Below are 114,370 nucleotides of genomic sequence, written 5' to 3'. Positions count from 1 at the left end.
GGGATCGACCTCAAGGCCGACCCGAAAAGCGGCTTTCGCGATATCGAGCACTGGGGCTGGGACTACCGCCCCCCCGGCGGCGAGACCCCGGCCGAGGTCTGGGAACGTATCGCGCCCTGGCTGCAACGCCTCACCCGGGACACGGTCGCGGTCTGCCATATCGGGATCATGCGGATGATCCTGGCGCGCGCTTATGGCTGGGACTTCGACGGTCCGGCGCCCTTCCGGATCAAGCGCAACCGCCTCTTCGTGGTGGAAATCGACGGCGACGCCCTGCGCCCGCAGCCCGATCCCATCCGCCTGATCCCGAAAGAGCCGCAATGAAGGTCCTGATCGCAGTCACCCATCTACTGGGCACCGGCCATCTGTCACGGGCGCTGACGCTGGGCCGGGCCTTTGCCGCAGCGGGCCATCAGGTCCGCGTGGCCTCGGGTGGATTTCCGGCACCGCAGCTGAGCCTTGCGGGGCTGGATCTGGTGCAACTGCCTCCGCTGCGCTCGGACGGAGTGGATTTCACCCGACTGCTGACTGCCGATGGGGCCGTGGCGGATGATGCCTATCACGAGACCCGGCAAACTGCCCTTTGCGAGGCCCTGCGCGAGATGCAGCCCGATGTGCTGATCACCGAGCTTTTCCCCTTTGGCCGCCGCAGCCTGAAGGGAGAGTTTCTGTCACTGCTGAAGGCCGCCCACGCCCTGCCGAACCGGCCCGTAGTGCTGGCCTCGATCCGCGATATTCTGGCGCCGCCCTCCAAGCCCAAAAAGGCGGTAGAGGCAGACGCGGTGATCGCGGAGTTCTACGATGCAGTGCTGGTGCATTCCGACCCCGCCGCCACCCGGCTGAATATCAGCTGGCCGGTCTCGGAGATGCTGGCGGGCAAGCTGCGCTATACCGGTTACGTGGCGCCTCCAGCCGCCCTACCGCACCCCGAACAGGCAGGCGCGGGTGAGGTGCTGGTCAGCGCCGGCGGCGGCAGTGTTGGCGATGCCTTATATGACACCGCGCTGGAGGCCGCGCAGCAGTCGCCCGATATCACGTGGCGGCTTTTGGTCGGCGGCAGCGACGCGGCAGAACGGATCGCGCGGTTCACGGCCAAAGGCTCCCGCGCCATCATCGAAGCCGCCCGCCCCGATTTCCGACAGATGCTGTGCCACGCCGCCGCCTCGGTCAGCATGTGCGGCTACAACACCGCGCTGGACCTGCTGCAGGCGGGTAGCCCCGCCGTTCTTGTGCCCTTTGATGCGGGCAAGGAAGTGGAACAATCCCTGCGCGCCGAGAGCCTTGCGCCGCTAAGCGGTATCGCGGTGCTGAAGACCGCCGATCTGACGCCCAGCGCGCTGGTACAGGCGGTGAAACGCGTGATGGCCGAGGCGCCGCGCGCCACCGACCGCTTCCGGTTTGACGGCGCCGCCAGAACGGTAGAGATTGCTGCCGAACTGGCAGGAGACCGTCGATGACCCCGGCAATCACCCCGGATTGGAGCGCGCTGGATCAGGAGCTTGAGGCCTGGCAGCAGGCCGGATTGCAGCTCCCCCTGTGGTGGCGCGATGATGACGCCACCGAGGTCACGCCGCAACTGCAGCAGCTGACAGAAACCGCGCAGCGGCTGGGTCTGCCGGTGCATCTGGCGATCATCCCACGGGACGCCCAGCCGGAACTGGCCGCGCATCTGCAGAACACGGCTGATCTGATCCCCGTGGTGCATGGCTGGGCTCATAAAAGCCACGCCCCGGAGGGCGAGAAAAAGGCCGAGTTCGGTGCCCACCGTCCGGTGCAGGACATGCTTGGAGAGGCCGAAGCCGGGTTGGAGCGGCTGAAGAGCTCCTTCGGATCCAGCCTGCGCCCGATGTTCGTGCCGCCCTGGAACCGTATCGCGCCCGAGATCCTGCCCTGGATGGCGGGCCTTGGCTATTGCGCCCTGTCGACCTTTACCCCGCGCTCCCGGACCAAGGCCGCGCCGGGACTTGTACAGATCAACACGCATCTGGACCCGATCGACTGGAAGGGCAGCCGGTCATTGCTGCCCGAGGCGCAGCTGATCGCCCAGGTCGCATCGCAGCTGAAAGACCGCCGCCAGGGCCGCGCCGACACCCGCGAGCCCTATGGCATCCTGACCCACCATCTGGTGCATGACGACCGGATCTGGGGGTTTACCGAAACTTTGATTGCACGTCTTCTGGCCGGGCCCGCCATGGCCTGGACCTATGACGAAAGGATTTCCTGAATGAGCCGACTGGATTCGATGCTGCGCCGCCTGACCGCGCAACGGGACGGGCTGAACTGGGCCGCTGAGCAGATCACGGATGTTCCCGGCGACGCGCTGGACATGGGGTTGGGCAACGGACGCACCTATGACCACCTGCGCGAGATCCTGCCGGACCGCCGCATCTGGGTGATCGACCGGGTGCTGCAATGCCACCCTTCCTGCGTGCCGCCCGAAAAGGATTTCCTGCAAGGCGAAGCCGAACCCATGCTGCAGCGCCTTGCGGCTGAGGGCCACAAGATCGTGCTGGCGCACTATGATTTCGGCTTTGGCGTCAAGGAAAAGGACGTCGCCGAGGCTGCTGCCATGTCGCCGGTCATTGCCTCCGTCATGGCGCCGGGCGGTATCATCGTCTCGGGCCAGCCTCTGGTGGGTTTTGAGGAGCTGGACGGCCCAGAAGGCATCCCCGAAGGCCGCTACATGTTCTACCGCGCCTGACGCGCCGCCCAACGGCGTTCACCGAAACAAAAGGCCCCGATGCGCTTTGCGCCGTGGCCTTAATACATGAAGCTGAGTTGTTTTTCAGGCCACCCGCTGACCACGGGAATAGACGCCCTGCAGGGCAGGCACACCAGCACGCATGGCAAAGCGGATCAGATCCGCGCGTTTGCCGACCTCCAGCGCCCCGCGATCCTTCAGACCCACCGCCTTGGCCGGGGCGCTGGTGACGGTGGCGAGCCCCCGCGCCATGTCGCCCCAGATCTCTCCCAGACGCGCCGCCGCCAGCAAGAGCGCCGCAGGCACATAATCGGAGGAGACGATATCCAAAAGGTCCAGCTCGGCCAGCTCCTGCGCCGCCACATTGCCCGAATGCGAGCCGCCGCGGATCAGATTCGGCGCCCCCATCATCACCTGGATGTCATGAGCATGGCAGGCACGGGCGGCTTCGACCGTGGTGGGGAATTCGGCCAGACGGATACCGTGACCGGCCGAGACGGCGACCTGATCCTCGGTGGTGTCGTCATGGCTGGCCAGCACCGCACCAAACCGCTGCGCGGCCTTCACCGCCTCGACCTCATGCAGATCGCCATAGGTGTCGCGCATGGTCTTGAGGTTCGCGATATGCTGCAGGAAGGCATCATCATCAAACCCGTGCTTGCCCTTCACATAGGCCTCGAGTTTCGAAATATCGCGGAACTGGCGCTGCCCCGGCGTGTGGTCCATCAGCGAGACCAGACCGACGCGGTCCTCATCCGTGAACTCGTTCAGCTCGTCCACTAGTGTCTCCGAACAGACCTCGGCCCGCAGGTGCAGGAAATGGCTGATCTTGAGCGCATCCTTGCCGCGCAGTTCCAGTAGTTCAGAGGCCAGACTACGGGCGTATTGACCATATCGCGCCTCCTTGCTCTTGATCGAACCGACCCGCATCGCATCGAAGACCGTGGTGATCCCGGTGCCCGCCAGCTCCGCATCATGAGCGATGATCGCGGCGGCATGGGGCCAGTCCACCTTGGGGCGGGGCTGGATGTGGCGCTCCAGATTGTCGGTGTGCAGCTCGATCAGGCCGGGACTGACGAAATCGCCGCCGCAATCCACCGCGCCGGTGGGCACGCCCGCCCCCTCGGCTATATCCGCGATCTCTCCGTCCTTGATCCTGAGGCTGCCGATGCGGGTTTCGCCGGGCAGAACAAGGGTGGCATTGGCAAGGATCATCTCTTGTGTCATCTGGATTTCACATCTTTCGAGGTATTGGAAAGGCCACGTTTAGGAGGCCAATGTGACATTCACGCGATACGCGATCTATTTTGCGCCGCCCCAAGGGGCGGAATGGAGCCGGTTCGGAGCCAGCTGGCTGGGCTGGGATATGGAGACCGGGGAGGCGCTGCCGCACCCCGAAGTCAACGGGCTGGACGTCGCAGCGATCACCGCAACGCCGCGCAAATATGGCCTGCATGCGACGATGAAACCGCCGATGCGACTGGCAAAGGGGTGTTCCCTGGCCGATCTGGAGGCTGCCTGCGCCACGCTGGCCGCTACACAGGCGCCGGTCACATTGGACGGGTTGCAACTGGCGCGGCTGGGCCGGTTTCTGGCGCTGCGCCCCTTGGGCGATGAAAGCGCGCTCAATGCGCTGGCTGCCGCCTGCGTGCGCGATCTCGACGCCTTTCGCGCCCCCGCCCCTGAGGCGGAGCTGGCCCGCCGCCGCGCGAACGGACTCAGCCCCGAGCAGGACCAGAACCTTGTAACCTGGGGCTACCCATACGTTTTGGATCAATTCCGCTTTCACATCACCCTGAGTGGCAAGCTGCCCAAGCCGGAGCTGCCCAGCGTCGAGGCTGCCTTGCAGGCGCATCTGATCCCGCTCTTGCCCACGCCCTTCGTGATCAAGGATCTGGCGCTGATGGGCGAAGATACCGAGGGACGTTTTCACCTGATCCACCGCTACGCCCTGACCGGCTGAATTGCGGCGCGGGCGGCCATGACCGCCGCGCCAAGATCGCCGCTGTTGTCGATCTCATGGACCTGGGCCAGCCCCGCAGGCAGGGGTTTGCTCGCGCGGGCAAGTCGACGCTGCACCTCGGCGGCATCCTCGCGCCCGCGCGCCGCCAGCCGGGCGGCCAGCACCTCGGGGCGGGCGGTGACGGAGAGCACCCGGAAATCGTCAAACGTCGCCTGCGCCTCAAGCAGCACCCCGCGAGACAGGTTGACCAGAACACCGCTGGCGCCGTGGCGCAGCGTTTCGATCTCTTTCAGGATGCCATATTGCAGCCCATGCGCCGCCCAATGCAGGGCAAAGACGCCGTCCTGCACAAGCGCTTCGAACTCCGCCTCGGTGACAGCGGTGTAATCCTCGCCGCCCGCCTCGGGCGCGCGGGTGATCACCCGGCGCATCAGCAGCACACCGGGATCGGCCTGCTGCAGCGCCGTCATCAGGCTGTCCTTGCCAACGCCCGAGGGGCCGACGACGGCGATCACCGGCCCTTTTCGTGCGGGCACCTTCATGCGGCGGCCTTGGGTGCAAAGCCCGAGACATCAATGAAGTGATCGCAGACCTGATCCCGCGCGGCCTCATCATGGAAAATGCCGATGATGGCGGCGCCGCGCGCCTTGGCGCCTTCGATCAGGCCCAGCACCGTTGCGCGGTTCTGCGCATCCAGACTGGCCGTCGGCTCATCCAGCAAAAGCGCCGGGTAGTCATAGGCAAAGCCGCGCGCGATGTTCACGCGCTGCTGCTCACCACCAGAAAATGTGGTGGGGCTAAGGCTCCAGAGCCGGTCCGGGATATTTAGGCCCGTCAAGAGCTGCGCCGCCTTTTCGCGTGCCTCTTCAATGGGGGTGCCCACCGCCAACAGCGGATCCGCCACCACATCAAGGGCAGGCACACGCGGCACCACCCGCAGGAACTGGCTGACATAGCCCAGCGTCTTGCGGCGCAGCGCGAGGATCTCGCGCGGCTCGGCCTGTGCCACATCGGTGCCGCCCACCATGATACTGCCGCTGGCAGCCAGGTAGTTACCGTAAATGAGCCGCATCAGGGTCGATTTCCCAGCCCCCGAGGCCCCCACCAGTCCGACGCATTCGCCGGGTTTGACGGAAAGCGTGGCGCCCTCCATCACCGGGATCACTGCGCTGCCCTGGTTGTGCAGGGTGAAGCTTTTGCTGACGTTTTGAAGTTCGATCATCACTTTACCCTCACACCTGCAACACGCTGGAGACCAGCAGCTGCGTATAGCCATGTTGCGGATCGTCCAGCACCTGATCGGTCAGACCCGTTTCCACCACATGGCCGTCCTTCATCACCATCAACCGGTCCGCCAGAAGACGCACCACCGCCAGATCGTGGGTGACAATGATGGCGCTGAGACCCATCTCGCGCACGAGGCCCCGCAACAGATCCAGAAGCCGCGCCTGCACGGACACATCCAGGCCCCCGGTGGGTTCATCCATGAACACCAGCCTTGGACCGGTCACCAGGTTGCGGGCGATCTGGAGCCGCTGCTGCATGCCGCCGGAAAAGGCCGAGGGGCGGTCATCAATGCGGGCATCGGAAATCTCCACCCGGCCCAGCCAGTCGGCAGCGCGGGCGCGGATATCACCATAGTGACGATCGCCAACCGCCATCAGCCGCTCACCGATGTTGCCGCCCGCTGAGACCGACATGCGCAGCCCGTCGCGGGCGTGCTGGTGGACAAAGGCCCAGTCGGTACGCCCCAGCATCCGGCGCGCGGGTTCCGACATGGTGACCGTATCCACCGGCCCATCGGCGCGGGTGTCAAACACCACCTCACCCCGGTCCGGCGCCAGATGCCCGGCAAGGCAGTTCAGAAGGGTGGACTTGCCCGAGCCGCTTTCGCCGACGATGCCCATCACCTCACCGGGGTACAGGTCAAAGCTCACATCCGTGCAGCCGATCCGCGCGCCATACATCTTGGCAACGTCTTTTACTTGCAGCAAAGGGGTCATGCCGCGGCCTCCTCTCCCAGGCGGCCCACATGGCCTGCCTCGCGCCGCGAACGGCAGTAATCGGTGTCCGAGCAGACAAACATCCGGTTGCCCGCATCATCGAGGATCACCTCATCCAGATAGCTGTCCTCTGCCGCGCAAAGGTCACACGGATGATCGGCCTTGCTGGCCTCGAAGGGGTAATCCTCGAAATCAAGGCTCACGACCGATGTATAGGGCGGCACCGCATAGATGCGCTGCTCGCGGCCCGCGCCGAACAGCTGGATCGCCGCCATCTCCATCTTGGGGTTGTCGAATTTCGGGATCGGCGAAGGGTCCATCACATAGCGATCCGACACCTTCACCGGATAGGCATAGGAGGTCGCGATGGCGCCGTGCTGGCTGATGTCCTCATAGAGCTTCACATGCATCAGGCCATATTCCTGAAGCGCGTGCATCTTGCGCGTCTCGGTCTCGCGCGGCTCAAGAAAGCGCAGCGGTTCCGGGATCGGCACCTGGTAGACGAGGATCTGATCTTCGGAGAGCTGTGCCTCGGGGATACGGTGGCGGGTCTGGATAACGCTGGCCTGTTCCGTCTCCTCGGTGGTGGCAACACCGGCGGTGCGCTCAAAGAACTTGCGGATCGAGACTGCGTTTGTGGTGTCATCGGCGCCCTGGTCGATCACCTTGAAGGTATCATCCGGGGTCAGCGTCGCGGCAGAGACCTGCACGCCGCCGGTGCCCCAGCCATAGGGCATGGGCATTTCACGGCTGGCAAAAGGCACCTGATAGCCCGGCACCGCCAGACCTTTGAGGATCGCCCGGCGGATCATCCGCTTGGTCTGCTCGTCAAGGTATGCAAAGTTGTAGTCAGACATTCTGGGCACCCTTCTTCCGTTTGGCCCGGCATCGCCGGGCCGCGCCCGACCTCCCCCCCGGGAGGGCGCTTCGCCCCCACCCGAGGTCGGGCACTGCCCTGTGTTGCACAAAACTCATTCCGCAGCCTCCCGTGCCGCCATCTGCTCCACCGCCTCGGCGGCTTCTCGGCGCAGCTTGCGCACCAGTTCCAGTTCGGACTGAAAATCGACGTAATGCGGCAGCTTGATATGTTCGAGGAACCCCGTCGCCTGGATATTGTCCGAATGGCTGAGCACGAATTCCTCGTCCTGCGCGGCAGCGCCCAGATTGTCCTCGCCCAGCTCTTTCCAGCGCAGCGCGCGGTCCACCAACGCCATGGCGATGCTCTTGCGCTCTGACTGGCCGAACACCAGACCATAGCCACGAGTGAACTGCGGCGGCACGGTCTTGGAGCCCTTGAACTGGTTCACCGTCTCGCATTCTGTCAGCTCCACCTCGCCGATCTCGATGGCAAATCCCAGCTCCGGGATCTCCATCTCCACCGCCACGCTGCCGATGCGCAGTTCACCGACAAAGGCGTGGTTGCGCGCATAGCCACGCTGGGTGGAATAGGCCATGCCAAGGATGAACCCCTCATCCCCGCGCGTCAGCGATTGCAGCCTGACCGACCGGTCAGCGGGAAAGGCCATCGGCTCGCGCGTCAGGTCCCCGGGCTGGGCATCCGAGCTCGGTTCACGCTCGATGATGTCCTCGCCTTGCAGGAACTCGGTGATATGGGGCGTCGGTTCGGTCCGGGGCGTTGCAGCGGGGGCTTCCGGCACCTCGCCCTCGGCGGCCAGTTTGAAGTCGAGCAAGCGATGCGTGTAGTCGAAGGTCGGCCCCAGCACCTGCCCGCCCGGCGCATCCTTGAAGGTCGCCGAAATGCGCCGGTCGCAGGCCATAGCGCCGGTGTCCACCGGCAGCGTATAGCCAAAGCGCGGCAGGGTGGTGCGATAGGCGCGGATCAGAAATATCGCCTCGATCAGATCGCCGCGCGACTGCTTGATCGCCAGCGCCGCCAGATCGGGATCGAACAGCGATCCTTCGGCCATCACCCGGTTCACCGCCAGCGACAGCTGTTCGCGGATCTGCGCCAGTGACAACTCGGCTACCGAAGCATCGCCGCGACGCTCCTCCGCCAGCCAGGCATGGGCATTGTCGATGGCGCGCTCGCCGCCCTTTACAGCTACATACATGCCTCAGGCCTCCGCACGGATCTGGGTCGAGCGCGGCAGCGCCGCCACCTGAGAGCCAGAGGTGAAAAAGAAATCGACGCCCAAGGGATAAAGCATCGCATTGCCCGCACAGGCCACCGGATCCGGTAGGGCCATCTGCGCTGTGTCCTTGATGCCGGGACCGCTGAGCGTGGCATTGGTCGCATCAAATCCCGCAACCTCGACAATCAGCGTGGTGGAGCGATCCGGGTACTCCGCCGTTCCGATGGGGAAGCGATCGAGCGGCATCAGGGCGCCCCAGCCTCCAAGGGCAAAATCCGCCTGCTCCGCACTGACAATGGGCGCGCCCGTGTGAAAGGTCAGCCAGCCACGCAGGGCCTCGCTGTCCACATCGGGCGCCAGAAAGACGCTGGTTTCGGGATCGCAAAGCGTCAAGAGCAAGCTGCCCGCCGCATGGGAAATCCCCTCGGGCGGGATAGCGCCCGTGATCCCTTGCACCGCGCCGGGGCGCGCCATGGCATTCATCGCCGCGCGAAACCCATGGGCCGAGGCCACCGACGGATTGGCAAAACCACCCGCGTAGACCGTATTGTCCGTCATCTGGTTCATCAGTCCTCTCCCCGCACCATGGTGAAGAAATCGACCTTGGTCGCAGCTGCCTTTGCGGCACGGACCTCTTTGGCCGACGTGCGTTCCTGTTCCAGTGGCGCCAGAATTGCCGTTTGCAGCGCCTCGGCCACATCGGTCTGCATCAGCGCGTCGATCTTGGCGGCCGTCTCGGCCTTGGCCTTGGACCGGCCCTGCACGTAGCCGTGGCCAACCGTGCCGTCGGCCAGCGACAGGGCGCAGCGGGTGACGGTCATCTCGCCGAGGTTGAAGGGCGCGCCGCTGCCGCCCATACGGCCCCGGACCATCACGCCGCCCGCCTCGGGCGTGCGCAGCCAGTCAAAGGCAGGCTCATGATCAAAGGCGCGCCAAAGCCCGGCTAGCCGGGCATCGTCAGCCGAGGCCAGAAGACCCATCCAGGCCTTGCGATCTCTTGTGCGATCCTCTGCGGAAATTGTGGTGTTCATCGTGTCAAAGCCTCTTGGCCGGGTTGTCTACATAAACTATACAACTAGACAAATCATAGGTGACTCGCCTGCAAGGGCGCAAGCCAATCCTTGTGAAAGTTTGATGACATGGCCCGAACCCCGGTCTGGAAATCCATCGCAGGCACATTGACCGACGATATCGCCCAGGGGCGCTATGACACCGGCGACAAGCTGCCAGCCGAGGCGCAGTTGGCGGCGCGCTTCGGTGTCAACCGCCACACGGTGCGCCGCGCTCTGGCGGAAATGGCCGCAGGAGGTCTGGTGCATGCACGGCGCGGCGCCGGGGTGTTTGTTGCCGCCAGACCGACGGATTACCCGATTGGCAAACGGGTGCGTTTTCACCAGAACATCTCCAAAGGCGGGCAGACACCGGCGAAACAGATCCTGACCACCGAAACCCGCGCAGCCTCCGCTGGCGAAGCCGCCGCGCTGGCGCTGCCCCCCGGCGATCCGGTGCATGTCTACGACGGGTTGTCGCTGGCAGATGGGCAGCCGATTGCCCTGTTCCAAAGCATCTTTCCAGCCGAAAGGTTCCCCGAGATGCTCACGGCGCTGGAAGAGACACAATCCGTCACTGCCGCGCTGCAACGCTGCGGCATCGAAGACTATACCCGCCTTGAGACCCGCATCACCGCCCGCCAGGCGACAGCAACACAGGCACTGCACCTGCGCGTCCCCGAAGGCGCCCCGATCCTGCGCACCACCGGCATCAACGTAGACGCAAAGGGTATCCCCATCGAATACGGCCGCACCTGGTTTGCGGGCGACCGGGTGACCCTGACCGTCGGCGGCGACAGTTGACAGAACCTGCTCCCGGATCCGCTGCTCCCGCCCTGCGCAGCGCACGACACATCCAGCCTCCGCCGCTCCGCCAAATCCGGGTCAAGGGCCACGTATGTGGCCGTGCGCATGCACGGTTTACCCTTGAGGCGGCTTTGGCGGAGAGAACACTCGATCTGGCGCCTGAGGGGCAGTCCTGCCCCTCAGGCGCCTCTCAGCAAAGGAAAAGCGCCGCGCGACAGCGCGGCGCCTGGCCCAACCGGGACAACGCATTTTCAAATGCGGCGGCACGGGCGGGAGATCCCCGCGCCGTGGCTCGCACAAGACTTATTGCTTGGCGTTGAACACGAACAGGGTCTCACCGTTGATCTTGTAATCGTTGATCAACGCCTTGGCCTTGTCCGACACCAGCCAGCCTTCCAGCCTCATCGCCAGATCGTTCTTGGCATGCGTGTGTTTCTCCGGGTTCACCGGCAGATAGGCGTATTGGTTGAACAGCACCGGGTCACCCGAGAACAATAGCGCCAGATCCCCCTTGTTGCCAAAGTTCAGCCAGCTGGCACGGTCGGCCATGATATAAGCATTCATCCCCGCTGCCGTGTTGAGCGCCGACCCCATGCCAGCCCCCACTGCGCGGTACCAGTCGCCAAAGCTCCCGGCGTCCAGACCGGCAGCCGCCCAGAGGCTCAGCTCTTTCTTGTGGGTGCCACTGTCATCGCCGCGACTGACAAACAGCGCCTCTGCACCTGCAACCTTCTGCAGGGCATCAACTGCGGTTTCCGCATCCGCAATCCCGGCGCCATCGGTCTTGGGTCCGATAAAGACGAAATCATTGTACATGATCTCGCGGCGATGGGTGCCGTTACCCCCAGCGAGAAAACGCTCTTCGGCCTTTTTCGAATGCACCAGGATCGCATCCACATCGCCCGCTTCGCCCAGGCGGATCGCCTGACCGGTGCCAACGACCAGAAGCTGCACGTCCAGATCCAGATCCTTCTTGATCTCCGGCAGCAGGATCTCCGCCAGCCCGGAATTGTGGAACGAGGTGGTCACCGCCATCTTCATCTCTTCGGCAAAGGATGCGGTGGCCATGACGGCCGAGGCGACAACGCCCAACACCAGATGTTTCATTCTACTATATCTCCTCTCAAGAATGCTTGCCCCTGCGGGGTTTGAGGCCCGGCAAAAAACGCTTCGGCCGGAGCGAACTCGTGAATGCGTCCGCCAATGATGAGGATCACCTCATCCGCCAGCCGCTGCGCCTGACCCATGTTGTGGGTCGACATGATCAGGCGAGTCCCGCTTTGGGCCGCCTCCGTCAGGATCTCTTCGATTTCCCGCGTCGCCCGTCCATCAAGCGAAGCACAGGGTTCGTCCAGAAACAGCACTTCCGGCTCCCGGATCAGCGCCCGGGCCAGCGCCAGCTTCTGCCGCTCACCGCCCGAGAGCAGCACCGCAGGCCGCTCCAGCGCATCGCCCAGATCGATCCGCCGCGCCCAATCCGCGGCCCGCGCCCGGGCCTCTTTCCGCGACACACCGATCAGGCGCAGCGGGTAGGCGATGTTTTCCACCACGGACCGGCGCATCATCACCGGGGTCTGAAACACAAAGGCCTGGCGTTTTTCTGCTTCCGCCCTGGGACAGGCCCAGGTCAGGCTGCCGCCATTGAGCCGCACGACGCCGTGCAGCATCTTCAGAAACGAGGTCTTACCGGCCCCGTTCGGCCCCACCACGATGGTCGCTCCCACGCCTTCCAGCGTCAGGTCCACCGGGCCAACCAGCACCTTGCCGCGCCTGCGCACCACGCCCTGATCCACGGTCAGCGGGAACATCTGCATCACCAGCGTCCCCCGCGTTCGGTATGGCCAATCCAGTGGATCGACAGGTTGACGGCAATCGCCATGCCAATCAGCACAAAGCCAAGGCCCAGAGCCATTGCAAATTCCCCCTTGCCGGTTTCCAACGCGATCGCAGTGGTCAGCACCCGGGTGGCATGGTCGATATTACCGCCCACCACCATGATGGCGCCGACTTCTCCGATGGCGCGGCCAAACCCAGCCAGCGCCGCTGTCAGCAGCGCCCGCCGCCCATCCCACAACAACGCCCGGATCCGCTGACCCTGGGTGGTATTCAGTGAAATCAGCAGATCGTGGTAATCGCTCCACAGCTCGCGCAGGGACTGATGCGCGATCGAGGCCACCAGTGGCACGATGATGATCACCTGAGCGATCACCATCGCCGAGGGCGTGAACAACAGCCCCAGCACCCCCAGCGGCCCGGACCGCGACAGGAAGACATAGACGATCAGCCCGACCACCACCGGCGGCAGCCCCATCAGCGCATTGAGCACCGCAATCGTCGGACGGCGCAGGCGAAACCGGCGGACAGCCAGCAAGGCCGCCAGTGGCAAGGCGATGGCAGAGGCGATGGCAAGGGCGGTCAAAGTGACCCTGAGAGAGCGCAAAGTGATCTCGACCAGATCAGGATCCAGCATCACCACCAGCCAGAACGCCTGGCTCAGACCGTCCCACAGATCAGACATGACGCTTGATTTTCCCCCCGATGGCTTAGGGTTACAGGCCTGTTTCCCTCAGCTTTCCCCAGTGTCAAAACACAGGAAAGCACCCCGAAACAGAAAAAAATGCAGCCGCCCCTGAAAAAGGACAATTTGTCCACTATATCGATGAGTGACTGCGCATCGCCGGACAGAAAGATGCCCAACGCCCGCGCTTGATCCGGGGAACAGATCTTCTATCGCCGGGTTTACAAACCCGCGGAGCAAGAGATTCTTGGCCTTCCGGCCACCCCAACAGCAGCCCCGGCGCAGCAGCGACCAGCCTGCGGCCTTTTCGCACCATTACTTGCGCGCGGCATGTGAACGTGAAAGAAGACCGACCCAAAGTGCCCACCACAGTTCCGCAAGGGCGCGTTTTCGAGGAAATGCCATGTTCGATCTGCAAACCATGCGCGATCAACTCGCCAGCACCTATGATCTGGCGCCCAACCCCGATCTGGCCGAACAGATGTCAGATCTGTACCAGACCATGGACCGCGTGGTGAACCCGGTCGACTGGGCGCGCTATGCGCCCTATGTCGCGGCGATCAACACGCTGAAGAAAGAACGCGGCGCGGTCATTTTGGCCCACAACTACATGACGCCAGAGATCTATCACGGCGTTGCGGATTTCGTCGGCGACAGCCTGCAATTGGCGATCGAGGCTGCGCGGGTCGAGGCGGATGTGATCGTGCAATGCGGCGTGCATTTCATGGCCGAGACCTCCAAGATCCTTTCTCCTGAGAAAACCGTGCTGATGCCCGATATGGCGGCAGGCTGTTCGCTGGCCGAAAGCATCACCGCCGCGGGCGTGGAAGAGATGCGCCGCAAGTATCCCGGCGCGCCGGTTGTCACTTACGTGAACACCACCGCCGAGGTGAAAGCCGCCTCCGACATCTGCTGCACCTCCTCCAATGCAGCACAGATCGTCGCCGCGATGGACAGCGACACCGTCATCATGACGCCGGACAAATACCTGGCGCAGAACGTGGCCAACCAGGTGCCGCAGAAAAATATCGTCTGGTGGGACGGCTCCTGCATCGTTCACGAGCAATACACCGCCAAGGACCTGCGCGAATTCCGCGAGTGGAACCCCGGCACCCGGCTGATCGCCCACCCCGAATGCCCCCCCGATGTGGTGGCCGAGGCGGATTTCTCCGGCTCCACCAGCGGCATCATCAAATATGTGACGGACGAAAAACCGGAAAAGGCGATGCTGATCACCGAATGTTCGATGGCCTCGAACATCGCGGATGAGCTGCCCGAGGTGGATTTCGTCGGCCCCTGCAACATGTGCCCCTACATGAAGATGATCACGCTGGAGAAAATCCTGTGGTCGCTGCACACCATGTCCGAACCGGTCGAGGTTGACCCTCAGGTCGCGGACAAGGCGCGGCTTGCAGTGCAGCGGATGATCGATCTCAGCCAGAAACTGGGCATCTGACCGGTGACAGAGGCCAGCACCGGGCGCATTGACACCGGCCGCATCGTCATCGTCGGCGCCGGTCTGGGCGCGCTTTACGCGGCGCTGGAACTGGCGCCGCGGCCAGTGCTGATGATCTCTCCTGAAACGCTTGGTCAGGGCGCGAGTTCTGCCTGGGCGCAGGGCGGTGTCGCCGCCGCCATGGATCAAAGCGACAGCCCCGAAGCCCATGCCGCCGATACCCGGACCGCTGGCGCAGGCACTGTCGATCCAAAGGTGGCCGCCATGGTCACCCGCGTTGCGTGCGAACATATTCTGGACCTCACCGATCTTGGCACGCCCTTTGACCGCGACGCGGCGGGCAACTACGTGATGAGCCGCGAAGCTGCCCATTCCGCCGCCCGCGTGGTGCGCGTGAAGGGTGACCGGGCCGGGGCGCAGATCATGGAAACCCTGATCGCCGCCGTGCGCGCCGCCCCTTCGGTGCAAGTGCTGGAAAACACCCAGGCCGTCCGACTAGAGGTAGACGGCGATACCGTCACCGGCGTCTGGATCTCGCAGGCCGATGCGCCGTCGGATCCCGTGCTGATCACCTGCCCCGGCGTTCTTCTGGCCGGTGGCGGCTCGGGCGGGCTTTATGCCCATACCACCAACCCGCCCCGCATCCGCGGTCAGGTCATCGGCCTTGCCGCCCGCGCGGGCGTGCGTATCGCCGACCCTGAATTCGTGCAATTCCACCCCACCGCCTTTGATATCGGTGAAGACCCGGCACCCTTGGCGACCGAGGCCCTGCGCGGCGATGGCGCGGTGCTGATGAACAACAAGGGCGAACGCTTCATGCTGGCGGTCCACCCGGACGCCGAGCTGGCCCCGCGCGACATCGTGGCCCGCGCGATCTTTGCCGAAACCCAAGCCGGACGCCGCCCGGTGCTGGACACCCGGCAGGCCCTTGGCGCCGAGGTTGCAACCCGCTTTCCCACCGTCGCCGAAACCTGCGCCCGCGCCGGGATCGACCCTGTGACCCAGCCGATCCCCGTGGCCGTCGCCGCCCACTACCACATGGGCGGGGTGGACACCGACATGCAGGGGCGTGCCAGCCTTGGCCATTTGTGGGTCTGCGGCGAAGCTTCCTCGACCGGGCTGCACGGTGCCAACCGGCTGGCCTCCAATGGATTGCTGGAGGCACTGGTCTATGCCCGCACCGCCGCGGCCGATATGAAGGATCTGCCGCAAAAGGGCGATCTGTCGGAGGTCGCGATCAGCTTTGCCCCGGATGGTCACGAAACCGATCCCAGCGCCGTTCAGACCCTGCGCGAGACCATGACCGCCAATGTCGGCGTACGCCGCACCGAAGACGGCCTCAAGACGGCGCTTGTCACCATTGCCCGGCTGGAGGCAGAGAACGCGAAGGATGAACCCTTCGTCAACATGTGCGCCACCGCGACCCTGATCGCCGCCGCCGCCCTGATGCGCCGCGAAAGCCGGGGCGGGCATTACCGCGATGACTTCCCCGAGGCCGATCCCGCACAGGCCCATCGCACCCATATCACCCTGACCGAGGCCCTTGCCCTGCGCGACCGGATCGCGGGCGAGAGCGCAAAGGAGCCCACATGAGCACTGCCTTCGCCACCCTGCCCGACCTGATCCTGGAACCGATGGTGCGCGCCGCCCTGCACGAGGATCTGGGCCAGAACGGCGATATCACCACCCGCGCGGTGATCCCGGCGGATGTGACCTATTCCGCCCGACTGAACGCCCGGCAAGACGGCATCGTCTCCGGCATGCAGATCGCCCGCATCGCCTTTCATCTGGTGGATGCCGGTCTGAAGGTGGAAACCCTGCTGCCCGATGGCAGTGCCTGCAAGCCGGGCGACACGCTGATGACCATCGAAGGCTCAGCTGCCTCGATCCTGTCGGGGGAACGGGTGGCGCTGAATTTCGCGGGACGGCTAACTGGGATCGCAACACTGACCCATTGTTTCGTGCGCGAAACAACTGGAGCGGACACCCGCATAACCTGTACCCGCAAGACCACGCCGGGCCTGCGCATCGCGGAAAAGCAGGCGGTTTTGCACGGCGGTGGCTACAACCACCGCTTTGGCCTGTCGGATGCGATCCTGATCAAGGACAACCACATCGCTGCCGCCGGAGGCATTACTGCCGTGCTGGAGGCCGCAAAGGCCAGCGTCAGCCACATGATGAAGGTGGAGATCGAGGTCGACACGCTGTCCCAGCTCGAAGAGGTGCTGAAGACCGGCGGCGCGGATGTGGTCCTGCTCGACAACATGGACACGCCGACGCTGGCAGAGGCCGTCAGAATGGCGCGCGGCCATCTGGTGACCGAGGCATCCGGCAACATGAAGCTCGAGCGCATCGCCGAGGTCGCCGCCACCGGAGTTGATTACATCTCCTCCGGCGCGCTGACCCATTCGGCGCCGACGCTGGATCTGGGCCTCGACTTCTGAGGCTGCCGTTACAGGCAGCCGCGCGGTACGGTCTCGGACCATTCCTTGACCAGAACCGGCTCTGATGCACCGCCCTCATAGGCGTGGATGCGCCGCCAGAGGTAGAAATTCTGCGCATCGCAGGTCATCCTGTTTTCCGTGTCGATCGCCACCTGCCAGTCGCCGCGCGCAAAGGTAAAGCGCCAGTCGGATTTGAAGGTGGCCGTGGCCGGATCATCGGGGTGGATCGCGTAGTGCATCGTGACATGGCTGCCGACCTGCATTTCGTTATGGGGGTTCACCGCCTCGCCGTAGTCGTCAAAGGTATCCAGCACCAGCGTACCATCCGGAAGCACCTTGGTCTCTGACGTGCCCGAAGGCGCGCGCATCTGCCTGCCGCCCAGGGTCGGATAGGGCTGCGCGGGGCCGGGGGCCTCAGGCGGGATTTCCTCGCTCACCTTTCGCTCTGGCAGGATCAGGGCGCAGTCTTTCAGGTCCAGCATGATCTCTGCCGCCTCGGGCGCGGGCCAGACGATGGGCCAGTAAGAGGTCGAGAGCGCCAGCCGCAGCACATGACCGGGACGCAGCGCATGGGCGCATTCATTTAGAGGGAACTCTACCTCGTAGCGTTGCCCCGGCACCAAAGGCTCGGGCGCGTCATGGCCATTCAGATGCGTCAGGTTGAAAGGGCGGAAACTGATCCGCTGCGAGGATCCATCCGGCGCCACATCGCACAGGCGTCCAACGATCTGCGCCACCGGGCGATCGACGGTAAAGGCGATGCGGACACGAGGGCGGCCAAGGATCTGCATCTCATCTTCCAGCGGCGCGGTGTCGAAACAGGCCGACAGCGCATCATCCTCCGCCTGATCGCCGGGGAGTTCATTGTCGAACCGCATGCCCGGACAGAAATAGCCCCCCGCCTGACCGACGGTTGCAGGGTTTGAAACCCTGCACTCCCCACTGCCTGCAGTATCTATCAGGCTGCCTGTCGAAAGATAAACCACCCGTTCGCTGACATTGGGCGAGGGCCAGTTCTGCTCGGCCACCCAGCGGCCCTTGCGGGGCTTGTTTTCCTTGGTGGGGCCGAAATGCTCTTGCATGTAGACACGGTAGTCGGGCAGCGCCTCGGCGCCCGTTTCCTCGCCCTTCAGCCACTGATCGAACCAGCGCAAAACTTCGCCGTGGAAATCCGCCGGATCGAGTTTCGAGATATGCGCATAGCGATGCTCCCACGGCCCCATCAGCGCCTTCGTCGGTGCAGTCAGGTTGGCGGCCAGCATCGCAGGCGTGTTGATATAGGCATCCGCCCAGCCGGTGATCGCCAGCACCGGCGCGGTGATCGCCGACCAGTCCTCGCAGACCGAGCCGTGTTTCCAGAAGTCATCGCGGGACGGGTGGCGCAGCCAGTCGGCGGACATGAAGGGCAGCTTCTCGATCCGCTCCAGCCAGGCATCGCGCCAGTCGGGGCGCAGCTCGGGATCCAGGGGCCGCGTCATATAGGCGAACATCTGGCTGCCCCAATTGGCATTATCACTGAGCAGACATCCCCCCATGTAGTGGATGTCATCGGCATAGCGGTCTGCGGTGGACGCGACCGAGACAACCGCCTGCAATTCGGGCGGGCGGCGATAGGCCAGTTGCAAGCCGTTGAACCCACCCCAGGAGATGCCGATCATCCCGACCTTGCCGCTGCTCCAGGGTTGCGCCGCGATCCAGGCGAGGACCGCCTCACCGTCGCTCAGTTCCTGTTCGGAGTATTCGTCATCAAACAGCCCCTCGCTGTCACCGCTGCCCGCAATATCGACGCGGATGCAGGCGTAGCCTTCGCCAGCGAAAACCGTGTGGGTGGTTTCGTCCCGCGGCGCGGTGCCATCGCGTTTGCGATAGGGCAGGTATTCCAGGATCGCCGGAACCGGCCCCTCCCCTTCGGGCAGCCAGATCCGCGCCGCCAGACGACGCCCGTCAGCCATCGGAATCCAGGTGTTTTCAATCAGGGTAAAGGGCACGGGCATAGGGGGCATCCAATCTTAAAAAAGTTTGGCGCCACCCTGCCTTCGCGCGTCCTTATTTGGCAAGCTTTGGCGCGGATTTTTCCAGCGCCAATTCGGCATCCGAGAATTTCCATGGCCCCCGCACGCCCGGCACCCCTTCAGGCGCGATCTGCATACCACGATGCTGGATCTGCGGATCGTCAAAGGCCTGGCCGATGGTGTTGATCGGCCCGGCGGGAACCGTCGCCGCCTCCAGCGCCGCCAGAAGATCAGATTGGCTCCATTGCATCAGGGCCGCTTCCAGCAGCGCGGTCAGCTCCTGACGGTTCGCCACCCGCAGCTGATTGGTCAGGAACCGCGGATCGACCTTCAGATCCGGCAGCTTCAGCGCATCACACAGCCGCTGGAACTGGCCGTCGTTGCCCACCGCCAAAATGATATGGCCATCCTTCACCGCCATCACCTGATAGGGCGCGATATTGGGGTGATCATTGCCCAGCCGCGTCGGACTGGTGCCGGTGGCGAGATAGTTCATCGCCTGATTGGCCAGCATCGCCGTGGCACAATCCAGCAGTGACATATCCAGATGCTGCCCCCGCCCAGTGGTGTGGCGCTGCTCGACCGCCGCAAGGATGCCGATGGTGCCGTAAAGCCCGGTCACGATATCGGTGATGGCAACGCCGACCTTTTGCGGCTGCCCCTCGGGATCGCCAGTAATCGACATCAGCCCCGACATACCCTGCAAGAGGAAGTCATAGCCCGCGCGGGAGGCATAGGGGCCGTCTTGTCCGAAACCGGTGACCGAGCAATAGATCAGCCGCGGGTTCACCTGTTTCAGGCTGTCGTAATCCAGCCCGTATTTCTTCAGACCGCCAACCTTGAAGTTCTCGATCAGGATGTCGGCGTCCTTGATCAGATCGATGACTGTCTGGCGACCTTCCTCGGTGCGGAAATCCGCGGTGACACAATCCTTGCCGCGGTTGGCCGCATAGTAATAGGCCGCCGTCTTGTCCTCATCTCGCTCGATGAACGGAGGGCCCCAGTGGCGGGTATCATCGCCTGCCTCGCTTTCGACCTTGATCACCTCGGCGCCCAGATCCGCCAAAGACTGGCCAATCCAGGGGCCAGCCAGAATACGGGCGAGTTCAACCACTTTGAGGCCTGAAAGCGGGGTCATGGCGGCTCCTGTTCTTGTCGCTGTTGCGCCTGTGTAGCCCAGCCCTCCGGACGCAGCAATCGGCGCCGGGGTGTTTTGATCAAATCCCCCCGCGCCCCTTTGTCACTTGCCCTTGATCCGCACGGTAAAACTGGTGCGCGCACCGGCAGGCGGCGGAGGAAAGGGCGCCGCCCGGCGTACTTGTGCCAGCGCGATATCATCAAGCCGCGCGGAGCCAGAACTGCGGGCAATCGCGACCTGCGCCAACCCGCCACTGGGCGCGATCCGGAAGGCGACGACCGCCTCGCCCCGCACATTGGCGCGGCGCTTGGCCCGCTCGATCCGACGCAGGATCAGACCGGGATAGTTGCTCGCCGCCGCATTGCCCTGCTGTCGGGCCTTGCTGCCCGTCTGGCGCGATTGCCCGCCCGGCTGTTTCGCAGCACCCTCTGCGACACCGCGGGTCGCGTTGGCGTTGCTGTTGCCGCGCGGTTGCGCGCTTGGCGTTGTCGGCTCAGGAGGGGTGCGCACTGCCTCTGCCTTTGCCATCTGCGGAGGGCGCAGCGGGCGGGACCTTGGCTTCAGCGACTGTTCGACCGGAGGCGCCTGCTCCATAGGAGACTGTGGTGCCTCAGCCTGTTCAACCGGTTCCTGTTCAACAGCTTCCATAGGTTTTGCCGCCTGCTGCACCGCTGGCTGGGTGGGTGGCAGCGCAGTCGTCGGCGGTGTCGGTGTTACAGCCTTGAGCGGTATGGGATCGCTATGGACCTGCGGCGGCGTGACCTCGATGCCCGGTGTCTGCGCGGCGGTGACAACAGGGACAAAAACAGGCTCTAACATGGGGGGTTGCGCCTGTGGCTGCACCTGTGGCGTCTCCACCGGCTGGGCCGCCTCGGGCGTCTGTTGCGCGGCGCGGGGCTGCTCCGGCATCACGGCGGCGGGCTGCGGTGCCTCCACCCCCACGGCGAGATTGGCAAAGGCGCTGCCTTCGGCAGCCAGCGCGGTTTCACCGCCCGCCTGCTCCACCGGTGCGGTATCGGTGAACACCACCGCACCAGCATGGGCCACAGCGGCCATGGTCAGCGCCAGAAGCGCGGCGAGGCGGGACTGGGGCACCCGGCTCATTGCAGCGCCCGTTCCGACATCAGGATGACGCGCTTGGCGCCTGCCGCCCGCAGATCATTGCCGATGGACACCAGTTTCTTCGCCGGTAGGTCCCGGTCCGGCACCACCCGCAGCGCAGCGCGTTGTTCCTCGGGCAGCTCAGCAACAAAGGATGCCGCATCTGCTACCGGAGCGCCCCGATAGCTAAGCCGCCCGTCGGCGTGGATCACCAATGTATCCGGCGGCGCGCTGCCCTCCAGATCGGCGGTCTTGATCAGCGTCACATCGCGGTCCAGCGGCGGCGCCAGGGTGCCTGCGATCATGAAGAAGACCAGCATCAGAAAGACGATATTGATCAGCGCGATGGTCGGTTCGCGCTCGCTCTGGATTTGCCGCGTGATCCTCATCAACCCAGCACCACCGTCTGCAGTCCCTCGACCTGCCGCAGGGCGGTCAGAAGATCCACCAGCCGCTGCGCGCTGGCCGTATCATCGGGGCTGATCAGCACCAGATGGCCGCCGCCGTCCTGTGGCTGCAGCCGCACCAGATCGGCAATGCGGGCCAGATCCGCCTGTTGCCCGTTCAGCATCAGACGCTCGGCGCCAAGGGTCACAAACAGCTTCTGCCGGTCCTGGGTCTTGGCACCCTGCCCGGCCGCCATCAGCTCCACCTCGCCGTATTTGGAGAAGGTCGAAGTCAGCATGAAGAACAGCAGCAGCAGAAAGATCACATCGATGAGCGAGGTCATCGACAGCCGTCTGCGCCGTTGTCCCTGCAGCTTAACCGCCATGAGAGGCCTCAGCCTGTTCGGCGGGGCAGAACAGCACCCGCAGGGCACGGTTGGCAAAGACCCTTTCACGCTGCATCCGCGCCGTCAGCCAGCTCAGCACCAGCGAGGTCGGCATCGCCACGGCAAGCCCCGCCGCCGTGGTCAGAAGCGCCACCCAGATGCCACCGGCCAGCAGCGCCGGATCCACCGAAGAGCCTGCGTTCTGCAATTTCTGGAAGGCTTCGATCATGCCGATCACGGTGCCGAAGAGCCCCATCAGCGGCGCCAATTGCGACACCATATCAAGCGCCCCAAGCCCCCGTTCGAGCCGGGCAAAGCAATCCTCCGCCTCGGCATCGGCGCGGTCGGACAGGGCCGCATCCGCCGCAGTGCCCCGACCAGCCGCCAGCGCAAGGCGGAATACCGGCGCGAGATAGGATCGGCTGCTTTCCAGCTGCCGCAGGGCGCCGTCGCGATCGCCATGGTCCCAGGCGGTGACAGCGGCGGACAGATGGGCGTGGCGGCCCACCCGCGCAGTGCGGTATTGCCAGATTTTGTAGAGCACCAGCGCCGCTGTCAGCACCGACACGCAGAGCAGCAGCAAAACCACCGGCCCGCCCAGATCCAGAACCCCAAGCAGCGCATCGTGAAGCCACATCATCCCAGCAACTCCTGATCGGTGCGGCTGCTGAGCGTGATGCCCCTACTGCAGGCGGCCTCTGGCAGATCAGCCCCGCCGGTGCAGGTGGTGGCGCCGTTGATCAGCACCCGACTGATGCCGTCGCAGGCATAGGGAAACTGGAACTGGCGCACCCGCATCCGCCCCGCAGGCAGGTCCTGGAAATCCAGCAATGTCAGCCGCGCCACCTGTCCTTTTGCGTCGAACAGAACGGTTTCATAAACCGCCTGACCGATATCCTGCGCATGATCGTTCTGCGCCACAAAGGACAGCAGGCAAGCCTCGCCGATCTGCTCTGCCGCGCTCAGCTCGATCGACACGGCCGGGTCTGCGGCCCGTGCCGCGCCACCCAACCCCGCCAGCAAAACCGCTGCCGGGGCCACCCATTTCCTGTTTACGCATACCATTTGGAACCTCTTCAATGTCCGTTGGGTCAGAAGGTTTTCGCCAGGGTCAGCTTGATGTTGCGCCCCGGTGCGGTGCGCGTCGCCAGCGCGGGCGTGTAGACTCTGTCAAAGGCGTTTTCGATGCCAAGCCGCACCTCGGCGCCGCTCAGCGCGCCGTTCTGCACCCGGTAGGTGGCACGCAGGTTGCTGACGCCATAGCCCTTGATCAGGTCGCCGTTGTAATCGGTGAAGGATTTGCTGCCGACCAGTTCCCAGCTCAGATCCCAGGCCTCGCCGATCCGCTTGCCCAGGGTCAGGCGGGCGCTGTCGGCCGGAGTGTTGCGCCAGACGCCGCTGGCCCCGCCCGCCGAAACCGCGGTGTATTCGCCAACCGCCGCGTTGAAATCGGCGTAAAAACCGTTGTCCATACTATAGGTGGCTTCGATCTCGATGCCTTCGCTGTTCACTTCGCGGATCGGGTTGAAATTGCTGTCCACGTAGGACGTGATGTCCCAAAGCTTGCCTTTGAAAAGGTTTACCTTGGCCTGCAGGGCATCGCCCGCCGTGAACACGCCGCTTGAGGTATAGGAGGCGCCCAATTCAAAGGTATGGGACCGCTCCGGCTGTGTCATGTAGCGCGGCGAGCCAAGATCATCGATGATCGGCAGGTTCTCGGTATAGGCACCGCTGCCAAAGAGCGCCCAGCCAGAAGCGAATTCATAGCGCGCCGAAAGCCCGCCCATCAGCGCGGAGTTATCATAGGACGAGGATCCGTCGTGGGCCTCGATATCCTGGGTTTCAAACCGCATGGCCGGGGTAATGGTCCAGTGATCGCCGATACCGATGTCATCCACCGCGAACAAGGCCAGACGCCGGTCGGTGCCGCCGGGGGCCGAAGGTGCGTTCAGGCGCTCGCGCTGCATCACCTCAACCCCAAGCCGCAGATCGTGTGTCGCCATGCCGGTCACGAAATACATGCTGTTCTTCGCGGTCAGCTTGGTGATCTCGTAATCCTGATCCGCATCGGCCAGGGCAATGACGCTTGGCCCCGAAGAGGTGCCCTCCAGCGGGCTGGAACCGGGCACATAGGCGGTATCGATATGCTGTGTCGAGCGAGTCAGGTTAACGTCCAGATCGATCAGGTCATTGCCAACCGGGTTCCAGCGATAGCGCAGCCCGGCGACCTCGTTGCTGACCTTGCGGTCGACGTTGCCAAAGGAGCCGCCGGTGGTGCCAAAAGTATCGTAGGGGACGTCTTTTTCATCCGTTTCGGAATAGTTGTAGGAGGCGGTGATCGAGTGATCGCCATTGTCACCAAAGCTGTATTTCACCTTGCCCAGATAGGAGGGCATGCGACTTTCGGTATTGGGCACGACCTGCCCGTTTCCGTCCTTATAGGCATCGACATCGCGCAGGGTGTAATTGAACAGCACTTCCAGCCGTTCGGTAGGTTGCCAGGCCAGAATGGAGGACGTCACGAAGCCCTTTGCATTGCTCGAGGCGCCGATGGTCTGGCGAAACCGTAGACCGATCTCACCGCCGGTGAAATCCGCCGCATCCTTTGTATCAAGCTGTACCACGCCGCCGATAATGCCCGAGCCGTATTCGAAACTGCCGATGGTGCCCCGGATCACCGACACGCGTTTGTAGAGCTCGGGATCGGTGAACAGCTGCGTGCCGATCCGGTAAAGCTCCTCTGACCCGGTAGAGGCGCCGTCGATCATGATCTGCACCTTCTGGTCGGTGCCATAGCTGCTGGTGGCGCCAAAGCCGCGGATATTCAGGCCCGATCCCTGCGGACGGCTGCCATTCACCAGCGTCACACCAGGCACCGAATCGATCAGCTCAGCCACGGATCCGGCCTGCCGGTCATCCAGCTCTTCCTGTGTGATTACCGTCTGCGGCGTCGCGGTTGCGGTCTGCACCTCGCGCTTGCCCTGCCCCAGTTCAACAGTGCCGAGAAACCCCTCGCCCTGCAGGTCTAGCGGCAGATCCTGCGCCTGCGCGCCCGCGTTCATTGTCAGCCCCAGCACTGACACCGTCCCCAACAGCCGCATAGACATACGCTGTTTGCCCATCACATTTTCCTTCGCATCTATTCGTATTCGAACCGAAGGCTTGCGTGGGGGCTGGCACGGTATTTCAGGATTGATCTTTGGCGAAATTCAAAATTCCGCTTGAGCCTGTTAGTAAAGATGATAAAAACAGTCAACATAAATTCCGACCCGCTGATCCCTCAGCCGCCAGCGTGATCTGCCCCGACCGGCAGCCACAGCCAGCCCTTTCCAAACGATATGCAGACCGCCTCCGAAAGGGCCCGACATGACCACTCCGACTCCCCTCACCGCGGAGCAGATCCGCGCCGAACGTGCCGACCACGCGCAGCTGCGTGACCGCGATTTTGCCGACAAGTTCAACATCACCGAGGCGCAGCTGATCGCCGCCTTCAGCGGCGCGGGCGTGACCCGTATCGCGGCCAACCCCGATGATGTCTTTCCCCGGCTGGAAGAGCTGGGCGAGGTCATGGCGCTGACCCGCAACGATTCCTGCGTGATCGAAAAGGTCGGGCGTTACAGCCACTATCAGGGTGGCGTTCACGCCTCCCTGGTGCTGACCGAGGAAATCGACCTGCGCCTGTTCCCGCGCCATTTCGTCACTGCCTTTGCGGTGGAACGTGAAGGCAAAAACGGCACCGCCCGCTCGCTGCAGTTCTTTGATGCCGCCGGTGACGCGGTGCACAAGATCCACTTGCGCGAAGCCTCCGACCTGGCGGCCTGGGACCGGATCGTCGCCGATCTGGCGCTGCCGGAACAATCCGACACGCTGGAAGTCGCGCCCCGTACCCCGCCCGAGGGTGCCAAATCCGACCCGGACAAGGTCGATGTCCTGCGCGCCGAATGGGCCAAGATGACCGACACCCACCAGTTCCTGCGCCTGTGCTCGAAACTGAAGATGAACCGTCTGGGTGCCTATCGCATCGCCGGGGAGCCTCTGGCCCGTAAGCTGCCGACAGACACCGTCACCCCGATGCTGGAGGCCGTGCGCGAGCAGGAGATTGAAGTGATGATCTTTGTCGGCAACCGCGGCTGCATCGAAATCCACGGCGGCCCGGTCCGGAATCTGCGCGAAATGGGGCCCTGGCAGAACATCCTCGACCCCGGTTTCGACCTGCACCTGCGCCTTGATCACGTGGCCGAGGTCTGGGCCGTCAACAAGCCGACCAAACGGGGCGATGCGGTGTCTTATGAGGCCTTTGACGCCGATGGCACCATCCTGTTCCAGGTCTTTGGCCGCCGCACCGACGACAACGACAGCCGCCCGGCCTGGGACGCAATTGTTGCCGCGCTTCCCTCGCTGGAGGCTGAAACCCGGGCCGAGCCGGAGACCGTGTGATGTCTCTGCTCTCCCGTCTTTCCAAAGGCGCTGGCCTGTTCCTGCTCGGCACTCTTGCCGGGCAGATGGCCCTTGCCGCCCCGGCAGAGCGCGTTGTCAGCGTCGGCGGATCGGTCACCGAAATCGTCTATGCCCTGGGTGAAGGCCATCGTCTGGTGGCCCGCGACAGCACCTCCATCTACCCGGCAGAGGCCGAGGCGCTACCCAATATCGGTTATGCCCGTGCCCTGTCGCCGGAAGGTGTCCTGTCGGTATCGCCCGATCTGATCATCGCCAGCGCCGGGGCCGGTCCGGTGGAAACGCTGGATGTGCTGAAACAGGCCGATATCGCCTATGCCGAGGTGCCCGAGGTCTACTCTCCTGCTGGCGTGATCGCGAAGATCGAAACCGTGGCCGCCGCCCTTGGCGCCGAGGACAAGGCCAAGGCCCTGCTGGGTGACATTGCCCCCGATCTGGAGGCGGCCCATGCAGAGGCGCAGGCGCGCGCAGGCGATGCGCCGGTGCGGGTGCTGTTCATACTGTCCACGCAAGGCGGGCGGATCATGGCCGGAGGTCGCAACACCGCCGCCGATGGCATCATCCGCCTGTCGGGCGGCATCAACGCCATCGACGCTTTCGAGGGCTACAAACCGATGACGGATGAAGCGGTTTCCGCCACCGCCCCGGATGTGATTCTGGCAATGGACCGGGGCGGCGACCACGGCGTCGCGATGGAGCAGCTGGCCAGCCTGCCTGCGCTGATCCCCACACCAGCGGCACAGAACGGACGGCTGGTGCGCATGGACGGGCAGTCCTTGCTGGGATTTGGCCCGCGCACCGCTGACACAATCCGGACCCTGTCAGAAGCCTTTTACGAAGGTCACGCGGAATGAGCCTGGCAGCAGAGGCGACAACCCAGAACCGAGGTCAGGCTCAGGGTCGGTCCACCGGGGCGCCGGTGGACCGTCGCCATCAGGCCCGGCGGCTGACGCTGGCGCTCGCGGCTCTGCTGCTGATCACTTCGGTGAGCTCTCTGACCTTTGGCGCAGCGGGCACTTCCGTCTGGTCGGCCCTTGGCGATCTGATGGCAGGACGTGAATTGTCACAACTGGACCGGATCATCCTGTTCGACATCCGCCTGCCGCGCCTTTGCCTTGGCATCCTCGTGGGGGCTGCGCTGGCGGTCTCCGGCGCGGTGATGCAGGGGCTGTTCCGCAACCCTTTGGCCGACCCCGGTATCGTCGGCGTCAGCGCCGGAGCGGGTCTGGCCGCGATCACCGCCATCGTGCTGGGCAGCCTGCTGCCAGCCGCCTTGCGCGACACATTGGGCAACGGCCTCGTTCCGGTCGCGGCCTTCTTTGGCGGCTGGGGATCGACACTGATCCTGTATCGCACCGCAACGCGCGGCGGGCAGACCTCGGTTGCAACCATGCTGCTGGCCGGTATCGCCCTTGGCGCGCTGGCCGGGGCGCTGTCGGGCATTCTTGTCTACATGGCCGATGACAACCAACTGCGTGATCTGACCTTCTGGGGCATGGGGTCGCTCGCGGGCGCCACCTGGACCAAGGTTCTCGCCGCCCTGCCAGTGATCGCACTGGCCCTGTGTGCCGCGCCCTTCCTTGCGCGCGGTCTCAACGGGCTGGCGCTGGGAGAGGCCGCCGCTGGTCACATCGGCATCCCTGTGCAGCGGGTGAAGAATATCGCGATCATGGCTGTCGCCGGCGCCACCGGCGCTGCTGTGGCGGTCTCGGGTGGTATCGGCTTCATCGGCATCGTGGTGCCGCATCTGTTGCGCCTTGCCACCGGGCCGGATCACCATCCGCTTTTGCCCAATGCCGCCCTTCTGGGGGCCACGCTTCTATTGGCCGCCGACATGATCGCGCGGGTGATCATCGCCCCCGCAGAGCTGCCCATCGGGATCGTCACCGCCGTCCTTGGCGCGCCGGTCTTCCTGTGGATCCTTTTGAAACGTCGCGCGGGTTTGGGACTTTGATTGGACAGAGACATGCAAGCCTTTGACATCACCGTAAAGCTGGGAAGCCGCACCATCCTGCACGGGGTGGATTTTGCCGCTGAACCGGGACGCGTCACCGCCATCGTCGGCCCCAATGGCTCAGGTAAGACCACGCTCTTGCGCGCCATGACCGGCGAGATCGCGCATACGGGCCGGGTGCTGCTGAACGGTCAGGACACCGCAACGCTGAAACCCTGGGAACTGGCCGCGATCCGCGCGGTGCAGCCGCAAAGCACCAGCATCGCCTTTCCCTTTACCGTGCTGGAGATCGTGCGGCTGGGGCTCAGCGCCGGTCTGTCGGCGGGCGAAACCGACCTGCCGATGCAGGCGCTGGAGGCGGTGGATCTCGGCGGTTTTGCCGGGCGGTTCTATCAGGACCTGTCGGGGGGCGAGCAGCAGCGCGTGCAACTGGCCCGGGTTCTGACGCAGGTCTGGCAGCCAGTGGTCGATGGCACCCCGCGCTGGCTGATCCTGGATGAACCGGTGGCGAGCCTTGATATCGGCCATCAGTTCACGGTGATGGATCTGGCGCGGCGCTATGCGGCGGCGGGCGGCGGCGTGGTTGCGGTGATGCATGATCTGAACCTCACCGCCATGTTCGCCGATCACGTGGTGCTGATGCAGGCGGGCCGCATCGCTGCAACAGGCACCCCGGCAGAAGTTCTGACGGATCAGACCCTCGCCGAGGTGTACGGTTGCCCGGTGCCGGTCAATACCACCCCACCCGGCGGCATGCCCTTCCTGCTGCCACAGGCACGAAAGGCGCCGGTTTTTGCCTGAAAGCAAGGCCCTGCCAAAATCAGGTCAGACCGAAACCCCCTCCAGCAGGGCGTCACGCTCGACCGCGCCCTTGCGGCCCTCCAGCACCACCTCGCCCCGGCGCAGGACCACGAAGCGGTCGGCCAGATCATAGGCGAAATCGAAGAACTGCTCGACCAGGATGATCGCCATGTCACCCTGCCCGCGCAGCAGTTTGATGACCTCGCCGATCTGCTTGATGATATTGGGCTGGATACCCTCGGTCGGCTCGTCCAGCACCAGAAGCTTGGGCTTGGTGATCAAGGCGCGGGCAATGGCCAGCTGCTGTTGCTGCCCGCCGGACAGGTCGCCGCCGCGACGGGCGAGGAAATCCTTCAGGATCGGGAACAGCTCGTAAATGTGGTCCGGGATGAAATGCTCTTCCTTCGGCAGGCAGGCAAATCCCGTCTCCAAATTCTCCTTCACCGTCAGAAGCGGGAAGATATCGCGCCCCTGCGGTACATAGGCGATGCCCGCACGCGCCAGCTGATGCGCGGGCACCACGCCGATCTCCTGCCCGTCAAACGTCATGCTGCCACCCGATCGCGGGTGGGTGCCGGTCACCGCCTTCATCAGGCTGGTCTTGCCAACGCCATTGCAGCCCATCACGCAGGTGACCTCGCCCAGATCGGCCTGCATGGAAATGCCGTTCAGGATCCGGCTGCGGCCATAGTGGAGGGTGATATCTTTCAGATCCAGCATCGCTCAGCGCCCCAGATAAACATCGATAACTTCGGGATCGGAGGTCACGTGATCCAATCCCCCTTCTGCCAGCACCGCGCCCTCGTGGAGCACCGTGACCTTGCAATTGAGGCGCCGCACGAACTCCATATCGTGTTCGACGACAACCACGGCGCGAGTCTTGGCCGCCTCCACCAGCAGATCAGTGGTATGTTCGCGTTCCTCCGGCGTCATGCCCGCCGCCGGTTCATCCACCAAGAGAAGCCGCGGCTCCTGCGCCAGAAGCATGCCGATCTCAAGCCACTGTTTCTGCCCATGGGACAGCTCTCCGGCGATCCGGTCCAGCTGGTCCGCAAGGCCAACCTCTGCCGCGAGTTCCTCGACCCGCGCAGTGTCGGCGTCTGAGGCGCGAAACAGCAGCACCGCGATCACCCAGCGGTCCTTTTTCAGGGCCATCATCAGGTTGTCGCGCACCGACTGGTCCTCAAACACCGTGGGTTTCTGGAACTTGCGCCCAATCCCCTGCCGCGCGATCTGCGCCTCATCCATGTCCAGAAGGGACAGGGATTTTTCACCCCAGATTACCCGGCCTTCGTCCGGGCGTGTCTTGCCGGTGACGATATCCATGAATGTGGTCTTGCCCGCGCCATTGGGACCGATCACCGCGCGCAGCTCGGCCTCGGCGATCTGGAACGACAGGTTGTTGATCGCCTTGAACCCGTCAAAGCTGACGGAGACGCCGGAGACTTCGAGAAGCGTGCTCATGTCCGGTCCTTTCGCTGCAAGAGGTCAAAGAGGCCGCCGATGCCCTTGGGCGCGAACAGCGTCACCAAGACAAAGGAGAGGCCGAGGATCACCTGCCACCAGTCGACCCATTTGATGGTGTAGAACCCCAGCGGGATGTCAGGCGCCTGCCCGCCGGTGAACCATGTGGAGACCAGCGAAACAAAGGCCGCACCGATCACCGCGCCATAAAGCCGCCCGCGCCCGCCGATGGCGACCCAGACCGCCAGATAGATCGAGGCAACGGGGGCCATTTCCGCCGGGTTGATGATGCCCGCCTGCGGATAATATAGCGCGCCCGCGATGGCGGCGATGCAGGCAGTAAGGGTGAACACCGCCAGTTTGAAGGTCTCAACCGGGTAGCCGAGGAAACGCACGCGGGCCTCGTTGTCACGGATGCCGCGAATGACCGATCCGAACTTGCCGGACACCACCCAGGCCGCCAGCATATAGCCAAGACCCAAGGTAAGCGCCGAGGCCCAGAAGAACCACATCGAGACCTCTGCCTGCGGTGCCTCGACACCCGGCAAGTTTTGGAGGCCCGACAGACCGTTGTTGCCGCGCAGGCCGGAATCGTTCTGAAAGAGGTAAAGCGCCAAGGCCAGCGTCATGGCCTGCGTCAGGATCGAGAGATACACACCCGTGACCCGGCTGCGGAAGGCGAGCCAGCCAAAGATGGCCGCCAGAATGCCCGGCACCAGCACCACCAGCATCAGTTGCAGCACCAGACTGTCGGCAAACATCCAGACCACGGGGAATTCGCTGCTGCCCACCACGCCGAAGATCTGGCTGCCGATGCCATCGACCACCTCGGCCTCGGTCGGGGGGATGTCGCCCTGCGCCAATGCCTCGGTGACGATCAGGCGGGTACGCTCATACATCAGCCACATGCCGATCATGTAGCCGCCCAGCCCGAAAAAGGCGAAATGGCCCAGCGACAGGATGCCCGTGTAACCCCAGATCAAGTCCATCGCGATGGCAATCAGGCAGAGGCACAGCGTCTTGCCCAGCGTTTTCACAAAACTTGTGGGGATCAGCCCGGCCCCCGGCCCCTCGGCAAACACGGTCACCAAGAGGGTGAACAGCGCGAGGATAGACAGGAAGACCAGAACGGATGGGTTCTTTGCAATGAATGACTGTCGCATGGGTCAATCCCCCGCCGCGCGGCCCTTGAGGGCGATGATCCCTCGTGGGCGGAACTGAATGAAGATGATGATGAAGATGATCATGTAGGTCTGCGCCGCCAGCGTGTTCGACGGGTTCAGCCACTCGATCCCCTTTTGCAGGGAGCCGATCATCGCCGCCCCGGCCAGGGTGCCGAAGATATTGCCGACACCGCCCACGACCACGGTCATGAAGCTTTGCACGATGTAATCCTGACCAAGTTCCGAGGTGACCTTGGCAAAGAGACCGATGGCAACGCCCGCGATCCCGGCAATGCCCGATCCCAGACCAAAGGTCAGCATGTTCACCCGTCCCGGATTGATCCCCATCGAGGACGCCATGCGCGGGTTCTGCGTCACCGCGCGGGTCTCAAGCCCCAGCCGCGTGCGCCGCATGATGAAGAGGAACAGCGCAAGGAAAATCAGCGCCAGCACGAAGATCGCGATACGGATATAACTGATCGAAACCACGTCGTTGATCATCCATGCCCCATCCAGCCAGCCCGGCGCCGTCAAGGGGCGGGCCTGCGTGCCAAAAATGTTCTTGGCAAGCTGTTGCAAGGCGATGGAGATCCCGAAGGTCGCCAGCAGGGTTTCAAGCGGGCGGTTGTAGAGATGCCGGATCACCAGCCGCTCCATCGCGACACCGGCGGCAAATGTCACCGCAAAAGCCAGCGGGATGGCGACAAGGATCGAAACCGTATGATTGGGAATGATCTGCTGCACCACATAGCCGGTGTAGGCGCCCATCATGATGAACTCGCCATGGGCCATGTTGATGACCCCCATCAGGCCAAATGTGATGGCAAGGCCGATCGCCGCAAGGAAATAGATCGAGGCGAGCGAGATCGCATCAAGCCCCAGATCCACCGCCTGATTGAGCGCAACCTTGGTGCCGATCGTCTCCAGCGCCTGTTCGGCGGCATCGGTCACGGCGGCAGAGGGCTCGGCGTAGGTTTCAAAGAACACATAATGGCTGAGGGCGATGGTAATCGCCTCTTCGCCCACGAAAGGGTCCACCTTCCCGTCCGAGGCGAGGCTGTCGTATACCTTTTGCCGGATCATCTCGTTTGAAAGCTGCGCCAGCGGCACGCCCGCGACGCGTCCACCCTCGATATGCTCGGCGAGGGTCTGGCGCAGGGCATCGGCAGTGGTGCGCGCGGGCACGTGGCCAGCGGCAACCAGCATGTCATAGGCGTCGTTGCGAGATATGCCATCTTCGCCGGGCGTCAGGGTGCGGGCGATATTGCGGTCCTCGGGCAGCCCCTCGGCAACCTCCACAGTAACCGCCACCAGCGGATTGAGGGCGGCGCGCACATCGACACTGAGATCGTTCGAGACACCTTTGATCGCGTCGATCCGCTCTGCCTCATCGGCACCATAGGCGATGGTCAAAAGCCGCTCCAGCCGGGTCTTGCGGGCCTTCAGCGCCGGATCCTCCTCCCCCGGGATCGAGGCGCGCAGCGGCGCCAGCAGATCGGCGCCGGGGGCGCGTTCGATGGCCAGCAGCCCCTCGGCGCGGGTGGCAGGGTCAGGGTCGCTCAGCTGGAACTGCACCAGCGCGGTGGCGATCAGCGCCCGCACGCCACTGTTGGGTTTCAGCTGTTTCAATTCTTTCTTGGGATATTCTCCGGCAAGAGTGCCGTCATCCGGGCTGCTGAGGGCATAGGTCCGTTTGGCGACTTCCTCGCCCACGAAGAACAAACCGTCCTCTTTGCGTTGCCAGATGTCCTTGTTCTGCCAGGCCTCCAGGAACCCGCGGGCCTGCGGCAGGCCACTGTCGGCGATCGCGGCGATCACCGGTCCGATGGAGGTGCGGGAACTTTTCTCGATCAGCGCCCGGTTTTCCTGCAGCAGCTGCTGCAGCGGCCCGTCCCCCGCCGGGGTCTGGGCAAGGGCGATCTGACACGCGCAGAACAGCGCGAGGCACGCAAGGAATAGTCGTTTCATATCGTTGAGATCCGCTCTGAAAGATCCGCCTTGCGTGACCCACATGGGCAGGCCGCGCGGCGCGTCTGCCGCGGCGGGAACCCAACAAGGGCCCCCGCCGCGACTCTGTCTTCAAGGGTAAGAAGATCAGTAGTTCGAAAGCGTCTGAACGCAGGTCTCGGTTTCGGTGTTGTACATACCGCAGCCCAGATCCTTCCAGTCGGACTTCAGAACCGCCGATTCCGGCAGGAAGTCGGTCCATGCATCGCCCGGCACCGGATCGGTGGCGGAGATGATGTCGAACTGGCCGTCCTCCTGGATTTCACCGATCAGCACCGGCTTGGCCAGGTGGTGGTTCGGCAGCATCACGGCGGTGCCGCCGGTCAGGTTCGGGAATTCCTGCCCGTACATGGCGGCGCGCACGGCATCGACATCAGCGCTGCCTGCTTCGGTCACGGCGTTCGCCCACATGTTAAAGCCGATATAATGCGCTTCCATCGGGTCATTGGTGACGCGCTCTTCGCCCATCAGCTCTTTCCACTTGGCGACGAAGGCTTCGTTGGCTTCGGTGTCCGCCGACTGGAAGTAGTTCCAGGCCGCAAGGTGGCCGACCAGGTTCGAGGTATCCAGACCCGAGAGTTCTTCCTCACCCACCGAGAAGGCCACGACCGGGATGTCATCGGCGGAAATGCCTGCCGCTGCCAGTTCCTTGTAGAAGCCGATGTTGGCGTCGCCGTTGATGGTGGAGATCACACCGACCTTCTTGCCGTCGGCACCCAGCGCCACCACGTCGGCGACGATCTTGGACCAGTCGGAATGACCAAAGGGCGTGTAGTTCACGAAGATATCGCTGTCGGCGATGCCTTTGCCCTTGAGATAGCTTTCAAGGATGTTGTTGGTCGTGCGCGGGTAGACATAGTCGGTGCCCAGCAGCGCGAATTTCTCGACGCCCAGTTCCTCAAGGAAATAATCCGTGGCCGGGATCGCCTGCTGGTTCGGCGCAGCGCCGGTGTAAAAGACGTTCTTGGAGCTTTCCTCGCCCTCGTACTGGACGGGGTAGAACAGCAGGCCGTTCAGCTCTTCGATGACGGGCAGGACGGATTTACGGCTGACGGAGGTCCAGTTGCCGAAGATCACGTCCACATCATGCACGGTCAGCAGCTCGCGCGCCTTTTCGGCAAACAGCGGCCAGTCGGAAGCGGGGTCAACAACGACCGCTTCCAGCTCGCAGCCCAGAAGTCCGCCTTTTTCGTTTTGATCGGCCACCAGCATCAGCATGGTGTCCTTCAGCGTGGTTTCGGAAATCGCCATGGTGCCGGACAGCGAGTGCAGAACGCCCACCTTGATGGTGCAATCCTCGGCAAGACCGGCGCTTGCGCTCAGGCCCAGTGCCAGCACGCTGGCCGCAGTTTTATTCAAGAAACTCATACTTCCCTCCAGACAGGGTCACGCCCGTGCCATCTCTTCCCTTGCGAAAGAAGGGCGGCAGCACTAGGTCAGCCCCGCAACTGTTGTTGCAAATCGTGTGGCGGTCTAACCGAGGTCCAATTCGTATGGCCGCCACACTCCCACAGCCGATGCAGGTCTTGCGCCTCGGCCTCACTCAGGTTTCTGCACCGCGGCAAACTTGGCAAACGCTAGCCGCGGCGCATCCCTGCGGAATCCCCAAATGCACAAAAAGCAGGCGACCTTTTGCGGTATCGCCCATTTTTTGATCCTGAATGCTGGCGCTCCGCCCTTTTAGCGCCTGCAAAATGGTCATTGCGCCCGGCAAAGCGCACTCTTTGGGGCAGACGACAGCGTTCCGCCATGCGTCAGGGAGTGTCAAAGATCACCGAGGCCGCCATCATATCGCGCCAGACCGCCACCCCGGTTCCGACCGCACAGCCGCGCGCCGTGGGCCGCGCGCGGGTCTCGGTCCACCACAAGGACGGTGCGGTGCGCCTGAAGGATCTGCATCAGGCGGGCGCGATGAAGCTGCTGTTTCCACAGGGCCGCCCGCACCCCGAGGCGGTGATGGTCAATACGGCAGGCGGAATCACCGGCGGTGATCGGTTTTCGGTTGCGGCCGCCGCGCTGGACAACAGCCGCCTGACGGTCACCACCCAGGCCGCCGAACGCGCCTATCGCGCCCAGCCGGACGAGACCGGACGCATGGAGACCCGGCTTGAGGTCGCCGCAGGCGCCCGCCTCAACTGGCTGCCGCAGGAAACCATTTTGTTCAACGGCAGCCGCTTTGCCCGCCGCCTGCGCGTGGATCTGGCCGCTGATGCGCGCTTTTTGATGGTCGAACCCGTGGTGTTTGGCCGTCTCGCCATGGGTGAGGCGCTGACCTCGGCCCGGTTCAGCGACCGGGTAGAGATCCGCCGCGACGGTCAGATGATCTATTATGACAGGGTAGAGCTGCGCGATGACATCGCCGCCACCCTGGACCGCCCTGCCGTGGCCGGGGGCGCCCGCGCCATGGCAGCGCTGGTCCTTGCCCATCCCCGCGCCGAAAGCTGGCTGGAGCCGCTGCGCGCGATGCTGCCGGGCACCGGCGGCGTGTCGCTGCTGGCCAAGGATCTGCTGGTCCTGCGGCTGCTGGCAGCGGATGGCTTCGACCTGCGCCAAACCCTTGTTCCCATTCTGGACCGCTTGCTGCCCGATGGCCTGCCGCGTGCCTGGAGACTGTGACAGAGAGACTGTGAGCCATGAACCTGACCCCCCGTGAAAAAGACAAGCTGCTGGTGGCCATGGCCGCCGAAGTTGCCCGCAAGCGCCTGGCGCGCGGCGTCAAGCTGAACCACCCCGAAGCCATCGCCCTGATCACCGATGCGGTGGTCGAAGGCGCCCGCGACGGGCGCCCGGTTGCCGAGATGATGGAGGCCGGCGCCGCCGTCGTGTCGCGCGATCAATGCATGGAGGGCGTGCCCGAGATGATTCACGAGGTTCAGGTCGAAGCAACCTTTCCCGATGGCACCAAGCTGGTGACCGTCCACAACCCGATCCGATAACACCCGACAGGAGAAACAGCATGAAACACCTGCCCGCTCTCGCATCCGCCATCGCGCTCACCGCTGGTCCGGCTCTGGCCCATGGCGGAGCACACCTGCATCCGCACGGCTCGGAAAGCTGGCTGCCCGTGATCCTGGCCGCACTCACCGTTGGCGGTGCTGCGGCGCTGGCCTACGTGCGGTCGCGCAAATGATCCCCGGAGAGCTGTTTCCTGCGGCGGGGGAGCTGACCCTGAACGATGGCACCGAAGCGGTGACGCTGATGGTTGCCAATACCGGGGACCGCCCGGTGCAGGTCGGCAGCCACTACCATTTCGCCGAAACCAATCCTGCGCTGGATTTCGACCGCGCCGCGGCCCGGGGCATGCGTCTGGATATCGCTGCCGGCACCGCCGTGCGGTTCGAACCGGGCCAGCGCCGCGATGTGGCACTGATCCCGATCAGCGGTGCGCGCCGGATCTATGGCTTCAACCAAGAGATCATGGGGGATCTGTGATGCAGGAGGAAGGGCCTCGGCTGACCCTGGGTGGGCGCTGCTTCACCCGCCTATTCCCGCTCCCGCGCGTCACATCGCAGGTCTCGCGCTGTCCGAAACGTCGCAAACGCGGCCTCCCGTGGGGAGGGTCGGGCGCGGCCCGGCCTTGCGACCGGGCAGCCCCGTCAGCTCCTGAGATACGAGATTAACCGGGTCACCGCAGCGCGTGACCACCCGACCGGATAGGAACATCCATCATGCCCGCAAAACTTTCCCGCGCCGATTATGCCGCCATGTATGGCCCCACCACCGGGGACCGGTTGCGGCTGGCAGATACCGACCTGATCATCGAGGTGGAGCGTGACCTGATCACCGAAAACGCGGGCGAGAATGCGCCGCGCTATGGGGAGGAGGTGAAATTCGGCGGCGGCAAGGTGATCCGCGACGGCATGGGACAATCCCAGGCCACCCGCGCGGCAGGCGCCGTGGACACGGTGATCACCAATGCGCTGATCGTCGATCACACCGGCATCTACAAGGCCGACGTCGGCCTTCGGGACGGGCGTATTCACAAGATCGGCAAGGCCGGCAATCCGGACACCCAGCCCGGCGTCGATATCATCGTCGGCCCCAGCACCGAGGTGATCGCAGGCGAAGGGCGGATCCTGACGGCGGGCGGTTTTGACAGCCACATCCATTACATCTGCCCGCAGCAGATCGAGGACGCGCTGCATTCCGGCCTCACCACCATGCTCGGCGGCGGCACCGGGCCGGCCCACGGGACATTGGCCACCACCTGCACCCCCGGTGCCTGGCACCTGGGCCGCATGATGCAGGCCGCGGATGCCTTTCCGATGAACCTGGCCTTTGCGGGCAAGGGCAACGCCTCGCAGCCCACGGCGCTGGAAGAACAGGTGCTGGCCGGGGCCTGCGCCCTGAAACTGCACGAAGACTGGGGCACCACGCCGGCCGCCATCGATTGCTGCCTTGGCGTGGCAGATGCCATGGATGTGCAGGTGATGATCCACACCGATACGCTGAATGAGTCCGGTTTCGTCGAACATACCGTCGCCGCCATGAAGGGCCGTACGATCCACGCCTTCCACACTGAAGGCGCCGGCGGTGGCCATGCGCCGGATATCATCAAGATCTGCGGCGAAGAGCATGTGCTGCCCTCTTCGACCAATCCGACGCGACCCTTCACCGTCAATACCATCGAAGAGCACCTCGACATGCTGATGGTCTGTCACCACCTCGACAAATCCATCCCCGAAGACGTCGCCTTTGCCGAAAGCCGCATCCGCCGCGAGACTATCGCCGCCGAGGATATCCTGCATGACATGGGCGCTTTTTCGATCATCGCCTCCGACAGTCAGGCGATGGGCCGGGTGGGCGAGGTGCTGATCCGCACCTGGCAGACCGCCGACAAGATGAAGAAGCAGCGCGGCCGCCTGGCGGAGGAAACCGGCGACAACGACAATTTCCGCGTCCGCCGCTATATCGCCAAATACACCATCAACCCGGCCATCGCCCATGGGATCAGCCACGAAATCGGCAGCATCGAGGAAGGCAAGCGCGCCGATCTGGTGCTGTGGAACCCAGCGTTCTTTGGGGTGAAGCCTGAGATGGTGCTGATGGCGGGCACCATCGTCTGCGCCCAGATGGGCGATCCCAATGCCTCGATCCCGACCCCGCAGCCGGTCTATTCGCGGCCCATGTGGGGCGCCTATGGGCGGTCAGTGGAAAACTCCGCCGTGACCTTTGTGTCCGAAGCCGCACAGGCCAGCGGTCTGCGCGAGAAACTCGGACTGGCAAAGCAGACCGTCGCCGTCACCGGCACCCGCGATATCGGCAAATCCGATCTGCGGCTCAACGCGGCCACGCCAAAGATCGAGGTGAACCCGGAGACCTACGAAGTGCGCGCCGACGGCGAATTGCTGACCTGCGCCCCCGCAACCGAGCTGCCGATGGCACAACGCTACTTTTTGTACTGAGGAGCGCAAAAAATGAGCATTTTCAGAACGTTGCACAGAGCGCATGGCAGCCATTCCAACTGGGGCCTAGCTAGGTCAGCATTCATGCCCTACCTTGGGTGTCACTGGGAGGAGATCACAACTCAAAAAGGAGTGACCTCCAATGGCATATGCCGCACAACACACCACCGCCTCCGCCAGCGAGAAATCCGTTCTGGCGATTCTGGCAGCACCCTTCGTCGCCTTTGGTCGCGTGATGATCGCGCTGGGCGAAGCCAACACCCGCAGCCAGAAAGTTCAGCGCCTGATGGCCATGAGCGATGCAGAGCTGGCAGAGCGTGGCCTGACCCGCGACAAGATCGTTCATCACGTCTTCTCGGACGTCTACTACATCTGATTCCCGGCACCGCCGGTCTCCAATCGCCGCGCCGGGGGCTGTCATGACCGCCCCCGCGCAGCTGCCCAGCCTGATCGCCCGCCAGTATCACGGCCACAGCCATCAGCCAGAGCCCCGGGACCGGGTGGTTCTGGATTACGAAGCGCGGTTCCTGCGCCGCAAGGTTCTGAGCACCGAAACCGGTGCCCGGCTGCTGGTGGACCTGCCGCAGACGACCTCGCTGGATCACGGCGGGGTTCTGATTCTCGAAGACGGCGGAGAGATCGCCGTCACCGCCGCCCCCGAGGCGCTGCTGGAAGTGACAGCAGGCAACACGAGCGGCGCGGAATTGGTCCGGCTTGCCTGGCATATCGGCAACCGCCACACCCCCTGTCAGATCCAGCCCGAGCGCCTGCTGATTCAGCGCGATCACGTCATCCGCGCCATGCTGGAACGCCTTGGCGCCAATGTGCGCGAGGTTGAAGAGTCCTTCACGCCCGAAGGCGGCGCCTATGGGCACGGGCGCACCCATTCTCACGATCACGGTCATACGCATGATCATGGACATTCCCACGATCACAGCCACGGGCATGAGCATGATCACGGGCACAGCCATTCCCATAGCCACGAGCACGCAGGCGGGCAGGCCCATGAGCATTGAACCCGGCGCCGTCCTTCTGATGCAGTGGCTCTCCCCGGCCTACCCGGTGGGCGCTTTTGCCTATTCGCACGGGCTGGAGGCTGCCTGCACCACCGGACAGGTTACCGATGGGACCGGACTGGCGGACTGGCTGGGCGATCTGCTGCTCTACGGCAGCGGGCGCAGCGATCCGATCATCCTGTCCGCTGCTTACCGCGCAGCGGATGATGTGGCCCTGTCCGAAGTGGACATGCAGGCGCGGGCCTTTGCCCCGTCGCGCGAACGGCTGGCCGAGAGCCTCAATCAGGGGCGCGCCTTTTGCCAGACCACATCCGGTGTCTGGGGCGATACCCTGCCTGACCTCACCTATCCCAGCGCCATTGGCCGCGCGGCGCGCCTGCACGGGCTGTCGCTGGAGCTGACGGCGCATATGTACGTGCATGCCTTTGTCTCGAACCTTGTAGCGGCCGGGCAACGGCTGTTGCCAGTGGGCCAGCTGCAAGGTCAGCAGATCCTGACCGATCTCGGCCCGCTGATCCGGGAGGCGGCACAGAACGCCTGCGAGACAGATCTGGAGGCGCTGGCCGGGGCCAGCTTCGCATCGGACATCGCCTCGATGACCCATGAAACCCAATACTCAAGGATCTTCCGCTCATGAGCAGTTTCAACGGACCTTTGCGCGTTGGTATCGGCGGCCCGGTCGGCGCAGGCAAAACCACGCTGACGGCGCAGCTGGCGCGCGCCCTGTCGCCGCATCACTCGATCGGGGTGATCACCAACGACATCTACACGCAGGAGGACGCCGAGGCGCTGATGCGCATGCAGGTGCTGCCGCAGGACCGGGTGATCGGCGTCGAAACCGGCGGGTGCCCGCATACGGCGATCCGCGAGGATGCCTCGATCAACTTGGCCGCCGTGGCCGAAATGCAAGAGCGCCACACGGATCTGGAAATCGTGCTGATCGAAAGCGGCGGCGACAACCTGTCGGCGACCTTCAGCCCCGAGTTGGCCGATGTGACGCTCTACGTGATCGATGTGGCCGCAGGCGAGGAAATCCCGCGCAAGGGCGGCCCCGCCATCACCCGCTCGGACCTCTTGGTGATCAACAAGACCGACCTTGCGCCGTATGTGGGGGCCTCGCTTGAGGTGATGGAGCGGGACGCCGCGCGGATGCGGGGGGCATTGCCCTTCGTCTTTGCCAGCCTGCGCCATGACAAGGGCGTGGCGGATATCGTCGCGCATCTGTGCAGCATCGGCGGCGTCCAGTCACCGCTGCTGTTGCAAGAAACCGTATGATCCGGGCGGGCAGGACAGAAGCTCCCGCGCCTGACCTCGCCTTTGAAAAAGGCGCGTTCCGTCTTGGGCCGGGCGCTGCGCTTTTGCGCGGCGCCTGGCCCAACTGCGAGGAGGTATTCAGGAATACCCCGCAGCAGGCGGGAGCATCCGCCGCGCCACCTGCAACACAAAGAGACCGATCCAATCTGCCGAATTGACGCAGCCACGGTGGCCTGAGATAACCCGTCCGAACCTATTGCGTGTGGACATATTTACGACTATCAACGTTAGCGCTAACGATTTGTGCAGCTCGCATATGCTAGAACCGCGCCGGGAACAAGATCAGACTCTAATCAGACCACTTGCAAGGAACCTGTTGGAATGAGTGATATCTGGGCACAACTGGCCCGACACAGAGCCGAAACCGCCAATACGCCGTTGCTGTCGCTGTTCGATGACGCGGACCGGTTCGATGCTTTCTCTGCCGACAGTGATGGCCTTCTCCTCGACTATTCCAAGACCTCTCTGGACCAAACGGCCCTGTCCCTGCTGATCGATCTCGCAAAGGAAACCGGTCTGCCGGATCATATCGACGCCATGTTCCGCGGCGAGCGGATCAACGCGACCGAGGGCCGGGCCGTTCTGCACACCGCCCTGCGCGCACCCGCGGATCAGAAGATCCTGGTGGATGGCACAGACGTGATGCCTCAGGTGCAGGAGACCCTGCGCCGGATGGAGGCCTTTGCCGGAGCGCTGCGCAGCGGCGAGACGAAAACCGCGATGGGCGCGGCCTTTACCGATGTGGTCAATATCGGCATTGGGGGCTCCGACCTTGGCCCGGTAATGGCGACGCTGGCCCTTGCGCCTTATCACGATGGACCGCGCTGCCATTTCGTCTCCAACGTCGATGGCGCCCATATTGCCGATACGCTGAAGGATCTCGATCCTGAAACGACGCTGATCGTCATCGCCTCCAAGACCTTCACCACCACCGAAACCATGGCCAATGCCGAAACCGCACTGACTTGGCTGCGCGCGGCCCTGGGGGATGGCGCCACCGCGCATCTGGCGGCGGTCTCCTCGGCGCTGGACAAGACTGCCGCCTTTGGCATCCCGCCCGAGCGTGTGTTTGGCTTTGCCGATTGGGTTGGCGGGCGCTATTCCATGTGGGGGCCGGTCGGCCTGCCGATCCTGATCGCCGTGGGCCCAGACAATTTCCGCACCCTTCTAAGCGGCGCCGCAGCCATGGATGCGCATTTTCAGACTGCCCCGCTAGAGCAGAACCTGCCGGTCCTGCTGGGGCTGATCGGGATCTGGCACAACAACATCTGCGGCTATGACAGCCGCGCGGTGCTGCCCTATGACCAGCGCCTGTCGCGCCTGCCCGCCTATCTTCAGCAGCTCGACATGGAAAGCAACGGCAAGGGTGTGACCCTTGATGGCGAGCTGCTGACCCGCCACTCTGGCCCCGTGGTCTGGGGCGAGCCCGGGACCAATGGACAACACGCCTTCTATCAACTGCTGCATCAGGGCACCCGCGTGGTGCCTGCAGAATTCCTGATCGCAGCCGAAGGGCACGAGCCCGAGCTTGCCCATCAGCACCGGATGCTGGTGGCCAATTGCCTGGCCCAGTCCGAGGCGCTGATGCGCGGCCGCAGCCCGGAGGAAGCGCGCCAACTGGCCGCCGAACGTGGCTTCGAAGGCGGCGAGCTCAAACGGATGACCGCGCATCTGACTTTTCCCGGCAACCGCCCGTCGGTCACTATCGCTTACCCCCGGCTGACGCCTTTTGTGCTGGGGCAGATCATCGCCCTCTTTGAACACCGGGTCTTCACCGAAGGCGCGATCTGGGGGATCAACTCCTTTGATCAATGGGGCGTGGAACTGGGCAAGGAACTGGCGCTCAGCCTGATGCCGATTCTCGACGGCGCCGACCCCACCGGCAAGGACGGCTCGACCCGGGGCCTGCTGGCAAAACTGACCTGAAGACCGGTCCGACATCAACCTGACCCGCTGCAAGGATCTGACAGACACATGGTTTCCCGCGTTATCCCCGTTCAGCCGTTCGATCTGGTCCTGTTTGGTGCCACCGGAGATCTGGCGCGCCGCAAGATCCTGCCGAGCCTGTTTCACCGCTTCCAGATCGGCCAGTTCAGCGACGATACCCGCATCATCGGCTCTTCGCGCGCCGATCTGGACCGGCCCGAGTTTCAGGAGCTGACCGCCGCCGCGATCCGCGAATTCGGCCAGCCCGGCGAAACCAACGAGGCGGATATCGCCGCCTTTATCAAGCTTCTGGATTATGTCGCGGTGGATGCGCGCGGCGATGGCGGCTGGGCCGAGCTGGGCCAGCACCTGCGCGCTGATGTCACCCGCGCCTTCTACCTGTCGGTCGCCCCCAGCCTATTCACCGATATCGCAGACCGGCTCAGCGCTAGCGGCATGGTCACAGCCGAGAGCCGCATCGTGCTGGAAAAACCCTTTGGTCACGATCTGGCCTCAGCGCGGGAGCTGAACCAGGCGCTGCGGGCGCATTTTCAGGAAGATCAGATCTACCGGATCGACCATTATCTGGGCAAGGAAACCGTGCAGAACCTAATGGCGCTGCGCTTTGCCAACTCCCTGTTCGAACCGCTATGGAATTCCTCCCATATCGACCACGTGCAGATCACCGTCGCCGAAAGCATCGGGGTCGAGGGGCGCGGCGAATATTACGACAGGTCCGGAGCCATGCGGGACATGGTGCAGAACCACCTGATGCAGCTGCTGTGCCTCACCGCGATGGAGCCGCCAGCGCGGTTCACGCCGAACGCGGTGCGCGACGAGAAGGTCAAGGTGATCGAGGCGCTGGACCCGGTGGCCCCGGATGATATCGCCCGCGGCCAGTATCGCGGCCGCAACGGCGACAGCTACCGCGAGCATGCGGGCAATCCCGACAGCACCACCGAAAGCTTTATCGCGATGAAGGTGCAGGTGGCGAACTGGCGTTGGGCCGGAACGCCCTTTTACCTGCGCACCGGCAAATGCCTGCGCGAACGGGTCTCCGAAATCGCTGTCTATTTCCGCGACCCGCCGCATAATATCTTCGAAGGCGCCGCAGGGGTGCACGGCAACGTGCTGGTGATCCGCCTGCAACCGGATGAAGGCATCACCCTGCGCACCACCATCAAGGATCCCGGCCCCGGCGGCATGCGCCTGACCGGCGCCAACCTCGACATGACCTTTGCCGACAGCCTGCCCGATGCGGGCCGTCCGCAGGACGCTTATGAGCGACTGATCATGGATGTGATACGGGGTAACCAGACCCTGTTCATGCGCGGGGACGAGGTCGAAGCTGCCTGGGCCTGGGCCGATCCGATCATCGCCAGCTGGGCTGAAAGCGAAACCACGCCGCAGCGCTATGATCAGGGTGGCTCCGGCCCCGAGGATTCGCTGCTGCTGATGCACCGGGACGGGCGCCGATGGCGTAGCATCGGAGATTGACGTCCCCGACGCCACCGCCCCACAGCCCGCCCCGCGCAAGCCATTCGAAAGGCATCTGACATGAGCTTGAACCAGACACTCAAAGAGGTCACCGAACGGATCATCGCCCGCAGTGCGGAGACCCGCAGCGCCTATCTGGCGCGGATGCGCGCTGCGCAAGGCAAGGGTCCGGCGCGGGCACATCTATCCTGTTCCGGTCAGGCCCACGCCTATGCCGCAACCGGCGCCGATCAGGACCCGCTGGCTAGCGGCAGCGCCGGACATCTCGGGATCGTCACCGCCTATAACGATATGCTCTCGGCGCATCAGCCGTTTGAAACCTACCCCACGCTGATCCGCGATGCGGTCCGCGCCAGCGGGGGCACCGCGCAGGTCGCGGGCGGCGTGCCTGCCATGTGCGATGGCGTCACCCAGGGCGAGGCAGGCATGGAGCTGAGCCTGTTTTCCCGCGACACCATTGCGCTCGCGACCGGCGTCGCGCTGAGCCACAATGTGTTTGATGCGGCGGTCTATCTTGGCGTCTGCGACAAGATCGTGCCGGGTCTGGTGATCGGCGCGCAAACCTTCGGGCATCTGCCTGCGGTGTTCCTGCCCGCCGGGCCAATGACCAGCGGGCTGGCGAATGACGACAAGGCCAAGATCCGCCAGAAGTACGCCGCCGGAGAGATTGGCCGTGATGAGCTGCTGAAGGCCGAGATGGCCGCCTACCATGGCCCCGGCACCTGCACCTTCTACGGCACCGCCAACACCAACCAGATGCTGATGGAGTTCATGGGGCTACACCTGCCCGGCTCCTCCTTCGTCAATCCCGGCACCCCCCTGCGCGAGGCGCTGACGGTGGAGGGCGCAAAACGGGCGCTGTCGCTCAGCGCGCTTGGCAACAATTATACGCCGGTCTGCGATGTGCTGGACGAAAAGGCTTATGCCAACGGCATCGTCGGGCTGATGGCCACCGGTGGGTCGACCAACCTGCTGATCCATCTGATCGCCATGGCCCGCGCCGGAGGAGTGATCCTTGACTGGCAGGACTTTGCGGATCTGTCGGATGTGGTGCCGCTCCTGGCGCGGGTCTATCCCAACGGTCTGGCCGACGTGAACCATTTCCACGCGGCGGGCGGGCTTGGCTATATGATCGGGGAACTGCTGAACGCGGGCTTCCTGCACCCTGACACCAAGACCATCGCAGGTGCCGGGCTGGAACAGTACACGCAGGAACCCTTCCTGACCGAGGATGGCCTGACCTTCCGCCCCGGCACCACAACATCGCTGAATGACGCGATCCTGCGCCCGGCACAGGCTCCGTTCCAGCAGACCGGCGGGCTGAAGCGTCTGACCGGCAGCCTGGGCACAGCGGTGATCAAGGTCTCCGCCGTGGCCGAGGAACACCACGTGATCGAGGCCCCCGCTCGCGTCTTTCACGATCAGGAGGAGGCCAAGGCCGCCTTCAAGGCAGGCGAGTTCACCGGCGATGTGATCGTCGTTGTGCGCTTCCAGGGCCCCAAGGCAAACGGCATGCCGGAACTACACAGCCTGACGCCCATGCTGGGCATTCTGCAGGGCAAGGGGCACAAGGTGGCGCTAGTCACCGACGGGCGCATGTCCGGAGCTTCGGGCAAGGTGCCTGCCGCCATCCACGTGGTGCCTGAGGCGCTGGACGGCGGCCCCATCGCCAAGATCAGGGACGGCGATATGCTGCGGCTCGATGCCACCACAGGCACGCTCGACGTGCTCACCCCCGGCGCGCTGGACCGCGAGGCCGCTACGGCGGATCTCTCCGCCTATCAGCACGGCACCGGGCGCGAGCTGTTTTCCCTGTTCCGCCAGGCCGTCACATCCGCCGATACCGGCGCCAGCGTTTTCGGAGACTGATCCCATGTCAATTTCACCGAAGGCGGCCAGCGCCCGCACCCGCGAGATCTGCCAAATGGCACCTATCGTTCCGGTTCTGGTGGTGCATGACGCCGCCCACGCCCGCCCGCTGGCCGAGGCGCTGGTGGCAGGCGGGCTGCCCGCACTGGAGGTCACCCTGCGCACTCCGGCGGCCCTTGATGTCATCCGCGAGATGGCAAAGGTGCCCGGTGGCGTGGTCGGCGCAGGCACATTGGTCACCCCCGATGACGTTGCAGCGGCGGTCGAGGCTGGCGCGCAATTTGGCGTCTCGCCCGGCGCCACCGATCAGCTTCTGGACGCCTGTGAGGCCGCAGGCCTGCCGATGCTGCCCGGCGCCGCCACCGCCTCCGAAGCGATGCGCCTGCTGGAGCGTGGCTATGACATGCTGAAATTCTTCCCCGCCGAAGCCTCGGGCGGGGCGCCCGCGCTGAAAGCCATCGGCGCGCCGCTGCCGCAGATCTCCTTCTGCCCCACCGGCGGCGTCAGCCCCGGCAATGCCCGCACCTACCTGTCGCTGCCCAATGTGGTCTGCGCCGGGGGCAGCTGGGTCGCCCCGGCAGACCTGATCGAGGCGGGCGACTGGGCCGGGATCACCGAACTGGCCCGCGCCGCGCGGCAACTGGCAGGCTGAGCTCCAGAACACCCACCGACAAAACAAGGGACCGAGAGCACCAGCCTTGACAGTCGGGGCCTGTTCCGCGATGTATCGCAACCAATTTGCAATTGGTTGCACTCCTTATCCTGCCATATGGTGACGGGCGCGCGGCCGGACTTCCGACAGCACCCGCCCTGTAGCGCTCACCACCCGAAAGACGATCTCTCATGTTTGAACTCGAAACCCTCCTTCCTCTGGTCGCCGTTGCAGCCGGCTCTGGCATCATCGGCGGTATTCTGGCCGGCCTTCTTGGCGTTGGCGGCGGCATCGTCATCGTGCCCGCGCTTTACTTCGCCCTGTCGCTCACCGGGATGGAACCCGCGCTGACCATGCAGGTGGCGGTGGGCACCTCGCTGTCGACCATCGTCTTTACCTCGCTGTCCTCGGGCTATGGCCACTACAAGAAAGGCGCCATCGACATGGCGTTGCTGCGACTCTGGGCACCGTCGATCCTTGTGGGCGTGGTCATCGGCGGCGTGCTGGGCGGTATCGTTTCGGGGCAGGTGCTGATCGCGGTCTTTGCCACGGTGGCGGTGATCGTCGCGCTCGACATGATCCTGCGCAAGGCGCAAGACAGCGACACTCCGCGCAGCTTTTCCAAACCGGTCTGGGCCGGGCTTGGCGTCGTGGCCGGCTCGATTTCGGCGATGATGGGTATCGGCGGCGGTACCGTTTGCGTACCGATGCTGAACTTCCTTGGCTATGACATCCGCAAGGCCGTGGGCACCTCTGCCGCAATCGGCTTTATCATCGGGGTGCCGGGCGCGCTAATCTACATGGCGACCGGTTTCGGCTCCGAAGGTCTGCCGCCCTTCTCGCTCGGCTATGTGAACCTTCTGCTTGCGGCGGTGATCATCCCGCTCAGCACGACCTTTGCCCGGGTTGGTGTCAAACTGGCCCATAGCATCCCGCGCCGGGCGCTGCGCCTGTCCTTTGGGCTGTTCCTGCTGATTACCTCCGCCCGGATGTTCAAAGACCTGTTTCTGGGTTGATCCGAGGCTGAACAGAGGCTGATCCTGCCATGACACCGCCCCCTGCCCCGCCTTCGGATACCGAGATCGCTGCGCGTCTGCGCCGGGATATCGCCGAAGGCGCGCCGCTGAAGAATGGCCGCCTGCCGCCCGAACGGGAGCTGGCCCAGCGCCACGGTATCAGCAGGGCGCGGCTACGGCGGGTGCTCGATCTGCTGGCCGCCGATGGCACCATCTTCCGGCGCCGGGGACAGGGCACATTTGTGCTGCCGCCCCCGGCCACCGATGCCGCACGCCTGAAACCGCTGGCGCGGCGGGTGACCCCGGCCGAGGTGATCGAGGTGCGCCTGTCACTGGAACCCCGCCTTGCGGCGCTGGCCGCGACCCGCGCCACCCCGCAGGAGCGCGCGCAATTCGCCCAGATCGCCGCGGCCACCCAATCGGCAGAAGATCAGCGGAGCTATGATGCGGCAGATGATATCTTTCACTACAAGATCGCGGAAATGGCCCATAACGCGCTGTTCCTGACCATGTACGAGGCGATCCGCAGCGTGCGTCAGGAGGCCAGCTGGATCCGCCCGCGCGCCGAAACCTATTCTGGCGCGGTATTCGAGATGCTGGCGCAGCAACACCAGGCGCTGGCCACCGCGATCATCGAAGGCGATGCACCGCGCGCGGCAGAGACAATGAAGACCCACCTGCACAGCGTATCAGAAACCCTGTCGCGGGCCGATCCGGCACCCTGATCCGGGGCGTTTATCCAGCCTTTGCCAGCGCCGGACCAGCACCACGCCAGCCCGGCAGCGTCTGATCCAGATATGCGGTCACTTCGGTCAACCCTGCAGCATCCAGCGCCACCTGCATCTGGCGCAAGACGCGGGGCAGGAAGTGCAGGTAGCCGGGTTTACCGTCGCGCTGATGTAGGCGCAGGAACACACCTGCAATACGGGTATGGCGCTGCGCTCCCAGCAGGTGATAGCGCCGGGTGATCGCATCAGCGCCACCGGCGGCATCCGGCGCGGCGGCGATGTAGCGTTCAAGCATTGCCTGCTCCAGCCCCGGTTCCAGATCGCGGCGCGCATCCTGCAACAGCGACACAAGATCATATTCCGCAGGACCGGTCACGCCGTCCTGAAAATCCAGCAGTCCGCAGCGGCGCACTCCGTCGCGTTCGCTGAGCTCCATCAGGTTGTCGACGTGAAAATCGCGCAGCACCAATGTGCGCGGACCAGACAGCGACAGGGTCAGCGGCTCCCGCCACAGATCGCGGAACTCCGCGTCGAACGCTTCCGGGTCGATGTCCGGGCGCAGCGTCGGCGCGAACCAGTGGGAGAAGATCGACAATTCCTCCAGCAGGGTCGCCAGATCATACGCTGGCACCTGCACCGATGCGGCCTGCGGATGATGGTGCAGGTGCAACAGAGCATCCACCGCGAGGGCATAGAGCATGCTCTCGTCCCGCCCGGCAGCCAACTGCACGCTATAGGTCTGGGTCCCGAAATCTTCGATCAGGGCCAGGCCGGTGTCCGGATCGGCGCCAAAGACCTGCGGCGCGCTCAGGCCCAGTTCTGTCAGATGCTGCGCGAGAGACACGAAACCGGCAAACCCCGCCGGATCACTCGGATCCTGCATCAGCATCCTGCCGCGCCCCTCAAGCCGCATATACCGCCGCGCCGAAGCATCGCCAGGCAAGGGCAGCAGGGTTGCATCCGCCTCTCCCTGCTTGGCCAGAAAGTCGGCGATGGTGGGATCCTGCTGAACGGAGGCAGAGGGCGGGGAAGACATCATAGGCAAGGCACCTTGCAGCAACAAAGGACGTGGGCCACAGGTCTGGAGGATTTTCGCCGCCCCGTCCAGCCATGCCGCCCGGTATGTGTGGTCAACCCCTAGCCCTGTTTCACAAGCCCGTTCACAAAACGCCGCACCAGCGGCGCCACCACAAGCACCACGCAGAAGGCCACTGGCCAGCTATAGAGCCAGGAGGTCAGCCAAGTATCAAAGGCCTGCGCGCTGAAACCGCGCGTCCTGAGCGTTGCCACCATAATCACGATGCCCGACATGATCCCGGACAACAGGAAGCCAAACAGAACAGGCGCGAAACGGGCGGGCAGCATGGAAGACTCCTTGTTCACATTCCGGCAGGAATATGTGGCAGGGAGCAACCAATTGCCAGACCGGGGCGCGGGATCGTAATCCCGCGTGAACGTACCTGGAGAATTCTGGTCAAAAAACGCTCAGAGCATCCAGCCGAGACTGTCTTCGGTGCGCAGCGTCGAAGGGGTGTATTCCGCGCTGACCCAGCCCTTGTAGCCGCTGTCGTCGATGGCGGCGAAAAGCTCTTCAAAGTCGACGGGACCGGTGCCCGGCTCACAGCGCCCAGGTGCGGCGCCGATCTGCACGTGCACCACATGCTCCTTGAAGGTCTCCCAGACCTTCAGCGCATCGCCGTGGATCATCTGGGCGTGATAGGCATCGTATTGCAGCCCCACGTTCGGGCGGTTCACCGCCTGCAGAACCTCAGCCGCCAGATTGTAGTCGTTCAGGAAGTAATTCGGCTGGTCCCCGACATTCAGCGGTTCGATGGTGAACTGCTGCGTCGGCGCGCGATCAGCGGCCCACTGCAGGTTCTGGATGAAGGTCTGTTTCGCCAGATCGCCCGTCGCATAACCGGCCATGATGTGAATGGCGCCGGGGCGCAAGATCTCGGCGTAGCGCAGCACCCGGCGGATATCGCGTTGATACCGTTCCCCGCCGCCCGGCAGCGCCGCATAGCCGGGCATACCGCCAGTGTAATTCGGCGGCGGCGCGTTCATCAGCAACAGTTCCAGCCCGTTCGACACCAGCGCCCGCTGGGTTTCCTTTGCCGCCAGTTCATAGGGAAACAGGATCTCAACCGCGTCGAACCCGGCCCGAGCCGCCGCTGCGAACCGTTCAAGATAGGGCAACTCAGCAAAGAGCATTGAGATATTCGCGGCAAACCTTGGCATCGGAGCTCCTGTCGTTTGCCGCAGATTTAAGGCCTCGCAGACTCGGCGCCAAGGGCGGGAAAACGGTGCATTAAACGCAACCGCCACAATATTGCCACAAAATCGACTCTATTTTACCCAAAATGCCAGAACCTGCTAACGATAGCTTAATTCGCTCCCTGGAGACGCGCCGGAAAGGTGGGAGTTCTGGGGCGGTTTCAGCCTTGATCCAGCTCTCCCGATGGGATGACCGGGAAGAATTCCCCAGATGACCACAGGCCGAACCACCCGTCATGATGGCTACCCAGTTCGACCAGCCGGTAAAAGCTCTTGCGATCGATCAGCGCCTCAAGCCCGGCCCGGATCATCACGTAAGGCGACGGCTCGCCAGTCTCGGGATCCCGCACCACCCGGATCGGATGATCCGGCCCCGCCACGGCGCTGTCGCCGACATGGGTGGTGAAGGTCAGCACCTGATCCTCTCCCGCGCCAGAGGCTTCGAAATCGACTGCCACGAAAGGCGCATCATCGACGGTGATTCCGACTTTTTCGACCGGCGTCACCAGGAAATACTTGTCGCCTTCGCGTTTCAGGATTGATGAAAAAAGCCGCACCAGCTCAAACCTGCCAATGGGAGTGCCAAGGTAGAACCACGTCCCGTCCCGGGCGATGCGCATGTCCAGATCGCCGCAAAACGGCGGGTTCCACAGGTGGACCGGCGGCAAACCCTTGCCTTTCTTGGCCGCAGTGGCTGCGGCTGCTATGCCGTCGGCTGTCGGTGTCACGATGTTTTGTCCGCTCATTGTTTTTGCCATTTCCGTTGGGCGAGATACACTAAGACCATATATGCGCCGTGAAAGGAAAGTCATGTCCGAACCCGATGATCTGCTGGCCGACATCGAAGCGCTCGAAGCCAAGCTGCAACAGGCGCGGGAGTCGATCACCCGCCGTTTTATCGGCCAGGAGCGGGTCGTGGACCTGACCCTTGCCACTCTTTTGTGCGGCGGTCACGGGCTGCTGGTCGGACTGCCCGGCCTCGGCAAGACCCGGCTGGTAGAAACCCTGTCGACGGTGATGGGGCTGGATGGCAACCGGATTCAGTTCACCCCTGACCTGATGCCGGCGGATATCCTTGGCTCGGAGGTGCTGGACACCGCCGCCGATGGCAGCCGCGCCTTCCGTTTCGTGCCGGGGCCGGTGTTCTGTCAGCTCTTGATGGCGGATGAGATCAACCGTGCCAGCCCCCGGACCCAATCGGCGCTGCTGCAGGCGATGCAGGAACGCACGGTGACCGTCGCGGGTGAAGACCGGCCGCTTGGTACGCCCTTTCACGTGCTGGCCACCCAGAACCCGATCGAGCAGGAAGGCACCTACCCCCTGCCCGAAGCGCAGCTGGACCGCTTTCTGTTCCAGATCGACGTGCAATACCCGGACCGCAAGACCGAGCGGGACATCCTGCTGGCCACCACCGGTGCAAGCGAGGCCGAGGCGCATCAGGTCTTTACCGCCGATGAGCTGATTGCGGCCCAAAACCTGCTGCGGCGCATGCCGGTGGGCGACTCGGTTGTCGAGATGATCCTGGACCTGGTCCGCGCCTTCCGCCCCGAAGAACCGGGCGCCTCGCAGCGCGTCGTCGATACGGTCGCCTGGGGTCCGGGGCCCCGCGCAGCCCAGGCCCTGATGCTGGCGGTGCGCGCCCGCGCCCTGCTGCAGGCCCGGCTGGCGCCCAATGCCGAGGATGTGATCGATATGGCCCGGCCGGTTCTGACCCACCGGATGCAGCTCAACTTCTCGGCCCGCGCGCGGGGTGACAGCCTGGCCGATCTGATCGACAGCACCGCTGCCGAGCTGACCCGCACCGGAGCCGCCGCGTGACCCAACCCGCCGCCTCTGACGCGTCTTCTCCCGTCGCCCCGGCCGCAGATCTGCGCCACCGGGCCGAAGGGGAGGCCAGCGCCCTGCCGCCGCTTCTGGTCGATGCGCAGATGTTGGCAGGTGCTGTCCTATTGGGGGAGCACGGGCGGCGGCGCGCCGGAACCGGCGATGATTTCTGGCAATACCGTCCCCTGCAACAGGGCGACAGCCGCCGCATGATCGACCATCGGCGTTCGGCCCGGGGTGATGTGCAATTCGTGCGCGAACGGGAATGGCAGATCGCCCAGACGGTGCATGTCTGGACCGATCTTGGCGCCTCGATGCGGTTTTCCTCCAGCCCCGAATTGCCGCAAAAGATCGACCGCGCGCGCCTGCTGGCGCTGGCGGTGTCGGTCCTGATGCTACGCGGCGGCGAACGCGTGGGCCTCACCGGCGGTAGATTGCCCCCGCGCAGCGGCAAGGCCCAGATCCTGCGTCTGGCCGAGATGCTGAGCCGCGAGGACGACGCCGATTACGCACCACCCGAGCACCGCGCCATGGTGCCCCATGCCCGCGCCCTGTTCATCTCGGATTTCCTTGGCCCCTTTGACGAATTGCAGCTGGCGCTGAGCAAGGCCGCCGACCGCGGCGTGCGCGGGGTGCTGTTGCAGGTTCTGGACCCAAGCGAGGAAAGCTTTCCCTTTGCCGGGCGTACCCGGTTTCACAGCATGACCGGCGGGCTGGTGCATGAAACGCTGAAGGCCTCGGCATTGCGTGACCGCTATCTGGACCGCATGGCCGAACGGCGCGACGCACTGGAAGCGCTGTGCCGCACCGCAGGCTGGCGGCTGGGTCTGCATCACACGGGTGACAGTGCCCAGGCTGCGCTGATGTGGCTCTATCACGCGCTGGAAAGGTCCTCCGCATGACCCTGATTGCCGGTATCGGATTTGCCTATCCCTGGCTGCTGCTGGGCCTGCTGGCTCTGCCGATCCTGTGGCTGTTGCTGCGCGCTGTGCCGCCTGCACCGCGGCGGCAGGCCTTTCCCGCCGTGACCTTGCTCTTGGGCCTTGGCGATGACGAAAGCCTGTCCGACCGTACCCCTTGGTGGCTGCTGCTGCTGCGGATGCTGGCGCTGGCGGCAGCGATCATCGGTCTGGCCGGTCCGGTGCTGAACCCGGAAGAACGCGACAGCGGCAGCGGACCGCTGCTGGTGGTGCTGGATGCCACCTGGGCCGGGGCTGATGGCTGGGAGGAGACCCGCGATCAGATCACCGCGCGGCTGGAGGAAGCCGGGCGCAGCGACCGCACCGTCGCCGTCCTGCGGCTGAGCGATCCGCAACCGCTACAATTCCTTGCGGCCAGCGACTGGGCCCGGCAGGTCGCCGGCCTCACCCCCAATCCCTGGCAACCGTCTGCCGATCAGGTGGATCAGGCACTCACGCATATCAGTGAAGCTACAGAAGGCTTTGACACGCTCTGGTTCAGCGACGGGCTGGACTATCCCGGGCGGGAGCGGCTGACCGAGGCGCTGGCGGCCCGCGGCGTCCTGCAGGTGCTGGAGCAGCCCGGCGCCGCCTTTGCGCTGGCACCGCCCAGCTATGCCGATGGCGCGCTGGAACTGACGGTGGAGCGTAGCCTGCCCGGCCCGGCACTGGATCTGATGGTGCAGGCCCGGGGCCGCGATCCCGGCGGCACCCTCCGCAGCCTCGCTCAGGCCACCGCCCGTTTCGATGCAGGCGCCACAAACGCCAGCGTCCGCCTATCCTTGCCGTCCGAGCTGCGCGCCCGGATTACCCGGTTTGAACTGGCAGGCCAGCGCAGCGCCGGGGCCGTGGCCCTAGCCGATGACGGGTTGCGCCGCCGCGAGGTCGCGCTGATCGCCTCGGAAAGCGAAGACGAGGGCCTCGCGCTGCTGTCGCCGCTGCACTACCTCCGTCAGGCACTGGCGCCCACGGCGGACCTGCTGGAAGGCGCGCTCAGCGATCTGCTGCCCGCCAACCCCGATGTGATCATCCTCGCCGATGTCGCCCGCCTGCCCCCGGCGCAGGAACAAGCGGTGATCGACTGGGTCGAAGAGGGCGGGCTGCTGGTGCGCTTCGCCGGCCCCCGTCTGGCCGCCAGCGATACCGCCCGCAGCGAGGAAGAACCGTTGATGCCAGTGCGTCTGCGCCTTGGTGGGCGCAGCATCGGCGGCGCCATGAGCTGGGGTGAGCCAAAGACGCTGGCGCCTTTCGAGGATGACTCTCCCTTTGCCGGGCTGCGCACGCCAGAAGAAGTCACCGTCTCGGCGCAGGTGGTGGCCCAGCCGGACCCATCCCTTGCCGACCGCGTGATCGCCGCCCTTGGCGATGGCACTCCGCTGGTCACCCGCAAGCCGCTGGGGCAGGGGCAGGTGGTGCTGTTCCATGTCACCGCCAATGCCGAATGGAGCAGCCTGCCGCTCTCAGGCCTGTTCGTGCAGATGCTGGAACGGCTAGCGGTTTCTTCGGCTGTCGGCACGCCCGAGGCAACCAGCCTGGAAGGTACCGTCTGGCGGCCTGTTTCGGTGCTGGATGGATTTGGCCGCAGCCGCGAGGCAGGCACCCTGCCCGGTGTGCAAGGGCCTGATCTGGTCGCCGCCCCGGCAGGCCCGGCGCTGCAGCCCGGCCTTTATGATGGCGGCAATCAGACCCTCGCACGCAACGTGCTGCGCGCGGGCGATAGCCTGACGGCGGCGTCCTGGCCTGCCTCGGTTCCGGTTTCCGGCTACAGCGCGGCGCAGGAGCGCCCGCTTGGCGGCGCATTGCTTGGGCTTGCCCTTGTGCTACTGGCGCTTGATGTACTGGCGACCCTGCTGGTCTCTGGCCAACTGGCGCAACTGCGGCGCAGCACCGCCCTTGTCCCCTTGCTCGCAGCAGCAGCTCTGGCACTTGGCGCCCTGTCGCCACGCCCGGCCCTGGCGCAGGAAAGTGGCGCCGCCGATCCGGTCGCGCTGGCCGCCGAGCTGACGCTGGCCCATGTACTGACCGGCAATGCAGAGGTAGACCGGATCGCCCGGGCCGGTCTGCAGGGCCTGTCGGACACGCTGTTCTTCCGCACCTCGGTCGAGCCATCAACGCCCGCCAGCGTCGATCTGGAACGGGACGAGTTGGCGTTCTTCCCGCTGCTTTACTGGCCGGTGACGGCGGATCAGAAAATGCCCTCGGCTGCGGCCTATACAAGGCTCAACGCCTACCTGCGCAGCGGTGGCATGATCCTGTTTGACACCCGCGACGCCGATCTGACCGCTGTCGGCGCCACCAGCCCCGAAGCGCGACGCCTGCAACAGCTTGCGCTGGGGCTGGATATTCCGCCGCTGGAGCCGCTGCCGCCGGACCACGTGCTGACCCGCACTTTCTACCTGCTACAGGACTTCCCCGGCCGCCATCCGCGCGGCCCGCTTTGGGTCGAAGCCGCGCCGCCCGATGCAGAGCAAGACGAAGGCATCCCCTTCCGCACGCTTAACGACGGGGTGACGCCGGTGGTGATCGGCGGCAACGATTGGGCCTCGGCCTGGGCGGTGGACAGCAATGGCCGCCCGCTGCGCCCGGTCGGGCGCGGCTATGCCGGTGAGCGTCAGCGCGAGCTGTCGCTGCGCTTTGGCGTCAATCTGGTGATGCATGTGCTGACCGGCAATTACAAATCCGATCAGGTCCATGTTCCGGCGCTGCTGGAACGGCTGGGGCAATAGGAGCCACGACGATGACGCAGACGATCCTGTTCGACCCGCTGCTGCCCTGGCCCGTGATCTGGGCGCTCGCCGCTGTGACGGTACTGGGCCTAGCGCTGGCCATCTGGGCGCGGATGCGCGGCTGGCTGCTGCGCGCGGGCGCCGCCCTTGGCCTGCTGGCAATGCTCGCTGGGCCAGTGGTGCAGAACGAAAACACCGCCCCCTTAAGCGATATCGTGGTGGTGGTCGCCGATAAAACCGCCAGCCAGAGCCTGCCTGCCCGGCCCGAGCAGATGGCCGAGGCCGAAGAAGAGCTGAGACAGGCGCTAGAGGCCCGCCCCAATACCGAAACGCGCTGGGTCACCCTGCCGGATGCCGCCGATGACAGCGGCACCGCCCTGATGCAGGCGGTTTCCGATGCGCTGGCCGATGCGCCGCGTGGCCGGATCGCCGGGATCATCGCCCTGTCGGACGGTCAGATCCACGATGCCGATCAGGCCCCCGACCTGCCTGCGCCGCTGCACCTGTTGCTGACCGGCAAAGACAGCGACTGGGACCGCCGCCTTGTGGTGCGCAACGCGCCCGCCTTTGGCATCATCGGAGAACCCGTCACCCTGACGCTGCGGATCGAGGATCAGGGCGCCGCGCCCGACGCCGCCGCAACCGCGCCGCTGGAAATTGCGATCGATGGCGCCGAGCCGAAACGGTTCACCCTGCCGGTCGGTGTCGATTTCGAACTGCCCATCGCCCTGCCGCATGGCGGGCGCAACGTGATCGAATTCTCGGTACCCGAAGCTGCCGGAGAGCTGACTGCCCGCAACAACACGGCGCTGATCCAGATCAACGGCGTGCGGGACCGCCTGCGCGTGTTGCTGGTGTCCGGAGAACCGCACCCCGGCGGGCGCACATGGCGCAACCTGCTGAAATCGGATAGCTCGGTGGACCTGGTGCATTTCACCATTCTGCGCCCGCCGGAAAAACAGGACGGGGTGCCGGTGGATGAGCTGAGCCTCATCGCCTTTCCCACGCGCGAATTGTTTCTGGAGAAGATCGACGATTTCGACCTGATCATATTTGACCGCTACAAACGGCGTGGGATTCTGCCTGCGATCTATCTCGACAACGTCGCCGATTACGTGGCCAAGGGCGGCGCCGTGCTGATCGCGGCGGGGCCGGATTTCGCCAGCGCCGCCAGCATCTACCGCAGCCCCCTGTCGGCGGTCCTGCCCGCCAGCCCCACGGCGCGGGTCTTTGAACAGCCCTATCTGCCCCAGGTCACCGATCTTGGCGCCCGCCACCCTGTCACCTCGGGACTGAAACGGGAAAGCACAGACGGGACGTGGGGCCGCTGGCTGCGCCAGATCGATCTGCAGGAACCGCAGGGACATGTTCTGATGGAGGGTGTCGAGGACCGGCCGCTGCTGGTGTTGAACCGCGAAGGCGAGGGACGCGTGGCGCTGTTGGCATCGGATCATGCCTGGCTATGGAGCCGCGGCTATGAAGGCGGCGGGCCGCAGCTGGAACTGCTGCGCCGCCTGGCCCACTGGATGATGAAAGAGCCAGAGCTGGAGGAAGAGGTTCTGACCGCCGAGGCCACCGGCCAGAAGATGCAGATCACCCGGCGCACGCTGCAGGACAGCATCGGCGCCGTCACCATCACCGCGCCGGATGGGTCCGAGACGGTGCTGGACCTGCAGGAACGGGCGCCGGGCGTCTGGCAGGGCAGCTATACCGGCGCCGAGATCGGCCTGTACCACCTCAGCGAAGGCGAGGCCTCAGCCGTCATCGGACTGGGTCCGGCGGCGCCCCGGGAGTTCGGCGAAACCGTCGCCACCGGCGGGGTGCTGCGCCCGGTGGTCGCCACAGCGCGGGGCGGTATCCTGCGGCTGGAGGACGGTCTGCCGCGTCTGCGCGATGTGCGCGAGGGGCGCCCGGCCGCCGGACGTGGCTGGATCGGTCTGACCCCGCGCGAGGCCTATGAAACCCTGTCGGTGTCACAGCATCCGCTGCTGCCTGCCTGGCTGGTGCTGCTGGTTATTGCCGCGCTGATCACCGCAGGCTGGCTGCGCGAAGGACGCGGCTGACCCGGGCCGCAGATCTGCTATCAGTCGATTTCGATCGCGGCCCGGGCCGAGCGGCCCGCCGCATCAAGCACCACCAGATCGGAAAAACCAAGGCCGGGACTGGGGATTTCGAACTCCCGCGCCTGCTGCCCCTGCAGCACCGGTTTTCCATCCGCCAGTACCACGAAAGGCGCAGTGCCGCCGCGCAATTTGACCGGCAGCCCGCCGCCCTCCAGCGCCAGCCGGGCGCCATTCGGGGGGAACAGCATCTGCGGCGCATTCTCTGCCGGTTCGAATACCGCGTCCCGTGCCCGGAAGCGGCGCAGCGGCGCGGGCAATTCCGCCGCCGACAGGATCAGGGTCGCGGCGGGCGGCGGTGGCAGCGCGTCAAAATCGGGCTTCAGCAGACCAAAGGCCTCGAACAGCACCGGCGCGGCCAGATCACCGCCAAAGGCCCCCGGCACCGGGGTGCCATCCGCCCGGCCCATCCAGACGCCGATCACATGGCGCCCATCCCAGCCCAGCGCCCAGGCATCGCGGTGGCCATAGGACGTGCCGGTCTTATAGGCCAGAACACCGGCCCGTGCCCCGGGTGGCGGCGCCAGCCCGCGCAGCACATCGCCCAGCTGCCAGGCCGCAACGTCCGATATCATCCGGGGGCGATCCTGCTGCGACGCCCCCCGCAGCACCCGCAGCGCCGGTCCCTGCCCGCCCGCAGCCAGCCCGGTATAGATCTGCACCAGATCCTGCAGCGAGGTGCCAAGCCCGCCAAGGCTGATCGCCAACCCCGGTTTGCCGCCCGGCAGCCGGGGATCGGCGCCGCCCCGGCGCAGGGCCGCCATCACATGCGCCGCGCCCAGCTCGCGCGTGAGCTTCACCACCGGGATATTCAGGGACAGCTGCAACGCCTCGCGCACCCGCAAGTCGCCACGAAAGACACCGTCGAAATTCTGCGGCGCGTAGCCGTCGAAATCCACCGGACCGTCATGGATCAGCGTCTCGGGGTGCACCAGTCCACGATCAAAGGCCAGCCCGTAGACCAGCGGTTTCAGCGTCGAGCCCGGAGAGCGCAGCGCCTGTGTCATATCGACAAATCCCTGCCGCCCCTGATCGGCGTACCCGGGTGATCCGACCGAGGCGAGCACCTCTCCGCTCTGGTGATCCACTACCATCAGCGCCGCCGAGAGCCGCGCGCCGCTGCGCCGCGCCGCCGCCTGTACCAGCTGCTCCATCCGCTGTTGCAGATCGGCCTGCACCGTCAGGGACAGGCGCCGGGCGCCGGGATTTACGGACAGGGCGCGGTCAGCCAGATGCGGTGCCAGCCGGGGCATCGCAGCCATCTGCCGGGGCAGGCGCGCCTTGGTTGCGATCTCGGCGCTTTCGCTGTCCAGAACACCATCAGCAACCATCCGCGACAGCACCTGCGCGCGTGCTTGTCGCGCGGCCTCGGGCGCCCGATCCGGGCGGCGGCTTTCCGGGGATTGCGGCAGCGCCACCAGCAACGCCGCCTCTGCTGCGGTCAACCTTCGCGGTTCCTTGCCCAGCCAGACGTAACTGGCGGCCCGCAGCCCTTCGATATTGCCACCATAGGGCGCATGGGTGAGATAGAGCCTCAGGATCTCAGCCTTGCTGAGCCGCCGCTCCAGCGCCAGGGCCACACGGATCTGCCGCAGCTTGCCGGACCAGCGCCCGGTCGAGCCATCCTCCAGCAGTCGTGCCAGCTGCATCGTCAGCGTCGAGCCGCCCGATACCACCCGACCATGCCACAGCGCCTGCCCACCCGCACGCAGGAGCGCCAGAACATCCACCCCCGGATGCGACCAGAACCGGCGATCCTCATAGGCGATCAGCATCTCGGTGAACCGGGGATCCACCTGATCGAGCTGCAGCGCCATGCGCCAGATGCCATCCCCAACCGGGTAGACCCGCAGCAGGCGGTCCTCGCGGTCCATTACCTCGAGCGAGGTTTCGGCAAGGGTCAGCGGCAACTCGGTATCGGCAACCCAATCGTCGAACAGACGCCAGCCGATACCGAGCAGCAGTGCAAGCGCGGTAACGGCCCACAGACCCCGCCGCCAGAAGGTCGGACCACGGGCACATTCACCACGCGCTGACCGAGTGGTAAGCGCGCGCAAGTATGCCCGCCAACTGCCGGTCACCGGACCTGCACGCGGCCTGCGGCGGTGCGGGCGCGGTAGGCTGGACGGTACATATCCTCGACCGAGGCTGCCGGGTGATGGAAGCTGCCCGGCGTCACAGCCCGCGTGACATAGGCCAGCGTCACGGTTTCGGTGCCGCCGATATCTACCGCTGCCAAGAAGCGGTCAGAGCGGAACTCTGCATGGGTTGCCTGATCCAGCTTCAGCCAATCGAGATCGCGCAGATCGCCCGAGCGCAAGAGGTTCGGATTGTCGATCTCAAACCCCGCCGGAAGCGGATCATCCACCATCAGCCGGGCACCGGTGCCTTCATGCGGCACCACGCTCAGCACGGTCACGAAACGCGCCCCGGTTTCAAAGCTCAGCTCCGCGATCGGTTCGCCCTCCAGCGTGTAATAGCTGCGGTTCAGCGTGTAGCCATAGCCGCCCGCCTCGGGCGCGACCATGGGCACGCCAAGAGTGGTCAGGGTAATCTCGGTGCTGCGTCCCGAAGCTGCTGAAATGGATTTCCCCGTGGCTGCGGCGCTGCCATCCAGCACCTCGACAAAAGGCCCGGCAACGCTTTGACCATTGACCAGCAGACCGCTGCTCTCGGGGCTCGTGACCAGTGCCTGCGCCGCCAGCAGAGTCCATGCGGCCTCCTGCGTGGACATCCGGCTGCCATCCTCGGTCACCCGGGCCATCAGGTATTCCTGACTGACCGCTGCACTTCCGGCCTCACTTGCCAGCGCCAGGACCGCAGCGGCATCGCGGCGATGGGTGCCGTAGTCGACCCGCCAGACCGGGGTTTCCGCGCCGCTGCGGCCCAGCATCTGCGCCGCCCGCCCGAACATGCGGTCGGCGCGGGGTTGATCGCCATAGGCCGCCAGCGCAGCGCCCAGCTGCGCCGCCGCCAGCGGGGTGGCGAAATCGCCTGCCTTCACATCCGCATAGTAGCGCAGATCGCCCATAGCAGCGGCCCCTTCGCGGGCCAGCACCATCAGCGCATAGGCAATGTCCTCGCCTCCATCGTCGAAATCGGGGGCGTAGTTGATCCGGTTGCGCAGGTTGTCCATCGCCTGGGCAAAGGCCTGATCGGGCACCGCATAGCCCTGCGCCCGGGCGCGGGACAGGAAATCGCTGGCATAGGCATCAAGCCAGAAATCACCGCTTTCGGCGCGCCACAGGCCAAATGCACCGTTGCTGGCCTGCCGCGTCAGCACCTTGCGGATCGCCGCATCAATGCGCGCCTTCACAGCCGGTCCATTGCCCAGACCCGCCGCCTCGGCCACCGAAGAGAGATAGAGCAGCGGCATCGCCGTCGAGGTCACCTGCTCGGTGCAACCATAGGGGTAGCGATCCAGCTGCGCCAGAAGACCGGGCACGTCGAACTTGGCCAAAGGTCCGGCAGAAAGCACCGCCCGCGCCGAGCCGGGCCGCAGTCCGGCAAAGACATCGGCGCTGAACTGGAAACTGTCGCCGCCCGACAGCCGGAAGCGTCGGGTCTGCGCCACGACGGGATCATTGGCCCGCACCGGCATTCGCAGCCGCTGCACCAACGGCAGCCCAGCGGGCGTCGTCAGGGTCAGCTCGATCTCGGGATCGCCCACAGCCCGTGCCGACAGCGGCAATTCGAGCACCGCCTTGCCCTGCTCGGCCAGCGTCACCGCGCCCGGCAGGGGGCCAAGCTCCAGCCCCGTGCCGATGGCACGCGCCGACAGGGCCATCTCGCCCGCCGGTCCATCCGCATGCACGATCTCGATCCGGGCGCGACTGCTATCGCCCGGCGCAAGGAAACGCGGCACGGTCGCGGTCACCACCACCGGATCACGCACCAGCATGTCTGCCTCGGCCTGCCCGACCGCACGCTTTGACCAAGCCACTGCCATCAGCCGTACGGTGCCGTTGAAGGCAGGCAGATCGACCGGGAACAGCGCCTCGCCATTGGCGTCCAGCTGCAAGGGGCCAGAGAAGACCGCCACCAGATCCTGCGTGGGCGGTGGCGATTGCATGCGCATGCCGTTATCCGCATCACCGCCCGAACGCACCTGCCCCATCGCGCCATTTCCGGGATCAATCAGACGCCCGTAAAGATCGCGCAGCTCCATCCCCAGCCGCCGCTGACCATGGTAATGCGCGGAGGGATCGGGGCTTTTGAAACCGGTGAGGTTGAGAATGCCGAGATCAACAGCGGCAACCGTTAGCCAGACCTCTTCTCCCGCTGCGGCCCCATCGACCCGGACCCGGGCCATTTCGGTGCCGCGCGGACGGGCGACCTCAGGCACATTGATAGCAACCGACAGCTCCTGCCCCGGCTGGGCCACGCTGGCATGCGCCAGACCCAGCGCCCGCGCCGGTGTCCGGCTGGCCTTGCCGGTGACGGGCTGCAGCACGGTTGCCGTCACATAGGCGCCGCTGCCCCAGGCTTCGGTCACAGTGAGGGGGATCGTGCTTTCGCCTGCGGGCACTTCGACGGCCATGCGGTCAATCAGATGGTTGGACACCACCGAGATCAGCGCGGTGCCCCCAGCCCGGGGTACGATACGCAGACGGGCAGTATCGCCGGGCTGATAGCTTTCCGCATTCAGCGACAGCTCCAGCCGATCCGGGGTCGCGGCGCTATCCGCCGGGGCATACCAGCCCGCGTAGAAATCCAGCGCCGCCGTCACCGGCGTGCCATCCAGACGTTCGATGACCAGCTCATAACGGCCCCACTCCACCGGCTCGGACAGGTTCACCGGTTCCTGCCCCAGCGTTGTCTCGCCGGTGGCGATGCGGGTGCGGCGGGTGGTCGGCTCCCAGTTCCAGTTGCCGTAAAGCTGATACCACTGATAGCGCGTTTCGACCCGGTTCAGGGTCCATTTCACCTGCATCGGCAGGGGGCTGAGGTCAGGGCTGAGGGCGATCACCTCGAACCCGGCCTCGCTGCCCTCGCCCACCACATCATCGAACAGGGGACGAATGCCGATCACCGGGGTTGCGGGCCGCACCGGCAAGGTCAGCTCGCGCTCGACCGGGCGGGCGGCGCCATCCATGACGCGGGTCACGATGGTCGCCTGCATCGGTTTGCCCATCGTCGCCGCCGCTGGCAGCGACACCACGACCGAGGCCTGCCCCGCCGCATCCGTTTTATCGCCGCCAAAGTAAGAGCGCTGCGGGCTGCCGGGCGCATCATAGCGGCCAAAGCGATACCCCGGCCAAGCCGCAACCGTGTCGCTGGCGCTGAGCCGCAGATCGCCGTCGATGGTCAGCCCCGACCCCGGCGCGCCAAACAGATAGCGGGCCGAAATATCAAGCTGCGCCGCCTCGCCCGGCACCAGTGCCGCAGCATTCGCGACAGTCTGTGTGAAGTCGATCCGTTCGGGCAGGAAATCCTCAACCAGGAGCTGCCGGGTGGCCAGCGCAGGGGCCTTGGGATCCGTTTTCAGGTCCAGACGCCAGGTGCCGCGCGGCGCGGACTGACCGATCGGTAAGTTGAACACATGCCCCCCGGCCTGTCCGCCGTCTGATACCTGACGGCTGTACTCGACCCCATCGGGACGGTGCAGGATTGCGGTCAGCGGCAGGTCGGTAATGGCGCGGGCACCACTATCGCGCGTCAGGGCGGTGACATGGATCACCTCCCCGGCCCTGTAGGCACCGCGATCCGTTGCCAGGAAGACATCCACCGGCCCCGGCGCGGGACGACCTTCGACCCCGCGATCCGACAGATCGAATGCTGCATCCTTCAGAGATAGAAAGGAAAAATCTTCTTCCCCCTGCTGCGCCATGACCATTGCCGGGGCAGCGGCGCCGCGCCCGCGCGACAGGCCTGGATCAAACCGGACATAGCCAGTGGCATCGGTCCGCGCCGTGGCCAGCACCGCGTTTGCGTTCGAAATCAGCGTCACTTCGACATCCGCACGCGGCTTGGCGTCGGTGAGACCCTGCACCTGAACATGCAGCCCGTCCGCGCCGGACATGGTGCTGAGGCCAAGGTCGGTTAACACAAACCACTGGGTCGCGCCGGGGTCCTCATACGGGTCGGCGCCGGGCACACGGGCCGTCAGCGCATAAACCCCTACCGGTCGGTCAGCCAACACATCGACAAGCGGAATCCGGGTGGTCATATCCTGGTTCAGCGCATCCTGAACGCTGGCCGTACCGGTCCAGACCTCCTGCCCGATGTCCGAGGCAAAGTATTCATCCTGCCAATGGGACAGCGGGCGGCCGAAATAACCTTCCTGCAAGGTGCGCAGCAGGTTGCGGTCGCTGACCTGCCGCAGTTGCAGCGCGACTTCGCGCAGGTTCACGGTCTCCACCGGCAGCGCCACCTGATCAGATTTCGCCAGCACATAGGCCCGGCCCGGGAAACGGACCGATGGGGTCCGATCGCGCACGTAATGGGTCAGTTCGACCTCTTTGCTCAGGACCTCACCGCTGGCGGCAGGTAGACCGCGCCGCAAAGCGATTCGGTAGCGCTCGCCATGTTCGGCGCCATCAAGGCAAAGCTGACGGCCACTGGCTTCGGCAGCCAGTTCGGCCCCGGCCCCCTTGATGTAATCGCCATAATCCACACCGCTGCGGGCAAGATCCTCGGAGAACTCCACGCAGATCCGCGGCGTGGCGCTGTCGCTTTCCACGGTGCTGTCGGTGACGCGGAAACCATATTTGCCGATGGCTTCATCCAGCAGCGCTGCCGTGTCGGCCCGGGGCGCAAGATCCTGCGCCAGACGCAGCACCGACAGCATGTCGCGGCCACGCCCCAGCCTCTCAAGCGCGCGTCCCGCCGTCACCAAAGCCTCGGCCTGCAAGGGCGCCGCCTCGGCCCGCAGGTATCCGTTCAGCGCCGCAGACAGGGCCTGCTGCCGTTTGGCGTTCTTGTTCTGCTTGCTCTGGTCTGCGATTCGCAGCCACAGGGCGGAAACCTCGGTCCACAGGGCCGGATCATCGTTCACGGCAACCGCCGCGCTGAGCCAGCCGAGTGCGCTTTGCACGCCGCCCGCGCGCGCCTGACCGCGCCCGGCGCGGATCATATCGTCCAGAGTTTCACCCCGTGACGGATAGCGCAGACCAATCTGCCGGGCCTGCCGCAGCGCTGCCTGCAGATCGGCGGGACGCAGGATAGTGAGTCGCTCAGCCCTCTGGGAGGCCGCCGCCTGCTGCGCCGCAGATATTGGGCGTTTCAGCGCCGAAATCGCACCGGTGTAGGGCGTGGCCTCTTTCATTTCGGACTTTGGAAAACAGGCGTTTGCCTTGTTGTTATAAGAAAATCCAGCACAGGCCTGCTGCGCGCTGCAGGCCCTTTGGCAAGCGTTCAGATCCGTATCGAAAAGGGCCTGCAGATCGGATCCGTAATAGTCAGTATCCGCAAAGGACTGGTACCGCACCTGTGGCAAAACGGGATCCGGCCCCGCCTGCACCGACGCAGCAAAAAAACCGAGAAATGAAAGCAAAACAATAAGAAACCGATCCAACATGGCACCCTCCGAACTGAGGTTAAGCTTGCACGCACTTAACGCCATAGCAAGGTTTCCCGTCGTAACACCAATCATGGCCAATTTGCCGCCCGAGTTCAGGCTCGGAGTAAACACGCCATTTAATTGAGGATGGAGCTAGCAGGGATGAACCTTGCCGAGAAACTCGCTGAGGAACGCCGGGCACGCCTGGCGGCAGAGCGGCTGCTTGAACTGAAGCAGGCCGAGCTGACCGCAGCGAATCGCAAACTCGGGCGTCACGCGCTGGCTCTGACCCGGCAGATCGGTGTGACCCAGGCCGAAGTTGCCAACGTACGCGACGAAAACGCCAAGGTGAAATCCGACCTCAGCATGGCCAACGAAAAGATCGAAAAGGCCGAACGTCGTCTGTGGCATTCGATCCAGGCCTTTCAGGACGGCTTTGCCTTCTTTGATTCCGACAGCAAGCTGATCGGCGCCAACACTGCCTATCTGAACATCTTTGACGGGCTAGAGGAAATCACCCCCGGCGTCTCCTATGTGCGGATCCTTCAGATCCTGACAGACGAAGGCCTGGTCAATACCGAAGAGCTCAAGCCGGATCACTGGCGGTCGATGATGACCGATCGCTGGATGTCCCTGAAACCAGAACCCATCGTGATCCGGATGTGGGACGACCGTTATCTGCGGCTGTTCGATCAGCGCGGACAGGGCGGCGATGTGGTCAGCCTTGCGCTCGATATCACCTCCTCGGTCCGTTACGAGGAAGAGCTGCGGGCCGCCCGCGAACGCGCCGAATCCGCCAACCGCGCCAAATCCGCCTTCCTCGCCAATATGTCCCACGAGATCCGTACGCCGATGAATGGCGTCATCGGCATGGCCGAACTTCTCAGCGACACCGAGCTGAGCGAGGAGCAGCGTCTTTACGCCAATACGATCAAGAACTCAGGCGAGGCGCTGTTGGTCATCATCAACGACGTGCTCGATTACTCCAAGATCGAAGCGGACAAGTTGGCACTGCACCCCGAGGCCTTTGACCTGGAGCGCAGCATCCACGAGGTGGTCATGCTGCTGCAACCCACGGCCCGGGACAAAGGCCTGGCGATGCTGGTGGATTACGACATTTTCCTGCCGACCCGTTTCGTGGGCGATCCCGGCCGTATTCGTCAGGTTCTGACCAACCTGGCCGGCAATGCGCTCAAGTTCACCAAGGAAGGTCATGTCACCCTCCGGGTCACCGGTGTAACCAACCCGGACGAGAACCTGTGCTGGATTCATGTCACCATCGAAGACACCGGCATCGGCATTCCTGCGGAGAAGATCGAGCACATCTTTGGCGAGTTCAACCAGGTCGAGGATGAGCGCAACCGCAAATTCGAAGGCACCGGTCTGGGTCTTGCCATCTCCAAACGCCTGATCGGCATGATGCGCGGCGAGATCTGGGTCGAAAGCGAGGAAGGCCAGGGATCCTGTTTCGGTTTCCGCCTGCCGCTTCCGATTCCGCAAGGGGCGCATACCTCGGTTCCCGAGATGACACCCGGCCTGAAGCGGATCCTGCTGGTCGACGATCTGCAGCTCAACTGCGAAATTCTGCAACGCCAGCTGAAACTGCGCGGCATCGATGTGACCACCGCCCATACCATCGCTGACGCCATGGATGCGATGGCCGCAGACATCGATCTGGTGATCTGTGAACATGGCCTGCCTGGCGGTGGCGGCGTGCAACTGGCCCGTGATCTGCGCAACGGCAAATGGAACGACGTGCCCCTCCTACTGCTCAGCTCCAACCCGCACACGGTGCAGGACGCCGACGTAGAAGATCTGAAGCTATATATTCTGCAAAAGCCCACGCCCCGGGATGAGCTGTTTGAAAAGCTAAACGAGATCGCGGCCGCCCTGCCTGGAGCGCAGCCTGCAGCGCCGGACGCGGAACCGGGTGCCGCCCCCGGGGAGTTGACCCTGGAAGAGGCCTATGCCGCCGACAACGCCAAGGTGGTGTCCCCCGACGGTGAAGGTGCTGTTCTGGATCAATCCGAAGATCTGGCCTCGGCCCCCCGGCAGATGCGGGTTCTGGCTGCCGAGGACAACAAGACCAACCAGCTGGTGTTCCGCAAGATGGTCAAACATATCAATATCGACCTGCGCTTTGCCAATAACGGGGTCGAGGCCGTGGCGGCCTATCAGGACTTCGAACCGGATCTGATCTTCATGGACATTTCCATGCCGGTGATGGATGGCAAGCAGGCCACCATGGAAATCCGCAAGATCGAAGAGGAAACAGGCCGTCACGTGCCCATCGTCGCCCTGACCGCGCATGCCATGGCTGGCGATTCCGAAGGCATACTGGCGGCGGGCCTGGATCATTATCTGACCAAACCTCTGCGCAAGGCGCTGATCCTCGAACGTATCGGTGAATACGCCCCGCAGGATGCCCAGCCGATCGATCTAAGCCCAGCCGCCTGATCCACCTCCACGACAGCGCCATGTGCAGATACCTTGTAGCTGCGAATGGCTCTGGGGCGGCACAAATGGGGCGGGCGGAGCTCAGCCGCGCAGGAACACCGGCTTGTCCGGCTCCGACAGCTCCGGTTTGTAGACGTAACCTCCGGTGTCGAAATCCTTAAGCGCCTCGGCATCGTTCAAACGGTGCTGGATGATATAGCGCGCCATCGCGCCGCGAGCCCGTTTGGCATAAAAACTGACGACCTTTGGCGTGTCGTTCTTCATCTCCATGAAGACCGGCGTGATCACCTTCGGCTTCAGCGCTTTCAGATCCACTGCGCCGAAATACTCCTGGCTGGCGCAGTTCACCAGAATATCGCTGCCTGTTTCTTCGGCCTGGCGGTTCAGGGCTTCGGCGATCTGGCTGCCCCAGTATTCATAAAGGTTCTTGCCGCGTTCGTTTTTCAGCCGCGATCCCATCTCTAGCCGGTAGGGTTGCATCCCGTCCATCGGCCGCAGCACCCCGTACAGCCCCGACAGAATGCGGAAATGATCCTGGGCCCAGGCCATTTCCTCGGCATCGAGCGAGGCGGCCTCAAGCCCCTGATAGGTATCGCCAGCAAAAGCCAGCACGGCGGGGCGCAGGCTATCGGTGGCCGGCTTTTCCTCAAAGCTACGGAAGCGGTCGTAGTTCAGCTTGGCCAGATCCTCGCTGATATGCATCAGCTTCATCAGCTCGGCCACCGACAGCTCCCGCGCCACGGCGTTGAGACGCACCGCGTCCTCCTGAAAGGCAGGCGCGGTCATTTCCATGTCGCGCTCTTCCCAGTCCAGTTTTTTCGCAGGGGAAACCACTACCAGCATCTGTCATCCTCGCTCTGTTCTGGGCCAGACTTAGCCCGCGCCGCGCAAGACGTCCAGAAACGCCGCCGCGAAACGTTCCGCGCGGCGCTCCCCCAGAAGCCGCTCCAGCCCCGCCTCATCGCCCGGCCGCATCTGGGCCACCTTGGCCAGCAGCGAGGCCGAGCAGCTGAGCGGTTTAAGCGTGCCGCATTCCCCCCGCGCCAGCTGCCCCTGAACCTCAAGCAATGCATCGTACAAAGACCCCGCCCCCTCCCGTGTCGCCAGTTTGCGCCGCTGCGGGTGCATCTGTTCCACGGCGCCGGTGATCACGCTCAGGAATTCATCGCCATATCGGTCCAGTTTTTTGGCGCCGACGCCGCTGATGCGGGCCATCTGATCCAGCGTTTCGGGCCGCTGTTCAGCCATCTCGATCAGGGTGCGATCCGGGAAGATCACATAGGCGGGGACCTTTTGCGCCTCGGCCAGCGCCCGGCGCTTTGCCTTCAGCGCCGACAAGAGCGGCGCGTCCTCGTCCGAGACCAGCGCCTTCACTGCCGGGCGCCTGTCAGCGGTCTTGATGGTATCCTTGCGCAACTCGATCCCGGCCTCGCCGCGCAGCACCGGCAGGGCCGCATCGGTCATACGCAGCGCGCCGTGTCGCTCGGGGTCCGGGCGCACCAGATCGTGCCCCATCATCTGCCGGAACACCGCCTGCCACTGGCCCTTGGCGTATTCCTTGCCGCAGCCAAAGACCGACAGCTCATCATGGCGTTTGGCCCGCACCCGGTCGGTTTCGGTCCCGCGCAGGATGTCGATCAGATGCCCAGCGCCATAGGTTTCCTGCGTGCGCAGGATCGCCGACAGCGCCTTGCGCACCGCCGTGGTGCCGTCAAAGACCTCCACCGGATTGTCGCAAAGATCGCAGTTGCCGCAGGGCTCTGCCGTTTCGCCGAAATAGGACAGAAGGTTTTGACGGCGGCATTTCAGCGCCTCGGCCAGCCCCAGCAGGGCGTTCAGCCGCGCATGATCCGCAGCGCGGCGTTCCGGCGGCGCCATGCCTTCGTCGATCTGGCTGCGGCGCAGGCGGATGTCCTCGGGCCCGAAAAGGGTCAGGGTTTCCGCAGGCGCGCCATCGCGGCCCGCGCGGCCGATTTCCTGATAATAGGCCTCGATGCTTTTGGGCAGATCCGCATGGGCAACCCAGCGGATGTCGGGCTTGTCGATGCCCATGCCAAAGGCCACCGTGGCCACCACAATCAACCCATCCTCGCGGGCAAAGCGGGTTTCCACGATGCGCCGGTCCTCGGCCTCCATGCCACCGTGGTAGTGACAGGCAACATGGCCCTCTTCGCGCAGCGCGGCGGCCAGCGCCTCGGTCTTGGCCCTTGTGCCGCAATAGACGATCCCCGATTGCCCCTTGCGGGCGGCAGCAAAGCCGAGGATCTGACGGCGCGGGCTGTCCTTGGTGCCAAAGGCAAGGTGAATATTGGGCCGGTCAAAGCCGCGCAGGAAGGCGCGCGGCGCCTGTCCATCGAACAGCTTCTGAACGATCTCTTCCTGGGTTTCCTGATCCGCCGTCGCGGTAAAAGCCGCCAGTGGCACGCCCAGCGCCTGGCGCAGCTCGCCGATGCGCAGGTAATCGGGACGGAAATCATGGCCCCACTGGCTGACGCAATGCGCCTCATCCACCGCGATCAACGAAACACCGATACGCCGCAGCATCCCCATCGCCGCCCCCGAAGCGAGCCGTTCCGGCGCCATGTACAAAAGCTTCAGCCGCCCCGCCTCGATCGCCTCCCAGACGGCCTCGGTCTCTTCTTCGGTATTGCCCGAGGTGAGCGCACCGGCGGCAACCCCAGCTTCCTGCAAGGCGCGCACCTGATCACGCATCAGGGCGATCAGCGGCGAGATCACCACCGTGACCCCATCGCGCATCAGGGCAGGCAATTGGAAGCACAGGGATTTACCGCCACCCGTCGGCATGATGGCCAGAACGTTTTCGCCTGCGGTCACCGCATCGACGATCTCTTCCTGTCCGGGGCGGAAGGCATCAAAACCGAAAATATCGCGCAGCAGCGGGGTCGCCTGTGGCAGGTCTGTCGTCTGCGTCATCAAAGGGAGGGCCTCAAGGGAGTGTCTGCTCGGATTTGGCACACAATCCCACAGGAGGAATCGGGCGGCAAGAGGCCGCCCAGTTAAATCACCGGTCTAATCCGCGAACATGGCGCACCGAACAGGCGCTGCCCGGCCTCACGGCCAGGCCAGACCGGATCAGTAGAACATCATCATGTTGTTCTGGATGATGATGCGCAGCGCATAGACCGCGATCAGCACCAGAAGCGGCGCCAGATCGATCCCCTGCATATTGGGCAGCAGGCGGCGGATCGGCGCATAAAGGGGCTCAAGGATGCGGTTGAGACCATACCAGATCTGCGCCACGAACTGCTGGTTCAGGTTCAAGACCTGGAAATTGATCAGCCAGCTCATGATCACATGCGCGATGATGAAGAACCAGACGATGTCCAGGATCAAAAGCAGGATTTGAAACAGCGATAACATCCTATTCCCCTATGTTAGCCAGCGTAACAGGTAAGCAGCCGGGTGCAGATGCGCAAGGCTTCCGCGAGGTTGCGGTTGACGGGCGGTAAATGGGTGGCAACACGGGCACATCGCAAAGGAAAGACCGCCCATGTTTCCCATCGTCCGCCTGCTGAAAGATCTGTTTGTCGCCAGCCGCATGGAACCCCTGCCGCTCACGGCCGTGCACCGCTCCAGCCATATCTGCTGGCCCTGGGATCTGGATATCTGGCTGGAGCTGAACAACGGCCGCGCGATGACCCTTTATGATCTGGGGCGCACCATGCTGGCGCAGCGCGTCGGGCTGATTGGCGCGCTGCGCCAGAACCGTTGGGGGATGACCGTGGCGGGCACCTCGGTGCGCTTCCGCCGCCGTATCCGGGGCTTTGAACGCTTCGAGATGCGCAGCCGCGCCGTGGCCTGGGACGACAAGTTCATCTATCTGGAGCAATCCATGTGGAAAAAGAACGGCGAATGCGCCAGCCACGTGATGCTGCGCACCGCCGTCACGGACGCAAAGGGCATCGTCCCCCCGACAAAGGTGCTGGCGGCCGTCGGTCAGGGGGACGCCGAAACCCCGACAATGCCCGAGTGGATCGCAGCCTGGTGTCAGGCTGATGCCACACGCCCCTGGCCACCGATGGCAGAGACGCAGGATGGGCTTGCTTCGTAATGCCAGCACCTGTCTTATCGGCAACAACAAAAGGTCGGGGGGATGGGCGACATGGCTGAGGTGTCACAGAAAAAGCGGATCTGGGGGTGGTGGTTCTTTGATTGGGCCAGCCAGCCCTATCACACGCTGCTTGTAACCTTTGTCTTTGGCCCCTTCTTTGCCGCCGTTGCCGCGCAGCATTTTCTGGGCCAGGGGCTGGCCGAGGAAGCCGCCAAGGCGCAGGCGCAGACGATCTGGTCCATCGGCATGACCGTGACCGGGCTGCTCATCGGCTTTGGTGCGCCGTTTCTGGGCGCACTGGCAGATATTTCGGGGCGCAAGATGCCCTGGATCATGGTGTTTTCCATGATGTACCTGATCGGCGCTTGGGGACTTTGGTACATGGACCCGGCAGGCAGCAACCTGTGGTGGATGCTGATCAGCTTCGGCTTTGGCTTTATCGGCGCTGAATTCGCCCTGATCTTCGTCAACGCGCAATTGCCGTCGATGGGCAGCAAGGAAGAGGTCGGCGCCATCTCCGGCTCCGGTTTCGCCTTTGGCTATCTCGGCGGGGTGATCGCGCTCTTTATCATGCTGCTGCTGTTCGTGGAGCAAGGCAACGGCAAGACCCTGATCGGGCTTGATCCCATTCTGGGGCTTGATGCCGAAGCAAAAGAGGGGACCCGCGCCGTCGGCCCGGTGACCGCCACCTGGTTCGCCGTCTTCATGGTTCCCTATTTCCTGTGGGTGCATGACAATCACGCCACCGGTCAGCGTGGCAGCATGGGCCGGGCGGTTCGGATGGTAATCAATCTGGTGGCCGGGCTGCGCCACCGCGCCAGCCTGACCAGTTACCTCGTCTCCTCGATGCTTTACCGGGATGCGCTCAACGGGCTTTATGCCTTTGGCGGTGTCTATGCGAGCCTGGTTCTGGACTGGTCGATCACCAATATCGGCATCTTTGGCATCATCGCCGCGATCTCGGCGGCCCTGTTCAGCTGGCTGGGCGGCAAGGCGGACAAACGCCATGGTCCCAAGCCGGTGATCATCGTCGCCATTCTGGTGCTGGCGCTGGTCTGCATTACCGTGGTCTCCATGTCGCGGGAGCAGTTCTTTGGCGTCGCACTATCCGAAGGTTCCTCCCTGCCCGATGCCGTATTTTTTGGCTGCGGCGTTCTGATCGGCGGTTTCGGCGGAATCCTGCAATCCGCCAGCCGCAGCCTGATGGTGCGCCACACGGATCTCGCCAAAGCCACGGAAAGCTTTGGACTTTATGGGCTTTCCGGGCGCGCGACTGCTTTCCTCGCGCCCGCGCTGATCGGCATTGCAACCACAATCACCGGCAGCGCCCGACTTGGTATCACTCCCGTCATCGGACTTTTTGTTCTAGGCTTGATTCTGTTGAAATGGGTTGAGGCCGAGGGAGACCAGACGTGAGACTGCTGTTTGCAACGCTTGTCGCGATTGCCGGTCTGATCGGGCCAGTTGCGGCGGAAACCCCGGCCAAGCAACTGTTCGGCGCCAAGGCGGTCGGATCCCAGCAACGGCCTGCACCGCTTGGCTCTTATGCCAAGGGCTGCGTCGCGGGGGCCGTGCAACTGCCGGAAACCGGCCCGACATGGCAGGCCATGCGCCTGTCGCGCAACCGCAACTGGGGCCACCCCGAGACCGTCGATTTCATCCGTGACCTTAGCACATTCGCGGCCCGACAACCGGGCTGGAAGGGGCTTTATATCGGTGACATCAGCCAGCCGCGCGGCGGCCCGATGCTGTCCGGCCACCGCAGCCACCAGATTGGCCTTGATATCGACATCTGGATGCGTCCGCCGGACCGGCTGAACCTCAGCCGCGCCCAGCGCGAAAAGGTCTCCTCGATCTCCATGCGCCGGGCCAAGGGCGCCTTTGTGAACAGTGACTGGACCCGTCAGCACCACGAGATCCTCAAGGCCGCCGCCAGCGACAAACGCGTGGCGCGGATCTTTGTCTTTCCCGGCGCCAAGGTTCAGATGTGCAAGGATGCCAAGGGCGACCGGCGCTGGTTGCGCAAGATCCGCCCCTGGTGGGGCCATCACTATCATTTCCACGTGCGGCTCAACTGTCCACGCGGCGCACGCGGCTGCGTCGATCAGAACCCGCCCCCGCGCGGCGATGGCTGCGCCGATGCGCAGAAATGGGTCGATGACATCCTGAACCCGCCGCCGCCCAAGCCGCGCGATCCCAATGCGCCAAAGCCCAAGCCGCGCCGCGACTACACGATGAAGGATCTGCCCCGGCAATGCGCCGCAGTCCTGCAATCAGATTAAGCCTTGCCCTCATGGCCGCAGCTGCGCTGGCCGTGGCGACCTACGCGGGCGCCCGGGCCGGGCGAGTGTCGGCTGAGGCGCGGCTGATCGGCAGCTATACCTGGGCGCCCCCGGTGCAGCCCGAAAAACCCTGGTTCGGCGGCTTTTCAGGCATTGAGATGGGCAAGGATGGTCGCTCCATGATCCTGCTCAGCGACCGGGCGCATCTGGTGAGGGCCCGGATCAATCGTACAGAGGGCAGGATCACCTCGGCGCGCGTCACCAAAAGACGCAGCCTGCGAGCCTCGACCGGGCGTATCCTGCAAGGACGCATCGTCGACAGCGAAGGGCTGGCCGTTGCCCCCGATGGCAGCCTTTATATCTCCTTCGAAGGGGTGTCGCGCGTGGCGCATCACCAGCGTGGAGGCAGCCGGGCGGAGGTCCTGCCCCGCCCCAACGCCTTCCGCCAGATGCCCGCCAACAAGGCGCTGGAGGCGCTGGCCATAGACGGCGGCGGTCACCTTTACACCCTGCCGGAAAACGCCCCGGACAAGGACGGCGACCTGCCGGTCTGGAAATGGAACGGCAGCCGCTGGAGCCAACCTTTCAGCCTGCCCCGGCGCGGGCGGTTCATGCCGGTGGGGGCGGATTTCGGCCCCGACGGGCGGTTCTACCTGCTGGAGCGGAACTTCCTGTTCTTCGGCTTCCGCTCCCGCCTGCGGCGCTGGGATATAACCGAGGACGGGCCGCAGAACGAAACCACCCTGCTGCAGACCGCGCTCGGCACCCACGATAATCTCGAAGGGGTGTCAATCTGGCGCGACGCAGCGGGGATCTTGCGCGCAACGATGGTCTCTGACGATAACTTCCTGTCAGTGCAGCGCACGGAACTGGTGGAATACAGCCTACCTGATTGACCCCGGCTGCTGCCGCATGCCACCGCGCAAAAGGACGCGCCCGCAGCGTGCCCTGCACGCTGCCCAGCCCAACGGGCGGGGGGACATCTGTGATGTCTCACCGGCGGGCGGGAGCCTCCCCTGTCTTGCCAAAAGCGTCAAAAAGGACTAACTGGCCCGATCCTTAGCGCAATCGCCCTGCGCCGGGTACATTCCACAAGTCTCCGCTACCTTGTCAAAACGGACCAGTTACATGACACGTTCCTATTTTCCCGGCATTCTTGCCATGGCCGCCGTCGTTGTGGCCTCCAACATCCTGGTGCAATTCCTGTTCGGCCAATGGCTGACCTGGGGCGCCTTCACCTATCCTGTCGCCTTTCTCGTCACCGATGTGATGAACCGCGTCTATGGCAAGGGTCCGGCGCGCCGGGTGGTTCTGGCCGGTTTCGTCGTCGGGGTGATCTGCTCGCTGATCGGCACTCAGATCATGGGCGAATTCGGCCCGCTGGTGACCCTGCGCATCGCGATTGGCTCGGGCCTTGCCTTCCTCACCGCGCAATTGCTGGATATCTCGGTCTTTTCCGCCCTGCGGGGTGGCAAATGGTGGCGTGCGCCGCTGGCCTCGACCCTGGTTGGCTCCAGCGTCGATACCGCGATCTTCTTCAGCGTCGCCTTTTCCGGCACGCTCAGCTGGATCGAACCGGCCAATGACGTCTCCTGGGCCGGTGAAATGCTGCCGCTGCTGGGCAGCGGTCCGGTGGCGCCGCTCTGGGTCTCGCTCGCCCTGGCAGACTGGATGGTGAAACTGGCGCTGGCGCTGCTGGCGCTGATCCCCTTCCGGCTGATCGTCAAACGGCTCACTGCGGTCCCAACCCTGTAGGGATCGCCCCAAAGGGCCACCTGCCAAGAAATCAGACACGCTTCGCCGCCTTTTCCCGATTGCCGCAATTTTTGTTTGGCAGATCGGACATTCCGTGCAACGCTCATTGGTAACGGAAACAGAAATGTAAAGGAGGTGATCCAGTGTCAAGAAAGGTATTGGAGCAAGGTGTTGGAACAACCGGAGGGTCCGCCTGCTGAGGCAGCCCTTTGCCGTGTGGTCCTATCGGCTGGCCTGCAAGATGCAGATCTAACCGACCCGACCTCCTGAAAACTTTCGAAGGGCCGTCCCGCAAGGGGCGGCCCTTTTACCTTGCCGCCTTTTACCTTGCTGCAAGCCGCTGTAGGCTCTGCCCGTTATGATACGGATCGACAACGATATCGCCCTGCAGGACTGGGAAATCACCGAAAGCTTCATCCGCGCCTCTGGGCCGGGTGGACAGAACGTGAACAAAGTGGCCACCGCCGTCGAACTGCGCTTCGAAGCCGCGCGCTCGCCCTCGCTGACACCGGCGGTCAAGGCGCGCCTGAAACGTCTGGCCGGGCGGCGCTGGACCAAGGAAGGCGCCATTATCCTGCATTGCGACGAAACCCGCTCGCAGCAGCGCAACCGCGATATCGTGCGCGACAGGCTCGCTGATCTGGTGCGCCAGGCGCTGGTGGCCCCAAAACGGCGGATCGCCACCAAACCGACACGCGGCTCGGTGCGCCGCCGCCTGGAGGCCAAGAAACAACGTGGCCAGATCAAGGCCGGCCGTGGCAAGATCGACCCGGACTGATCTCGCATTGCACCTGCCCAAATCGCTGTTAAAGCTATCAAAACGAGATTTGGGAGATAACGAATATGCGGCTTGCAGGAAAAACAGCGATTGTCACGGGTGGTGCCTCGGGATTTGGCGCGGGCATTGTAGAAAAGTTTCTGGCCGAAGGGGCCAAGGTGATGATTGCGGACATCAACGGTGATGCCGCAGCCGCCATGGCGGCGGATCTGGGCACGAATGCCATCGCGCAGGCGGTCGACGTTGCGGACGGTGCATCCGTCAATGCCATGGCAGAGGCTGCGCTGACCGCCTTTGGCAAGGTGGACATTCTGGTCAACAATGCCGGTGTCACACACCTGCCGACCCCACTGGATGAGGTGTCAGAGGAAGATTTTGACCGGGTGTTCAACGTGAACATGAAATCGGTCTACCTGACCGCCCGCGCCCTGGTGCCGCACATGAAGAGCCGCAAAACCGGCGCCATCCTCAATGTTGCCTCCACGGCCGGCGTGTCGCCGCGCCCCAACCTCAACTGGTATAATGCCTCAAAGGGCTGGATGATCACCGCGACCCGCACCATGGCGGTGGAGCTGGCCCCCAGCGGCGTGCGCGTCAACGCGATCAACCCGGTGGCCGGTGAAACGCCGCTGCTGAAATCCTTCATGGGCGAGGACACTCCCGAGGTGCGCGCCAAGTTCCTGTCGACCATCCCGCTGGGCCGGTTCTCCACGCCCGAGGACATGGGCAATGCCGCCTGTTTCCTGTGCTCGGACGAGGCCAGCATGGTCACCGGTGTCGCCATGGAAGTGGACGGCGGTCGCTGCATCTGACCCTTCGTAAACACCACTCGGAAACGACACGTCAGGAGAGCCGCCATGCGTCCCGGACCCCGCAACCTGATCACCGACGTGCCCGGCCTACTGGTCGGCAATGCAGCGGATGATGACCTGAAATCAGGCACCACGGTGCTGACGGCCAAGGACGGCCTGACGGCCTCGGTCCATGTCATGGGCGGGGCGCCGGGCACGCGGGAAACCGATCTTCTGGCGCCCGACAAATCGGTCGCCAAGATCGACGCGCTGGTGCTGTCGGGCGGCTCTGCCTTTGGCCTTGATGCCTGTTCCGGCGTGGTGGATGCGCTGCGCGCGGCGGGCCGGGGGTTCCAACTCGGACCAGCGGTGATCCCGCTGGTGCCCGGCGCCATCATCTTTGACCTGCTGAACGGCGGCAACAAGGACTGGCAGGACAACCCCTATCGCGCCCTTGGCCGCGCCGCGTTCGAGGCCGCAAGTGAGGAGTTTGCCATCGGCACCGCCGGGGCAGGCACCGGCGCACTGACCGCCATGGTCAAGGGTGGGCTTGGCTCGGCCTCCTTCGTGCTGGACAGCGGTGTCACCGTTGGTGCCCTTGTCGCGGCCAACCCGATGGGCGCCGTGACCACGCCGGGGGATCGCCATTTCTGGGCCGCCCCGTTTGAGGTGGATGGCGAGTTCGGCGGTCTGGGACCGGACCCGAGGGGTGGATTGGGTCAGGCGCTGAAAAGCCGCAAGATGCAGACTATGCGGGCGCAGGCCGGGGCCGAACCAATCCCTGAGGAGCGCGGCAACACCACCATTGCAATCGTCGCCACCGACGCCGATCTGACCAAGGCGCAGTGCCAGCGCATGGCCACCGCCGCCCATGACGGCATTGGCCGTGCCACCGTTCCGGCCCATGCGCCGGGCGATGGCGATCTGGTCTTTGCCGCCACCACCGGCGCCCGCCCTCTGGCATCGCCCGAGGCCGAATTGGGCCAGATCGGCCATGCTGCGGCGCTGTGCCTCAGCCGCGCCATCGGTCGTGCAATCTATAACGCAGAGCCCGCCGACGGCGACCTTTTGCCCTGCTGGAGCGGTGCGCCCGGCACCCCGTCGCAGTAGCAAGATCACGCGAACTTGGGGCGGCGCGTCAAAACGTCCATTGACTATGCGCCCCAAAGACCTCGTATTCCCTACAGCCAACTCAAATTGGAGCAAGCATATGAAACGTCTGATGTCCGCCGCCGTAATTGGCCTTCTCGCCGTCCCCGCCTTCGCCGAAGGCGATGCCGCCAAGGGCGAAAAGGGATTCAAGAAATGCAAATCCTGCCACATGGTCGTCTCGGACAGCGGCGAAACCATCGTCAAGGGCGGCAAGACCGGGCCGAACCTCTGGGGTGTCGCTGGTCGTCCGGCAGGCAGCTACGAAGGTTTCAAATACGGTAGCGACATGACCGCCGCCGGAGAAGCAGGCCTGGTCTGGACCGAAGAGAACTTTGTCGCCTTCACCCACGATCCCCGTGCCTTCCTGCGCGAATATCTGGACGACAGCGGCGCGAAATCGAAAATGTCCTTCAAGCTGAAAAAAGGCGGCGAAGACATCTATGCCTTCCTGGCCTCGCACGGACCCGCCGCCTCTGAATAAGCGATAGGCGCGGATTTAATCACTACAGGCCGCGGCCCAAGGGGCGCGGCCTTTCGCGTAATTGCGCTTGATCGTGTTTGCGAATAACGAATTGAAGATGCGGTGAGCGGACCCCTGTCCAAAGCCGCTGACGGGAATTGAAACGGACCTGAACCCGCGATGACTCATCCGATCCCGGCCTGGGTGAACGGCGAACTGACACCGGTGGAAAAGCTGGCGGCCCATGAACAGGGGCTGAAGCACAAGGCAGTGTCGGTCTTCGTCGTAAAAGGCACCGAAATCCTGATGCAGCGCCGCGCCATGGGCAAATATCACACCCCCGGGCTGTGGGCGAACACCTGCTGCACCCATCCGATGTGGGATGAGGCCTCCTCCGCCTGCGCCGTGCGTCGCATGGGCGAAGAGCTGGGCATCACCGGCCTTTATCCCGAATTCCGCCACCAGCTGGAATACCGCGCCGATGTCGGACACAGCATGATCGAACACGAGGTGGTCGATGTCTTTCTGGCCCACGCCCATCGGCCGCTGAATCTGGAACCCAATCCGGACGAGGTGATGGAGACGCGCTGGATCGACTATCACGACCTGATCGCAGAGGTGCAGCGCCACCCCGACCGGTTTACCCCTTGGCTGAAGATCTATCTTGGCAACTACGCCGATGTCATCTTTGGCCCCGATCTGATCATCGCCGCTCAGGATTGAGCCTGCACAGACCGGGGCCCGGGTCTGTGCCTTCGGGGTGAGTCAGCGCGCACTTGCTCTGATCAGATGAAGCATGTTTTCTAGGGCACCAGACCGAACAGGAGAAACGCGGAATGACCCTTCTCATCGCAGGTGGCGGTATTGCCGGCCTGACACTTGGATTGACGCTGCACCAGATCGGTGTGCCCTTTCACATCTGCGAATCCGCGCCCGAGCTGAAACCGATGGGGGTTGGCATCAACCTGCAACCCAATGCGGTGCGGGAACTCTTGGATCTGGGGCTGGAAAAAGAACTCGATGCCATTGGCGTGCGCACCCGGCAGCTGGGGTTCTACACCAAGCTGGGCAAGACCATCTGGGAAGAGCCGCGCGGCATGGATGCGGGCTATGCCTGGCCGCAGTATTCGGTGCATCGGGGCGCCCTACAGATGATGCTTTATGAGGCGCTGGTGGCCCGCGCCGGGGCAGAATGCATTTCGACCGGTGCCCGCGCCACCGGCTTTGAAACCACACCCGAGGGCGCCGTGCTTTTGCTCGACGATGGGCGGCGTCTTGAGGGACGGTTGCTGATTGCGGCCGACGGCATCCACTCGGCCCTGCGTAAACAGATGTACCCGAACGAAGGCGAGCCGATCTGGAACGGCCGGATCCTGTGGCGCGCCACGACGCAAGCCCCGGTCTGGAGCGGTGGCGGCGCCATGGTGATGATCGGCCACAACGCCCTGCGCATGGTGGCCTATCCGATTTCGGACCCCGGCAGCGACGGTCTGGCAACGATCAACTGGATCGCCGAGAAAAGCTTTGATCCGAGTGCCGCCTGGAAGAAGGAAGACTGGAACCGCGCGGCGGATATCGAGGATTTCGTCGGCGATTTCGAGGACTGGACATTCGACTGGATCGACGTACCCGGCCTGATCCGCGGCGCTGATGTGGTTTTTGAATACCCGATGGTGGACCGCGATCCGTTGCCGAAATGGACCGACGGATCAGTGACGTTGATGGGCGATGCGGCACATCCGACCTATCCTGTCGGCTCGAATGGGGCGAGCCAGGCCATTCTTGATGCCCGCCTGATCGGCGCCGAACTGCTGCGGCACGGGCTGACCCCTGCCGCGCTGGAAGCCTATGAGGCGGCGGTGCGCCCGCTGACCACCAACGTCGGCCTCGCCAACCGCAGCGCCGGCGGACCGGATGCGGTGCTGCAGATGGTCGAGGATCTCTGTGGCGGCGATTTCGAGACCGTCGAGGATGTGATCCCCATGGAGGATCTGGCCGCCCATGCGGCGAAGTACAAATCCATCGCCGGCTTCAGCATCGAGGAGCTGAACGCCCGTCCCCGCACGATAGCCGAAGGCGCGCAGCTGGGCTGAACCACCTCGGCTGCTACAGGGGCGCTCCCGCCGCTTTCCCGTGTCATCAAAGATGACGCGGTCTGCGTTGGGCCCGGCGGCGCACGATGTGCGCCGCGACAGGTTTTGCTGAGAAGCGTTTCAGGGGCAGGTCTGCCCTGAAAGCGCCTGTTCCAGTTTGGGACTGCGCCGAGTCGCCTCAAGGGTGCCCCCGCCTGCGGCGGGGCCGCTAGAGCGGCCCTTGACCCGAATCGGCGCGGGTTTGACCCGCAGGATCAGACGCCGATCACCGCCTGCACCGCCCGTTTCCAGCGACCGTAGGCGGCCTCTCTCTGGTCCGCCTCCATCGCGGGTGTGAACTGGCGATCCCGGGCCCAGGTTGCGGCAAAGCCGCTCTGGTCGGGATAAATACCGGCCTTCATGCCCGCCAGCCAGGCCGCGCCCAGCGCCGTGGTTTCCTGCATTACCGGCCGGTCGACCGGGGCGCCCAGGATGTCCGACAGGCTTTGCATGGTCCAGTCGCTGGCGCTCATCCCGCCATCGACGCGCAGGGTGACGCTGTCTTCGGCAGCCTCCTGCCAGTCGGCGCGCATCGCCTCCCACAGATCGCGGGTCTGATAGGCGACGCTTTGCAAGGCGGCACGGGCGAATTCCGCCGGGCCAGAGTTGCGGGTGAGGCCGAACATGCCGCCGCGGCAGTCGGGCTCCCAATAGGGCGCACCAAGACCGGTGAAGGCCGGCACCAGGATCACGTCCTGCCCGGGGTCTGCCGAGGCCGCCAGCCCACCGGTTTCCTGCGCCGAGCCGATGATGCCCAGCCCGTCGCGCAGCCATTGCACCGCTGCGCCCGCGATGAAGATCGATCCTTCCAGCGCGTAGGTCGGCTGGCCATCCAGCTGATAGGCGATGGTGGTCAGCATCCGGTTGCGGGATTCGACCGGCGTCGCGCCGGTATTGAGCAATGCAAAACAACCGGTGCCATAGGTGGATTTCATCATGCCGGGTTGGAAACAGGCCTGACCGATGGTGGCCGCCTGCTGATCCCCCGCCACGCCGAGGATCGGGATTTCAGCGCCGAAATGCTCGGCCGCAGCGATGCCGAAGTCTGCGGCGCAGTCCTTGACCTCGGGCAGCATCTGCATTGGCACATCCAGGACCTCACAGATCTCGGCGCTCCAGCCGCCTTCGCGGATGTCATACATCAGCGTGCGCGCAGCATTGGTGGCATCGGTCACATGGGCGGCGCCGCCGGTCAACCGCCAGATCAGGAAACTGTCCACGGTGCCGAACATCAGCTTGCCCTCGGCCGCGCGGCTGCGGGCGCCGGGCACAGTGTCGAGGATCCACTTGACCTTGGTGCCGGAAAAATAGGGATCAAGCAGCAGACCCGTCGTCTTGTGTACCAGATCGCCATGCCCGGCGGTCCGCAGCTCTTCGCAGATCGCCGAGGTGCGGCGGTCCTGCCAGACGATGGCCTTGTGGATGGGCTGGCCGGTTTCCCGGTCCCAGACCACCGTGGTTTCGCGCTGATTGGTGATGCCGATGGCGGTGATATCAGATGCCGAGATGCCCTGTTCCGAGATCACCCGGCGACAGACCTCCAGCGTGGAGGACCAGATTTCTTCGGGGTCATGTTCCACCCAGCCGGCCTGCGGGAAATACTGCGGGAACTCCTGCTGCGCGGTATGGGCGACCTGCATGTCCCCGTCGAACAAAATCGCCCGCGTCGAGGTCGTGCCCTGGTCGATCGCCAGAATAAAACTCATCTCCTGCCCTCTCTCCTGTCTTCTGAGGGCAGACTTTAGACGCAAAAGTGTTAGCGCGACCAGACCCGACTAATCACTTAGTTGCGGAACCGCGATATTGTCGATCAGCCGCACCCCATCGAGCCATGCCGCCACCAGGAGCCGCGCAGGCCGGGTTGGGGTTTGCAGCGGTGCCAGAGTGTCAGCGCAGCGCAGGTCCAGATACTCGACCTCACCAAAACCCGCGGCCTGCAGGGCGGCGCGCGCCTCTGGCTCGATCTGGTCGAAGGTTTCCCCGGCAGCCAGTCGACCCGCGCAGCCCGTCATGACGGGATAAAGCCGACCGGCCTTGTCCAAAGCCTCCGCCGACAGGCGCATATTGCGCGAGGACATGGCAAGACCAGAGTCTTCGCGTACGGTGGGGCAGCCTACGACTTCGATCGGGATATCGAGGTCCCGCGCCATGCGGCGCACCACCATCAGCTGCTGGAAATCCTTTTCGCCGAAAAACGCCTTGTGGGCGCCGGTCTGCAGGAAAAGCTTGGCCACAACGGTGGCAACACCATCGAAATGTCCGGGCCGGAAGGTGCCCTCCAGAACGTCTGTGATACCTTCGACCGAGACCGAGGTGGCATAGCCATCGGGATAGATCTGATCGGGGTCCGGTACATAGACCACATCGACATCGAACGGCGCGAGTTTTTCGGCATCCGCCTGTTCGGTGCGCGGGTATTTGGCCAGATCCTCGGGGCTGTTGAATTGCCGCGGGTTCACGAAAATGGTCACGATGACCCGGTCACAGGCTGCCTTGGCCGCCTCGACCAGCGACAGGTGGCCGGCGTGCAGGGCGCCCATCGTGGGTACGACACCGACGAGTTCACCAGCGCGGATCCAGGTGGCATGTTGTTCGCGCAGATCCGCAAGGCGGCGCAGAATAGGAGCAGTCATCGTATTGGTCAGCCCTTCTTGGCGCCGGGCGCCGCATCCGCGAAAACATGTTCAGCCGCCGGGAAGCTACGGCTGCGCACCTCGGTCGCGTATTCCTTGATCGCGGCCTCGGCCATGGGGCCAAGATCAGCATAGCGTTTGACAAACTTCGGTTTGAAGGCGGCGAACATGCCCAGCATGTCATCCAGCACCAGAACCTGCCCGTCGCAGCCTGCCGAGGCGCCGATACCAATAGTCGGAATGACGATCTCTGCGGTGATCTGATCGGCCAGGACCTGCGGCACCTTTTCCAGCACCACGGCAAAGGCGCCAGCCTCGGCAACGGCGTGGGCATCGGCAATCACCGCTTCTGCCTGCTCATCGCGGCCCTGCACCTTGTAACCGCCCAGCGTGTTGATCGACTGCGGCGTCAGACCGATATGCGCCATCACCGGGATGCCGCGTTTGACCAGGAACCGGATGGTCTCGGCCATCTCGACCCCGCCTTCCAGCTTGACCGCGCCAGCACCGGTTTCGCGCATCAGCCGCGCCGCATTGCCAAAGGCCTGTGCCGGGCCTTCCTCGTAGCTGCCAAAAGGCATGTCGATCACCATCAGCGCCCGTTTCAGCCCGCGCGCCACCGCCTGACCGTGCAGGATCATCATCTCCATGGTGACGCCCAGAGTCGAGGGCAGCCCATGCAGCACCATGCCGACACTATCCCCCACCAGAACGAAATCGCATGTGTCATCCATCAGCCCGGCCATCGGGGTGGTATAGGCTGTCAGGCTGACGATGGGATCCTGGCCCTTTCGGGCGCGGATATCTTCGGCCGTGATGGCCTTGGTCTGGAGGTTCGCGCTCATCTTCTTCCCACGTTGGTTTTGGGTTGCGGAGGGGTATCATTTCGCACCCGCAGCATCCAGTGCGCGAAATGTCTCCCCCCTTGTCTCTTTCTGCCGCAACGCCAAAACGCGACAGGCTCTTGATTAACACTGCAAAATCAGGACAGACTTCTGGCAAGCCCGCCAACAAGGGCGTGTTTCCAACATCAGGGAGTTTCAAAGTGACATTCAGATCCATCCTCTTTGCCGCCGGTTCCGCGCTGGCGCTGAGCACCGCAGCCGCCTGGGCCAAAGACAGCGTCACCATCGGTCTGCAGCTGGAACCGCCGCATCTGGACCCGACCAGCGCCGCTGCCGGGGCCATCGATCAGGTCCTCTACTCCAACGTCTTCGAAGGTCTGACCCGCTTCATGGGGGATGGCTCGGTTGTGCCGGGTCTCGCCAAAAGCTGGGACATTTCCGAGGACGGTCTGACCTATACATTCCACCTGCACGACGGCGTCACCTTCCATGACGGCACCACCATGGACGCCGAAGACGTGAAATTCAGCCTGGACCGCGCCCGCGCCGAAGACAGCACAAATGCGCAAAAGGCGCTGTTCTCGGACATCGCAGATGTCACCGTGGTTGATCCGATGACCGTCAAAGTCACGCTGAGCCAGCCCAACGGCAGCCTGCTGTTCAATCTGGCCTGGGGCGATGCCGTGATCGTGGCGCCGGAAAGCATCGAGGACATCAAGACCGCGCCGATGGGCACCGGTGCCTTCAAATTCGCAGGCTGGGTGCAGGGCGACCGCATCGATCTGGAAAAGAACGCCGATTACTGGGGCACCCCCGCGAAACTGGACAAGGCCACCTTCAAGTTCATCTCGGACCCCACCGCCGCCTTTGCAGCCGTGATGGCCGAGGATGTCGATGCTTTTTCCGGCTTCCCCGCGCCCGAGAACCTGCCGCAGTTCGACGCCGATCCGCGGTTCCAGGTTCTGGTCGGTTCGACCGAGGGGGAAACCATCCTGTCGACCAACAACAAACAGGCGCCCTTTGACAATGTGAAGGTGCGCGAGGCGCTGGCCCATGCCATCGATCGTCAGGCCATCATCGATGGCGCCATGTTCGGCTATGGCACGCCCATCGGCACCCATTTTGCGCCGCACAACCCGGCCTATGTGGATCTGACCGGTCAGTCCGCCTTTGATCCGGAAAAGGCCAAGGCGCTGCTGGCCGAGGCCGGTCTGCCGGACGGATTTGAAACCACCCTGCACCTGCCGCCGCCCTCTTATGCCCGCCGTGGCGGTGAGATCATCGCCGCCCAGCTGGCAAATGTCGGCATCAAAGCCGAGATCATCAACGTCGAATGGGCGCAGTGGCTGGAAACCGTCTTCCGCGGCAAGAACTTTGGCCTGACCATCGTCAGCCACACCGAGCCGATGGACATCGGGATCTATGCCCGCCCGGAATACTACTTCCAGTATGACAATCCGGACTTCCAGCAGCTGATGACCGACCTGAACGGCACCACCGATCCCGATCAGCGGACCGCGATGCTGCAGCAGGCGCAAAAGATCATCGCCGACGACTACGTCAACGGGTACCTGTTCCAGCTGGCTTCTCTCAGCGTGGCAAAGGCTGATCTTCAGGGTCTTTGGGCCAATGCGCCGACACAGGCGACCGACCTGACTGCTGTCAGCTGGGCCGAATAAGCCCTGCCAATCTACCCCAACAAAGGGCGCGCTGCGGCGCGCCCTTTTTCATGCCCGCACCGTACTTTCACCCCTCCGTCGGCCAGCGGCTCGGACCAGACGGATTCGCATATCGAATCGTGAATGCCCTGAAGAAAAAATGGCTTTGATGTCTGCTGCTTAGCTCGGATTCCGCACGCTTCACGACGGCTGCGCGTTAGCCGCACAAAAGATGACCAAAATGGCGATTTTTCACGGCCAGATCACAAAAATAATAGCGCCAGTTTCACCCTCTGCGCTGCTTGCTCTGGACCGATCCCTCTGCTGATTCTAGCCTGTGTCACAATGATACAATATTCTTTCAAACGACTGCTTTCGCTGTGCCTCAGCCTGGCTGTGGCCTCTATCGTGATCTTCGCGGTGATCGAAATCGCGCCCGGCGATCCGGCGTCCTTCATGCTGGGCATCAACGCCCAGCCTGACACCGTGGCGGCCCTGCGCAGTGAGCTGGGGCTCGATGAATCGAAGCTGCACCGCTACCTGACCTGGATCGGCGGCATGCTGACCGGCGATTTCGGCACATCTTATACCTACCGCACCCCGGTGGCCGAGATGATCGCCGACCGGCTGTGGGTATCGCTGCCGCTGGCGCTTTATGCGCTGGCGCTGTCGACGCTGATCGCATTTCCCGCCGGGATCTATGCTGCTGCACGGCGTGGGAAACCCGGAGACATGGCGGTGATGGGCGCAACCCAGCTGGGCGTCGCCATTCCGAACTTCTGGTTTGCGATGCTGCTTGTGCTTGTCTTTGCCATCAACCTGCGCTGGTTCAGCGCCGGGGGCTTTGGCGGCTGGGAAAACGGAATCTGGGCCGGGATGAAATCCCTGACCCTGCCCGCCATCGCGCTAGCCCTGCCGCAGGCGGCCATTCTGGCGCGGGTGATGCGCTCCGCCCTGCTGGATATTCTGGGCGAGGACTTCATGCGCACCGCTCGTGCCAAGGGTCTGACCCGCAGGCAGGCGCTGTGGCGGCACGGGCTGCGCAACGCGATGATCCCGGTGCTGACCATCATCGGTCTGCAGTTTTCCTTTCTGCTGGCCGGGGCGATCATCATCGAACAGGTGTTCTACCTGCCCGGCCTTGGACGGCTGGTGTTCCAGGCGATTTCCTCCCGCGATCTGATCGTGGTGGAATCGGTGGTGATGCTTCTGGTCTTTGCCGTGATCACCGTGAACTTTCTGGTCGATCTGGCCTATGCGCTGGTCGATCCCCGGCTAAGGAGCCGTACATGAGCCGCAGTCTGTTCCTTGGCATATTCCTGTCCTCGCTGGTGCTGCTGGCGGCGCTGCTGTCGTTCGTCTGGACGCCCTTTGACCACACGGCGATGGCCATCCCGGACAAGTTGCAACGGCCGAACGCCGTGCACTGGCTGGGTACCGATCACTTCGGACGCGACATCTTTTCGATGATCATGGTGGGCGCGCGCACCTCGCTGGCGGTGGCGCTGGTGGCCGTCGGTATCGGCATGGCCATCGGCATCCCGCTGGGGCTAACGGCGGCGGCGCGCAAAGGCTCTGTTCTGGACGAGTTGATCATGCGCGGCAACGATCTGGTCTTTGCCTTCCCGTCGCTTGTGATCGCGATCCTGATCACCGCCATCTTTGGCCCCGGCGCCATCAACGCGATCATCGCCATCGGCATATTCAATATCCCGGTCTTCGCCCGCATCACACGGGGGGCGGCCCTGTCGCTCTGGCAGCGGGAATTCATTCTCGCGGCGCAGGTTGCGGGCAAAGGCGCAGCGCGGATTTCAGCCGAGCATATCCTGCCCAACGTGGCGAACCTGCTGATCGTGCAGGGCACCATCCAGTTCAGCCTTGGCATTCTGGCCGAAGCAGGCCTCAGCTATGTCGGCCTTGGCGCGCAGCCGCCGACCCCCAGCTGGGGACGCATGCTGGCGGATGCGCAAACCATGGTCAGCTTTGCCCCGCATCTCGCGATCATTCCCGGGTCGGCCATCGTGCTGACCGTGCTTGGCCTCAACCTGATGGGCGACGGGCTGCGCGACTGGCTGGACCCCAAACTGCGGGAGGCCCGCACATGACACCGCTTTCCCACATCTCCGCAATGGCCATGTGCCCGGCACAGCCGGGCCGCGCCCGACCCTCCCCCCGGGAGGGCGCATTGCGCCCAGCCAGGCTCGGGCGCTCCCCTTGGTGTGATCTTATGGAAGGACGCCAGACGTGAGCCTGCTGAATATCACCGACCTGTCGCTCTCCATCGGCAGCCACCCGATCCTGAAGAACGTGACCCTTTCGGTCGCTGCCGGAGAGATCGTCGCCGTCACCGGCGAAAGCGGCTCCGGGAAATCCATGACCGCCTTTTCCGTCATGCAACTGCTGCCCGAGCGGACCACAATCCAGGGGCAGATCCTGCTGGAAGACACCGATCTGACCCGGCAAAGCGAAGCGCAGATGTGTGCCCTACGCGGTCAATCTATTGGCATGGTCTTTCAGGAGCCTATGACCGCGCTCAACCCGGTCAGGACGATTGGCGATCAGGTGATGGAGACCATCCTGATCCACGGCGCCATGACGAAACAAGAGGCCGAACAACGCGCCCGCGACATGCTCGACCGGGTCGGTCTGCCTGCGGATCGCTTCCCGCTCAGCCGCTTCCCGCACGAGCTGTCCGGTGGTCAGCGCCAGCGGGTCGTCATCGCCATGGCCATCGCCCTGCGCCCGAAACTGCTGATCGCGGATGAACCGACAACTGCGCTGGACGTGACCACCCAGGCCCAGATCCTCGACCTGCTGAAGGATCTGGTGCAGGAATTCGGCATGGGGCTGCTGATCATCACCCATGATCTGGCCGTGGTGGCGGATCTGGCCGACCGGATCGTCGTCATGCGCCACGGCGAAGTGGTCGAAACCGGGGAAACCGATTGGCTGCTGCACAACATGAGCCACCCCTATACGCGGATGCTCTTCGCCGCCTCCTCGCATCAGGTCACCCTGCCAACGGCGCCGGAGCCGAAACCGCTGCTGGAGGTCAAGGGCGCCGTACGTGACTACCGCCTGCCGCGCAAATCACCCTTTGTCCCGCAGCAGCATTTCCGCGCCGTGAACGAGGTCTCCTTTACCCTCAACCGCGGCGAGCGGCTGGGCCTTGTCGGCGAGTCAGGATGCGGAAAATCGACCCTGACACGGGCAATTCTGGGGCTGGAGCCACTTCAGAGTGGTGAAATCCTGCTTGATGGGAAGCCGATTTCGGCCGGTCACGCGGCCGAGGCGCGCCGTAAGATGCAGGTGGTATTTCAGGATCCCTTTGGCAGCTTCAACCCGCGTCACCGGGTCGACCGGCTGATCACCGAACCCTTCTACAGCCAGCCCGATGCCCCCACCGGCAGCGCCCGCACCGATCTGATCGCGGAGACCCTGACCGCCGTCGGCCTGGGGCCGCAGGATGCAAACAAATACATTCACCAGTTCTCCGGCGGTCAGCGCCAGCGCATCGCCATTGCCCGCGCTCTGATCACCCGGCCCGAGCTGATCCTGTTCGACGAAGCGGTCTCGGCCCTTGATGTCTCTGTCCGTGCGCAAATCCTCGACCTGCTGGCCGAGCTGTGTGAGGCCTATGAGCTCACCTACCTGTTCATCAGTCACGATCTTTCGGTGGTGCGCACAATCACCGATCGCTGCCTGGTGATGCAGAAAGGCCAGATCGTCGAGGAAGGCGCCACCGAAGAGGTGCTGTCGGCGCCCCGGCATCCCTATACGCAGGCCCTGATTGCCGCCGCCCCTGTTCTGCCCGATCTGACGCAGGGAGCGGCATGAGCCTGACACTGTCCCTGATCCTGCCAAAGGAGCATGCGGTTCTGACCAGTGTTCTGGCGGGGTATTTCGAAGAAACCGCAAGCCAGGCCCGGATCGATCCGGGCGACAGGGCACGGCAGATGCTGCACCGCAAGGATGTCATCGCCTTCTGGGTGCTGAACGACGGGAAACGCATCGGCTTTGCCCTGGTTCTGAACCTGCCCGACGACCGGCGCGAGCTGTCCGAGTTTTCGATCTTTGCCCCGCATCGCCGCCATGGCTTTGGCCGGGTGGCGGCAGAGATCCTGTTTCAGGAGTTTCCGGGGCGCTGGCGGATGGGCATTTCGGCCCAGTCCCCGTCGGCCCTGGCCTTCTGGGGCACCTGTCTGAGCGTCCTGCCCGGGGTTACCGAGCTGCGCGAGGGCGCACCCTTTACCGAGTTGCAAAGCAAAAGCTATTCCTTCCAGATTACAGGACCCACTCATGACTGAAAAAAACAATATCTGGTTCGATCCCAGTTTCTGCCTGATCGGCGGCAGCTGGCAGGCCTCGGCAAGCGGGGAGACCCTGCCGTTGATCAATCCGTCGAACGGCAACGACCTGTGCCGGATCGCCCGTGGCGGCGCCAAGGACATCGACGCCGCCGTGCGGGCTGCCGAAGCGGCGCTAGACAGCGGTTGGGGCCAGATGCCCGCATTGGAGCGTGGCCGTATCCTGTGCCGCATCGGCCAGCTGGTGCTGGAGCGGGTGGATGAGCTGGCCGCGCTGGAAGCAATGGATGTCGGCAAACCCCTGACCCAGGCCCGTGCCGATGCTGTGGCGCTGGCGCGCTACTGCGAATTCTACGGCGGCGCTGCGGACAAGGTACACGGGGAGACCATTCCCTATCTGGACGGCTACACCGTCTATACGCTGCGCGAACCGCATGGGGTCACCGGACATATCGTGCCCTGGAACTACCCGATGCAGATCATCGGCCGCTCGGTTGGCGCAGCGCTGGCGATGGGCAATGCCTGCGTTCTGAAACCAGCCGAGGAAGCCTGCCTGACCGCGCTGGCCTTTGCCCAGCTGGCGCTGGATGCGGGCCTGCCCGACGGGGCGCTGAACGTGGTGCCGGGACTGGGCGCCGAAGCCGGCGCGGCTCTCACCGCGCATCCCGGCGTGCATCACATCTCTTTCACCGGCTCGGTGGCCACCGGCGCCCTGGTGCAGCAGGCCGCAGGCAAGAACGTGGTGCCGGTGACGCTGGAGCTTGGCGGGAAATCCCCGCAGCTGGTGTTTGACGATGCTGATCTGGATGCCGCGTTGCCGTTTCTGGTCAACGCGGGCATTCAGAACGCCGGCCAGACCTGTTCTGCCTCCTCGCGCATTCTGGTGCAGCGCGGCGTCTATGAAGAGGTCAAGACCCGCATGTCCGCCGCCTACGCAGAGCTGACCGTAGGACCGGCCCCGGAAGACCTGCGTCTGGGGCCGCTGATCTCGGCCCGGCAGAAGGAGATCGTCGAAGGCTTCCTGGCCAAGGGGTCGGATCTGACCGTGGCCGCGCAGGGGATTATCGTGGACGGCGCGCCCGAGGACGGTGCCTATGTGCGCCCGACCCTGTTTGCCGATGTGCCCGCCGATCACGCGCTGGCGCGGGAGGAAATCTTTGGCCCGGTGCAGGTGATGATCCCCTTTGACACCGAAGAGGAAGCCGTCGAGATCGCAAATTCCACCGACTACGGCCTCGTGGCCAGCGTCTGGAGCAGCGATGGCGCCCGCCAGATGCGGCTGGCAAAGAAGCTGCGTGCGGGTCAGGTCTTCCTCAACAACTATGGCGCCGGGGGCGGTGTGGAACTGCCCTTTGGCGGTGTCGGCAAATCCGGCCATGGCCGCGAGAAAGGCTTTGAAGCGCTTTATGGCTTCTCCCAGCTGAAAACCGTCGCTGCCTATCACGGTTGACACAGCCCAACAGAAGAGGTTTTGCGCTGCGCTTTGCGCATCGCGAGGCCGCAGGCCGCGCCTTCGGCGCGGCCTGCGGGGCCCAAGGGGAAGACTTGCATGTTCCATGCGAGCCTTCCGCGCGGGAGCCACCGCCTCCGTTAGAAGCGCTTCAGACGATGACGTCGATGCGTTCCTGTTCGCCCACGCCGAATACCCGCTTGTAACGGGCGACTTCATCCGCCGGTCCCATCGCCTTTTCGGGATTGTCCGACAGTTTCACCGTGGGGCGGCCATTGGCGCTGACCGCCTTGCAGACCAGCGAGAACGGCGCCAGCGCATCATCCGGTACCAGCCCGCGGAAATCATTGGTAAGCAAGGTGCCCCAGCCGAAGGACACCTTGACCCGGCCCGCGAACTGCGCGTGCAGCTCGGCGATCTTGTCCACGTCGAGCCCATCCGAAAAGATCACCCGTTTCTGTTTCGGATCCTCTCCGCGGTCCCGCCACCATTTGATCGCGACCTCGGCGCCCGCAGCGGGATCGCCGCTGTCGATGCGGATCCCGGTCCAACCCGCCAGCCAGTCCGGCGCGTGCTCCAAAAACCCCTTGGTGCCATAGGTGTCGGGCAGGATGATGCGCAGGTTGCCGTCGTGTTCATCATGCCAATCCGACAGCACATCATAGGGCGCGCGGGCCAGATCCTCATCCGTTTCGGCGAGGGCGGAATAGACCATCGGCAGCTCATGCGCATTGGTGCCGATCGCCTCGACCTCGCGACGCATGGCGATGAGGCAATTTGAGGTCCCGGTGAACTTCGGTCCCAGCCCCTCCATCATCGCCTGCACGCACCAGTCCTGCCACAGGAAGCCATGCCGCCGCCGGGTGCCGAAATCGGCAATCGACAGCCCGTCGATCTTGCGCAAGGCTTCGATCTTTTCCCACACACGGGTCATGGCGCGGGCATAAAGGACCTGCAATTCGAACCGGCCCATGTCGTTCAGAACCGCGCGCGAACGCAGCTCCATCAGCACCGCCAGCGCCGGGATCTCCCACAGCATAACCTCGTGCCATTTGCCTTCGAAGGTCAGCTCGTACTGATCACCCTTGCGCTCCAGATGATAGGGCGGCAGACGCAGGCCTTCGAACCACTCCATGAAATCGGGGCGGAACATCTGGCGTTTGCCGTAGAAGGTGTTGCCGCGCAGGAAGGTGCTTTCGCCGCGGGACAGCGACAGCGACCGGATGTGATCCAGCTGTTCGCGCAGCTCGCCCTCGTCGATGAGCCGGGCCAGCGGCACCTGCGAAGACCGGTTGATCAGCGAAAAGGTGACCTGGGTGTCCGGCTTGCTGCGGAACACCGACTGGCACATCAGCAGCTTGTAAAAATCAGTATCAATCAATGACCGGATGATCGGATCGATCTTCCATTTGTGATTGTAGACGCGGGTTGCAATATCCACCGGCGGCCTCGCTCCGTTGTTTCACAACGTGATAGGGCAGGCCCACGCCCGGAGCAAGGAAATCAGCCTGCGCGCAGGTTGTGTCTGTGGCCCCCGTGGGTCAGCAGGACATCGATCAATTGTTTGCGGTTGATCGGTTTGGTGAGGAATTCGTCCATGCCCGCCGCCAGGCAATCGGCCTTGTCGGTGTCAAAGGCGTTGGCCGTCAGGGCGATGATCACCGGCTGGCGGATCTGCAACGCCCGGATTGCCCGGGTCGCTTCGAGACCGTCCATGACCGGCATGCTCATATCCATCAGGATGATATCGGGCTGAAAAGACTGGGTCAGTTCCAGCGCTCTGGCGCCATCCTCGGCCAGTTCGATCTCCACCGGGAAATCCTTGAGGAACTTCTGGACCAGGATCTGATTGACCTTGTTGTCCTCCGCCACCAGCAGGCGCAATCCGTTCAGCGCCGCGGGCACCTCTTCGTCTACAACGGAGGCGCCGCAGGCCTGCTGGGCAGCGGCAGCAGGATCTTTCGCTTCCTGGAAGGGCAGGCGCACCGTGAAACAGGATCCCTGCCCCGGCTCAGACGCGACGGTGATTTCCCCGCCCATGGCCACTGCGAGGCGACGCGAGATGGCAAGCCCGAGGCCGGTGCCGCCAAAGCGGCGGCTGATGGCGGCGTCTGCCTGCGAGAACCGTTCGAAGATCTTGCTCAGCATGTCCTTGCTGATCCCGATCCCGGTGTCGGCGACATGAATGGTGATGTCCCGGCCGCTGTCGCTGTTTTCCGCCATCAGCGTGACCTTGACTTGGCCGGTCTCGGTGAACTTGATGGCGTTGCCAACCAGATTGGTCAGGATCTGGCCAAGCTTGCGGTCATCGCCATTCAGCAACGCCGGAACGGTATCATCGCACTCAAAGACCAGCTTCAACCCCTTGGCATCGGCCTGCGACTTCAGCAGGCGGATGGTGTTTTCACAGCAGCGGCGGGCATTGAAATCCACGGCATCAAGGGACACCTCGCCCGAGTTCAGCTTGGACAGGTCAAGGACATCGTTGATCAGATCCAGCAACGTCCGGGCCGAGCTAAGGATGGTATCCGCATAGAGCTTCTGATCTTCATCCAGGTCGGTGTCTTCGAGCAGCTGCGCCATGCCGATCACCCCGTTCATGGGGGTGCGGATTTCGTGGCTCATGGTGGCAAGGAATTCGGATTTTGCCCGCGCGCCTTCCTCGGCGGCGAGGCGGGCCTTTTCCAGCTTGGCGGCGTATTCCTTGGACTCGGTGATATCGCGTTCTACCGCGATATAGGTGGTGACGGCGCCGGTATCGTCCCGCATCGGCACCTGATTGGTCTCCAGCCAAAGCGTTTTCCCGTCCCGCCGCTGGTTCAGCACCTGTACCCTGAAGGGCTCCTCCCTCTTGCGCCCTTCGACAATGACGTCAAGGCTCGCCGGGTCGGTGTCCGGGTGGTTCAGAAGATCACCGGGCTGACGGCCGATCGCCTCTTCCGCGCGCCATCCCGTGATCCGCGTGAAGGCATCGTTGACCCAGATGATATTGCCGGTCTTGTCCATCAGCATGACACTGTCATTGGCGTGACGGGCCACCAGCGCCAGCCGCTGGGTCTCAAGTTGCTGCGCATAAAGGCGCTGATAGGCGGTCTCCAACTCCTGCCGCTGAAGCGCCTGGGCCAGCAGGCTGCTGCGGGTGCGGTGGAAACCGCGCGTGGTAAAGGTCAGCAGCCAAATCAGCGAGCCAAAGAATACCAAAAGCCCGGCGAAATGAAGCTGCGTGTCCGTGCTGCTGCCGCGCAGCACCGGCCCCCGCACGATAAGTATAAGGATAGGCGTCGCCGTATAGATCGCCAGACGGAAGAACACCGCGATCCGGTGGAAGGGAAACAGCAAGCCTGCGTTGATCGCCGCGCTGGTCAGCAGGGCAATGGAAAACAGCTGGTCATGCCGTTCCGAAAACTCCGGCGACCCTGCATCCACATAAACGGACCAGAGCGGCGCCGTGGCAGCGATGGCAACGCCAATCCCGTGAAGGGCTGCCGTCGCGGAACTGACGCTCCGCACCCGTTTTTCAGCGGCGGCATCCCGGCGCAGGCGATTGCGGGCCTGATGCAGATACCAGCAGTCCAAAAGGTCGGGGAGCATCGATGCCAGAAAGCTGAGAAGAGCGACAGCAGGCAAGATGAGATAGGCCAGCGCAAGGGACACCAGCACCGCAAACACAAGGCGCGACTTGAAACCCTTGATGCGCCCTCTGGAATAGCGATCAAACAAGCCGGCCGAGCTATACTTCTGGTAGTGGCTTGTCAGCGGTCCATTACCAGACATGCGCTGCTCATTCATCGTCTATCCTTGCGCGTGTCAATCCGCTCTTTGAATTAACGAAACTCCCTTTAAGAAACACTAAGCAGGTCCCTGGCCCAAATGGACACCCGCCTCCTGCATGTCCTTCAAGGCTGTATTGAGCGATCCCTCCAGATCGATGGCACGGCAGGCCGAGAGATCAACCCGGACATCAAATCCCAGCCGCGCGGCATCCAGCGCCGAGAAGGCAACGCAGAAATCCGTTGCCAGGCCTACCAGCGTCAGATCCATCAAGTCCCGATTGCGCAGGTATCCTTCAAGCCCGGTCGGCGTGGTCTTGTCGTTCTCGAAAAAGGCCGAATAGCTGTCCACTGCCGCACGAAACCCTTTACGGATGATTAGATCCCCGTCCTGCCGCAGATCCTTGTGAAAGGCAGCGCCGGGGGTACCCTGCACACAGTGATCGGGCCACAGAACCTGCGGTCCATAAGGCATCTCGACCAGGCCAAAGGCAGCTTCGCCCGGATGGCTGGAGGCAAAGGAGGAGTGTCCCGCCGGGTGCCAGTCCTGGGTCAGGATGACCGCATCATAGCGATCCATCATGGCGTTGATCGGGGCGGTGACCTCTTCGCCGCCGGCCACTGCAAGCGCACCACCAGAGCAAAAGTCATTCTGAACATCTATAACGATCAAAGCACTGGGCATGAAACTATCCTGTCTCGTTTCAGAAGGCGTAGGGCGCAGCATCTGTTGCGTCAATCCCCGCGCCCACTGCGGGACGAAGCATTCCGACATGCTGCCTGATCGGCAACGCGACCAATTACCACGCTGAAAAGCCGGGCCGTCACGACAGCCTGTCTTGCAGGATTTTCGGACTCTGGTGTAAAGGGCTGGCTATGTACACCATCGCTGCCCTGTATCACTTCACCCGCTTTTCCGACCCCGACGCTTTGCGGGGGCCGCTGCTGGATCTCTGCCTCGCACAGGAGGTCAAAGGCTCTCTGTTGCTGGCGCGTGAAGGGATCAACGGCACCATTGCCGGTCCGCGCGCCGGGATCGACGCCGTTCTGGCGCATATCCGCGCCCTGCCCGGATGCAGCGATCTGGAGTGGAAAGAAGCGACCGCCACCGATGCGCCCTTTGGACGGATGAAAGTCCGTTTGAAGAAAGAGATCGTGACCATGGGCCAGCCCGATGTGGACCCCAAGGCCCGCGTCGGCAACTACGTCGAGCCGGAAGACTGGAACGATCTGATCCGCTCAGACGATGTGGTGGTGATCGACACCCGCAATGACTACGAGGTGGCGATTGGCACCTTCGAAGGCGCGATCGACCCCGAAACCAGCAGTTTCCGGGAATTCCCCGCCTGGTGGGAAGCCAACAAGGACCGCTTCCACAACAAGCGGGTTGCGATGTTCTGCACCGGCGGGATCCGCTGCGAGAAGTCCACCAATTTCCTGCTGGGTCAGGGCGTAGAGGATGTCTACCACCTGAAAGGCGGCATCCTGCGTTATCTGGAAGAGGTTCCGGAACAGGACAGCAGCTGGCAGGGGGAGTGCTTTGTCTTCGACAACCGTGTCTCTGTCGGGCACGGGCTGAAGGAAGGTCCGCATGAGCTGTGCCACGGCTGTCGTCGCCCGCTGCTGCCCGAGGACAAGTCGCGCCCCGAGTACGAGGCCGGGGTCTCCTGTCATATGTGCATCAATGAGACCAGCGAGGCCGACAAAGCCCGGTTCCGGGAGCGGCAGAAGCAAATGCAACTGGCCCGGGCGCGCGGGGCGGATCATCTGGGCACGATTGCCCTTTAAGGTGGACCATTCTGTAAACCTTCAGAAATAAGCCTTAAAGCAGAATAGTTTCCTCCACGATACCGCTCTTGGTGGAATTTTAATCTTGCATTCTCTTCACGACTTTTTCATTTTATTTAATTGTAGCCAGCGACTCCTATCAAGGCTTGCGTATTTCAAAGCTCGATCGCTGGTGCTTGTGCCATTTTGCACAGTCAATTTTAGAAATGTTGAGATGAGGTGATTTCGATGATCAATTGCTCAGCCGAGCTGCTGCACCGTCCAGAGGAAGCGGCCAATATTAAACTTGGAAAAGTATCGATCCCCAGCCTGTTCCGCGACCTGCCCGAAGCCATCATCGTAGCGGATGAAAACCGCCGCATCGTCTGGGCCAACAATGCCGCGTTAAGCATGTTTGGCCACACCATCGATCAGATGGTCGGCCACAGCACCGCCATTCTTTACCCCACTGAAGAAGGCTACCTGTCCGCAGGCGCGGCACATTTCAATCCATCCGGATCCGCAGAGCAACATAATTACGAAAGCAACTATTTGCGATCAAATGGAAAAACCTTTTTAGGCGAAACAACAGGTGGCCCAATTCGCGATTCCCGTGGCGTCGTTCTGGGGTATTTCGGTATTACCCGCGACATTTCAAAACCGCGCGCTTTTGACGAATTGCTCGCCAGGCTCTATCAGGTTTCTGCGGATCAAGAGCTTGAGACCAATGAAAAGATCCGTGAAATTCTCAAAATGGGTTGCGCCCATTTTCAAACGGATTCGGCTTTGGTTAGCTGGGTTCACGGCGAAGACTACACCGTGCTCTACAGCTATTCCCAGATCGCGGAAATCGAACGCGGCAGCCGGTTCAAGATCGCCGATTGCTGCTGCGCACGCGCGATGGAGGCCAATGGCCCGATTGCCTGCAGCTCAGCTCAGGAGGTCGGAGACGCGCCCCACCCCTGTTACAGTCTGTTTGTTCTTGAAACCTATATCGGGGTACCGTTGGTGGTCGATGGCGAACGGTTCGGCACGGTCAACTTCACCTCGTCAGAACCGCGCACGCCCTTTGAGAGCAGCGATCTGGAGCTGATCAAGATGTTTGCGGCCTGGATTGCCCAGCAGCTGAGCATCGAAAAGGCGACAAACCAGCTGATCGAAATCAGCTGATCGCCCACCCCGCGACACGCGGGCTTCGTCAGCCGACATATAGACCGGCTGACGGAACGCAATTCTGTGGATCAGAAGTCCAAGTTTTCCACGCTCAGCGCGTTTTTCTGGATGAATTCGCGGCGCGGTTCGACCACATCACCCATCAGCTTGGTGAACAGATCGTCGGCCTCGACCATGTCGTCTACGCGCACCTGCAACAGGGTGCGGGCGTCCGGGTCCAGCGTAGTTTCCCACAGCTGATCCGGGTTCATCTCGCCCAGCCCCTTGTAGCGCTGCAGCGACAGGCCTTTTTCACCCTCTTCCAGAATCGCCTTCAACAGCTCCAGCGGACCGTGGATCAGCTGGCTGCGCTCCTTGCGCACCAGCGTCGCGGTCTGGCCGTAGATCTCCTGCAGGCTTTGGGTAAAGCTGCCGGTCTTGCGCGCCTCACCCGAACGCAGCATCGGACCATCCAGCGTGCGGACCTCCTCAACGCCGCGCAGGATGCGGGCCAGACGGATACCGTGATCCTGGGTAATACGGCCCTGCCAGCCCTTTTCATACTCCAGTGCAATCAGGTCGAGCCGCTTGGCAACCCTGTCGGCAACGCCCTGCAGGTCGGCATCCACCGCGCCGGGAACAAAGGCACCTGCAACGGCAGCCTGCTCCAGAATATGGCGGGGGTAATGGGTCGGGAAGGCATCGATGACACGACGCAGCTGACGCGCCTCATCCACCACGCGGGCCAGATCCTGCCCGACGATTTCCTCCCCCGATCCCAGTTTCAGAACCGCGCCTTCAACGCCCTGATGGATCAGGTAATCATCCAGCGCCGCCTGATCCTTCAGGTAGACCTCGGATTTGCCACGGGCCACCTTATAAAGCGGCGGCTGGGCGATATAGAGATAGCCGCCCTCGATCAGCTCGGGCATCTGGCGATAGAAGAAGGTCAGCAGAAGCGTCCGGATATGGGCGCCGTCCACGTCCGCATCGGTCATGATGACGATCTTGTGGTAGCGCAGTTTGGAGATGTCGAACTCATCCCGGCCAATACCGGTGCCAAGCGCCATCACAAGGTTGCCGATTTCCTGGCTTCCCAGCATCCGGTCAAAGCGCGCGCGCTCAACGTTCAGGATCTTACCGCGCAGGGGCAGGATTGCCTGCGTCTGGCGGTCGCGACCCGTCTGAGCAGAGCCCCCGGCGGAGTCACCCTCGACGAGGAAGACTTCGGTTTTCGAGGGGTCTTTCTCGGAACAGTCCTTCAGCTTGCCGGCGAGGAAGTTCACATCCATTGCCGTCTTGCGCCGGGTCAGCTCGCGCGCCTTGCGGGCGGCTTCGCGGGCCAGGGCGGCTTCGATGATCTTGCCGACAATTTCCTTGGCCTGGGTCGGGTTTTCCTCGAACCACTCGGCCAGTTTCTCGTTCACCAGGCTTTCCACCACCGGGCGCACCTCGGAGGAGACCAGTTTGTCTTTGGTCTGAGAGGAGAACTTGGGATCCGGCACCTTGACCGACAACACACAGGTCAGACCTTCGCGGGCGTCGTCACCGGTGAAAGAGACCTTCTCCTTCTTGGCGATCCCGGAAGACTGCGCGTAGTTGTTGATGGTCCGCGTCAGCGCACCGCGGAAGCCCGCCACATGGGTACCGCCATCGCGCTGTGGAATGTTGTTTGTAAATGGCAGCACGGTTTCATGGTAGCTGTCGTTCCACCACATCGCCACTTCGACGCCGATGTCGTCCTTTTCACCTACGATATAGATCGGGGCATCCATGACCGGGCTTTTCGACCGGTCGAGGTACTTGACGAATTCCTTCACACCGCCTTCGTAGAACAGCTCAGTCTCAAGCCGCTCGGCCGGGCGTTCATCGATCAGGATGATCCGCACACCAGAGTTGAGGAAGGCAAGTTCCCGCAGACGCTTTTCCAGCGTTTCAAAGGAGTATTCGAGGTTCGAGAACGTGTCGGTCGACGCCAGGAAGCGGACCTCGGTGCCGGTACGGTCACCGCAGTCGCCAACGACCTCAAGGTGCTTGGCCGTGTCGCCGCGCTCGAACCGCGCGATGTGTTCCTTGCCATTGCGCCAGATGCGCAGCTCCAGCCAGTCGGACAGGGCGTTCACAACGGAAACGCCAACACCGTGCAGACCGCCAGAGACCTTGTAGGAGTTGCTGTCGAATTTGCCGCCCGCGTGCAGCTGGGTCATGATGACCTCGGCCGCCGAGACGCCTTCTTCGGCGTGGATATCCACCGGAATGCCGCGACCGTTGTCACTGACAGAAACACTGGAATCGGCGTGAATTTTCACCGTCACGGCGTCCGCATGGCCCGCCAGTGCCTCGTCGATGCCATTGTCGACGACCTCATACACCATATGGTGCAGGCCCGATCCATCGTCGGTGTCCCCGATATACATGCCGGGGCGTTTGCGAACCGCCTCCAAGCCTTTGAGAACTTTGATGGAATCCGCACCGTATTCGGCGGGGGCGTGCTCGTTTCCGGACATTCGCGCGTTCCTGTTTTTGCTTTCAGATTTTATACGCAGTCCGGGGGGGAATGTCACGCGCACGCGCCCCTTTTATTCTTGGATTCAAGCGGCTTTTGCCCCCAGACCGGCGACTTTTTGCAGCCAGCCCTCGACCTTCTTGCCCTTGGCATCCGTGGCAGGCGCAAAGGAGGAGAACCGGGTCGGCTTCACACCGACAAAGCCAAGGATCTGACGGCTGATGATTTTCTTGATCGCATTGCTGTAAATCAGCCTCAGCAGCAGTGGGGGCGTGTCCGATGTCAGCAGCACCCGGGCGGTCTTGCCGGTCAGCATCGGTGCCGGAACTCCCATCATGTTGGGGTTGCGCGTGTCAAACGTCCGACCCGGAAGTAGCGCGCGATCAAAGACGCCTTTCAGCTTGGCCGGGATGGCGCCCCACCACAGCGGGGTTGCCACCACCACGTGATCGGCCCACTCCAGATCTGCAAGGAAGGCTTCCAGATCCGGCTCCAGCGGCTTGGGGTTCTTATAACCGCCCTGCCCGTAATCCATGTCGAACTGCATAGCAGAGATATCGTGATAGCGCACCGCGTGACCCTTGGCCTTGGCCGAGGCGGCATAGGTATCGCACAGCGATTTCGACAGCGAGGTTTCACCGGGGTGACCATTCAGGACGATGATTTTCTTGGTGGACATCTGACACTTCCTACAACTAAATTGACCTTGGTCAGTTTATTGACTCAATAAATGACCCTGGTCAATATTTAAATTGACCAGGGTCACATTTTCTTGATGAGGACGCAGATGCCGCGACAGCCCCAGAAACGCCGACTAGAAACCCGTGCCAAACTGCTGGAGGTCACAGCCGAGCTTGTTGCGACCGAAGGTTACAGCGGTCTCAAGGTTGAAGACGTTGTAAACCGCGCAGGCGTGGCCAAGGGCACGCTGTTTTCCCACTTCCGAGACAAGGACGGGCTGCTCGCCGTTCTTATCGGGGCCGAGGTGATGCGCCATCTGGACCAGATGGAGGAAAAGGGGGCACCCAACAGCCGCGAGGCCCTGCTGGAACGTATCGCACCCCTGCTGGAGTATGTGGCCGGAGACCGGGTGATCTTTGATCTGCTACTGCGTTATTCGGGATCCACCGGAACTGAAACGGATGAGGTGGTGACCGAAGGCTTTTACCGCCAGATCGCCATCTGGGGCGATTGGATCGCGCAGCTGCAACAGGCCGGACTGGTGCGCGACGATTACCCGGCGCAATTCCTGGCCGAAGGCATTCAGGCCTTTCTCAATCAGGTGATCGCGATCTGGTTCTGCATGTCCAGTCCCAACGAACAGACCCCACTGGACGCGCTGCGCCCATTTCTAGAGGCCTGGTTGGCGCCGCAGGCCTGACCCGGGGCCAACAAGGCGTCAGGAAAAGGGAATGATCAGCCCGACGCAGATCAAGAGGCCGCCGGACACCAGATTGACCTTCTTCAGGGCTGATGGCGACGACAGCAGCGCCCGCAACCGGTGCACCAGCGCCGCCAGAATCAGGTTGCCCATCAGTGGCACAAAAAAAGACAGCGTCACGATCACTGCCACATCCACCTTTGTGACTGCGGACAGATCAAAGAACCCCGGCAGCAGCCCCATGTAGAACAGGATCGCTTTGGGATTGCCCAGAATAACGGCAATCCCGGCCATGAACCCAGCCCAGGTGCCGGGGCGGAGTAAAGCGCTGTTTTCCTGAATACGCGCGCCCGCGTGGCGGATCAGGGTGATCCCCATGAACAGGAACATCAGGCAGGCGACCCAGCGCAGGACGGTCATGATGCCTGCAAATTCGGACACCAGCCAGGACATGCCCGCCACCGCTACCAGCGGCCACAGGATATCGCCGCAAGCCACTCCCAACGCCAGTGGCCAGGCAGCATGAAACCCGCCGGACACCGCCCGCGCAAGCAGCGCCAGCCAGACCGGACCCGGGGTGAGGAACAGAACGAACAGCCCGCCCGCATAAAGCACCAGATCCCAGATCGACAGGGTCATGACCGCACCTCTACCTTTGATCCAGCTTCGCCCTCGGTGATTTCCAGCATCTGGGCGCGACTACCCATTTCTGCAAACAGCTCTGCCTCGGTCCCCGTCATCCAGGCCTGCGCCCCCAGCGCACAGATCTCATCATAAAGCGCGGCGCGGCGGGCCGCGTCCAGATGCGCTGCGACCTCGTCCAACAACACGATCGGCGGCGCCCCTTCGCGCCCCGCAAGCGCACGGGCATTGGCAAGGATCAGCGACACCAGCAGCGCCTTCTGCTCTCCGGTGGAACAATCGCGGGCCGGTACGCCCTTGGCCGCATAGGTCCCGATCAGATCGGTGCGATGGGGGCCGACCAGCGTGCGCCCCGCCGCCAGATCACGGAACCGGCTTTCGGCCAGCGCCTCGCGCAGGTCCTCTGCGCTTGCGGGCATGGTGCCTTCGGTCTGGATCAGCTCCAGTTCAGCCACGGGAAAGGCGGTTTCGGCGGCCGCCTGCGCCTCTTGCAGCAGCGACACCGCCGCAATACGCGCGGCGCTGATGCGGTGGCCGGTCTCGGCCATCTGCGTTTCCAACACCCGGTACCAGGCCGGATCGCGGTTCTGATCTTTCAGCAGGCGGTTGCGTTCGCGCATCGCCTTTTCATAGGCCAGCGTCGCCTCGGCATGCGAAGGGTCAAAGCTGAGCACGATGCGATCCAGAAACCGGCGACGGCCCTCGGCGGCTTCAATCCACAGGCGGTCCATCGCAGGGATCAGCCAGACCACGCGGCAGATCTGCCCCAGTGCGATCTGGTTGGAGGCCTTGTTGTCGATCCTGACCTGCCGGGCGTTGCCGCCTTCGGACCAGGTTTCCACCTCGTAGGACTGTGTGGGGGCCTGCAGAGTCGCCTTCAATTTCCACCCCAGCGCCTCTGGGCGGCGGGTCATTTCCGCAGCGCTGGCGCGGCGCAGGCCGCGGCCCGGGGAAAACAGCGATACCGCCTCAAGGATATTGGTCTTACCCGCCCCATTCGGCCCGAACAGCGCCACGGGCCGCCCATCCAAATGCAGTTCCGCCCGCAAATGCGAGCGGAAGTGAGACATTGTCAACTCTGTCAGGGCAAGCACTTAGGGCGCCCCTTTCCTGATAGTGAGAACCCTAAGCCGGGTCCGTAGCGCCGGATCCGTGCCGTCAGACGCGCATCGGCATGACGACGTAAACCGCGCTTTCGTCATTGCCTTCGCGCATCAGGGTCGGATCGCCGGAAGAGTTGAACAGGAATACCGCGTTTTCCCGGTCCACCTGGCTGGCGATCTCCAACAGATACTTGGCGTTAAAGCCGATTTCCAGGCGCTCGTCGCTGTAGGCAACCGCCAGCTCTTCCTCGGCGGCGCCGCTGTCGGGCGCGTTGACCGACAGGATCAGGCGATCTTCTTCCAGCTGCAGTTTAACCGCACGGGAACGTTCCGAAGAGACGGTGGCGACCCGGTCCACAGCCTTGGCGAATTCGGCTGCATCCACTTCCAGACGGCGGGTGTTCCCCACCGGAATGACCCGGGTGTAATCCGGGAAGGTGCCGTCGATCACCTTGGAAGTCAGGGTGATGTTCGGCGTGGCAAAGCGAACCTTGGTCTCGGAGACGGAGACGGCGATGTCCATCTCGTCATCGTCCAGCAGCTTGCGCAGCTCACCCACGGTTTTACGCGGCACGATCACGCCCGGCATATCCTCGGCGCCCATCGGCAACGGCGCGTCGATCCGCGCCAGACGGTGACCATCGGTCGCCACGCAGCGCAGCGCCTTGCCGCCTTCGGAGCTGTCGGCCACATGCATGTAGACACCGTTCAGGTAGTAGCGCGTCTCTTCGGTCGAAATCGCAAATTTCGACTTGTCGAACAGGCGACGCAGCATGGCCGCGTTGGCGGTGAAATTCGAATGATACTCGGACGAGGCCATCACCGGGAAATCTTCGCGCGGCAGGGTTGCCAGCGAGAAGTTCGACCGGCCTGCCTCGACCGTCAGTCGGCCTGTAGCGGCATCGGCCGTCAACGTCACCAGCGCGCCGTCGGGCAGTTTGCGCACGATCTCATGCAGAGTGGTCGCAGCCACGGTGGTCGCCCCGGCGCGCTCAACCTGCGCGGGGGCCTTGTCGACCACTTCGATGTCCAGATCGGTGGCGCGGAACTGGGCGGTATCGCCCTCGGCTTCGATCAGCACATTGGCGAGGATCGGAATGGTGTTACGCCGCTCTACGACCGATTGTGCCTGGGCCACAGCCTTGAGAAGCGTGCCGCGTTCGATGCTGATCTTCATGTCCCTTGTCCTTTTTGTCTTGCCTCAGGCAGTGGCCGGGATAAGCAAATTAGCGGTTTACCCCTGCCATACAAGGCTTTTTATCGACTTCTCCAAGGGAAAGGAGGCAGCGTCAAGGGGCCTGTGATCGGCAGGGCGCAGAACACCGTCAAACGTTGCCCGCTGGCATACAAATGGCATCCCGGTCCTGCATGGAAAAACGGCCCCGGATTTCCGGGGCCGCATTGTCACGTCTCGGTCGGATCGCGCTTACGCCTCCAGGGAGCGGCGCAGCATTTCGACGTCTTCGGCGATCTGGCCGTCGGTCGTCTTCAGCTCTTCAATCCGTTTGACACCATGCATCACGGTTGTGTGGTCGCGCCCGCCAAAACGGCGGCCGATTTCCGGCAGCGACCGGCTGGTCAGCTGCTTGCACAGATACATCGCCACCTGCCGCGGCCGCGCATAGGAACGCAGGCGCTTGGGGCCGATGATGTCCGACATACGGATGTTGTAGTATTCCGACACCTTGCGCTGGATCTCTTCGACGGTGATTTTACGCTCCGAGGCGCGCAGCACATCGGCCAGACAGTCCTGTGTCAGATCCATGTCGATCTCGCGCCCAACGAGCGAGGCAAAGGCGAAGAGACGGGTCAGAGCGCCTTCGAGAACACGCACGTTGGTCGAGATGCGATGCGCCAGGAATTCGAGCACGCCATCAGCGATTTCAAGGCCCGGATAGGTTTCGCGGTGCTGCTGCACCTTGGTCTGAAGGATGCCGAGACGCAGTTCGTAATCGGTGGGGTGCAGATCCACCACCAGACCACATTGCAGACGCGATTTCACGCGGTCCTCAAGATCCTTGATCTCACCCGGGGCACGGTCCGCCGAAATGATGATCTGCTTGTTCTGGTCCACCAGCGCATTGAAGGTATGGAAGAATTCTTCCTGCGTGGAATCCTTGCCCGCGATGAATTGCACGTCATCCACCATCAGCACGTCGACCGAGCGGAACAGGTGTTTGAAGTCCATCATCTTGCGTTCGCGCAGCGCCTGCACAAAGCGGTACATGAACTGTTCCGCCGACAGATAAAGCACGTTCAGCTGCGGATTCTGTTCTTTCAGCTCCCAGGCGATGGCGTGCATCAGGTGGGTTTTACCCAGGCCAACACCGCCATAGAGCACCAGCGGATTGAAGGTCACCGGACCACCCTCGGCCACGCGGCGCGCAGCGGCATGGGCCAGCTCGTTCGGTTTGCCGACAACAAAGCTGTCAAAGGTAAACCGCGGATCCAGCGGTGCCGCCTGCAAGGCATCCAACCCGTCACGCGACAACGAAGACGACGCAGCCGCATCCTCGGTCCGCGCAGCAGCGCCCGCCTGAACAGTACTCGCCTCGGCCATTTCGGCAAAGGGTTCAGCGGCCCGTTCCGTCTGCCGCACCGGGCGGGCAGGTGAGTTGGCAGCCACCTTAAACGCAAGCCGCTGTACCGATTCACCGGACATGCTGAGCTCGTGCAGAATCAGATCTGCAAAGTTCTGGCTGACATAGTTCCCCATGAAGTTCGTCGGCACATGAAAGACCGCGACGCCTTCATCGACCGAACTGAATTCAAGCGGCTCGATCCAGGTGGTGAAATTGTTTTGACCGACTGTCTTGAGCAATCGTTGTCTGAGCTGTCCCCATTTTTCTTCCGTCATGCTACGCCTCACGCGTCCCCAAAAGCAGCGGCCATTTTCGACCTATCGTTTCATCAAGCCTCCCCGTCCGGAGGCGCGTTCACACACAGGACATTCGGTGCGTGCCGGTCAGACCAGACGCAGTACCCATGTCGGGCGGTACGGATCCTGAAACACACACAAAATCCTTCGACCGCCGCACAACACGCGTTGAGTCGATATGCACCAAAATCGAAACAAGACCATGTGCCAGATCATCTGGCACGGCTCTGGTATCAGACCACTGCGATCTGGCATGACCGCAATATATCTGAGCCCTAGAAGTGATCTTAATGCCCGTTAAGATCACCGCGAGCAGCCTGTCCCCCAGCGAGTGAATCGCTGTATTAGTGGTAGCAATTTGTGGGGGGAAGCGGCAACGAAACTATGATGTTGACTCGTGCTTTGGCCGCAAAGAATCTCTCGCGCCTGCAGCACTGGCTTAAGAAGCGATCAAAAAAGAAAGGCACCGCAAATCGCGATGCCTTCCGTAAAAAACCCACCAATGGCAGATTTCAGATTTCTTAAGATTTAACCCAGCGCTTTGACGCGGGCGGCCAGGCGGGACACTTTCCGCGAGGCGGTGTTCTTGTGGTAGACGCCTTTGGTCACGCCGCGCATCAGTTCGGGCTGGGCTGCGCGCAGAGCTGCGGTTGCTGCCTCTTTGTCGCCGGATGCGATTGCTTCTTCAACTTTACGCAGGAAGGTGCGGATGCGCGAACGACGGGCTTTGTTTACAGCAAAACGCTTTTCGTTCTGACGGGCGCGTTTCTTTGCCTGGGGCGAATTTGCCATGGTGTCTGACCTTTGTATCGAGTTCGTGTTTTTCAATAGACGCAATGCCAGCCGAACCCGGATCCGACCACCGGTGTGATTCTAGCCTAGGCGGGCTGCACGCGCATGTATGGCGGAGGTCTATACAGAGGCTGCCAAACCTTGGCAAGGCCAATAGACACGAGGCCGGTTTTCAAAAAGAAAGGGCAGGCCGCGCCTGCCCTTTCGCATTCATATCGGTACGGGCGGCTTACTTGTCGCGGAATTGCGCTTCGCGCTTTTCAAGGAAGGCCGCCATGCCTTCTTTCTGATCTTCGGTGGCGAACATCGAATGGAAGACGCGGCGCTCGAACAGCATGCCTTCGCTCAGCGGCAGCTCGTAAGAGCGGTTCACGGTTTCCTTGACGGCCATCGCGGTCAGCAGGGATTTCTCGGCGATCTTCTGGGCTGCGCCCATCGCTTCTTCGATCAGCTTCTTGCCGGGTACCACGCGCGACACCAGACCGGCGCGCTCAGCTTCTTCGGCGGTCATGAAACGACCGGTCAGGTTCATATCCATGGATTTGGATTTGCCGACGAAACGCGTCAGACGCTGGGTGCCGCCGATACCGGCGATGACGCCGAGGTTGATTTCGGGTTGACCGAACTTGGCCGAATCTGCCGCGATGATGAAATCGCAGAGCATCGCCAGCTCGCAGCCACCGCCCAGCGCATAGCCTGATACCGCGGCAATGATCGGCTTGCGGACGGCCGTGATGCGATCGTTCACGAAGGCGAAGAGATTGGTCGAGAACACCTCGGTGAAGCTCATCGAAGACATCTCTTTGATATCCGCGCCTGCGGCGAATGCCTTTTCCGAACCGGTCAGAACGATGCAGCGCACCTTGTCGCTGGCGTCCGCCTCTTCCAGGGCGGCGCAGAGTTCAGTCAGCAGCTCTTGATTGAGCGCGTTCAACGCTTCGGGTCGGTTCAGCTTGATGAGGCAAACGTGGTCCTTCACTTCGACGTTGATCGTCTCATAGGCCATGGGTATCGCTTTCGATTGTTCCGTTCAGAAACGAGTCATTATCACGAGACATATCTCGTTCAAGCTATCTTTGGCACTTGCCACAGTAGAAAGACGATCGCCCGGATTGGGTGATTCTCGCAATGGTTCCGCCGCATCCCTCCCGCCGACACGGCTCTCCCTCGCGGCCGTAGACATCAAAGGTATGCTGAAAATATCCAAGTTCTCCATTGGCTTGTCGGAAATCTTTCAGCGAGGAGCCACCGGCGCGAATGGCATCTTCCAACACGGTGCGGATGATCGGCACCAGCGCCGCCACGCGCGGCGCGGCAATCTGCCCTGCCTTTCTTTTGGGCGAGATCCCGGCCCGGAACAGCGTTTCGCAGACGTAGATATTGCCCAGACCGGCGATGATTCCCTGATCCAGAAGGGCCGATTTCACCGGCGTGTTGCGTCCCTTGAAGGCAGCGGTCAGGTGATCTTCGTGGAAATCATTGCCAAGCGGCTCTGGCCCCAGCACCGACAGCAGCTTGTGCTGCTCTGCCGTGAAGGTCTCCAAGAGATCCATCGCCCCAAACCGGCGCGGATCGTTGAAGGTGATGCGCGCGCCATTGTCCATGTCCAGCACTACATGGTCGTGCTTCTGGGCCTGCGGATGTTCATGTACGAAACGCCCCAGCGGATCCCCTGAGACCGTCATGCGGCCCGACATGCCCAGATGCACCAGCAGGGTTTCCCCCGTATCGAGATCGGCCAGGATGTATTTCGACCGGCGTCTCAGTGCATTGACCCGGGCTCCGGTCAACCTCTCCGCCATACGATCGGGGAAGGGCCAGCGCAGATCCGGGCGGTTCACTGCGGCCCGCGTTATCACCGCGCCTTCCATTGCAGGCGCCAAACCTTGGCGCACCGTCTCGACCTCTGGCAATTCTGGCATTACATCGCTCCTGACACTTTAGATGCATGGGCCGCATTGTGCCCGACCGCAAGCGCCCTATAACTGGGACGAACCTAGGAAAACGGCAAGCCGCATGAGCGATACAAACGACACCACCACCCATTTCGGCTTTGAAACCGTTCCCGAGCGGGAAAAGGCGGGCCGCGTGCAGGGCGTCTTCAACTCTGTTGCCTCGAAATACGACGTGATGAACGACGTGATGAGCGTCGGCATCCACCGCATCTGGAAGGATGCGATGATGGACTGGCTGGCGCCGCGCCCCGGTCAGCGTCTTCTGGACGTGGCAGGCGGCACCGGCGACATTTCCTTCCGCTTCCTGAAACGCGCCGGGCACGGCCATTCCACCGTGTTGGATCTGACCCAGCCAATGCTGGAGGAAGGCCGCATGCGCGCAGAAGCCGCTCAGATGGCCGACAGCCTGGATTGGGTCACAGGCGATGCCATGGCGCTGCCGTTCAAGGACAATACCTTTGACGTCTACACGATCTCCTTCGGGATCCGGAACGTCACCCGCCCGCAAAAGGCGCTGGAGGAGGCCTACCGCGTGTTGAAACCCGGTGGCCGCCTGATGGTGCTGGAATTCTCGCAGCTCCCGAATGACGGCATGCAGAAGCTTTATGATCTTTACAGCTTCAACGTCATCCCCCGGATGGGCAAGCTGATTGCCAATGACTACGACAGCTATCAGTATCTGGTCGAATCGATCCGCAAATTCCCCGACCAAGAGACCTTCCTTCAGATGGTAAAGGACGCCGGATTCGCGAATGCAAAATACCGCAACCTGTCCCTGGGCATCGCGGCGCTGCACTCCGGCTGGAAGATCTGATCCATGCGCGGTCCCCACAACATTATCCGCCTGATCCGCACCGGCGCCACGTTGGAGCGTACCGGCGCCATGAACGTGGTACTGGACGCCTTTGAAGCGCCAAAGCCGCTGCGCATCCTGGCGCATACCCTTGGCTGGCCATTCAAATGGCTGGGCTACAAGGGCGATCCACAGATGCCCGCCGCGACCCGCGCTCTGACCGCGCTGGGACCGGCCTACATCAAGTTCGGACAGGTCCTGTCCACCCGTCCCGATGTGGTGGGCGATGATCTGGCCCAGCAGCTTCGCGTCCTACAGGACAAATTGCCCCCCTTCCCGCGCGGAGTTGCGATGGCCGAAGTGGCAAAAGAGCTGGGCCGACCGGTGGATGAGGTCTTTTCCGAGTTCAGCGAGCCGATTGCCGCCGCATCAATCGCGCAGGTGCATCGGGCGCGGCTGGCAGATACCGGAGAATACGTCGCCGTAAAGGTGCTGCGCCCCGGCATTGAACGCGCCTTCCGAAAAGACGTGGACGCCTTCTATTTCGCAGCGCGCATCGTCGACCTTTTCGCCCCTGGCGCCCGGCGCCTGCGCCCTATGGATGTGATCGAACATTTCGACGGCGTGGTACAGGGTGAGCTGGACCTGCGTCTGGAAAGCGCCGCCGCCTCGGAATTTGCCGCCAACACGGGACAGGACGAGGGCTTTACCCTGCCGCCGGTTCAATGGAACCACTCGGCACGCCGGGTGATGACGCTGGGCTGGGCTGACGGTGTGCCGCTGGGTGACAATGACGCCATCGATGCGGCGGGCCACGACAGGCAGGTGCTGGGCGCACGGGTGCTGACCCTGTTCCTGCAACACGCCCTGCGCGATGGCTTCTTCCACGCCGACATGCACCAAGGCAATCTGAAGGTCGCCGCCAATGGCGATATCATCGCCTATGATTTCGGAATCATGGGGCACATCGACGAATACACCCGCCGGGTTTACGCCGAAATCCTGTTTGGCTTCATCAAGCGCGATTACAAACGTGTCGCCGAGGTGCATTTCGAAGCCGGCTATGTCCCCGCCGACCGAGACGTGGATGAATTCGCCCGCGCCCTGCGCGCGGTCGGGGAGCCGATCTTTGGCATGGACGCCAGCCATATCTCCATGGGCCGCCTGCTGAATTATCTGTTCGAGGTGACCGAGCGGTTCGGCATGGAAACCCGGACCGAGCTGATCCTTTTGCAACGCACCATGGTCGTTGTTGAAGGTGTCGCCCGTTCGCTGGATCCTCATATCAACATCTGGGAAGCCGCCCGCCCCGTGGTCGAGGATTACATCAAGAAATCCATCGGCCCGCGCGCGGTGGCGTCGGATCTGCTCAGCACGGCCCGGGTGATGGCCCGCTTTGGCCCGCGCCTGCCCGCGCTGGTGGAACGAGCGCTTGTCGCGCAGGTGCAGGACACAGAGGCGCACCCACGCAGTTCCTGGGGCTGGCTTGCGCCGGCGATTATCGGGGCCGGTGCAGGTGGTCTGTGTGTGGGGCTGTTGGCGCTTGTACTCTGAACACGGTCGGCTCCGGCAAGTCACGCAAAAAGCCGAAACCATTGGGCCGTGAAGATGCCCACAATCCGCAACTGGTCGAAGATCAAAGGGGGGCGTCGACCCAAACCGTCAAGTGTTTTCGCTTTCCGTCCTTGGCCTGAAGCGAAACGGCTCCCACCCCCTCGCTGAACCTAGAACCGCAGCCGACCATAAATGGCGCCGCGCTACCAGATGAGCTGGAGTAGTTGCCTTTGCAACGGAATTCGACCTCCCCCAGCGCATAAATCGGATATGCGGCTTGAGGTCTATTAAGTTCCCTGACAGCAACATTCGCCGGACCAATGTCCAGAACCAGTTGCTTACCGTAGTGAGAAAAAAGCTTCGCTTGCGCTCTTTTTCCGCCACTGCAGGGGATAAAACCATCGTGGACGTCAGCTCCGCGAAAATACGGGATCTCTCCTGAACAAATAACCGTTCTTCTTGAAGTCCGGAATTCAGCTTCAGGCGTTCCTTCGAAACTTGTGACCTGCTCCCCTTTGAGTCCGCGGTTGTTAGTTCGCTCTGTTCAGTGTTTGGTCCTCTATTGACCGTTGGTGAT

The 114,370-nt window shown here is 63.5% G+C and carries 103 protein-coding genes (1 of these 103 cut by a window edge); 55 read left to right on the top strand and 48 right to left on the bottom strand.

The window, feature by feature from the left end; translation table 11 throughout:
- The 4 genes in view from SM765_RS16075 to SM765_RS16060 are tightly spaced (at most 8 nt apart) and all read left to right on the top strand, a layout consistent with a single transcriptional unit that may run on beyond the window.
- Nucleotides 1-324, top strand: the 3' portion of a protein-coding gene (locus tag SM765_RS16075) for a histidine phosphatase family protein (protein WP_274831570.1). The gene continues 264 nt to the left of window position 1, outside the view; 324 of the gene's 588 nt are visible here — the last part of the coding sequence; its start codon lies beyond the left edge, outside the window; it ends in the stop codon at nucleotides 322-324.
- Nucleotides 321-1,457 (top strand): glycosyltransferase family protein, encoded by a 1,137-nt coding sequence (locus tag SM765_RS16070; protein ID WP_274837971.1) that lies wholly within the window; start codon nucleotides 321-323, stop codon nucleotides 1,455-1,457. The genes SM765_RS16075 and SM765_RS16070 overlap by 4 nt, the downstream gene beginning before the upstream one ends.
- 8 nt (nucleotides 1,458-1,465) lie before the next feature.
- Nucleotides 1,466-2,224 (top strand): polysaccharide deacetylase family protein, encoded by a 759-nt coding sequence (locus SM765_RS16065; RefSeq protein WP_274838032.1) that lies wholly within the window; start codon nucleotides 1,466-1,468, stop codon nucleotides 2,222-2,224.
- A complete protein-coding gene (locus tag SM765_RS16060) occupies nucleotides 2,225-2,701 on the top strand; it encodes a class I SAM-dependent methyltransferase (RefSeq protein ID WP_274835377.1) in 477 nt (158 codons plus the stop codon).
- A gap of 84 nt (nucleotides 2,702-2,785) precedes the next feature.
- Here the strand turns inward: SM765_RS16060 and SM765_RS16055 are convergent, their stop codons facing one another.
- Entirely contained in the window at nucleotides 2,786-3,928 is a 1,143-nt protein-coding gene (locus SM765_RS16055) for an alpha-D-ribose 1-methylphosphonate 5-triphosphate diphosphatase (RefSeq protein ID WP_274835378.1), read from the bottom strand.
- A gap of 52 nt (nucleotides 3,929-3,980) precedes the next feature.
- Here SM765_RS16055 and SM765_RS16050 point away from each other — a divergent pair, with 52 nt between their 5' ends.
- Nucleotides 3,981-4,664, top strand: coding sequence for a DUF1045 domain-containing protein (locus SM765_RS16050; protein WP_274837970.1), 684 nt, complete (start codon nucleotides 3,981-3,983; stop codon nucleotides 4,662-4,664).
- Here SM765_RS16050 and phnN read toward each other — a convergent pair.
- The 7 genes from phnN to phnG form a co-directional block, all read right to left on the bottom strand.
- Entirely contained in the window at nucleotides 4,646-5,206 is a 561-nt protein-coding gene (phnN, locus tag SM765_RS16045; RefSeq protein ID WP_274837969.1) for a phosphonate metabolism protein/1,5-bisphosphokinase (PRPP-forming) PhnN, read from the bottom strand. The genes SM765_RS16050 and phnN overlap by 19 nt on opposite strands.
- On the bottom strand, nucleotides 5,203-5,886 hold the full coding sequence (gene phnL / locus SM765_RS16040) for a phosphonate C-P lyase system protein PhnL (RefSeq protein WP_274835381.1): 684 nt from the start codon (nucleotides 5,884-5,886) through the stop codon (nucleotides 5,203-5,205). Before phnL ends, phnN begins: the two co-directional genes overlap by 4 nt.
- A 10-nt stretch (nucleotides 5,887-5,896) precedes the next feature.
- Nucleotides 5,897-6,667: a phosphonate C-P lyase system protein PhnK gene (gene phnK, locus SM765_RS16035; RefSeq protein WP_192964531.1), complete on the bottom strand. Its 771-nt coding sequence runs from the start codon at nucleotides 6,665-6,667 to the stop codon at nucleotides 5,897-5,899.
- On the bottom strand, nucleotides 6,664-7,524 hold the full coding sequence (locus SM765_RS16030) for an alpha-D-ribose 1-methylphosphonate 5-phosphate C-P-lyase PhnJ (RefSeq protein WP_274831577.1): 861 nt from the start codon (nucleotides 7,522-7,524) through the stop codon (nucleotides 6,664-6,666). The genes phnK and SM765_RS16030 overlap by 4 nt, the downstream gene beginning before the upstream one ends.
- Nucleotides 7,525-7,638: 114 nt before the next feature.
- A complete protein-coding gene (locus tag SM765_RS16025; RefSeq protein WP_274837968.1) occupies nucleotides 7,639-8,739 on the bottom strand; it encodes a carbon-phosphorus lyase complex subunit in 1,101 nt (366 codons plus the stop codon).
- A gap of 3 nt (nucleotides 8,740-8,742) precedes the next feature.
- On the bottom strand, nucleotides 8,743-9,327 hold the full coding sequence (gene phnH / locus SM765_RS16020) for a phosphonate C-P lyase system protein PhnH (RefSeq protein WP_274829500.1): 585 nt from the start codon (nucleotides 9,325-9,327) through the stop codon (nucleotides 8,743-8,745).
- On the bottom strand, nucleotides 9,327-9,791 hold the full coding sequence (gene phnG / locus SM765_RS16015) for a phosphonate C-P lyase system protein PhnG (protein WP_274837967.1): 465 nt from the start codon (nucleotides 9,789-9,791) through the stop codon (nucleotides 9,327-9,329). Before phnG ends, phnH begins: the two co-directional genes overlap by 1 nt.
- A 108-nt stretch (nucleotides 9,792-9,899) precedes the next feature.
- Between phnG and phnF the strand changes: the two genes are divergently transcribed.
- A complete protein-coding gene (gene phnF, locus SM765_RS16010; protein ID WP_274837966.1) occupies nucleotides 9,900-10,613 on the top strand; it encodes a phosphonate metabolism transcriptional regulator PhnF in 714 nt (237 codons plus the stop codon).
- A 306-nt stretch (nucleotides 10,614-10,919) separates the two neighbouring features.
- On the opposite strand, the gene SM765_RS16005 is transcribed toward phnF, so the two are convergent.
- The 3 genes from SM765_RS16005 to SM765_RS15995 are packed head-to-tail and all read right to left on the bottom strand — an operon-like array spanning nucleotide 10,920 to nucleotide 13,134.
- Entirely contained in the window at nucleotides 10,920-11,723 is an 804-nt protein-coding gene (locus tag SM765_RS16005; RefSeq protein ID WP_274837965.1) for an ABC transporter substrate-binding protein, read from the bottom strand.
- Nucleotides 11,720-12,430, bottom strand: coding sequence for an ATP-binding cassette domain-containing protein (locus SM765_RS16000; RefSeq protein WP_274837964.1), 711 nt, complete (start codon nucleotides 12,428-12,430; stop codon nucleotides 11,720-11,722). Before SM765_RS16000 ends, SM765_RS16005 begins: the two co-directional genes overlap by 4 nt.
- Entirely contained in the window at nucleotides 12,430-13,134 is a 705-nt protein-coding gene (locus SM765_RS15995) for an ABC transporter permease (RefSeq protein WP_065272274.1), read from the bottom strand. Before SM765_RS15995 ends, SM765_RS16000 begins: the two co-directional genes overlap by 1 nt.
- A gap of 403 nt (nucleotides 13,135-13,537) precedes the next feature.
- On the opposite strand from SM765_RS15995, the gene nadA reads away from it, so the two are divergent.
- The 3 genes from nadA to nadC are packed head-to-tail and all read left to right on the top strand — an operon-like array spanning nucleotide 13,538 to nucleotide 17,034.
- Complete coding sequence (gene nadA / locus SM765_RS15990) at nucleotides 13,538-14,590, top strand: quinolinate synthase NadA (protein WP_274831584.1); 1,053 nt, start codon at nucleotides 13,538-13,540, stop codon at nucleotides 14,588-14,590.
- A gap of 3 nt (nucleotides 14,591-14,593) precedes the next feature.
- On the top strand, nucleotides 14,594-16,183 hold the full coding sequence (locus SM765_RS15985; RefSeq protein ID WP_274837963.1) for an L-aspartate oxidase: 1,590 nt from the start codon (nucleotides 14,594-14,596) through the stop codon (nucleotides 16,181-16,183).
- Nucleotides 16,180-17,034, top strand: coding sequence for a carboxylating nicotinate-nucleotide diphosphorylase (nadC, locus tag SM765_RS15980; RefSeq protein WP_274837962.1), 855 nt, complete (start codon nucleotides 16,180-16,182; stop codon nucleotides 17,032-17,034). Before SM765_RS15985 ends, nadC begins: the two co-directional genes overlap by 4 nt.
- Before the next feature lie 8 nt (nucleotides 17,035-17,042).
- On the opposite strand, the gene SM765_RS15975 is transcribed toward nadC, so the two are convergent.
- The 8 genes from SM765_RS15975 to SM765_RS15940 all read right to left on the bottom strand — a co-directional run bounded on the left by SM765_RS15975 (nucleotide 17,043) and on the right by SM765_RS15940 (nucleotide 25,179).
- Nucleotides 17,043-19,028 (bottom strand): CocE/NonD family hydrolase, encoded by a 1,986-nt coding sequence (locus tag SM765_RS15975; RefSeq protein WP_274837961.1) that lies wholly within the window; start codon nucleotides 19,026-19,028, stop codon nucleotides 17,043-17,045.
- 52 nt (nucleotides 19,029-19,080) lie between these two features.
- On the bottom strand, nucleotides 19,081-20,184 hold the full coding sequence (locus SM765_RS15970) for a CaiB/BaiF CoA transferase family protein (RefSeq protein WP_274837960.1): 1,104 nt from the start codon (nucleotides 20,182-20,184) through the stop codon (nucleotides 19,081-19,083).
- Between the two features lie 102 nt (nucleotides 20,185-20,286).
- Complete coding sequence (locus SM765_RS15965) at nucleotides 20,287-21,288, bottom strand: energy transducer TonB (protein WP_274837959.1); 1,002 nt, start codon at nucleotides 21,286-21,288, stop codon at nucleotides 20,287-20,289.
- A complete protein-coding gene (locus SM765_RS15960) occupies nucleotides 21,285-21,674 on the bottom strand; it encodes an ExbD/TolR family protein (protein ID WP_274835393.1) in 390 nt (129 codons plus the stop codon). The genes SM765_RS15965 and SM765_RS15960 overlap by 4 nt, the downstream gene beginning before the upstream one ends.
- Complete coding sequence (locus SM765_RS15955) at nucleotides 21,674-22,057, bottom strand: ExbD/TolR family protein (protein ID WP_274831591.1); 384 nt, start codon at nucleotides 22,055-22,057, stop codon at nucleotides 21,674-21,676. The genes SM765_RS15960 and SM765_RS15955 overlap by 1 nt, the downstream gene beginning before the upstream one ends.
- Nucleotides 22,047-22,697 carry a MotA/TolQ/ExbB proton channel family protein gene (locus tag SM765_RS15950; protein WP_274837958.1) on the bottom strand — a complete coding sequence of 217 codons (651 nt, stop codon included), beginning with the start codon at nucleotides 22,695-22,697 and terminating at the stop codon, nucleotides 22,047-22,049. The genes SM765_RS15955 and SM765_RS15950 overlap by 11 nt, the downstream gene beginning before the upstream one ends.
- On the bottom strand, nucleotides 22,694-23,122 hold the full coding sequence (locus tag SM765_RS15945) for a hypothetical protein (RefSeq protein ID WP_274829488.1): 429 nt from the start codon (nucleotides 23,120-23,122) through the stop codon (nucleotides 22,694-22,696). The genes SM765_RS15950 and SM765_RS15945 overlap by 4 nt, the downstream gene beginning before the upstream one ends.
- A gap of 26 nt (nucleotides 23,123-23,148) precedes the next feature.
- On the bottom strand, nucleotides 23,149-25,179 hold the full coding sequence (locus SM765_RS15940; RefSeq protein ID WP_274837957.1) for a TonB-dependent receptor domain-containing protein: 2,031 nt from the start codon (nucleotides 25,177-25,179) through the stop codon (nucleotides 23,149-23,151).
- A gap of 244 nt (nucleotides 25,180-25,423) precedes the next feature.
- Here SM765_RS15940 and SM765_RS15935 point away from each other — a divergent pair, with 244 nt between their 5' ends.
- The 4 genes from SM765_RS15935 to SM765_RS15920 are packed head-to-tail and all read left to right on the top strand — an operon-like array spanning nucleotide 25,424 to nucleotide 29,267.
- Nucleotides 25,424-26,494, top strand: a complete 1,071-nt coding sequence (locus SM765_RS15935) for a hemin-degrading factor (RefSeq protein WP_274837956.1) — start codon at nucleotides 25,424-25,426, stop codon at nucleotides 26,492-26,494.
- Nucleotides 26,494-27,366, top strand: a complete 873-nt coding sequence (locus SM765_RS15930; RefSeq protein ID WP_274837955.1) for a heme/hemin ABC transporter substrate-binding protein — start codon at nucleotides 26,494-26,496, stop codon at nucleotides 27,364-27,366. The genes SM765_RS15935 and SM765_RS15930 overlap by 1 nt, the downstream gene beginning before the upstream one ends.
- Nucleotides 27,363-28,466 (top strand): FecCD family ABC transporter permease, encoded by a 1,104-nt coding sequence (locus tag SM765_RS15925; protein WP_274831596.1) that lies wholly within the window; start codon nucleotides 27,363-27,365, stop codon nucleotides 28,464-28,466. The genes SM765_RS15930 and SM765_RS15925 overlap by 4 nt, the downstream gene beginning before the upstream one ends.
- A gap of 12 nt (nucleotides 28,467-28,478) precedes the next feature.
- Entirely contained in the window at nucleotides 28,479-29,267 is a 789-nt protein-coding gene (locus tag SM765_RS15920; RefSeq protein ID WP_274831597.1) for a heme ABC transporter ATP-binding protein, read from the top strand.
- Between the two features lie 24 nt (nucleotides 29,268-29,291).
- Here SM765_RS15920 and urtE read toward each other — a convergent pair whose 3' ends face one another.
- From urtE to urtA, 5 genes are all read right to left on the bottom strand, one after another.
- On the bottom strand, nucleotides 29,292-29,987 hold the full coding sequence (gene urtE / locus SM765_RS15915) for an urea ABC transporter ATP-binding subunit UrtE (protein ID WP_274837954.1): 696 nt from the start codon (nucleotides 29,985-29,987) through the stop codon (nucleotides 29,292-29,294).
- Nucleotides 29,988-29,990: 3 nt separating this feature from the next.
- Nucleotides 29,991-30,731, bottom strand: a complete 741-nt coding sequence (urtD, locus tag SM765_RS15910; RefSeq protein ID WP_274829481.1) for an urea ABC transporter ATP-binding protein UrtD — start codon at nucleotides 30,729-30,731, stop codon at nucleotides 29,991-29,993.
- Nucleotides 30,728-31,894 (bottom strand): urea ABC transporter permease subunit UrtC, encoded by a 1,167-nt coding sequence (gene urtC / locus SM765_RS15905; RefSeq protein WP_274831598.1) that lies wholly within the window; start codon nucleotides 31,892-31,894, stop codon nucleotides 30,728-30,730. The genes urtD and urtC overlap by 4 nt, the downstream gene beginning before the upstream one ends.
- A 3-nt stretch (nucleotides 31,895-31,897) precedes the next feature.
- Nucleotides 31,898-33,862 carry an urea ABC transporter permease subunit UrtB gene (urtB, locus tag SM765_RS15900; RefSeq protein ID WP_274837953.1) on the bottom strand — a complete coding sequence of 655 codons (1,965 nt, stop codon included), beginning with the start codon at nucleotides 33,860-33,862 and terminating at the stop codon, nucleotides 31,898-31,900.
- 126 nt (nucleotides 33,863-33,988) lie between these two features.
- A complete protein-coding gene (urtA, locus tag SM765_RS15895; protein WP_065272255.1) occupies nucleotides 33,989-35,269 on the bottom strand; it encodes an urea ABC transporter substrate-binding protein in 1,281 nt (426 codons plus the stop codon).
- Between the two features lie 393 nt (nucleotides 35,270-35,662).
- Here urtA and SM765_RS15890 point away from each other — a divergent pair, with 393 nt between their 5' ends.
- The 15 genes from SM765_RS15890 to SM765_RS15820 all read left to right on the top strand — a co-directional run bounded on the left by SM765_RS15890 (nucleotide 35,663) and on the right by SM765_RS15820 (nucleotide 49,321).
- The gene (locus SM765_RS15890) at nucleotides 35,663-36,517 is read left to right on the top strand and encodes an urease accessory protein UreD (protein WP_342455896.1); all 855 of its coding nucleotides are present in this window, start codon (nucleotides 35,663-35,665) and stop codon (nucleotides 36,515-36,517) included.
- A 17-nt stretch (nucleotides 36,518-36,534) separates the two neighbouring features.
- Nucleotides 36,535-36,837, top strand: coding sequence for an urease subunit gamma (locus SM765_RS15885; RefSeq protein ID WP_065272254.1), 303 nt, complete (start codon nucleotides 36,535-36,537; stop codon nucleotides 36,835-36,837).
- A gap of 20 nt (nucleotides 36,838-36,857) precedes the next feature.
- Nucleotides 36,858-37,031, top strand: a complete 174-nt coding sequence (locus SM765_RS15880) for a hypothetical protein (RefSeq protein ID WP_165832673.1) — start codon at nucleotides 36,858-36,860, stop codon at nucleotides 37,029-37,031.
- A complete protein-coding gene (locus tag SM765_RS15875; RefSeq protein ID WP_274831600.1) occupies nucleotides 37,028-37,333 on the top strand; it encodes an urease subunit beta in 306 nt (101 codons plus the stop codon). Before SM765_RS15880 ends, SM765_RS15875 begins: the two co-directional genes overlap by 4 nt.
- 236 nt (nucleotides 37,334-37,569) lie before the next feature.
- The gene (gene ureC, locus SM765_RS15870) at nucleotides 37,570-39,306 is read left to right on the top strand and encodes an urease subunit alpha (protein WP_274837951.1); all 1,737 of its coding nucleotides are present in this window, start codon (nucleotides 37,570-37,572) and stop codon (nucleotides 39,304-39,306) included.
- 142 nt (nucleotides 39,307-39,448) lie between these two features.
- On the top strand, nucleotides 39,449-39,682 hold the full coding sequence (locus SM765_RS15865; protein ID WP_274829475.1) for a hypothetical protein: 234 nt from the start codon (nucleotides 39,449-39,451) through the stop codon (nucleotides 39,680-39,682).
- A gap of 43 nt (nucleotides 39,683-39,725) precedes the next feature.
- Complete coding sequence (gene ureE, locus SM765_RS15860) at nucleotides 39,726-40,322, top strand: urease accessory protein UreE (RefSeq protein WP_274837950.1); 597 nt, start codon at nucleotides 39,726-39,728, stop codon at nucleotides 40,320-40,322.
- On the top strand, nucleotides 40,312-40,959 hold the full coding sequence (locus SM765_RS15855) for an urease accessory protein UreF (RefSeq protein WP_274837949.1): 648 nt from the start codon (nucleotides 40,312-40,314) through the stop codon (nucleotides 40,957-40,959). The genes ureE and SM765_RS15855 overlap by 11 nt, the downstream gene beginning before the upstream one ends.
- Nucleotides 40,956-41,597 carry an urease accessory protein UreG gene (gene ureG / locus SM765_RS15850; RefSeq protein ID WP_274837948.1) on the top strand — a complete coding sequence of 214 codons (642 nt, stop codon included), beginning with the start codon at nucleotides 40,956-40,958 and terminating at the stop codon, nucleotides 41,595-41,597. Before SM765_RS15855 ends, ureG begins: the two co-directional genes overlap by 4 nt.
- A gap of 360 nt (nucleotides 41,598-41,957) precedes the next feature.
- Entirely contained in the window at nucleotides 41,958-43,562 is a 1,605-nt protein-coding gene (gene pgi / locus SM765_RS15845; protein ID WP_274837947.1) for a glucose-6-phosphate isomerase, read from the top strand.
- Nucleotides 43,563-43,610: 48 nt separating this feature from the next.
- A complete protein-coding gene (gene zwf, locus SM765_RS15840) occupies nucleotides 43,611-45,059 on the top strand; it encodes a glucose-6-phosphate dehydrogenase (protein ID WP_274837946.1) in 1,449 nt (482 codons plus the stop codon).
- Nucleotides 45,060-45,119: 60 nt separating this feature from the next.
- Nucleotides 45,120-46,928: a phosphogluconate dehydratase gene (edd, locus tag SM765_RS15835; protein ID WP_274837945.1), complete on the top strand. Its 1,809-nt coding sequence runs from the start codon at nucleotides 45,120-45,122 to the stop codon at nucleotides 46,926-46,928.
- Between the two features lie 4 nt (nucleotides 46,929-46,932).
- Nucleotides 46,933-47,580 (top strand): bifunctional 4-hydroxy-2-oxoglutarate aldolase/2-dehydro-3-deoxy-phosphogluconate aldolase, encoded by a 648-nt coding sequence (locus SM765_RS15830; protein ID WP_274835410.1) that lies wholly within the window; start codon nucleotides 46,933-46,935, stop codon nucleotides 47,578-47,580.
- Between the two features lie 191 nt (nucleotides 47,581-47,771).
- Complete coding sequence (locus tag SM765_RS15825; protein WP_274837944.1) at nucleotides 47,772-48,596, top strand: sulfite exporter TauE/SafE family protein; 825 nt, start codon at nucleotides 47,772-47,774, stop codon at nucleotides 48,594-48,596.
- A gap of 29 nt (nucleotides 48,597-48,625) precedes the next feature.
- The gene (locus SM765_RS15820; protein WP_274837943.1) at nucleotides 48,626-49,321 is read left to right on the top strand and encodes a FadR/GntR family transcriptional regulator; all 696 of its coding nucleotides are present in this window, start codon (nucleotides 48,626-48,628) and stop codon (nucleotides 49,319-49,321) included.
- 10 nt (nucleotides 49,322-49,331) lie between these two features.
- On the opposite strand, the gene SM765_RS15815 is transcribed toward SM765_RS15820, so the two are convergent.
- From SM765_RS15815 to SM765_RS15800, 4 genes are all read right to left on the bottom strand, one after another.
- Nucleotides 49,332-50,363: an aminoglycoside phosphotransferase family protein gene (locus SM765_RS15815; protein ID WP_274837942.1), complete on the bottom strand. Its 1,032-nt coding sequence runs from the start codon at nucleotides 50,361-50,363 to the stop codon at nucleotides 49,332-49,334.
- 98 nt (nucleotides 50,364-50,461) lie between these two features.
- Nucleotides 50,462-50,689 (bottom strand): DUF2798 domain-containing protein, encoded by a 228-nt coding sequence (locus tag SM765_RS15810; protein ID WP_065272240.1) that lies wholly within the window; start codon nucleotides 50,687-50,689, stop codon nucleotides 50,462-50,464.
- A 120-nt stretch (nucleotides 50,690-50,809) separates the two neighbouring features.
- A complete protein-coding gene (locus SM765_RS15805; RefSeq protein ID WP_065272239.1) occupies nucleotides 50,810-51,562 on the bottom strand; it encodes a hydroxypyruvate isomerase family protein in 753 nt (250 codons plus the stop codon).
- Nucleotides 51,563-51,759: 197 nt separating this feature from the next.
- The gene (locus SM765_RS15800; protein ID WP_274837941.1) at nucleotides 51,760-52,344 is read right to left on the bottom strand and encodes a DUF1285 domain-containing protein; all 585 of its coding nucleotides are present in this window, start codon (nucleotides 52,342-52,344) and stop codon (nucleotides 51,760-51,762) included.
- 64 nt (nucleotides 52,345-52,408) lie between these two features.
- On the opposite strand from SM765_RS15800, the gene SM765_RS15795 reads away from it, so the two are divergent.
- The 4 genes from SM765_RS15795 to SM765_RS15780 are packed head-to-tail and all read left to right on the top strand — an operon-like array spanning nucleotide 52,409 to nucleotide 59,170.
- Nucleotides 52,409-53,416: an AAA family ATPase gene (locus SM765_RS15795; protein ID WP_274829463.1), complete on the top strand. Its 1,008-nt coding sequence runs from the start codon at nucleotides 52,409-52,411 to the stop codon at nucleotides 53,414-53,416.
- The gene (locus SM765_RS15790; RefSeq protein WP_274837940.1) at nucleotides 53,413-54,324 is read left to right on the top strand and encodes a DUF58 domain-containing protein; all 912 of its coding nucleotides are present in this window, start codon (nucleotides 53,413-53,415) and stop codon (nucleotides 54,322-54,324) included. Before SM765_RS15795 ends, SM765_RS15790 begins: the two co-directional genes overlap by 4 nt.
- Nucleotides 54,321-57,107 (top strand): DUF4159 domain-containing protein, encoded by a 2,787-nt coding sequence (locus SM765_RS15785; protein WP_274837939.1) that lies wholly within the window; start codon nucleotides 54,321-54,323, stop codon nucleotides 57,105-57,107. Before SM765_RS15790 ends, SM765_RS15785 begins: the two co-directional genes overlap by 4 nt.
- Before the next feature lie 11 nt (nucleotides 57,108-57,118).
- Nucleotides 57,119-59,170 carry a hypothetical protein gene (locus SM765_RS15780; protein ID WP_368981628.1) on the top strand — a complete coding sequence of 684 codons (2,052 nt, stop codon included), beginning with the start codon at nucleotides 57,119-57,121 and terminating at the stop codon, nucleotides 59,168-59,170.
- A 20-nt stretch (nucleotides 59,171-59,190) separates the two neighbouring features.
- Here SM765_RS15780 and pbpC read toward each other — a convergent pair whose 3' ends face one another.
- Together pbpC and SM765_RS15770 are read right to left on the bottom strand one after the other, a co-directional pair.
- Nucleotides 59,191-61,215, bottom strand: coding sequence for a penicillin-binding protein 1C (gene pbpC / locus SM765_RS15775; RefSeq protein ID WP_425537304.1), 2,025 nt, complete (start codon nucleotides 61,213-61,215; stop codon nucleotides 59,191-59,193).
- Nucleotides 61,216-61,304: 89 nt separating this feature from the next.
- Complete coding sequence (locus SM765_RS15770) at nucleotides 61,305-66,746, bottom strand: alpha-2-macroglobulin family protein (RefSeq protein WP_274837937.1); 5,442 nt, start codon at nucleotides 66,744-66,746, stop codon at nucleotides 61,305-61,307.
- Nucleotides 66,747-66,890: 144 nt separating this feature from the next.
- On the opposite strand from SM765_RS15770, the gene SM765_RS15765 reads away from it, so the two are divergent.
- Nucleotides 66,891-69,185: a response regulator gene (locus SM765_RS15765; RefSeq protein WP_274835418.1), complete on the top strand. Its 2,295-nt coding sequence runs from the start codon at nucleotides 66,891-66,893 to the stop codon at nucleotides 69,183-69,185.
- 81 nt (nucleotides 69,186-69,266) lie between these two features.
- Here the strand turns inward: SM765_RS15765 and yaaA are convergent, their stop codons facing one another.
- The 3 genes from yaaA to SM765_RS15750 all read right to left on the bottom strand — a co-directional run bounded on the left by yaaA (nucleotide 69,267) and on the right by SM765_RS15750 (nucleotide 72,566).
- Entirely contained in the window at nucleotides 69,267-70,028 is a 762-nt protein-coding gene (gene yaaA / locus SM765_RS15760; protein ID WP_274837936.1) for a peroxide stress protein YaaA, read from the bottom strand.
- A 30-nt stretch (nucleotides 70,029-70,058) separates the two neighbouring features.
- Entirely contained in the window at nucleotides 70,059-72,119 is a 2,061-nt protein-coding gene (gene recQ / locus SM765_RS15755) for a DNA helicase RecQ (protein ID WP_274837935.1), read from the bottom strand.
- Nucleotides 72,120-72,278: 159 nt separating this feature from the next.
- Entirely contained in the window at nucleotides 72,279-72,566 is a 288-nt protein-coding gene (locus SM765_RS15750; protein ID WP_065272230.1) for a YggT family protein, read from the bottom strand.
- 130 nt (nucleotides 72,567-72,696) lie between these two features.
- Here SM765_RS15750 and SM765_RS15745 point away from each other — a divergent pair, with 130 nt between their 5' ends.
- The 11 genes from SM765_RS15745 (at nucleotide 72,697) to SM765_RS15695 (ending at nucleotide 82,568) form a co-directional block, all read left to right on the top strand.
- Nucleotides 72,697-73,257 (top strand): acyl-CoA thioesterase, encoded by a 561-nt coding sequence (locus tag SM765_RS15745; RefSeq protein WP_274837934.1) that lies wholly within the window; start codon nucleotides 72,697-72,699, stop codon nucleotides 73,255-73,257.
- Between the two features lie 51 nt (nucleotides 73,258-73,308).
- Nucleotides 73,309-74,673 (top strand): MFS transporter, encoded by a 1,365-nt coding sequence (locus SM765_RS15740; protein ID WP_274837933.1) that lies wholly within the window; start codon nucleotides 73,309-73,311, stop codon nucleotides 74,671-74,673.
- Nucleotides 74,674-74,678: 5 nt separating this feature from the next.
- Nucleotides 74,679-75,539, top strand: coding sequence for a penicillin-insensitive murein endopeptidase (gene mepA / locus SM765_RS15735; protein WP_274831758.1), 861 nt, complete (start codon nucleotides 74,679-74,681; stop codon nucleotides 75,537-75,539).
- Complete coding sequence (locus SM765_RS15730; RefSeq protein ID WP_274837932.1) at nucleotides 75,512-76,435, top strand: esterase-like activity of phytase family protein; 924 nt, start codon at nucleotides 75,512-75,514, stop codon at nucleotides 76,433-76,435. Before mepA ends, SM765_RS15730 begins: the two co-directional genes overlap by 28 nt.
- Nucleotides 76,436-76,667: 232 nt before the next feature.
- A complete protein-coding gene (locus SM765_RS15725) occupies nucleotides 76,668-77,294 on the top strand; it encodes a queuosine precursor transporter (RefSeq protein WP_274837931.1) in 627 nt (208 codons plus the stop codon).
- 358 nt (nucleotides 77,295-77,652) lie between these two features.
- Nucleotides 77,653-78,072 carry an alternative ribosome rescue aminoacyl-tRNA hydrolase ArfB gene (gene arfB, locus SM765_RS15720; protein ID WP_065272226.1) on the top strand — a complete coding sequence of 140 codons (420 nt, stop codon included), beginning with the start codon at nucleotides 77,653-77,655 and terminating at the stop codon, nucleotides 78,070-78,072.
- 65 nt (nucleotides 78,073-78,137) lie between these two features.
- A complete protein-coding gene (locus tag SM765_RS15715) occupies nucleotides 78,138-78,884 on the top strand; it encodes an SDR family oxidoreductase (RefSeq protein WP_274837930.1) in 747 nt (248 codons plus the stop codon).
- A gap of 45 nt (nucleotides 78,885-78,929) precedes the next feature.
- Nucleotides 78,930-79,973, top strand: a complete 1,044-nt coding sequence (locus tag SM765_RS15710; RefSeq protein ID WP_274837929.1) for a P1 family peptidase — start codon at nucleotides 78,930-78,932, stop codon at nucleotides 79,971-79,973.
- Nucleotides 79,974-80,073: 100 nt separating this feature from the next.
- Nucleotides 80,074-80,496, top strand: a complete 423-nt coding sequence (locus SM765_RS15705) for a c-type cytochrome (protein ID WP_274829449.1) — start codon at nucleotides 80,074-80,076, stop codon at nucleotides 80,494-80,496.
- 159 nt (nucleotides 80,497-80,655) lie between these two features.
- The gene (gene idi, locus SM765_RS15700) at nucleotides 80,656-81,198 is read left to right on the top strand and encodes an isopentenyl-diphosphate Delta-isomerase (protein ID WP_274837928.1); all 543 of its coding nucleotides are present in this window, start codon (nucleotides 80,656-80,658) and stop codon (nucleotides 81,196-81,198) included.
- Nucleotides 81,199-81,311: 113 nt separating this feature from the next.
- Nucleotides 81,312-82,568 (top strand): flavin-dependent oxidoreductase, encoded by a 1,257-nt coding sequence (locus tag SM765_RS15695; RefSeq protein WP_274837927.1) that lies wholly within the window; start codon nucleotides 81,312-81,314, stop codon nucleotides 82,566-82,568.
- A 254-nt stretch (nucleotides 82,569-82,822) separates the two neighbouring features.
- Here the strand turns inward: SM765_RS15695 and glpK are convergent, their stop codons facing one another.
- The 3 genes from glpK to panB form a co-directional block, all read right to left on the bottom strand.
- Nucleotides 82,823-84,313, bottom strand: coding sequence for a glycerol kinase GlpK (gene glpK / locus SM765_RS15690; RefSeq protein WP_065272220.1), 1,491 nt, complete (start codon nucleotides 84,311-84,313; stop codon nucleotides 82,823-82,825).
- A gap of 69 nt (nucleotides 84,314-84,382) precedes the next feature.
- Nucleotides 84,383-85,240, bottom strand: a complete 858-nt coding sequence (gene panC, locus SM765_RS15685) for a pantoate--beta-alanine ligase (protein ID WP_274837926.1) — start codon at nucleotides 85,238-85,240, stop codon at nucleotides 84,383-84,385.
- A gap of 8 nt (nucleotides 85,241-85,248) precedes the next feature.
- Nucleotides 85,249-86,085 (bottom strand): 3-methyl-2-oxobutanoate hydroxymethyltransferase, encoded by an 837-nt coding sequence (panB, locus tag SM765_RS15680; RefSeq protein WP_274837925.1) that lies wholly within the window; start codon nucleotides 86,083-86,085, stop codon nucleotides 85,249-85,251.
- 200 nt (nucleotides 86,086-86,285) lie between these two features.
- Between panB and SM765_RS15675 the strand changes: the two genes are divergently transcribed.
- The 6 genes from SM765_RS15675 (at nucleotide 86,286) to SM765_RS15650 (ending at nucleotide 93,500) form a co-directional block, all read left to right on the top strand.
- A complete protein-coding gene (locus SM765_RS15675) occupies nucleotides 86,286-87,764 on the top strand; it encodes an ABC transporter substrate-binding protein (RefSeq protein WP_274837924.1) in 1,479 nt (492 codons plus the stop codon).
- A gap of 324 nt (nucleotides 87,765-88,088) precedes the next feature.
- Nucleotides 88,089-89,036, top strand: coding sequence for an ABC transporter permease (locus tag SM765_RS15670; RefSeq protein ID WP_065272216.1), 948 nt, complete (start codon nucleotides 88,089-88,091; stop codon nucleotides 89,034-89,036).
- Nucleotides 89,033-89,848 (top strand): ABC transporter permease, encoded by an 816-nt coding sequence (locus SM765_RS15665; protein ID WP_065272215.1) that lies wholly within the window; start codon nucleotides 89,033-89,035, stop codon nucleotides 89,846-89,848. Before SM765_RS15670 ends, SM765_RS15665 begins: the two co-directional genes overlap by 4 nt.
- Nucleotides 89,849-89,987: 139 nt before the next feature.
- Complete coding sequence (locus SM765_RS15660; RefSeq protein WP_065272214.1) at nucleotides 89,988-91,580, top strand: ABC transporter ATP-binding protein; 1,593 nt, start codon at nucleotides 89,988-89,990, stop codon at nucleotides 91,578-91,580.
- Complete coding sequence (locus SM765_RS15655; protein ID WP_065272213.1) at nucleotides 91,577-92,050, top strand: GNAT family N-acetyltransferase; 474 nt, start codon at nucleotides 91,577-91,579, stop codon at nucleotides 92,048-92,050. Before SM765_RS15660 ends, SM765_RS15655 begins: the two co-directional genes overlap by 4 nt.
- Nucleotides 92,043-93,500, top strand: a complete 1,458-nt coding sequence (locus SM765_RS15650; RefSeq protein ID WP_368981627.1) for an aldehyde dehydrogenase family protein — start codon at nucleotides 92,043-92,045, stop codon at nucleotides 93,498-93,500. Before SM765_RS15655 ends, SM765_RS15650 begins: the two co-directional genes overlap by 8 nt.
- A 151-nt stretch (nucleotides 93,501-93,651) precedes the next feature.
- Here SM765_RS15650 and pncB read toward each other — a convergent pair whose 3' ends face one another.
- From pncB to pncA, 3 genes are all read right to left on the bottom strand, one after another.
- Entirely contained in the window at nucleotides 93,652-94,941 is a 1,290-nt protein-coding gene (gene pncB / locus SM765_RS15645; protein WP_065272211.1) for a nicotinate phosphoribosyltransferase, read from the bottom strand.
- A 62-nt stretch (nucleotides 94,942-95,003) separates the two neighbouring features.
- Nucleotides 95,004-97,274 carry a PAS domain-containing hybrid sensor histidine kinase/response regulator gene (locus SM765_RS15640; RefSeq protein WP_274837923.1) on the bottom strand — a complete coding sequence of 757 codons (2,271 nt, stop codon included), beginning with the start codon at nucleotides 97,272-97,274 and terminating at the stop codon, nucleotides 95,004-95,006.
- A 75-nt stretch (nucleotides 97,275-97,349) separates the two neighbouring features.
- Nucleotides 97,350-97,955, bottom strand: coding sequence for a bifunctional nicotinamidase/pyrazinamidase (gene pncA / locus SM765_RS15635; RefSeq protein ID WP_065272209.1), 606 nt, complete (start codon nucleotides 97,953-97,955; stop codon nucleotides 97,350-97,352).
- A gap of 191 nt (nucleotides 97,956-98,146) precedes the next feature.
- On the opposite strand from pncA, the gene trhO reads away from it, so the two are divergent.
- Nucleotides 98,147-99,058 carry an oxygen-dependent tRNA uridine(34) hydroxylase TrhO gene (trhO, locus tag SM765_RS15630; RefSeq protein ID WP_274835436.1) on the top strand — a complete coding sequence of 304 codons (912 nt, stop codon included), beginning with the start codon at nucleotides 98,147-98,149 and terminating at the stop codon, nucleotides 99,056-99,058.
- A 228-nt stretch (nucleotides 99,059-99,286) separates the two neighbouring features.
- Nucleotides 99,287-100,207 (top strand): PAS domain S-box protein, encoded by a 921-nt coding sequence (locus tag SM765_RS15625; protein WP_368981626.1) that lies wholly within the window; start codon nucleotides 99,287-99,289, stop codon nucleotides 100,205-100,207.
- Nucleotides 100,208-100,278: 71 nt separating this feature from the next.
- On the opposite strand, the gene gyrB is transcribed toward SM765_RS15625, so the two are convergent.
- Nucleotides 100,279-102,696: a DNA topoisomerase (ATP-hydrolyzing) subunit B gene (gene gyrB, locus SM765_RS15620; protein ID WP_065272206.1), complete on the bottom strand. Its 2,418-nt coding sequence runs from the start codon at nucleotides 102,694-102,696 to the stop codon at nucleotides 100,279-100,281.
- A gap of 84 nt (nucleotides 102,697-102,780) precedes the next feature.
- Nucleotides 102,781-103,374: an NAD(P)H-dependent oxidoreductase gene (locus SM765_RS15615; RefSeq protein WP_274831645.1), complete on the bottom strand. Its 594-nt coding sequence runs from the start codon at nucleotides 103,372-103,374 to the stop codon at nucleotides 102,781-102,783.
- A gap of 108 nt (nucleotides 103,375-103,482) precedes the next feature.
- Here SM765_RS15615 and SM765_RS15610 point away from each other — a divergent pair, with 108 nt between their 5' ends.
- The gene (locus SM765_RS15610) at nucleotides 103,483-104,076 is read left to right on the top strand and encodes a TetR/AcrR family transcriptional regulator (protein WP_274835437.1); all 594 of its coding nucleotides are present in this window, start codon (nucleotides 103,483-103,485) and stop codon (nucleotides 104,074-104,076) included.
- Nucleotides 104,077-104,094: 18 nt separating this feature from the next.
- On the opposite strand, the gene SM765_RS15605 is transcribed toward SM765_RS15610, so the two are convergent.
- From SM765_RS15605 to mutM, 7 genes are all read right to left on the bottom strand, one after another.
- Nucleotides 104,095-104,715 (bottom strand): LysE family translocator, encoded by a 621-nt coding sequence (locus tag SM765_RS15605; RefSeq protein WP_274835438.1) that lies wholly within the window; start codon nucleotides 104,713-104,715, stop codon nucleotides 104,095-104,097.
- Nucleotides 104,712-105,812, bottom strand: coding sequence for a DNA replication/repair protein RecF (gene recF / locus SM765_RS15600; RefSeq protein ID WP_274837921.1), 1,101 nt, complete (start codon nucleotides 105,810-105,812; stop codon nucleotides 104,712-104,714). The genes SM765_RS15605 and recF overlap by 4 nt, the downstream gene beginning before the upstream one ends.
- Before the next feature lie 64 nt (nucleotides 105,813-105,876).
- Entirely contained in the window at nucleotides 105,877-106,998 is a 1,122-nt protein-coding gene (gene dnaN / locus SM765_RS15595) for a DNA polymerase III subunit beta (RefSeq protein WP_065272201.1), read from the bottom strand.
- A gap of 249 nt (nucleotides 106,999-107,247) precedes the next feature.
- On the bottom strand, nucleotides 107,248-108,678 hold the full coding sequence (gene dnaA, locus SM765_RS15590; protein ID WP_274837920.1) for a chromosomal replication initiator protein DnaA: 1,431 nt from the start codon (nucleotides 108,676-108,678) through the stop codon (nucleotides 107,248-107,250).
- A gap of 549 nt (nucleotides 108,679-109,227) precedes the next feature.
- A complete protein-coding gene (gene rpsT, locus SM765_RS15585) occupies nucleotides 109,228-109,491 on the bottom strand; it encodes a 30S ribosomal protein S20 (RefSeq protein WP_065272199.1) in 264 nt (87 codons plus the stop codon).
- A 229-nt stretch (nucleotides 109,492-109,720) separates the two neighbouring features.
- Complete coding sequence (gene acuK / locus SM765_RS15580) at nucleotides 109,721-110,497, bottom strand: acryloyl-CoA hydratase (RefSeq protein WP_065272198.1); 777 nt, start codon at nucleotides 110,495-110,497, stop codon at nucleotides 109,721-109,723.
- Between the two features lie 64 nt (nucleotides 110,498-110,561).
- Nucleotides 110,562-111,413 (bottom strand): bifunctional DNA-formamidopyrimidine glycosylase/DNA-(apurinic or apyrimidinic site) lyase, encoded by an 852-nt coding sequence (gene mutM / locus SM765_RS15575; protein ID WP_274829426.1) that lies wholly within the window; start codon nucleotides 111,411-111,413, stop codon nucleotides 110,562-110,564.
- Nucleotides 111,414-111,507: 94 nt separating this feature from the next.
- Here mutM and ubiE point away from each other — a divergent pair, with 94 nt between their 5' ends.
- Both ubiE and ubiB read left to right on the top strand, forming a co-directional pair.
- Entirely contained in the window at nucleotides 111,508-112,260 is a 753-nt protein-coding gene (gene ubiE, locus SM765_RS15570; protein WP_065272196.1) for a bifunctional demethylmenaquinone methyltransferase/2-methoxy-6-polyprenyl-1,4-benzoquinol methylase UbiE, read from the top strand.
- A gap of 3 nt (nucleotides 112,261-112,263) precedes the next feature.
- Nucleotides 112,264-113,793, top strand: coding sequence for a 2-polyprenylphenol 6-hydroxylase (ubiB, locus tag SM765_RS15565; protein WP_274835439.1), 1,530 nt, complete (start codon nucleotides 112,264-112,266; stop codon nucleotides 113,791-113,793).
- The last annotated feature ends 577 nt before the right edge of the window (nucleotides 113,794-114,370 follow it).

It is taken from the genome of Pseudophaeobacter sp. 1A09344, assembly GCF_041008745.1.
Classification (GTDB): domain Bacteria; phylum Pseudomonadota; class Alphaproteobacteria; order Rhodobacterales; family Rhodobacteraceae; genus Phycobacter; species Phycobacter gallaeciensis_A.
Note: the sequence above shows the minus strand (reverse complement) of the source record. Positions and strands in the feature narration are given on the sequence as shown.

Excerpts from the sequence above, each read along its gene's own strand:
- urtC (WP_274831598.1), bottom strand. The coding sequence starts at position 31,894 with ATGCGACAGTCATTCATTGCAAAGAACCCATCCGTTCTGGTCTTCCTG.
- SM765_RS15800 (WP_274837941.1), bottom strand. The coding sequence starts at position 52,344 with ATGAGCGGACAAAACATCGTGACACCGACAGCCGACGGCATAGCAGCC.
- SM765_RS15925 (WP_274831596.1), top strand. The coding sequence starts at position 27,363 with ATGAGCCTGGCAGCAGAGGCGACAACCCAGAACCGAGGTCAGGCTCAG.
- SM765_RS15770 (WP_274837937.1), bottom strand. The coding sequence starts at position 66,746 with ATGTTGGATCGGTTTCTTATTGTTTTGCTTTCATTTCTCGGTTTTTTT.
- panC (WP_274837926.1), bottom strand. The coding sequence starts at position 85,240 with ATGACTGCTCCTATTCTGCGCCGCCTTGCGGATCTGCGCGAACAACAT.
- urtE (WP_274837954.1), bottom strand. The coding sequence starts at position 29,987 with ATGCTGGATCTGAAAGATATCACCCTCCACTATGGCCGCAGCCGGATC.
- SM765_RS15830 (WP_274835410.1), top strand. The coding sequence starts at position 46,933 with ATGTCAATTTCACCGAAGGCGGCCAGCGCCCGCACCCGCGAGATCTGC.
- ureE (WP_274837950.1), top strand. The coding sequence starts at position 39,726 with ATGACCGCCCCCGCGCAGCTGCCCAGCCTGATCGCCCGCCAGTATCAC.
- SM765_RS15975 (WP_274837961.1), bottom strand. The coding sequence starts at position 19,028 with ATGCCCGTGCCCTTTACCCTGATTGAAAACACCTGGATTCCGATGGCT.
- nadC (WP_274837962.1), top strand. The coding sequence starts at position 16,180 with ATGAGCACTGCCTTCGCCACCCTGCCCGACCTGATCCTGGAACCGATG.
- SM765_RS16005 (WP_274837965.1), bottom strand. The coding sequence starts at position 11,723 with ATGAAACATCTGGTGTTGGGCGTTGTCGCCTCGGCCGTCATGGCCACC.
- trhO (WP_274835436.1), top strand. The coding sequence starts at position 98,147 with ATGTACACCATCGCTGCCCTGTATCACTTCACCCGCTTTTCCGACCCC.
- rpsT (WP_065272199.1), bottom strand. The coding sequence starts at position 109,491 with ATGGCAAATTCGCCCCAGGCAAAGAAACGCGCCCGTCAGAACGAAAAG.
- phnF (WP_274837966.1), top strand. The coding sequence starts at position 9,900 with ATGGCCCGAACCCCGGTCTGGAAATCCATCGCAGGCACATTGACCGAC.
- SM765_RS15940 (WP_274837957.1), bottom strand. The coding sequence starts at position 25,179 with ATGGGCAAACAGCGTATGTCTATGCGGCTGTTGGGGACGGTGTCAGTG.
- SM765_RS15665 (WP_065272215.1), top strand. The coding sequence starts at position 89,033 with ATGAGCCGCAGTCTGTTCCTTGGCATATTCCTGTCCTCGCTGGTGCTG.
- SM765_RS15765 (WP_274835418.1), top strand. The coding sequence starts at position 66,891 with ATGAACCTTGCCGAGAAACTCGCTGAGGAACGCCGGGCACGCCTGGCG.
- yaaA (WP_274837936.1), bottom strand. The coding sequence starts at position 70,028 with ATGCTGGTAGTGGTTTCCCCTGCGAAAAAACTGGACTGGGAAGAGCGC.
- glpK (WP_065272220.1), bottom strand. The coding sequence starts at position 84,313 with ATGAGTTTTATTCTGGCGATCGACCAGGGCACGACCTCGACGCGGGCG.
- SM765_RS15810 (WP_065272240.1), bottom strand. The coding sequence starts at position 50,689 with ATGCTGCCCGCCCGTTTCGCGCCTGTTCTGTTTGGCTTCCTGTTGTCC.
- SM765_RS15865 (WP_274829475.1), top strand. The coding sequence starts at position 39,449 with ATGGCATATGCCGCACAACACACCACCGCCTCCGCCAGCGAGAAATCC.
- dnaN (WP_065272201.1), bottom strand. The coding sequence starts at position 106,998 with ATGAAGATCAGCATCGAACGCGGCACGCTTCTCAAGGCTGTGGCCCAG.
- SM765_RS15825 (WP_274837944.1), top strand. The coding sequence starts at position 47,772 with ATGTTTGAACTCGAAACCCTCCTTCCTCTGGTCGCCGTTGCAGCCGGC.
- SM765_RS15815 (WP_274837942.1), bottom strand. The coding sequence starts at position 50,363 with ATGATGTCTTCCCCGCCCTCTGCCTCCGTTCAGCAGGATCCCACCATC.
- SM765_RS15885 (WP_065272254.1), top strand. The coding sequence starts at position 36,535 with ATGAACCTGACCCCCCGTGAAAAAGACAAGCTGCTGGTGGCCATGGCC.
- SM765_RS15920 (WP_274831597.1), top strand. The coding sequence starts at position 28,479 with ATGCAAGCCTTTGACATCACCGTAAAGCTGGGAAGCCGCACCATCCTG.
- SM765_RS15960 (WP_274835393.1), bottom strand. The coding sequence starts at position 21,674 with ATGAGGATCACGCGGCAAATCCAGAGCGAGCGCGAACCGACCATCGCG.
- recQ (WP_274837935.1), bottom strand. The coding sequence starts at position 72,119 with ATGACGCAGACGACAGACCTGCCACAGGCGACCCCGCTGCTGCGCGAT.
- SM765_RS15610 (WP_274835437.1), top strand. The coding sequence starts at position 103,483 with ATGCCGCGACAGCCCCAGAAACGCCGACTAGAAACCCGTGCCAAACTG.
- SM765_RS15615 (WP_274831645.1), bottom strand. The coding sequence starts at position 103,374 with ATGTCCACCAAGAAAATCATCGTCCTGAATGGTCACCCCGGTGAAACC.
- SM765_RS15950 (WP_274837958.1), bottom strand. The coding sequence starts at position 22,697 with ATGATGTGGCTTCACGATGCGCTGCTTGGGGTTCTGGATCTGGGCGGG.
- SM765_RS15745 (WP_274837934.1), top strand. The coding sequence starts at position 72,697 with ATGTTTCCCATCGTCCGCCTGCTGAAAGATCTGTTTGTCGCCAGCCGC.
- edd (WP_274837945.1), top strand. The coding sequence starts at position 45,120 with ATGAGCTTGAACCAGACACTCAAAGAGGTCACCGAACGGATCATCGCC.
- phnL (WP_274835381.1), bottom strand. The coding sequence starts at position 5,886 with ATGATCGAACTTCAAAACGTCAGCAAAAGCTTCACCCTGCACAACCAG.
- urtA (WP_065272255.1), bottom strand. The coding sequence starts at position 35,269 with ATGAGTTTCTTGAATAAAACTGCGGCCAGCGTGCTGGCACTGGGCCTG.
- SM765_RS15750 (WP_065272230.1), bottom strand. The coding sequence starts at position 72,566 with ATGTTATCGCTGTTTCAAATCCTGCTTTTGATCCTGGACATCGTCTGG.
- gyrB (WP_065272206.1), bottom strand. The coding sequence starts at position 102,696 with ATGTCCGGAAACGAGCACGCCCCCGCCGAATACGGTGCGGATTCCATC.
- urtB (WP_274837953.1), bottom strand. The coding sequence starts at position 33,862 with ATGAAACGACTATTCCTTGCGTGCCTCGCGCTGTTCTGCGCGTGTCAG.
- SM765_RS15670 (WP_065272216.1), top strand. The coding sequence starts at position 88,089 with ATGATACAATATTCTTTCAAACGACTGCTTTCGCTGTGCCTCAGCCTG.
- phnH (WP_274829500.1), bottom strand. The coding sequence starts at position 9,327 with ATGAACCAGATGACGGACAATACGGTCTACGCGGGTGGTTTTGCCAAT.
- SM765_RS15740 (WP_274837933.1), top strand. The coding sequence starts at position 73,309 with ATGGCTGAGGTGTCACAGAAAAAGCGGATCTGGGGGTGGTGGTTCTTT.
- SM765_RS15970 (WP_274837960.1), bottom strand. The coding sequence starts at position 20,184 with ATGACCCCGCTTTCAGGCCTCAAAGTGGTTGAACTCGCCCGTATTCTG.
- SM765_RS15805 (WP_065272239.1), bottom strand. The coding sequence starts at position 51,562 with ATGCCAAGGTTTGCCGCGAATATCTCAATGCTCTTTGCTGAGTTGCCC.
- SM765_RS15605 (WP_274835438.1), bottom strand. The coding sequence starts at position 104,715 with ATGACCCTGTCGATCTGGGATCTGGTGCTTTATGCGGGCGGGCTGTTC.
- ureC (WP_274837951.1), top strand. The coding sequence starts at position 37,570 with ATGCCCGCAAAACTTTCCCGCGCCGATTATGCCGCCATGTATGGCCCC.
- panB (WP_274837925.1), bottom strand. The coding sequence starts at position 86,085 with ATGAGCGCGAACCTCCAGACCAAGGCCATCACGGCCGAAGATATCCGC.
- ubiB (WP_274835439.1), top strand. The coding sequence starts at position 112,264 with ATGCGCGGTCCCCACAACATTATCCGCCTGATCCGCACCGGCGCCACG.
- SM765_RS15880 (WP_165832673.1), top strand. The coding sequence starts at position 36,858 with ATGAAACACCTGCCCGCTCTCGCATCCGCCATCGCGCTCACCGCTGGT.
- ureG (WP_274837948.1), top strand. The coding sequence starts at position 40,956 with ATGAGCAGTTTCAACGGACCTTTGCGCGTTGGTATCGGCGGCCCGGTC.
- mutM (WP_274829426.1), bottom strand. The coding sequence starts at position 111,413 with ATGCCAGAATTGCCAGAGGTCGAGACGGTGCGCCAAGGTTTGGCGCCT.
- SM765_RS15710 (WP_274837929.1), top strand. The coding sequence starts at position 78,930 with ATGCGTCCCGGACCCCGCAACCTGATCACCGACGTGCCCGGCCTACTG.
- urtD (WP_274829481.1), bottom strand. The coding sequence starts at position 30,731 with ATGAGCACGCTTCTCGAAGTCTCCGGCGTCTCCGTCAGCTTTGACGGG.
- SM765_RS15705 (WP_274829449.1), top strand. The coding sequence starts at position 80,074 with ATGAAACGTCTGATGTCCGCCGCCGTAATTGGCCTTCTCGCCGTCCCC.
- phnG (WP_274837967.1), bottom strand. The coding sequence starts at position 9,791 with ATGAACACCACAATTTCCGCAGAGGATCGCACAAGAGATCGCAAGGCC.
- SM765_RS15640 (WP_274837923.1), bottom strand. The coding sequence starts at position 97,274 with ATGTCTGGTAATGGACCGCTGACAAGCCACTACCAGAAGTATAGCTCG.
- phnK (WP_192964531.1), bottom strand. The coding sequence starts at position 6,667 with ATGACCCCTTTGCTGCAAGTAAAAGACGTTGCCAAGATGTATGGCGCG.
- SM765_RS15955 (WP_274831591.1), bottom strand. The coding sequence starts at position 22,057 with ATGGCGGTTAAGCTGCAGGGACAACGGCGCAGACGGCTGTCGATGACC.
- SM765_RS15785 (WP_274837939.1), top strand. The coding sequence starts at position 54,321 with ATGACCCTGATTGCCGGTATCGGATTTGCCTATCCCTGGCTGCTGCTG.
- SM765_RS15650 (WP_368981627.1), top strand. The coding sequence starts at position 92,043 with ATGACTGAAAAAAACAATATCTGGTTCGATCCCAGTTTCTGCCTGATC.
- SM765_RS15780 (WP_368981628.1), top strand. The coding sequence starts at position 57,119 with ATGACGCAGACGATCCTGTTCGACCCGCTGCTGCCCTGGCCCGTGATC.
- SM765_RS16000 (WP_274837964.1), bottom strand. The coding sequence starts at position 12,430 with ATGCAGATGTTCCCGCTGACCGTGGATCAGGGCGTGGTGCGCAGGCGC.
- SM765_RS15625 (WP_368981626.1), top strand. The coding sequence starts at position 99,287 with ATGATCAATTGCTCAGCCGAGCTGCTGCACCGTCCAGAGGAAGCGGCC.
- arfB (WP_065272226.1), top strand. The coding sequence starts at position 77,653 with ATGATACGGATCGACAACGATATCGCCCTGCAGGACTGGGAAATCACC.
- SM765_RS16070 (WP_274837971.1), top strand. The coding sequence starts at position 321 with ATGAAGGTCCTGATCGCAGTCACCCATCTACTGGGCACCGGCCATCTG.
- SM765_RS15930 (WP_274837955.1), top strand. The coding sequence starts at position 26,494 with ATGTCTCTGCTCTCCCGTCTTTCCAAAGGCGCTGGCCTGTTCCTGCTC.
- SM765_RS15935 (WP_274837956.1), top strand. The coding sequence starts at position 25,424 with ATGACCACTCCGACTCCCCTCACCGCGGAGCAGATCCGCGCCGAACGT.
- ubiE (WP_065272196.1), top strand. The coding sequence starts at position 111,508 with ATGAGCGATACAAACGACACCACCACCCATTTCGGCTTTGAAACCGTT.
- idi (WP_274837928.1), top strand. The coding sequence starts at position 80,656 with ATGACTCATCCGATCCCGGCCTGGGTGAACGGCGAACTGACACCGGTG.
- SM765_RS15725 (WP_274837931.1), top strand. The coding sequence starts at position 76,668 with ATGACACGTTCCTATTTTCCCGGCATTCTTGCCATGGCCGCCGTCGTT.
- SM765_RS16060 (WP_274835377.1), top strand. The coding sequence starts at position 2,225 with ATGAGCCGACTGGATTCGATGCTGCGCCGCCTGACCGCGCAACGGGAC.
- SM765_RS15945 (WP_274829488.1), bottom strand. The coding sequence starts at position 23,122 with ATGGTATGCGTAAACAGGAAATGGGTGGCCCCGGCAGCGGTTTTGCTG.
- SM765_RS15965 (WP_274837959.1), bottom strand. The coding sequence starts at position 21,288 with ATGAGCCGGGTGCCCCAGTCCCGCCTCGCCGCGCTTCTGGCGCTGACC.
- nadA (WP_274831584.1), top strand. The coding sequence starts at position 13,538 with ATGTTCGATCTGCAAACCATGCGCGATCAACTCGCCAGCACCTATGAT.
- SM765_RS15820 (WP_274837943.1), top strand. The coding sequence starts at position 48,626 with ATGACACCGCCCCCTGCCCCGCCTTCGGATACCGAGATCGCTGCGCGT.
- SM765_RS15995 (WP_065272274.1), bottom strand. The coding sequence starts at position 13,134 with ATGTCTGATCTGTGGGACGGTCTGAGCCAGGCGTTCTGGCTGGTGGTG.
- pgi (WP_274837947.1), top strand. The coding sequence starts at position 41,958 with ATGAGTGATATCTGGGCACAACTGGCCCGACACAGAGCCGAAACCGCC.
- acuK (WP_065272198.1), bottom strand. The coding sequence starts at position 110,497 with ATGGCCTATGAGACGATCAACGTCGAAGTGAAGGACCACGTTTGCCTC.
- SM765_RS15730 (WP_274837932.1), top strand. The coding sequence starts at position 75,512 with ATGCGCCGCAGTCCTGCAATCAGATTAAGCCTTGCCCTCATGGCCGCA.
- SM765_RS16030 (WP_274831577.1), bottom strand. The coding sequence starts at position 7,524 with ATGTCTGACTACAACTTTGCATACCTTGACGAGCAGACCAAGCGGATG.
- SM765_RS15875 (WP_274831600.1), top strand. The coding sequence starts at position 37,028 with ATGATCCCCGGAGAGCTGTTTCCTGCGGCGGGGGAGCTGACCCTGAAC.
- SM765_RS15795 (WP_274829463.1), top strand. The coding sequence starts at position 52,409 with ATGTCCGAACCCGATGATCTGCTGGCCGACATCGAAGCGCTCGAAGCC.
- dnaA (WP_274837920.1), bottom strand. The coding sequence starts at position 108,678 with ATGACGGAAGAAAAATGGGGACAGCTCAGACAACGATTGCTCAAGACA.
- SM765_RS15855 (WP_274837949.1), top strand. The coding sequence starts at position 40,312 with ATGAGCATTGAACCCGGCGCCGTCCTTCTGATGCAGTGGCTCTCCCCG.
- SM765_RS15715 (WP_274837930.1), top strand. The coding sequence starts at position 78,138 with ATGCGGCTTGCAGGAAAAACAGCGATTGTCACGGGTGGTGCCTCGGGA.
- SM765_RS16025 (WP_274837968.1), bottom strand. The coding sequence starts at position 8,739 with ATGTATGTAGCTGTAAAGGGCGGCGAGCGCGCCATCGACAATGCCCAT.
- SM765_RS15695 (WP_274837927.1), top strand. The coding sequence starts at position 81,312 with ATGACCCTTCTCATCGCAGGTGGCGGTATTGCCGGCCTGACACTTGGA.
- SM765_RS16055 (WP_274835378.1), bottom strand. The coding sequence starts at position 3,928 with ATGACACAAGAGATGATCCTTGCCAATGCCACCCTTGTTCTGCCCGGC.
- pncA (WP_065272209.1), bottom strand. The coding sequence starts at position 97,955 with ATGCCCAGTGCTTTGATCGTTATAGATGTTCAGAATGACTTTTGCTCT.
- SM765_RS15655 (WP_065272213.1), top strand. The coding sequence starts at position 91,577 with ATGAGCCTGACACTGTCCCTGATCCTGCCAAAGGAGCATGCGGTTCTG.
- phnN (WP_274837969.1), bottom strand. The coding sequence starts at position 5,206 with ATGAAGGTGCCCGCACGAAAAGGGCCGGTGATCGCCGTCGTCGGCCCC.
- zwf (WP_274837946.1), top strand. The coding sequence starts at position 43,611 with ATGGTTTCCCGCGTTATCCCCGTTCAGCCGTTCGATCTGGTCCTGTTT.